Below are 112372 nucleotides of genomic sequence, written 5' to 3' on the forward strand. Positions count from 1 at the left end.
TCTCCTCATCCGAAGCGTTCGGAATGGCGCAGTCGATCACGACGCGCGACGGGGAAAGCGCGACCGGTAGCTTCTCGCTGACACCCACCTGTGCGGTGTTTACGGAAGACGGCCGCCGCGTCGCACCCGGTTCAGACGAACGAGGGCGGATCGCGATCGGCGGGCACATTCCCCTGGGTTATTACAAGGATCCGGCCAAGTCGGCGGAAACCTTCCCGATCTATGAAGGCGCGCGCTGGTCGGTGCCGGGCGACTGGGCAACGGTCAGCGCCGATGGCGACATCGTCGTGCTCGGCCGCGGGTCGCAATGCATCAATACCGGCGGCGAGAAGGTCTTCCCCGAAGAAGTCGAGGAAGCGCTCAAGACACACGCGGCGGTGATCGATGCCGCCGTTACCGGCGTGCCTGATCCACGCTTCGGCGAGCGGATCGTCGCCTTGGTCCGGTTGGAAGACTCGGCCAGTGCGAGCGAGGACGATCTGCGTGAGCACGTCCGGACCGCGCTCGCGACATACAAGGCGCCGCGCCATGTATTTGCCGTGACGGCGATCGATCGCCTGGCGAACGGCAAGCTCAACTATCCAGCAGTCAAGGCGGTCGCACAGTCGCGTCTTGCCGATCAGGGAGTGCAACTTTCGTGACGATCCGCAACAAGGCGTTCATTGTCGGCGCTTGGGAACATCCGACCCGGCTGGCGCCGGATACCAGCATCTTTCAGCTCCACGCAGAATGTGCCGCCGGCGCGTTGGCTGATGCCGGACTCAGCCTGTCCGACGTGGATGGCTATTTCTGCGCGGGCGATGCCCCGGGCAACGGCGGCATGTCGATGATCGACTATCTGGGGCTGCAGGTCCGGCACACCGATTCGACTGAGACCGGCGGTTCCTCCTATCTGATCCACGTCAGCCATGCTGCGCAGGCGATCGCCGCGGGAAAGTGCTCGGTCGCGCTGATCACGCTCGCCGGCCGTCCGCGGTCCGAAAACTTCATGGCGTTCCGGTCGGGCGGGCCCGAAGACGCCTTCGAGCGCTGGGTCGGAGCCACCACGCAGAATGGCTATGGCATGTGCGCCATGCGCCATATGCACGAATTCGGCACGACGTCGGAGCAGCTGGCCTGGATCAAGGTCGCGGCGTCGCACCACGCCCAGCACAATCCGAACGCGTTGCTCCAGGACGTCGTTTCCGTCGAGAACGTGTTGGCATCGCCGGTCATTTCCGATCCGCTCCACCGGCTCGATTGCTGCGTGGTAACTGACGGCGGCGGGGCGCTGGTGGTGGTATCGCCGGAGATTGCCCGATCGCTGAACCGACCGCTCGTGGCGGTTCGGGGTGCGGCGGAGGCGGTGAAGGGGCCGCGCGGCGGGCGTCATCTCGATCTTACTACGTCCGCCGCTGCGCGATCCGGACCGCTGGCCTTCGAGGAAGCGGGTATCAAGCCGGCGGACATCAAATATGTCTCGCTGTACGACAGCTTCACGATCACGGTCCTGATGCAGCTCGAGGATCTGGGTTTCTGCGCCAAGGGCGAAGGGGGGCGGTTCGTTGCCGACGGCAACCTGATTTCCGGATCGGGAAAGCTGCCGTTCAACACCGATGGCGGCGGCCTGTGCAACAATCACCCGACTCATCGCGGCGGCATCACCAAGGTGATCGAGGCGGTGCGCCAGTTGCGCGGCGAAGCGCATCCGGCCGTGCAGGTAACAAACTGCGACCTCGCCTTGGCAAACGGCATCGGCGGCATGCTGGCGACCCGCCACGCCGCCGCCACCCTTATCATGGAGCGAATCGATGGCTGAAAATTCCCGTAAGATCGCATCGCCGTCGGTTGGACCCGAAACGGAGAAATTTTGGGCGGCGCTGATGGATGGCATCTTGCTGCTGAAACGCTGCCGCCGGTGTGATGAGGTCCATTATTTTCCGCGCGGACGCTGCCCCTTTTGCCTTTCGGACGAAACGGTGTGGGAGGAGTCGAGTGGCAAGGGCGTCGTTTACAGCGTCTCGATCATGCGGCGCGGGGCAGGCGCACCGTACGCTTTGGCCTATGTGACGCTCGATGAGGGCGTTTCGATGCTGACCAACATTGTGGACTACGGTTCGAATGAGCCCGCGATCGGGCAACCTGTGCGGCTTGCGCCAATTGCCAGTGAAAATGGGCAACTCGTCCCGGCTTTCACACCGGGCTAAACGATCTGTCGGCTCAGACCGAATTCGTGCGGCCGGGTTTCTCCGCATTAATTTGAAAACCGCGGCCTCTCCCGGAGCGGTGCCTAGGCCGCCGGTACCAGCTTGTGCCGGCGGCAATTTTTGTCGTGTGAATAGCCAGCGCTGAGACTGGCGTTTTCCATTGGCGGCCGCCTAATGGCTGCCCTTTGAGCCGGGCTATGACGCCGTCAAGCTTAAGAACACGCTCCAGGAGAAACGGATAAAGCTTTGAATTAAAAATCGAAAGCTTTACAACCCTTCAATACGACAAGCGCCGCCGTCGTCGTCGCGACTGTCATTTTCTGGCTATTACCTCCGAGCCCCGACCTAACTTCCCCGCAAGGCGCAGCAAAGGGCGGGGGCGATCATCGGAACGTGATTGCAAACGCCCGTTCGCCTGCCATTGCCGCTGTTAGGGCGGTTCCAAGGCTTGCCCAAAAGCCGCCATTCGGCAACCGTCGCATTTGTGGAGGCGTTATGGATGTGAACCGCAGAACGTTGCTGGGGATGGGTGTGGCCACGCTGGCGGTCTTGCCCAGATCGCTAAGCGCGGCGACACTGAATGTGCCGAGCGTGGCCTCGCTGGAGCTAACCGTCATCGTCGACAATTTCGCAAACGTGTTTGCGGCGGACTTCGAACGGCCTGACATTTCCGTTTCCAGCCCGGACCCCGCTCCGGATTATCACCGAACCTATGCCGCCGAATGGGGCTATTCGCTGCATGCTCGAAGCGCTTCGCCTACCGATGCCGCCTCAAAGTCGGTGCTCATCGATTTCGGTTACACGTCGCAAGCGCTGCTCAACAATCTTGCGCTGACAGGGATCGATCCCGCGACCGTCCAGGCGATGGTCCTAAGCCATGGTCATTACGATCATTTCGGTGGATTGGATGGCCTGCTCGCTACCGGCGAAATCCGCCCTGGCACGCCGCTCTACGTGGGCGGTGAAGAGGCGTTCTGCAGCCGAGTCCGCGGGATCAAGCCCGGCGCATCGTCGTTCGGGGCGATTGATCGCGCTGCGCTGACAAAAGCGGGGATCGAGCTGATCGTGTCGGGAGAGCCTCACATGATCGCCGGGCAAGCTTTCACGACGGGAGAAATCCCTTTCGTGACTAGCGAACGGCCTCGGGTGCCCACCGCCATGTTACCCGGCCAGAACTGCAATCGAGCCCTGCTGGACCCGAGCAAGCGCGACGTGGACTTCGTGGTGGACGACGCGGTGCATGAACTTGGAACCGCGTACAATGTGGCGGGGCACGGCCTGGTGGTCATCGGGTCGTGCAGTCATCGCGGAATTATCAACACCGTGCGCCGGGCTCAGGCCGTCTCAGGCATCGACCGGGTACACGCGATCGTTGGCGGGTTCCATCTCGTTCCGCCGCAGACGAAGGCGCAAGCGCTCGAGACGGTCGCGATGATGCAGGCGATCAATCCCGACTACATCATCCCCGGTCACTGCTCCGGCGACGTGTTCATTGCTGCCGCTTCACAAGCGATGCCGGACAAGGTCATCCGTTCAGTCGTTGGCGCCCGCTATCGGTTCGGGCGGCGAAGCTGACGGCCGCAAAGCACTGTAATCCTGGTCGTTCTCGAGCAGTGAATTAATTGACCCGCTTAGCGTCAGGCCGGGCGACTGCGTACATCTCCCACGCAATGTCCTTTAGCAGCGCATCTCTGTCGTCGCCCCTGACATAGAGATCGAAGTGGGTTTTGCCCGGCAGATAACGAAAGTCCGTTCTGGCCCCGACATTGCGCATGACGGCCTCAAGCCTATGGGCCGGTCCATCGAGATAGAAGGTATCCGCCGTTCCAACGGTAAGGTGGATTTTGCCGTCGAGATCCGGTTTCAGCGTGGGCCAGTCGCGGCGGATGATATTCGCGATGTCGTAATTGTCCCGCCAATAGGCCGCGACCGACGAGTCGATCCGTCCAGTTGCCCGATCGAACAACGGCACCGGGCGGCCGTCGCGGCCCCGCGGGCTGAATACCCATTCGAATGAGGTAATCTGGCCGCCATAGGCGCCCATCACGGCTTCGCTGCGCGCGAAGTCGACCATGTTGGCGATGACCTTGCCGTTTTCGCGGATCAACGGACGGGGCTTGCCGGCGGCGTCGGTGTAGAAGTTGGCGTTGGGTGCGTAGATGTCGATATTGGTGAAATCGTGAAAGTCGCTCGGATCGGGCGAAGTCGGCCAGCTTCCGCCGAAAACCTTGGGATAGCGAACCTGCAGCCACAGCGTGGACCAGCCGCCCGAACTGTGGCCGGTTAGGAAGCGGCCCGATGGACGCGCATCCATTGTGTATTCGCGTTCAAGTGCGGGAATAAGCTCGCTGGTCAGCGCTGTGCCCCAGGGACCGTTGTTCGCGGAGTCGGCAAATTCGTGCGTGCCAGTGCCGACCGAGTGATCGAGATAGACCCAGATCATTGGCGGCGCCTTGCCATCGGCCATCAGCCGAATCATGTTCGCCGCGCTGCGCTTGGCCGATCCCAGGGTGCTGCCGAAGCCGCCATCAGAATAGACTGTCGGGAAAGGCGTCTTGCCGTCGTATCCGGGCGGCAGCGCGAGCCAGCCTCGGATCGACGTCGGCGTTCCCCGAAACGCCGTCAGCAGCGTGCTCTGGAAATCGACCGGGCGAACTTTGGCGTAATAGGGTGCGAGATCGGCGCGGGGTGCCGATTCGGTTGCCGGCAATTCACTGTTCAACGTCAGCGTCGGGATCGGCCCCGGCAGCGTTACCGTCTCGACGCTCGAAATCAGATCACCGGGGCCACGACCGTTATAAGCATAGTCGTGATTGCGATCGAGAACTGCCTGGAGGCGATATTTGCCACGCGGCAGCGTCGATAATGGTCGCGGAAATGCATCCGTCTCTGCGTCGACGACGGCGGCGACGGTCGGGCGCAAGTCGATGACCTCGCGCGCAGTGATCGTCGCGGTGGTTGGTGCGAACGCATTGAAATCGACAGAGGCTGACGGCTTGGCGCCGGGATCGACTCGTTCGACGAAGACGATCAGCCGGCCCGACTGATGATCACCGACCGACGCCGCGATCGTTACGGGAATGGAGAGCGGCTCAGGCGGTGAGGCTGCGGCGCCGAGCAACAGCGCGCTTGTAAGCAATACGAGCGATTTAATCATCCCCACCCCCTAAGCGTTGAAGCTCGATCATCAATCATTTGCTCCGCGACAACAACCAATTCCGGCGAGCGCAAAATTGGAGTGCGAAATACGGACGATCAACAAGCTGTTGCGTGATGTGGGGCGGGCAGAAGATGTCGCCTGCTGTGCATGTGGGTGCGGATAGGGGCGGACATCCCTCGCGCGTATTGCTCTGGGCGGCGGCTGCCGCCAAAGTTCGAATTCGGGCGATGGATGGTCAAATGAGAAGCGATGCAACCGACTGGCGAGCTATTGTTCTGCTCGGCTTCTGAGCCCGCTCGACGGCCTAGGCGATCTGTGTCCGCGCGCCGGTTCGTGGTTCATGTCGCCTTGGCTGCGTTCTGCCTGGTAACGGGGTGTGGTCGGGGGGATCGGGAAGCCGCGAAAGCGCCTGCCGTCGAGGCGCGCAGGGCTTGCGCAGACCTTGCTTCGGCGCCGATGGTGAAAATAGCGGGCGGCAGTTTCGTCATGGGGGCCGATCCGCATTATCCCGAAGAGGGGCCGCCGCGTCGGGTGACGGTGAAGGCCTTCTGGATCGACGCGCATGAACTGACGAATACCGAGTTCGCCCGGTTCGTGAAGGCGACAGGCTATCGAACCGTTGCCGAGCGGGCACCGCCGCCGTTGCCCGAAGCGCCGCCCGATATGCGGATGCCGGGTTCAGCGGTCTTTGCCCCACCGGACGGCGACGATCCGCGCTGGTGGCGTTGGGTGGTGGGAGCGCAGTGGCGCCATCCGCGAGGACCGGCCGAGAGCATCGCGGGCCGCGACCGCGAGCCGGTCGTGCAAATCGCCTATGCCGACGCAGAGGCCTATGCGCGCTGGGCGGGGAAACGGCTGCCCACCGAAGCCGAGTGGGAATATGCCGCGCTGGCGGGGGCGAAAGCCTTGCCCGAGCCCGTCGATGCAAAGGGGGTTCCCCAAGCCAATTACTATCAAGGCGTGTTCCCCGAGCGCGACCTCGGCCTCGACGGTTATCAAGGACGCGCGCCCGTCGGCTGTTTCAAGCCCAACGCCTGGGGCCTCTACGACATGATCGGCAATGTCTGGGAATGGACCAGCACGCCCGCGAGCGCGAAGGCCGACACCGGCGTGATCAAGGGCGGATCGTATCTTTGCGCGGCGAACTACTGCGCGCGCTATCGTCCCGCGGCGCGCCAGTTCGAGGAGCGCGGTCTGGGGACCGATCATATCGGCGTGCGCTTGGTCAGCGATCGGCCGATCCCACCGCGTTGACCGCTCTCCGATATTTTGGCACGGATAGTGCCATAATATCGGAGAGGTCGAGATGAAGGTCCTGCGAACGCCCGGCGAACGGTTTGCGAATCTGGCCGATTATCCGTTCGCGCCGCATTATCTGACCGTCACCGACGCCGACGGAACCGACCTCAGGATTCATTATGTCGACGAGGGGCTACGTGACGCCGCCCCCGTCCTGCTCCTTCACGGCGAACCGAGCTGGTCGTACCTTTATCGCAAGTTCGTGCCCTGGCTGGTCGAACGCGGGCATCGCGTCGTTGCGCCGGATCTCCCGGGGTTCGGCAAGTCCGACAAACCCGCCGAGCGGACCGACTATACGTATGAGCGTTATGTCGCCTGGATGAGCGATTGGCTCACCGCGGTCGACCTTCGCGACGTCACTCTGTTCTGCCAGGACTGGGGCGGGCTGATCGGCCTGCGGCTGGTGGCGGCGTTCCCGGACCGGTTCGCCGGGCTGGTCGTGTCGAATACGGGGCTGCCAACGGGATCGGGTGCGTCGGATGGCTTCGCGGCATGGCTCGCATTCAGCCAGAACGTCCCGATGTTCCCTGTCGGTGCGATCGTCAACGGCGGGACGACGCGCGAGCTGAGCGCGGCGGAGATCGCCGCCTATGATGCGCCGTTCCCCGACGAGAGCTACAAGGCCGGCGCGCGCCAATTTCCGGCGCTGGTACCGGTCACGCCGGACCATGCTTCGGTCGCGGAGAACAAGGCCGCGTGGCAAGTGCTCGAACGGTTTACCGGTCCCGTCCTCACCGCGTTCGGCGACAAGGATGCGGTGACCAAGGGCGGCGAACGCGCTTTCATCGAACGCATTCCGGGAGCCAAGGGCCAGCCGCATACGATCATCGAAGGCGGAGGCCACTTCATCCAGGAGGATGCGACCGAGCAATTGTGCGCGCTGATCGACGCATTGGCTCGTAGCCACAGAGGAGCAGCGAAATGAACTACACCAATGCAGTATTCCCCCCGCCCGAACAGGCCGCAGCGTTCTTCGGCGCCACCGACGACGGCCCGTTCGTCATGATCAACCTGCTGAAGTTCAAGGATCGCGCCGAATATGCCGACGGCAGCGACGCCGAACTGTCCGGCCGCGAAGCCTATGCGCGCTACGGCGCCGGGGTGCGCGCGTGCCTCGAAGCGGTCGGTGGCAAGGCGCTCTATGCGGGCGCGATCACCGAAGCGATGATCGGTGAAGTCGAGGAACTGTGGGACATGGTTGCGCTGGCGCAATATCCGTCGCGCGCCGCGATGATGGCGATGATCCAGCTGCCCGACTATCAGGCGATCGAGAAGCACCGGATCGCTGGCCTCGCGGGCCAGCTCAACCTCCGCATCAAGCCGCTATCCGCCCAGGACTAACCGATCGGCAAGCGCCGGAATTCGAATCCGCGCGACCCCGCGGGCATGCTGAACATCATGCCGTCCTCGCCGACCACGATCGGCCCGTCATAGAGGCGCCGCGCGTCGCCGAGCCAGGCAGGGTACATCATCCGCGACGGCGTTTGCGGGATGATGTGCGTGAAGACGACGAACCGCACCCCGGCCGCCTGTGCCTCGCGCGCGACCAGTTCGGGCGAGGCGTGATAGCCCAGAATGTCGCGCGTGATCTGCGCGATATTGGCGTTGCCGCGCTTCGTCAGCGCCGCAGTCATCAGCCCCACCAGCTTGGGTTGCAGGCCCTCATGAAGCAGCATGTCGGCGCCGCGCGAGGCCTCCGCCAGGGAGGAACTTTCGGCGGTGTCGCCGCTGATCACGACCGAGCGGCCTTTATAGTCGAACCGATAGCCGACCGCCGGATCGACCGGCCCGTGATTCACGCGGAAGGCGGTGACCGTCAGCCCGTCGCCTGAGAAAACCGTAACGCGCGCGTTCGATCCGCGCGGCGGAAGGGCGAAGGGTTTCGCGACCCCGCCGGCACCCGAGGACGGTGCGATCTTCTGGCCGTGATGCGCTGTGCGATAGCCCGAATCGAGTGCATAGCCGGCGTCGAATCCGGCGACGACGCGCTCCACGCCAGGCGGGCCGTAGATCGGCAACGGACTGGTCGCGCCGTTCCCCGTCCAGCGCAGCAGCATCATCGGCCCCAATCCGTCGATATGATCGGAATGGAAATGGGTCAGGAAGACCGCTTCGATCCGTCCGTTGGGAATGCCCATCAGCGAGATGTTGCGCGCGCCGCCTTCGCCCGAATCGACGACGAAGATGTGCTTGCCGGCAATGACCACCGTACATGCCGCCGCCCGGCTCGGGTCGGGTAACGGCGAGCCGGTGCCGCACAAGGCGACGTGAAGCCCGTCGGGCAAATCGGCGATCCGGTCGACACCCGCTCGCTGCGCGAATGCGGTACCGAGCACAGCCGCGCCGATCGGCCCCTGAAAGGCGGCGAACCCCACGATCGCCGCAATCGCCACGACAGCCGATACGATCATCTTGCTTGGCATGTGCACCCCTCCGCCGCTTTTTCCGCAGGATGCCGATTATTTTGGCATTATCAATGCCAATAGATTGCGCGTTGCATTTGCGACGCTAGACTGGCGGCAAAATAGGGAGGGGCGGATGCGGAAAGTGGCGCGCGCGCTGGTCGGACTTGTCGGCGCATTCAACGTGTTGCTGGGGTTGGGCTTTCTGATCGATCCGGCGCAGGCCGGGTTGCGGTTCTTTCTGCTTTCACTTGGGACGCAGGGCCTCGCGACGATGCGGGCGGACTTCACGGCCTTTTTCGTGACTGGCGGCGTCTTTGCGGTAGTCGCGGCGTGGCGCGCTTGGCGGACGCCGTTGCTCGTGCCTGTCAGCCTGCTTGGCATCGCTATCTCTGGCCGCGCGATCAGCCTGATCGCCGACGGCGCACCAGGCACCGCATTCCCGCCGATGGTGGTGGAGGCCCTGATGATCCTGATCCTGGCGATCGGTTGGCGCCATTTCGATGCGGAGGCGGCACGATGAAGCGCTGGATGAAGTGGACTCTCGGGACGATCGGCGGACTGGCCATCGCCGGCTATCTGTCGAAAGACTATGTTTTCCTGCATCTGCCCGGCTGGATTGCGCCGCATGTGTACAACAACCGGCCTGTCAAATGGCAGCCGGGGCCGGCGACCGCCGCGCTGCCCGCCGACCGGCGTCCGCCCAACATCGTTCTGATCGTCGCCGACGACCTTGGCTATAACGACATCAGCTTCAACGGCGGCGGCGTTGCGGGCGGATTGCTCAAGACCCCCAACATCGACGCGCTGGGCCGCCAAGGTGTGACCTTCGCCGACGGCTATGCGGGGAACGCGACATGCGCGCCCAGCCGCGCCGCGTTGATGACCGGCCGCTACCCGACCCGGTTTGGCTACGAATTCACGCCGGCCGAAGTCCATCCGCCCAAATGGTTCCCGTCTGGACTGATCCGCACCGACGTCTCCTTCTCGCGCACCATCGCGAACTTCCCGACGCAGTGGGAGCATAAGACGATCTTCGACGAAGATGCCGCGCGGGCGCCCGCGACGACCGCCGACAAGGGGGTGCCCGGCAGCGAGATCACGATCGCCGAACTGCTAAAGGGCCGGGGCTATCACACGATCCACCTCGGTAAATGGCATCTGGGCGAAGGCAAGGGCATGCGGCCGGAGGCGCAAGGCTTCGACGAAAGCCTTGGCTTCATGATCGGCGGGCAGATGTATCTGCCGGAAAGCAGTCCCGACGTCGAAAACTCGAAGCAGGATTTCGATCCGATCGACAAGTTCCTGTGGGCGAACCTGCCGTTCAGCGTCCAGTATAACGGCGGCGACCGGTTCAAGCCTGCGCGCTACATGACCGACTATCTGACGGACGAGGCGATCGACGCGATCAAGGTCAACCGCAACCGCCCGTTCTTCATGTACCTCGCCTATAATGCGCCCCATACGCCGCTGCAGGCGCTCAAGGCCGATTACGACGCGCTGCCGCAGATCGCCGATCACCGCACGCGGGTCTATGCCGCGATGATCCGCGCGCTCGACCGCGGCGTGGGACGGGTCATGGCTGAGCTGAAGGCGCAGGGCCTCGACCAGAACACGCTGGTGATCTTCACCAGCGACAATGGCGGGGCGCACTATATCGGATTGCCCGACATCAACCGGCCCTATCGCGGGTGGAAGGCGACGTTCTTCGAAGGCGGGGTCAAGGTTCCCTTCTTCATGCGCTGGCCGGCGATGATCAAGCCGGGCACGCAGATCGCGGGGCCAGTCAGCCATTTCGACATCTTCGCCACCGCGAGCGACGTGGCGGGCGCGACACTGCCACGCGACCGTCCGATCGACGGCGTCGACTTGCTGCCGTTTATCGAGGGCAAGAAAACCGGGCTGCCGCACAATACCCTGTTCTGGCGTAGCGGCCCGTATCGCGTCGTCCGCGACGGCGACTGGAAGCTTCAGTTGCTCGATCTGCCGCGGGTCGCTTTGCTCTACGACATGAAGACCGATCCGACCGAGCGTCGCGATGTCGCGGCCCTGCACCCGGACGTGGTCGCGCGCTTGAAGGGGTTGATCGCACAGCACGATCGCGAGAGCGTCAAACCGGCCTGGCCGTCCCTCATCCGGTCGCCGATTGCGATCGATCGTCCGCTTGGTACCAAGCCCAAGGCAGGCGAAACCTACATCTATTGGTCGAACTGATGGCGAAAATGCAGGCTGCGGTGAAGGACGGACGGCGGCGCCGGACATTGGATAGCCGCCAGCGGATCGTTACGGCGATGATCGAACTTGTCGGCGAAGGCCATATCACGCCGAGCGCCGAAGATGTCGCGGTGCGCGCGGCGGTGGGTCTGCGGACGGTGTTCCGGCACTTCCGCGACATGGAAAGCCTGTACGCGGCGCTGACATCCTCGTTGGTCGAGCAATACGAGATGTGGCTGATCCCGTTCGAATCGCTCGATCCGCTGGATCAGTTGAAAGAGATGATCGAACGCCGGACCGCGACGTTCGAGCGGATGTTACCGTTCAAGCGGGCCGGCGATGCGCATCGTCATATGTCGCCTGCGATCCAGGCCGAACATGTGCGCGTTACGATGCTGCTGCGGCGGCGACTGGCGTCGCTGCTACCGCGAAAGGTCGCGGAGGATCCTGCGCGCTTCGAACTCATCGATCTGATGCTGAGTCTCGATGTCTGGCAGCGATTACGAGACGATCAGTGCCTCCCGGCCGAGGTCGCGCGCGCATTGGTCAGCGAGGAGGTCTTGCGGCTGGCGGGAGACTAGGGGCGCTGTCCGCCCGCTGAGGTGATTGTTAGCGACGCCGAACGTAGCGTCGATCGCGAGCTAACCCGCTATCCTCAAGATTGGCCGGCTTCGAGGATAGGGGAGGTTCGCTATAACCTGACGGCACCGCTGAAGAGTTTTGCGTCCCGAGGGCTGCTGCTTCCGCTCTGCAGCGTCATCCAATCTTGGGATAGGTCACCTATTGCGATGTGCGTTCGAGTAGCCCAGAGCGTCGCGAATGGGGGAAGAGACCGAGCGCGATGCGCTTCAAGCGTTGCGATACTCTCCCCCGCAGGTCTCGCTGACCAACTACATCACATTGCTGTTCGCATGGACGGAGTTGAAGCTCGGCTACGACGGCTGGATGCCAGCCGTCGACGCGCAAGTCGTGATCAGAATTGCTGGGGATGCCCAGCTTCAGACGCTCGATGGCAAAACCATCGAACTGCCACCCTTCGCACTCGTCGGGCCCTTGTCGACGACGGTCAGGATGGTCGCCAGCCCGGGCTATCGGGCCATTGGCGCGGGACTGACGCCGGGCGGGCTACGTACCTTATTTCGCGTCCCGGCATCGGAACTTGTCGATCGCGCGATCGACCTTGGCGGCTTTTTCGGCCTCGCCGGTCTGGACCAGGTGGTGCAGCAGGCGGGCGACCTGAGGGCCCCGCATCACGGTTGGAAAGTAATCGAAGATTTGCTGTTCGATCGTCTGTGGCAGGTGTCGCCCGTCAACGATGAGCGCGTCCTGGCCGTGGATCGATGGTTGCGAAGTTCGCTGAACCCAAGCGTCGATCGTCTTGCGGAAATATTGGATTTATCTCCCCGCCAGACAGCGCGATTCACGGCGACCAGCCACGGCTTGTCCCCCAAATTGCTGGCCATCCGGAGGCGCGCTCAATCTGCCGCCGAACATTTTGCGCTTGCCGCTCCAGACGAACGGGATCTTGCCTATCTAGGATACAGCGACCAATCGCACATGATCCGCGACTTTCGCCGCTTTATCGGCACGACGCCTGCGCGATTTATCAATGCCGAAGATGTGGCACGCCATGCGTTTGCGGGGCCGAAAACGGTGGGGGCGACCTTGATCTAAAGGCTGGGAGAGCGGACCGTCCGGCAGGAAGCCGTCAGTTGACGAAATATCGAGTCGCTTCCGCCAGAATACCAGTTCTCATGGCGTCAGACCTCGCCAATAATAGACCATCGCGCGCACGGATTGCCCAAGCCACGTCAGGAAGCGCTCATCCTCTTCCCGCGTACCGCTGTCGATCCAGCGCACATAGGCGTCGAGCATGAACGCTGCGATGGACGCGTCGAGCACCCCGATCTTGCCGGCGACGCTATCGCTCGGTCCCAGAATCTCGACTTGGCGATCCTCGATCCGCGCGATCAGTGCCGCCGTTAGTCGTTCGAAATGTCTCCCGAATACCGGGTCGTGCGAAGCATGGCGTATGAGGAGGCGCATCGCCGACCCGCGCGTGCGTGCTACCTTGAGCGTCAACCGCATCCGGTCCGCCCACCACATCGTCGGTTCGGCCGCATCGGCGTCCAGGATGCCGTCGACCACATCGTCGAGCACCGCGTGCACGAGCGCATCCTTCGACTTGAAGTAACGATACAACACGATCTTCGACACGCCGGCGCCTTCGGCGACTTGATCCATCGTGGCCTGGCGTAGGCCACGGGCGTCCATAACGTCGGCCGCGGCAAGCAACAGGTGCTCGCGCCGCCGCTCGCGATGGGCGTCCATCATCTCGGAATAGCTCGGCTCCATACCCGTTGGTCGCCCAAGTCGGCGGCGAATGCAAATCCAACGAACCGGAAAGGTGCATGTGTTTACTTATCGGAAACTGCATGTTACTGGCGAGTAACAGAGGGGCGCTCGATGTCGGCGCCCCCAGCACCGATGGGAGGGGACGATATGGGTCTGGAACGACGCGGCGTGACGCGAATTGGTGTGCTGGCGGGCATGCTGTTGTCATCACCCGTGTTGGCGCAGGAGCGGCCAAAACCGGCCGCCGATCCGGTAGCGACCGGCCCATCCGAAGACATTCTGGTTCAGGCCCGCCGGCGTTCTGAATCGATCGAGGATGTGCCAGCGTCTGTCAGCGTGCTCGACAGCTCCGATATGGAACGTCTCGCCGTGCGCGACGTGGTCGATTATACGCGACTGACGCCGGGCGCGATCCTGATCGGCTCCGGTCCCAAATATCTCAACGACATCGCGTTGCGCGGTCAGGGCGGCGGGCGGCTCGGCTTTTCCGAATCCTCGACCGGCATCTATCGCGACGGCATTTACGTGGCGGGCGGCGGTTTCGGCGGGCGCAGCTACAGCCAGATCGACTTTTACGACATCGACCGGGTGGAGGTGTATCGCGGGCCGCAGGGGGCTTTGTATGGCCGCAATGCGGTGGGTGGCGCGGTCAACGTCATCAGTCGTCAGCCACAGGCAGACACCGAATTTCGCGCGAAATTGGGCTACGATTCGGTCGACAAGCTCGATACCCAGCTGACCGTCAATGTGCCGCTGTCCGATACGGTCGCGATCCGCGCAGGCGGCTTCTATTCGAAGCAGACGGGGGGATTCTATACTGACCAGGTCACCGGGCGGGTGATCGACAACACGCTCGACTGGGGCGTTCGTGGCGCGATCGGTACCGGGATCGGCACCGATACGAGCGCCCGGCTGACGATCGAATATTCGCGGTCGGAAGCGCCCGGCTTCACGTCGCTGGGGCGTAACCGCACGCTCGATCCCGATATTTTCGTGCGCACCGGACTCGATTCGATCGATCGTGTCACGATCGACCAGGCTCAGGCGATCGGCGAATTCCGCCACGATTTCGGCTCGTCGGAACTGACCATCCTGGCCGATTACAAGGGCCGCAAGGGCGATCGCAGCCCGGCCGATTTCGACCATTATCTGGGCATCCGGTTGCCGAACGTCCTGTTGCTCGACGCGCAGGGTGAGAAGTTCGAGCGCTACGGCACCGAGGCGCGGTGGGGATCGAAGGGTGACGGCCCGCTCACGTGGTTGGGCGGTGCCGATTTCCTGACCTATGTGTCACGCATCTATTCGAACCGCACGGGCACCGTAACCGGGACCGGCGCCACCGTGACATCGCTGCGGCGGCAATTACGGCTACAGCAATCGACCGAAAACGTGTCGTCCTATTCCGCTTATGGTCAGGTCGGATTCAAGCTGACGCCGACGCTGACGGCGTCGCTGGAATCGCGCTTTCAGGTCGACAGCAAGCAGTTCGCGTTCCAGCAGATCGACCTGGACGCGACCACCAACGATACGATTCCCCTGACGCGGTTTTCCCGAAACTGGAGCCGTTTCCTGCCGACCGGGTCGCTGACCTGGAAAGCGAGCGATCGCCTGACGCTCTATGGCCGGGTGGCTACCGGCTATCGCGCCGGTGGCTTCAATCAGGCGCCGGCAATCGGCTTCTTCGATCGCGTGCCATACGACCCCGAAGACGTCACCTCCGGCGAAGTCGGCGCCAAGGGAAGCTTCCGGATCGGCGCCGCCCGCTTCCGCTCGCAGCTCGCGCTTTACATGAGCTGGACGCGCAACGTGCAGCAGACGACGACGCTGTCCACTACCAACCCGGCCTTCACGCTGGAGAATGTTGGCGGCAACCGCATTTACGGCGCCGAGTTCGAACTGTCGGGTACCGTGCCGCTGGCCGGCGGCCGGCTGTCGGGGAGCGCCAACGTTTCGGGCAGCCGTGGGACCTGGAGCGATGGATCGTCGATCCTGTCCAACGGTGCCGTGCTCGATCTGTCGGGCAAGCAGACGCCGCGTACGCGCGATTACATTTTCAACGTCAACGGGATGTACGACCACCCGCTGGTGCGCGGTATCGACCTGATGCTGACTGCAAGCTACCAGACCGCCGCAGGCGGCTGGGACGATGCGACGCTGACGCGCAAGAGCCAGAACTACTCGATCCTGGATCTGTCGGCGGGTGTGCGCGGGCGCAACTGGAAGCTGCTCGGATCGGTCAAGAACGTGACCAACGACCTCTATTACATCGTGTCGGTCGGCGGGAACGATTACTACAACACGCCGCGCACCTACAGCGCGACGCTGTCCCTCGAATGGTAAGGAAGCACGTGATGCGGACCTTGTACGTCCTGCTGGCGACGGCGGTCGCCGTCGCCGGATCCCCGATCGCCGCGCAAACCGACCGGCCGGGGCTGCGCGAGCAGTTGCGCGCCAGGATGGCGGCGTCCGACAACGCCCCGTTGCCCGCCGGTGTCGATCCCCGGACGTTGGCGGTGGGTGCCGCGACCCGCAATTACCTGCTGCTCGATGCGCGGCGCGACAAGGCGCCTGCGCCGCTGGTGATCGCGCTGCACGGCGGCGGCGGCAACGGCAAGACGATGGTGCCGCGCTGGGCCGACAAGGCGCGGGCGGAAGGTATCGTCGTCGCCTTTCCCGACGGCGTCGGCCGCGACGGGCGGATGGCGACGTGGAACGCCGGCGGCTGTTGTGGCCAGGCGATGGCGACGAACAGCAACGATGTCGGCTTCATCGGAGCGCTAATCGACGAGCTGGTGCGCAGCGGCGTCGCCGATCCAAAACGCGTCTATGTGACCGGCATGTCGAACGGCGGCATGCTGACGCACAAGGTTGCGATCGCGCTGTCTGGCAAGATCGCGGCGGCGGCGGTCGTCTCGGGTGCGATGTTCGGCGACGAAGGCGCCCCGGCGGGGCCGGTGCCGATAATGATCATGCACGGCGCCAAGGATCAGGTCGTGCCCTATGCCGGCGGACCCAGCCCGATCGGCTTTGTCGCCAGCGCGCAGAGCCGCGATTTCCAGGCGGTGGAAAAGACCGTGGCCTACTGGGTCAAAGCCGACGGTTGCACCGCCGCGCCCAAGGCTTCGCCCACCGGCGAGGTTCAGACCCAGGACTGGGCATCGTGCTCGGCCGGGTCGGAAGTGCTGTTCTATCGCCTCGCTTCCGCAACCCACACCTGGCCCGGCGCAAAGGCGCCCGCGGGCGCCACCCGGATGCTGGAGATGACGCCGTATGACGCGATCGACGCGACGGACGCCGCCTGGACGTTCTTCAAGCGCCATGTCCGGCCCTGACGCGAACCGCCGCGAGGTCCTGGCGGGCGGCACGGCGCTGGCGACGGCGGCCGCGCTCGGCGCGGCACCGGCCGGCGCGGCGACGGTAAAGCGCAAGTCGGGCGAATGGCCGGTCTATGCCGCGACCAACGCCGCGACCAAATATTCCCCGCTCGACCAGATCGACGCATCGAACGTCGCGGGACTCGAGATTGCGTGGGAATGGACCTCGCCCGACGCCGCGATCCTGGCCGATCATCCCGATCTGCGCCCCGGCGAATTCCAGGGGACGCCGATCATGGTCGACGGGCGCTTGTTCACCTCGACCGCCATGTCGCAAGTAGCGGCGATCGATCCGGCCACCGGCAAGACCCTGTGGGTGTATGATCCCGGCAGCTGGAAACAGGGTTATCCGACCAGCAAGGGCTTCCTGCATCGCGGCGTGGCCTATTGGAACAAGCGCGTCCTGATCGGGACCGGCGACAACCGGCTGATCGCGCTGGATGCCGCGGCCGGGCGGCCGGTGCCGGGCTTCGGCGACAAAGGCGAGGTCGACCTTCGCGCCGCCGCTGGCGAAAGCCGCGTCGGCGAACCAGCCGGACTGATCGGCGTCACCTCACCGCCGGTCGTCTGCCGCGACACGGTGATCGTCGGGCAATATATCAACGACCGGCCCGACCGCACTCCAATGCCGGGCGGCACGATCATGGGTTTCGACGCCGCGACCGGGCGGCGCAAATGGACCTTTCGCCCGATCCCGCGCGACGGCGAGCCGGGCTCGGAAAGCTGGGCGCCCGGATCGCTGGCGCGCGCCGGCAACGGCAATGCCTGGGCGCCGATGAGCGCGGACGACGAACTTGGCCTCGTCTACGTGCCGGGCAGTTGCCCGACCAACAACTTCTTCGGCGGCGACCGGCCGGGCGACAATCTGTACGGCAACAGCCTGATCGCGATCGACGTCCTGACCGGCAAGCGGCGCTGGCATTTCCAGATGGTCCATCACGACCTGTGGGATTACGACCTGCCGTGCGCGGGCAATTTGATCGATGTGACCGTCGACGGCCGCCGCATTCCCGCAATCGCTCAGGTGACGAAGCAGGGTTTTTGCTTCGTGTTCGACCGCCGCACGGGAAAGCCGGTCTGGCCGATCGAAGAACGCCCCGTTCCAGCATCGACGATCGCGGCCGAGCGTAGCGCAAAGACGCAGCCGGTCCCGACGAAGCCGCCCGCATTCGATCGACAGGGCGTGACCGACGACGACTTGATCGACTTCACACCCGACTTGAAGGCGGAGGCGCGCGCCATCCTCGCCACATACGATCACGGCCCGCTGTTCACCCCCCTCGGCACGCGGCCGACGATCGTGCTGCCGAGTTGGGTGGGCGGGGCCAATTGGTGGGGCGCGGCGGCGGATCCGGAAACGGGGATGCTCTATGTTCCGTCGATTACCGCGGCGGTCGCGATGGCGCTCGACCCAAACGGCAAGCGCACCGACGCCGCCGACGGCGAGAGCGAGATCGCCGGTCAGGCTGCCATCGTCCGCGGCCCCCGCGGGCTGCCGCTGCTCAAGCCGCCTTATGGCCGGATCACCGCGATCGATCTTAACAAGGGCGCGATCGTCTGGACACACGCCAACGGGCCGGGGGCGAAGGACGCGCCGCAATTCAAGCCCTACAATCCCGGCTGGATCGGACACACCGCGCGCACCGGTCCGCTGCTCACGAAGACGTTGTTGTTCCTGGGCGAGGGACCGCACCGGCCGGGCGTCGCGCGGAAGGTGTTGCGCGCCTGGAACAAGGCGACCGGCGCGGTCGTCGCGGAAATCGCGCTGCCTGACCACACTCATGGTCCGCCGATGACCTACTTGGCCGGCGGGCGGCAGTTCGTCGTCTGCGGCATGGGGTTCAACAAAGCGCCGCACCGCTTGGTCGCGCTGGCGCTGCCCAAGGAGAACAAGGCATGAGCGATCACGGCGTCACTCGCCGCACCCTGATGGCAGGCGCGGCGGGCGCCACGGCGATGCTGTGGGCGGCGCCCGCCTTCGCCGCCGGCGCAATCAAGCACTATATCCTGATCGAGCTGCTGCCGGGCGCCGATCAACTGGCGCTCGACCGTTGGTATATGACCTTTCACGCGCCGCAGGTGCGCAGAGCCTATCAGGCGTGGCAGCGCGATTACCTGTCGTTCCGTGCCTATCTGCCCCCGGCCGATGCGGTCCAACGCTATCACGTTGCCTATGGCCGGATGACCGAAATCCACTTCGACACGATCGAGAATTTCCGCGAAAGCCGGAAGAACCCGCTTTATGGCGGCGATCTTCAGAGCTTCACGCCGCCGCCGGGCGGCTGGCGCGGCAACACGCTGTTCCGCAGCACCACCGCCACGGTGCCGGTCAATCCGGACATGCTGTACGTGTCGAAGCCGACACCGCCCAAGGAACTGCCCTATCTGCGCTGGATCGTCTTCCTTCGTCCACCCGCCGGCGTGGCGCAGGCCGATGCCGATGCGTGGTTCGACGGCGTTCATGCCAAGGAGATCGCCGCGTTGCCGGGGGTGAAGCGGTTCGGCCTGTACAAATCGGTGGCGGATCGCGGCGACTATCCGCGCGTGCTGGAAGTGTGGTTCGACGATTACGCCGCATGGCGGGCGGCGTTCCTAAGCCCCGAGCCTCGCTTCACCGCGCCGCTCTGGGGCGGGAAGTTTCCCTTCTTCGATACGATGTCGATGTTCGTGGGCGAGAATCCCGATGTGGATTTCATCCATGACGACCGGGTAATCCCATGACCATTTCCCAATCCGTCATCGACGACATGCTGCGCGACACCGCGGCCGAACATCCCGAAGCGCCGGCGTTGGGTATCATCGGGCAGGCGATCGATTTCGCGACGTTGGACGCGCGCGTCCACCGCGTCGCCAACGGTCTGCTGGCCGAGGGCAAGGCTGGTGACCGCATCGCGATCCTGGGCCGCAATTCGAACGAGCAGGTCGAACTGATGTTCGGTATCCTGCGCGCGGGCCAGGTGGTTCTGCCGGTGAACTGGCGGCTGGTCGCGGCCGAGATCGCCTATATCCTGAAGCATTCGGGCGCGACGCGGTTATTCGTTGACGAGGCTTTCCTACCGGCAGCCGAACAGGCCTGCGCTGACTGCCCGATGCCGATCACGGTCATCGACCGCGACTTCGCGACATGGCGAGACGCCCAGTCGAACGATCCCGTGCTACGCTCCGGTGCCGCCGACGACGTCGCACTGCAGATGTACACCAGCGGTACCACCGGTCTGCCCAAGGGCGTGATGTTGACTAACGCCAACGTCGTCGCCTCGGTCGCGATCTTCAGCCGGCCGCCGCTTGATCTCGCGCCCGGCGATGTGATCTACGCGCCTGCGCCGATGTTCCACATCACGGGTATCGGCCCCGTCCTGCGAATGGCGCAGTCGGGCGCGCGACTGGTTGTGAGCGCCGCTTTCGCGGCCGACGAGGCGGTGCGGGTGATGGCACGCGAACGGGTCAGCTATACCACGCTGGCCCCAGCGATGATCCAGGCGTGTCTCGCGGCCCCATCGTTCGCCGACGCCGACCTCTCCGCGCTCGGCGTGATCGTCTATGGCGGGGCGCCGATAGCTGAGGCGGTGCTGCGCGAAGCGACGGCGCGGATCGGCTGTCGCTTCGTGCAATGCTATGGCCTGACCGAAACGACCGGCCCGATCACTATCCTGACTCCGGCCGATCATGCGCCCGGCCGCAACCTCTTGCTGTCGTGCGGACGCGCTGCGGGCGACATCGCGATCCGGGTGGTGGACGGTAACGGACACGACATGCCGCCCGGCGAGACCGGGGAGATCATCGTCGCCGGGGCGATCAACATGGCGGGCTATGCGGCCGACGCCGCCACGACCTCTGCCACGATCCGCGACGACTGGCTCTACACCGGCGACGCCGGCTATCTCGACGCGGAGGGCTATCTGTTCATCCGAGATCGGGTGAAGGACATGATCGTTTCCGGCGGCGAGAACATCTATCCGGTCGAGGTCGAGAACGCCTTGCTGGAACATGGCGGGGTGGCGGACGCGGCGGTGATCGGCGTGCCCGACGACCGTTGGGGCGAATCCGTGCTGGCGCTGGTTGTTCCTGCCGCCGACGCGCCGGAAGACGCCCAGGCGATCCTCGATTTCTGCCGCACCCGGATCGCCGCCTACAAATGCCCGAAGACGATCCGTTTCACCGATACGATCGCGCGCAACGCGGCGGGCAAAATCCTGCGGCGCGAGATCCGCAAGCCGTTCTGGGAAGACCGCGATCGGCTGGTCGGTTGAGAGGAGAGAGGCGATGATCGACAATCATATCGGGCGGCGGACGATGCTGCGCGCCGCGGCGGCGCTGCCGCTGGTCGGGGTTGGCGGGCGGCTGCTCGCCGCCGACGGCGACGCTGACCTGCCCGCTGCCTTCTATTTCGCCTATCCGCTGTACGAATTCGCGCGCAGCGAACAGACGATCGCACAGTCGGTCGGCGGGCCGGGGCTGCTCAACGCGGTGAAGCAGCGCGCGCAATTGGCCGGCCCCAGCTCCAGAAACGTGACCGCGCCGAATAACGACACGATCTATTCGTCCGCGTTCCTCGATCTGTCGGCGGGACCGATCGAAGTTCAACTGCCGGACGTGCGCGACCGCTATTTCTCGTGCGCGTTCATGGACCTGCTGACCGACAATTTTGCCTATGTCGGGACTCGGGCAACGGGTGGACGCGGCGGGCGTTTCTGGATCGCCGGGCCACAATGGACGGGCCGCGCCCCGGTCGGGGTCACGCTGTTCCGGTCCATCGGCAATGACGTCTGGATGCTGGCGCGCGTGCTGGTCGACGGCCCCGCCGACCTTGCGGCGGCGAAGGCGATCCAGGCTCAGGTCAAGGTGATCGTGCCGCCTGGCCGCCCGCCAGCCCGGGCTTTCACCAATGCGGCTACGCCGGTGCCGCAGGATCCCGCACTGTTTCTCGCCGTCGTCAACGAAATGCTGCGGCGGTCGCCAGGCCGCAAGGGGCAATTGGCGCGTGCTACCCGCTTCCGTTCGCTCGGCATCGGCACCGACGCGCCGCCATCAGCCGCACTGCTCAAGCGTTGGGGCGATTACCTGCCGGCCGGCGTCGCCGATCTGCGCGAAGGCTTCCTGTTTCGCGATCTCGTGTCGGACGGCTGGAGTTACCAGCCACGCGGGGTCGGCGAGTTTGGCACCAACGACCATTTGCGCGCGATGATCGCACTCGGCGGCATCGCCGCGCTGGGCGAAAGGGAGGCGATGTATTTCCACGCCAACTTCGAAAAGGGCGGCGCGCGTCTGACCGGCGAGCACGCCTATCGCTGGCGCGTTCCACCCGGCGGCGTACCTGTGCACGGCTTCTGGTCGCTGACGATGTACGAACCGCAGGCCGATGGGCGTTACTTCCTGGTCGAAAACCCGATCGATCGCTATTCGATCGGCGACCGCACGCCTGGTCTGGTGCGCAATCCCGACGGCAGCATCGAGATCCTGATTCAGCACGACAAGCCACAGGGGCCGCTCGCCGCCAACTGGCTGCCCGCGCCCAGCGGACCCATGCGGCTGGCGTTGCGTGCTTATTTGCCCGACGCCGCCCTGATTGAACGCCGCTGGCGAGTTCCACCGCTCGAGCGCATCCCGGCGCAATAACGCGCACCGCCGAAAAACCCCGAGTATTACGCATAGAGGCGACCGGCGGTCGCAGCGTCGTTCGGCCATAAGCGCCGGGCATGGAACCGATGCGATAGCGCGATTTTTCCACATCGCCGCGGTCGGCAATTCTCCGGGCATCGATATTCATGCCCAGGAGATGCCCAATGCGCTCGATAACCGCCGCGGCTTGCGCCGCGCTCGCTTTCGCCACGCTTTCGATTCCTGCCGTTTCGCGCGCCGACCCAGCCCCGGCCGCAACCCCCGCCGCAGCCCCCTCGGCGGCGGGGGTCATTCGTCTGCGAAGCGCCAATGCGTTCGACGACACCGTCGCGCGGTTGAAGGCGGACGTGCAGGCAAAGGGCATCCGCTTCTTCGACGCGATCGACCAAAGTGCGCTGGGCGGGTCGGCCGACCTCAAGATCCGGCGTTCGACGCTCGTCCTGTTCGGGAATCCGCCCCTCGGCGTGCAATTCCTCCAATCCAATCCCTATGCCGGGCTAGACTGGCCGGTGCGGATGCTGGTGCTCGAGGATATGGACGGCAACGTCTGGGTCGCCTGGACCGACTTCGCCTTCATCGCCCAGCGCTACGCGATCACCGACAAGGCGCCGCAGCTCAAAATGGCGAGCGCGGTCGCGGCATCGATCGCGGCGGCGGCCACGACGCATCAATGACGCCCGCGTTGCTGATCCTCGCGCTCGCCAGCGCCGCGATGATGGGTCTCGCAATCCAGCGTGGCGCGACCTGCATGGTCGCCGCCGTCGACGCGGCCATCATCGAACGGTCATATGGTCGTGCGCTGGCGCTGGGCGAGGCAGCGCTATGGGTGGGCGGATTGCTCGCCGTTACGCAGCTGGCCGGTGTGTTGACGATGCCGCCCGCACTTTATCGGGCGACCGCGCTGACCGTAGCCGGCGGCGTGCTGCTCGGTTTCGGCGCGTGGATCAACCGAGCTTGCGTGTTCGGCGCGGTCGCGCGGATCGGGTCGGGGCAATGGGCGTGGCTTGCAACGCCAGTCGGGTTCTTTCTCGGCTGCCTTATCCCTATCGCGAAACCAGAAGCCACCGGACATCCTGCTCCATTTGCCAATGCCGCGTTGATCGCGGTGCCATTCGGCGCGCTGGCAGTCTGGCGGCTGGTCGAGGTGGTCCGCGCGCCCGGTGCGCTTGCGCATTTGTGGCATCCGCACCGCGCAACGTTGCTGATCGCCGTCACCTTCGTGACGACGATGCTGAGCGTGGGTCTGTGGGCTTATACCGATGCGCTCGCGGCGATCGCCAAGGCGATGGACGTGCGTATAGGGTTGCGCGGCGCGATGGTGGTCGCGTTGCTTGCTGGCTCGATCCTCGGTGGCTGGTTCGCGGGCAAGATCCGCTGGGTGCCACCGACGCTCGACGACGTGGTGCGCTGCCTGGTCGGGGGTGCGTTGATGGGCGCTGGCGGATTGCTGGTTCCTGGCACCAACGATGGGCTGATCATGGTCGGTTTGCCGCTGCTTCAGCCCCACGCCTGGATCGCCGTCACCACGATGACGCTGACCATCGCCGCGTTGATCCTGCTCGCGCGGCACGTTCGTCGGCCGGCCGTCGCTTGAACAGCGACGGCCGCCGGATTGGCGCCGCATCCTGATCGATGTTAAACTCGTAACTCGCGCACCCGGAGGGGGGAGTGACGCCATGGAAATGCAGCAGGTCCGCTATTTCGTCTGCCTGGCGCAGACGCTCAACTTCACGCGTGCGGCCGAACAATGCAACGTCAGCCAGCCCGCGCTAACCCGGGCGATCCAGCAGCTCGAACACGAACTGGGCGGGCCGCTCTTTCATCGCGAGCGCAATAACACGCACTTGTCCGAACTCGGGCGGATGATGCTGCCTTATCTCGACAGCGTCCACGCCTCGACGCTCGCCGCCAAGGACGCGGCGAAATCGGCTAGGAAGATCGAGAATGTCACGTTGACGCTGGGAGCGATGTGCACCATCGGGCCTCAGCTTATCGCCGACCTGATCGTCCGCTTCCAGGCCGAGCATCCCGATGTCGAGGTCAACGTGATCGACGGCGAAGCGAGGGCGATGATCGAGAAACTGGAAAAGGGCGATCTGCACCTTAGCATCGTCGGCGTGCCGGATGAGTTGCCCGATACGCTCCACCAGGTGCCGGTGTTCACGGAGCGCTTCGTCATCGTGATTCCACGCTACCATCCCTGGGCGGAAAAGAACGCCATCCGTGTGGCCGAGCTTAACGGCGAACCGTATGTCGGGCGGACCAATTGCGAAGTGTTCCAGATGGTGACGCAGGACTTCGCGAGGCGCGGGGTCACGACCAAAAAGGTGTTCAGCTCGCCGCGCGACGAATGGGTGCAGAAGATGATCAAGGCCGGACTAGGCTTCGGCTTCTTCCCCGAATATTGCGTGACCGATCCCGACCTCATCGTCCGCCCGCTGATCGAGCCCGAATATTCGCGGACGATATATCTCGCGACGGTGCGCGGGCGGCCGCATTCACCGGCGATCGGGGCGTTCGTGCGCGAGGCGCGACGTCACTCCTGGCCGTCGTTCGAACCGCTTTCCTCGCAGGTCTGACAGTCGGTGATCTCCACGAGCAGGTCATGGCACCACACGAGCGCGTCGAGTGCGGCCGGGACGCCGGCATGTGCAGCGATCTGAGTCAGCAGTTCGATGATTTCCGACTTGCTCCAACCGAGGTGAAGTGCCGCGGTGACATGATCGCGTAGCTGCGCGGCAGAGCGGCCCATCGCGGCGCACGCGGCGATCGCGGCGAACTCGCGCAACCGGAGGTCGAGCCCGGGGCGGGAAAAAACATCACCATAGGCAAAGCCGATGGCAAGGCGGGCGAAATCGGGCGCGACTTCGGCGACCCGGTTGCGGCGGGCATCCAGTTCTGCCCCGGTCCGGGCCAGCACTTCGAGCCCGACGTGATACGAATCTGTCACAGTGGCGTCCTGAGATAGAAGGATGGCGCGGCGCCCGCATCCTCTCAAGAAAGGCGCCGCGCCGGGCCGCACCGGATAAGGGAAATCCGGTGCGACCTATGCGAGCGGCGGAGGAATCAGTCGCGCGCCTTCACGTCGGCCGACAGTAGGACCGCCGGCACCTTTCCGGTGTTTTTCCACCAGTGCGAGATGCCGTCGGATTCGCTGGCGACGTCACCAGCGTTGTGAACGATCCCGACCGCGCATGTGTTGCGAAATTCGGTGATCGATCCTGATACGACGGTGATCAGCGCGGGACGGCCGGCGTGGCTGTGCAGCGGCACGACGCCGCCCGGCTGAACGACGAGGCGACGCAGGCGCAGGTCGCGATTGTCGACGTCGATCTCTTTCTTGAGATCGACCGAGCCAATGACGTCGTCAGTGACCTTGACCGGCGCGGTAGGCGCACCAGCGAGCGGGTTGGCGATGGTCTTGCCGGCAGGGCACGTGCCGGCGAAGGCAGGGGTGCCCGCGAGCATGGCGGCGGTCGCGGCGAATACCGCAGTCCAACGAATGTTCATGATGTCAGTCCTTTGCATTGAGTGAAATCGCGTCACGGGCGGCAGCACTGCCGGGACCGGGTTAGGGCTGGGGAATGCCCGGAACGGGCCACCGCCCGTGACGATGTTGAGATATGGGAGACTGCAGGGCGGGGACATTCGATTGACCGCATGGTTTCCATGCACGACCGGCATTTCAGTCATCGCGCGCGCATCGGCATCCTGGGAACAGTCAAATTCCAAGGAGACCCACGATGACCGTTCAGCCGATGGCCGAACTCAAACAGGCCGGACCTCTTACCGGCCGTGTCGCGATCATCACCGGATCGACCAGCGGCATCGGCCTCGGTATCGCCCATGCGCTTGCCGAAGCCGGCGCGGACATCGTGATCAACGGCCTCGGCGATGCTGTAGCGATCGAAGCGAAGCGCACCGAGCTCGCCGAAACGCATCGCGTCCGTGTCGCCTATAACGGCGCGAACCTGATGGACCCGGCCGGAGCAGTCGCGATGGTCGAGGCTGTGATTGCGGCGTTCGGTCGGATCGACATCCTGGTCAACAATGCGGGGATCCAATTCGTCAGCCCGATCGAGGATTTTCCGGCGGAGAAATGGGAGGCGATCATCGCGCTCAACCTGTCGGCGGCGTTCCACGCGATCCGAACGGCGTTCGCGCCGATGAAGGCCGCAGGTTGGGGCAGGATCATCAACATTGCCTCGGCGCACGGCCTCGTCGCCTCGCCGTTCAAGAGCGCCTATGTCGCCGCCAAGCACGGCATCGTCGGCCTGACCAAGACGGTCGCCTTGGAAGGTGCGAAGTTCGGCGTCACCTGCAACGCGATCTGTCCCGGCTATGTATGGACGCCGTTGGTCGAGGGGCAGATCGAGGACACCGCCAAGGCCCGCGGCATCAGCCGCGAGGACGTGATCGAGAACGTCCTGCTCGCCGCACAGCCGAGCAAGCAGTTCGCGACGGTCGAGGAACTTGGCGCGCTTGCGGTTTTCCTCTGTTCCAAGGGCGGTCGGTCGATCACCGGAACCGCGTTGCCGGTCGACGGCGGGTGGGTGGCGCAATGAGCGCGCATTTGCCCCGTGCGCGTGAGAAGGAGTGCGCGCTGCGCCCGGACCTCGCCGCTTATTATGCCTTACGTCGCGTCCACCCAGATCGGCTCGACCGCGTCGACGCGCCGACGCTCGGCGTGCTCGCCGAACTCGCGCGCCACGGGAGGCCGTGGTGAACCGCCAGAGCGTCGTGATTGTCGGTGCGGGGTTCGGCGGGCTCTCCGCCGCACGCGCCCTGGCGCGCGCAAACGTCGATGTGACGTTGATCGACCGCCGCAACCATCACCTGTTCCAGCCTTTGCTCTACCAGGTCGCGACTGCGGGCCTGTCGCCCGCCGACATCGCCGCGCCGATCCGCTCGATCCTGCGCGGGCAGAAGAATGTCCGCGTCGTGCTCGACACCGTAATCGGCATCGATCGCGAGGGGCGTCGCGTGATCCTCGATGAGGGGCGTCCAATTGCTTACGACCAGTTGGTCCTCGCGACAGGCGCACGCCACAGCTATTTCGGGCGGGACGATTGGGCGCGACATGCGCCCGGCATAAAGACGATCGACGACGCGACCGCGGTGCGCCGCAAGGTGCTGCTCGCGCTGGAGCGGGCCGAGAGTGAAACCGATCCCGACCGGCGCCAGGCGCTGCTCACCTTTGCGGTGATCGGAGGTGGCCCGACCGGAGTCGAGATGGCGGGGGCCATCGCGGAACTCGCCCGCCGCTCGGTGTCGCGCGATTTCCGCAGCATCACCCCGCATTGCTCGCGAGTATTGCTGATCGAAGCGGGCCCGCGATTGCTCGGCGCATTCCCGGAAAGGCTGGCCGGCAAGGCCCGCGTTGCAATCGAGGAAATCGGCGTCACGGTGCTCGCGGGCAAGCCGGTCTCTACGATCACCGACCATTACCTGGATGTCGGCGGCATCCGCATCCATACCGATACGGTTATCTGGGCGGCGGGCGTGCAGGCATCGCCAGCCGCCGCGTGGCTCGATGCGCTCGCCGACCGCGCTGGGCGATTGGTGGTCAGACCCGACCTTACGGTGCCCGGCTACCCGGAGATCTTCGCGATCGGCGACACCGCCTCGTTCAAAAAGCCGGACGGTCATCATCTGCCCGGCGTCGCCCCGGTCGCCAAACAGCAGGGCAAGCATGTTGCGCGCATGATCGCGAGCGGTCGCCGCATGCCATTCCGCTATCGCGACTTTGGCAGCCTGGCGACGATCGGGCGGCATAGAGCGGTGATCCATTATGGTCACCTGAAGTTGTCGGGGACGCTTGCCTGGCTGCTGTGGTGCACCGCGCACATCTTCTTCCTCGCGGGCTATCGCAACCGGTTGATCGTCGGCGCGAACTGGCTGTGGAACTACCTGACCTTCGAACGCGGCGCGCGCCTGATCACCGGCGACGCAAACCCAACCAATGGAGATAAGACATGGGCCGCTTGAGCCTTCACGACGAGTTGCGCGCACACGGCCAGCAAGTGCTGGTGCTGCAGGGCGGCGGCGCCCTGGGCGCCTATCAGGTCGGTGTCTATCAGGCATTGCATGAGGCCGGGGTCGAACCCGATTGGGTGATCGGCACGTCGATCGGTGCGATCAACGCCGGGATCATCGCGGGCAGCAAGCCAGGCGAGCGGCTCGAACGGCTGACGGAATTCTGGAAGCGCGTCGAGCACGGCCATTTCTTCGAAGACGTCATGCCGACCCAGATCGCCAGCGTCTGGCGCAACATGGCGACGATCATGGGCGGCCTGCCGGCGTTCTTCACGCCCAACCTGCCCGCGTTCGGCAGCCCGCACGCGACGCTCGGCGCCGAGGGCGCGGGGTACTATTCGGTCGACCCGATGCGCGAGACGCTTAGCGACCTGATCGATTTCGATCAGGTCAATGACGGCGCGGTCCGTCTGACAGTCGGCGCGTCGCGCGTGACGTCGAGCGAAATGGTTTATTTCGATTCGCGCGACATGCCGCTCGACCTGCGCCACGTCATGGCGTCGGGTGCGCTGCCGCCCGCTTTCCCGGCGGTGCGGATCGACGGCGAACTTTATTGGGATGGCGGCATCCTGTCGAACACGCCGGTCGAGGTGGTGTTCGACGACAATCCACGCCGCGATTCGATGGTCTATGCCGTCCATATCTGGAACCCGCACGGTGCCGAACCCGAGACGATCTGGGAGGTGATGAACCGCCAGAAGGACGTCCAATATTCGAGCCGCGCCGGCAGCCACATCAAGCGCCAGCGCCAGCTCCACCGCCTGCGTCACGTCATCACCGAATTGTCTGCGATGATCCCGTCCGACCAGCGCCAGACGCCCGAGGTCTCCGAGCTTGCAGCGTATGGCTGCCCGACGCGGATGCACGTCATCCGCCTGCTGGCCCCCGCGCTCGATTGCGAGGATCACAGCAAGGATATCGATTTCAGCCCGTCGGGTATCCGCGCGCGTTGGGACGCGGGCTACGCCGACACGATGCGTACGCTGGAGACCGCACCGTGGCGCGATCCGGTCGATCCGCTCGAAGGATTCGTCCTGCACGAGGCGATGGGCGGCGAGATGGTGCGCACGTCCGCCGCGGGCTGACGCTCCATGCATCGAAACCATGCATTCCCGGTAGCGGACGCGACCGATCATTTTGGTGAGAGTCCCGTCGCACCCCCGGTGCCTCGAATCTCTTGAAAGGAAGCAACATGAAGACCGTCAATCTCGCCCTCACTGCCACCGTGCTGACCGCGCTCGGCTCGGCCGCCGCCCAAGCTGGGCCGGTCGCTGCGCAGCCCAACAAGGACAAGTGCTACGGTATCAGCCTGGCGGGCAAGAACGACTGCAAGGCGGGCGCGGGCACCAGCTGCGCGGGCACCAGCCGCATCAACTATCAGCGCGATGCCTGGAAGTATGTCGCCAAGGGCACCTGCGCGAAGATCAAGACGCCCAAGGGCTACGGCTCGCTGACCCCCAAGGCGTAAGCCCATGACCCGTCCGACCGCTGGCGTGGCGTTCAAGCCCCAACATTTCGATGAGGCAATCGCCGCGTCGGCGGCCGGATTGTGGTTCGAGGTGCATGCCGAGAATTATATGGTCGCAGGCGGACCGCGCCTCGCGATGCTCCACGCCTTGCGCGAAGCGCGGCCGCTATCGCTCCACGGAGTCGGCCTATCGATCGGCGGCGCAGACCGCCCTGATCCCGCGCACCTCAAGGCGCTTGCGGACCTGGTCGACCGGTTCGACCCGTTCCTCGTGTCCGAACATCTCGCCTGGTCGCGGGTCGGGTCGCGTTGCCTGCCCGATCTGTTACCGGTGCCGCGGACGGGCGAGGCACTCGCAATAGTCACGCGCAACATCGACATCGTCCACGAAACGCTCGGTCGCCGCATCCTGATCGAAAACCCAGCGCACTATGCCGCGTTCGACGCGATGTGGAGCGAACCCGATTTCCTTGGTGAGATTGTCCGTCGCACCGGTTGCGGGTTGCTGATCGACGTGAACAACGTTGCGGTCGCGGCCAACAACCTTGGCTACGACCCGGGCCGCTATCTCGCTCAACTGCCGCACGACGCGATCGGCGAAATCCATGTGGCCGGGCACAGCGATGACCCGATGCTCGGCGCACACCTGCTGATCGACAGCCACGACGCGCCCGTGTCCGAAACGGTGTGGGGGCTGCTCGCCGAACTGCTCGACCACACGGGCGAGCGTCCCGTGCTGCTCGAACGCGACGGCAACGTCCCGGACTTCGCCGACCTTATGGCCGAGCGCGACCGCGCCGCTGCGATCCTCGCTCGAAAGGAACTATGCCATGCCTGATCTTGCCACCTATCAGCGCCAGTTCGTCGAGACGATCGACGGCAAGCGGCATGGCGACCCGATCCTCGGCGTCTATCGCAACACGTCGGTCAAGGGCGCGATCGACGCGCTCGCCGACAATTACCAGACCGTTTTGATGGTCGTGGGCGAAAGCACGTTCGTCGCGCTGGCGATCGACTTCGTCGCCGACTGTCCGCCCGACAGCCCGGTGCTTGCCGCTTATGGAGCGGGGTTCGCCGACTGGCTCGAAATGCAGGGGATCGGCCGGACGCTGCCCTATTTGTCGGGTATCGCGCAAATCGACCGGCTGCGTGTCGAATCGCACCTGGCCGCCGATGGCGACGTGCTCGACCCACTACAGCTTACCTCGGTATCGGCCGAGCAATGGTCGGCGAGCGCCGCGGTCCTTCATCCCGCCACGCGTTTCGGCTGGTTTGCCGTGCCCGCGCCGTCGATCTGGCTCGCCCACCTTGACCCGCATGCCGCCGAAATCGCGCCCGAATGGCGTGCAGAGGGTATGCTCCTCACGCGTCGCGAGGGCGCGGTGATCGGCCAGCGGATCGGCGCGGCGGAGCACCGCATCCTGTTCGGCCTGCGCATCGGTGAGACGATCAGCCAGGCCGCGACCGCGGCCGCCGGCCTCTACCCACACGCCGACATTACCGGCGCGTTTCGCGACATCCTCGCCTCCTGCGCGCTTTCCAGCCTCAAGACCAAGGGATTCTGACCATGCTCGACACCACCGCCGCTTTGCCCGTCGCCGAACCCGGACGGAGCTCGATCCTCGACCGCTTCGCCGGACTCGCGGATAGGGCCTTGCCGATGTCCCTGCTGCTGCTGATCCAGCGCTTCGCCGTCGCTGCGATCTTCTTCCTGTCGGGTCGCACCAAGGTGACCGGTTGGTTCACGATCACCGACGACGCGTTCGAACTGTTCCGCAGCGAATACGCGCTCCCGCTCGTGCCGCCGACGATCGCGACCTATGCCGCGACCTTTTCCGAGCATTTCTTCCCGATCCTGCTCGTGCTCGGACTGTTCAGCCGTTTCGCCGCGCTGGCCCTCCTCGGCATGACGCTGGTCATCGAGATCTTCGTTTATCCGGATGCCTGGCCGACTCACCTTAGCTGGGCCGGGCTGATGCTCCCGATCATCGCGATGGGTGGCGGGCGTTTCTCGCTCGATCGCCTCCTAAAGATCAAGTGAAGCGGTGATCGAGCGACCGGACGCGGTCAGAGTAAATGCGGTGATCGCTCGAGGTTGGCCTGCCCGCACTAGATATGGAGTGATCCCCCGAACCGGGGATTGTTATTGCGTGCCGGCGATCTGATGGGATCGTCTTACGATCCTCGTTGATATTTCGGGGATCAATCCGCAAGCTCCGCCTCGCTTGGCCGAAGGGGCGAGGGGTGGGACGCAGCGGATACTTTAATCCGACTGACGACAGACCGGGTACAAGCCGGTACCGGCGAAAGGTGGGCGGGGACGTGCAAGCAAAGGTCGTGATCGTCGAGGATGATCCGCGGATCGCCGCGCACGTCGCCCATGGGGTGACAGAGCATGGCGGCCTGTCGTTGCTTGGGACGGCGGGTTCGTTGGCGGAAGCGCGCGCGCTTTTGGGCCAGGACGCTGACTTGTTCATTCTCGATCTTGGGCTGCCCGATGGCAACGGCATCGATCTGATCGCGGAAATTCGCACTAAACGAGGCGCAGGTCCGAAAATCCTGGTGCTGTCAGTTCTCGGCGATCAGACGACGGTGCTGGCGGCGGTGTTGGCGGGGGCCGACGGCTATCTGTTGAAAGACCTCGACAGCCTCGACATTGGCCAACAGGCCGCCGCAGCGCTGTCCGGCGGGGCGCCGCTTTCCCCGAGTATTGCAGCCTATGTGCTGCGTTATCTGCGCGGCCAGCAGGAGCAGCAAAAGCAGCAAGATGAGGACTCCGAACTGTCGCCGCGAGAGTATGAATTGCTCCAATTGCTTGCTCGCGGGCAGAGCAACCGTCAGGCGGCCGAGGCGCTGTCGCTGTCTCCGCACACGGTCGGCGATCATGTGAAGTCGATCTACCGCAAGCTCGGGGTCAGCAGCCGGGGCGAGGCGATGGTCCGCGCCTTCCGGAGCGGATTGCTGCGCCCGTGACGGTGACGATCCGGCGGTGGGGATGGCGCCGCGCAATCGTGACCGTGCTGGGCGCGCAAGTGCTGTTCTGGACCTTCTATGCGCTGATCGTGCTGGCCTTTCATCCGGCGGTCGCCTGGGGCGAATACCGTTTGCCGGTGGGTCGTGCCGGACCGGCGTCGACGAGCGTTCCGACCGCGGCGTGGATCCCTGGTCTTTCAGAGCCGGCGGTGCTGCATGTTCCCGGTTGGCAGCCGGCGATCGTGACTCCGGCGCGGATGACGCTCCTGTCCCCATCCGAAAAGACCGAGGGGGGAGGGGCGTGGTCGCTCACTTGCCTGAACCGATCCTGCGCGACGCCAGACGCGATTTATGTCGGCCCACATGACCGGATCGGCATGGCGGCGGGCTGGGAGCGGTTCCAGCGTTTCGACATGGTCTGGGTGGCCATCGCCGTCGAAGGGCTGCTTGGCCTGGCGCTGCTCGTGCTGCTGCCTCTCAGCCGTTTCTCGCGGCTTCAGACCATCACCGGCCTGTTCATGATCTTGGTGAGCGCGGACGCCTGGTTCACCGCGTTCGGCGCGGATGCGCTGCCTTATGCCTGGTTCCCGCTGCTGCGCTTCGGCGTGGAATATTTGATGCTGGCGATGGTGGCGCTTACCGTGAACGCCTTTGCGGGCTGGCAGCCCGGGGCGGCTCGCATCACCCTTGCCTGTTTTGGTATTGCCCTAACCGTCCTGATTGCCGCCATGCTCGTTTTGGGCGACGTTGCAGGTGTCGTCCCCTGGCTCGACGCCGCTGCGCTCGTCCTGGTGTCGGCCTATGGGATCGCGGCGCTGATCAGGATGAGCCGCACCGCGCCCGGTCCGGCGATCCGAGTGATGGCGATCCTGCTGGTCGGCATTACGTCGACCGCCTGGGACCTCCTCATCCATCCGGCGCCAACCGGCCCGATGTTGCAGGCGTCGGTACTGACGCCGACCTTGACGACGTTCCTCATCCTGTTCGAACTCGCGCTTCAGGGCCGCCAGCTCAGCCGGGAAGCCGACGAAGCGCGCACCGATCTCGAGCGGCAGGTCCTCGAACAGGACGCCAGCCTGCTGCGCTCATCCAACCTGCTGCGCCACCAGGAACGGCGGATCGCGATCGACGCCGAGCGACAGCGCTTGTTGCGGGACATGCACGACGGCGTGGGTGGCATCCTGACTCACTTGCTGCTCGACACGCGCGAGGGGCGCCTGAACCATGCGGAAATCGGGGAGTCGCTGCAATCGGCGGTCGATGATCTCCGAAACATGGCCAGCGCGATCGACGCCGCCGACGAGCCGATCGACGAGGCCCTGGCGATGTTCCGCGAGCGCATGTGGGTCCGGTTGGCCCGATCCGGCATCGACTTCGAGTGGCGCTGCGAGCTTGCTTCTCCAGCGGCGCGTCTCGATGCCGCTCGGCTGCTCAGTCTTTACCGGCTGTTGCAGGAGGGGATTGCCAACACGGTGCGCCACGGCCGCGCGACGCGAATCGATCTGTGGGCAGAGCCAGCAGACAATGATCGACTCCGCGTGACGCTCTCCGACAACGGCATGGGTTTCGATCCCGCCGCTGCCAGGGGTTCGCCGGGGGAGGGGCGCGGCCTCGCCAACATGCATCGCCGCGCCGTGCAGATGGGTGGCGAACTGCGCATCGAAAGCGCGCCGGGGCAAGGGGCCCGGCTGATCGTCCTCGTCCCGATTGAAGACATCTCGAAGCGAAAATCTGGAAAATTTACCAATGATTAACCCCGTCAATCCCCGGTTCCGGGGATTGCTGGAGGGCGTCTGAAACGACGACAATATCCTCCGATGCGCTGTGAAGGGGGACTTCGCGGCCAGGGCATTTTTTGGAGGGTATGATGCGGTTCGAAGCGATTGGATGCCGGGCGGGTTTGCTGGCGCTGGCGATTGGTGGCGGGATGGCGACCTCCGCTCAGGCGCAGACCTTCTCCTATGCGAACTTCATCGACACGACGGGGCTGCAAATCAACGGTTCCGCCGACGCGCTCAATATTGGCGGCCGCGATGTGATGCGGCTGACGCCGCCGCAGGGTGCCATGGGCGGCTCCGTGTTCAACACACAGGCCATCGCGCTGACGAACGATTACAGCTTTAGCACCCGTTTCACCTTCAACATCGGCAACAACGGCGACACGCCCTATGGCCCGATCGGCGCGGACGGCATCGCGTTTGTCATCCAGACCCTGTCGAACACAGTAGGCGGCGCCGGCGGCTCGCTGGGCTATGGCGGCATCACGCCGAGCGTCGAGGTCGAATTCGATACCTACAGCAACGGGACCGATCCTGATTTCAACGGCGACCTTCGCGCCAACAATCACATCGCCATCATGAAGAATGGCGACGCTATAAACCACCTGGCATATTCGAACGTGTCGTCCACGCTGAACCTGAGCGGGGGCTACGACATCACCGCCTTTGTCGATTATAACGGCGCCGCCAATTTGTTGGAGGTGCGCTGGTCCAAGGACGGCCTGCGGCCCGATAGCGCCGGCCTCAGCTACAACATCGACCTGGCGAGCATCTTCGGCACCAATCCGGTCTTTGTCGGCTTTACCGGCGGCACGGGCGCGAATTGGAGCGAGCAGGACATCGTGAACTGGACGTTCAACGCCAATTACGATCCGATCACCACGCCGCCCACTGGCACCATTCCGCCCGGTTCCACACCTGGCGCCGTGCCGGAACCCGCCACCTGGGCGATGATGGTCGCCGGCTTCGGCTTGGTCGGCGGCGCGCTGCGCCGGAAGCGCCGCGAGACCGTCCGCTACAGTTTCGGCTGAGCCGCGCTACGCCTCCACAATTTGCGGCGACGAGCTCGCTCAGGCGTCGCGCCTGCGGATTCGCGATAGCGAGTTGTCGCTTGGCAGTAGTCGTGCGAAGCGCGACCGTGCAGCGAGTTCGGCGTGGGGCGATCATGGGAATTATGACTGGTCGACGTTTCGGGGCCGCGCTTCTGACCGGTGCGCTCCTTTGCGGCGTGGCGGTCGCGGCCGTCGCGCCAATGCCGGGCGTCGCGGCTTCGGCGTCAACAACATCTACGGCGATGAGCGAATTGCTCGACTATCTTAAGGGCCAGGGCACCACCGGCTTCCTGATCGTTCAGGGCGGCAAGATAATCGTCGAGAAAAACTGGCCCGCGCCCGAGGGCAATCCTCAATTCGCCGCCTTCGTCTACGAACGGACGAAGGACGGTGCGCTGCTGGAGGATGTCGCCTCGCAACAGAAGAGCTTCGTCTCGGTGTTGGTCGCGGTGGCGATCGACAAGGGCCTGATCCAGGTCGACAGACCGATTTCCGACTATATCGGCACAGGCTGGTCCAAGGCGGCACCCGAGCAGGAAGCCAAGATTCGGGTCATCGACGTTCTGACGATGAGTTCCGGTCTGGCCGAGAATTTCACCTATGCCGCGCCCGCCGGCACGACCTTCCTCTACAACACGCCCGTCTATGCGATCACCAAGCGGATTTTGGTGGCCGCTGCCAAGCAGCCGCTGGAGACGATCACGCATGACTGGCTGACCGCGCCGGTGGGCATGAACGACACCGCCTGGCGCAAGCGCCCGGCCATTCTTTCCAGCGTAGGCAACGACACCGGTCTCGTTACGGCACCACGCGATACCGCGCTCTTCGGCGTGATGATCCTGAACGGCGGCGTCGCCGAAAACGGCAAGCGGATCGTGTCGGAGGCGAGTTTCAAGGTGATGTTCGCGCGGTCGGCGACCAACGCGGCTTATGGTCGGCTGTGGTGGCTGAACGGCAGCAGCTATACGATAGGCGCCTTGGGCGCTCGAAAGGACGGGCCGCTGATCGCCGCCGCGCCCGCCGATCTGGTCGCCGCGCTGGGCGCTTTCAATCGTCGTCTCTACGTCGTTCCCAGCCGCAAGCTGGTAATCGTGCGCACCGGCGCGGCCGCGAGCGACAAGGATTTCGACGAGCAATTCTGGCTTCGGATCAATAAGGCACTGAACTGATCGGGAGGCCCGCTGTCAGAGCAAGCGCCACAATTGCCAAGCAAATCGGTCTGTTGTTCCGGCAGAGGGATCCCGATCCCGATCATCTTAGTGTGCGGCATGCCGCGCTAGACCGTGCCGGCGTCTCGTATTGGCCGGACAGCACAAGAGCGATGGTCCACTCTTCGCCAATAGCGGGAATGGCGCGGCAATTACCCGATAGACACCGGTGTCATAAGTCGATTATGGGTTGGGCAGGGTAGAGAAGCCGCGTCAGGCTCGGATCCGTCGAGAGAGGGTGGCTGATATGAGAATCCCGACGATGATGTGGCTGGCGGCGACGGGCTTGGCGACCGCGGCGCTGGGTGGCGCGACGTTCGCTCAGGATCCGGGACCGCGGCTGATCTTCCATGTCTCGGCCGATAAGAATTTCACTGCCGAGACCGCCGGTGGCGACGCGGTGCCCAATTTCCAGTCGAAGGTCGCGATCGTCCCGACCGGGAAGTCGGGCGGCGCGATCGAATGGCAGGACGATGGCTATGTCGCGTGGAAGGCGCCGGGTAACATCTACGCGCGCCGGGGCACTCTGTCGTTTTTCTGGCGCTCGCGCACGCCCGTCGGCGAGGCGCCGTTCGTGCTGTTCCGTGCTGGATTTGCCGACCACACCAGTTGGGACATGGCGTTCCTGCGGATCGACTGGAACGGCCACGGTTTCGACGCCTTCGTCACCGACAACAACCTCGCGCGAGAGCGGGTGTCGTTCCGCATGCCCACGCTGCCCGCATCGACCGAATGGCACCACATCGCCTTTGCGTGGGACGAAGCGGTCGGCGTGCGGTTGTTCGTCGACGGCAAGGAAGTCGCACGCAAGGATCAGAAAGCGGTGCTCGACAGCGGGCTCGACCAGTTCGGACTCGCGGGGCGGATCATCTCACCGCATCAGGTGCAGAGCCGCTACAGCTTCATGCGGGGCAGCGATGTCGACGAAATCCGCGTTTATGACCAGATGCTCGATGCGGGGGCGGTGGCGGCGCTGGCGGTGAATACTGCGCCGAGCGGCGGGGCGCCGGTCGCTGCCGCGGCGGAGCGGCTGGCGTTCCTCCATCGCTACGGTTTCGAGGGCGCCTCGCCGCCGCTGCTGACTGCCGAGACGACGGCGATCCGCAAGGTCGAGTTCGCCGACGCCAAGGATTTGAAGGAATGGATGTGGAAGGGCGTCGACGGCATCGCCGAGACGACCTGGCCCGGCGTCTATAACCGCTCGCGCCTGCCGGGCCGCGACGACTATTTCGAACTGCCCGACTGGAACGTCTATGTCGAAGGCGGGAAAGCGTATGAACTGACCATTCCGCAGGGCGAAACGGTCAACCGGGTCGAGATTCGCGGTGCGGCGTATGGCGCGCTCGATTATGCGCCGGACGGCGGGGCGTTCAGCCTGCTCGCCAAGCGGCCGCAGGGTGTCGAGAAGTCGATCACGAGTTTCGCCGACCGCACCGGCGGCAAGCTGCGCTTCACCAACATCGCTCAGGAAACGCCGATCCAGGAAATCTGGGCGTACAACGTCGGCGCAGGGGCGGAACCCAAGGGCACATTCAAGCTAAGCTATACCGTCAACAGCAAGGCCGCGCCGAGCTTCGCGAACCTGTCGCCGCTCAACGCCTATATCGCCGGCCGCTTTCCGGCGAACGAGCGCGCGACGGTCGTTGCGCTGCCGGCCAGCGCGGGTGCCGCTGCGCCCGGTGCGGGCAGTGCGACCGATGCCGGTGGGGCAGTGCGCAGGGGGGACGAAGCGCCGCTGATCCATATCCTGATCCCGTCCGATTTCGGCGACGCCTTTCCGGGCAAGCCGCTGGCGCGGGCGTGGAACTATACCTGGGCCAATGCGCGCGACGGACTCGACGGCATCGCGCTCGACATCCCCGCGCTGAAAGCGGCGCCGAACAAGGACGGCCTGATCCCGCTCAACATCCGGGTGAAGGACCCGATCTGGCCCGACCGTGACATGATCGACGTGACCGTGTCGGTGAAACCGGGCGAGAAGCGCACCGTCTGGCTCGACCTGCGCGACCGTATCCTGACCAACGATCCGTTCTACATCACTGTCGCTAGCGCCGCGCCTGATTTCGGCGCGTCGAGCCTGGACGGCATGAACGTGCGGCTGGTGTTCAAGGACCGCGACGAAGCCAAGAAGGAGCATATCGCCGACCGCTTCAACCAGGTGAAGGATAATTGGGGCTTTCTGGTCGAGGAACATACCGCGTCGGGTCGCGAAGGCCTGTTCCGGCGGTTGAAGGGCGACATAACCGACCTGTTGCGCGTCGATCCCGACAATCTGGAGGGGCGGCGCTACTGGGCCGACATCAGCTACGGCGCGACTGGCATGCCGGCCTTTACCCAGCCGGCGCCAACTGACGGCACGCCGCTCTGGGCATTCCGCCAGCTTGAAGACCTCAAGCTCACCAGCCGTTTCGTGAACTGGTGGATCGACAATCGTCAGGTGCCCTACGGCGATTTCGGCGGCGGGATTTCGGACGATGTCGACCTGACCGAGCAATGGCCCGGCCTCGCGCTGATGGGGGTCGAGCCGGACAAGATCAACGCGTCGCTCCGCGCGCTGTCGGACGCCGTTTACAAGAACGGCATGCGGACCAACGGCCTCGGCACCATCACCACCGACGAACTCCATGCCTATGAGGAAGGGCTCAATTCGGACGCCGAGCGGCTCTATCTCAACTGGGGCGAGCCGAAGGCGATCGAACGGCTGATGGCGACGGTGAAAGCGCTGTCCGAACGGATCATCCTGAAGAATCCCGCCGGGCATCTGCACTTCGCGAGCAACTGGTATGGCGGCCGCATCGTCTATCGCGAAGGGCCGTGGGAGTGGCAGAAGCCTTACAGCTTCACCGTGATGCACGCGCCGATCCTGATGGGCGTGTTCAACGCCAATCCCACCGCGACGGGACTCGTCACGGGCGTGATCGACGGCTGGATGGCGCACGGCAAGCGGAATGCCGACGGCAGCTGGAGCTATCCCAATGAGATCAACTGGCGGACCGACGCGGAGCGCGTCGGCGATGGCGGCGGGTTGCCGACGCCGTATCAATCGGCCTGGGCGGCCTATCGCTTCACCGGCGACGCCAAGTATCTGACTCCACTGCTGAGCCGCGTGGCGCGGAGCGGGCCGGGGTCGATCGCCGACCTCAACGAAAACGTCGTCGCCGTGCTCGGCAGGCCCGAATGGGGCAAGGCGCTGGCGGGGATGAAAAGCGATTTCGGCCGCGTCGCCGGCTGGGACGCGACCGGCGACCGCAAGCTGCTGGAAAGCCAGGCGGCCGACGCGATCGCGTTCAAGTCGCAGCGCATGTACATGTACACGGAGGGACATTGGTGGACCGACCGGGTCGAGATGCCGAGCGACCAGTTGCAGCGGCAACGGCTCGGCGGCATCGCGCTGGTGCGCAACCAGACCTGGCCGGGCAACACCGTCAGTTGGCGCTTCGCCAATCCGGGCGCGGCGGAGAGGGTGGCGATCCTGGTGCCGGGCGCGACGCCGGGGCATTTCAAGGTCATCGCCTATAACACCAGCAACGTGCCGCAACCCGCAACCATGTCCACCTGGAACGTGACTGCCGGCAAGTGGCGGATGACCGTCGGGACGAGCGCGTCTGGCGGCGACAAGGCGGACGGCGCGCCGCCCGCCAGCGACATGATGCTGGAACGCAGCGGGTCGGTCGAGGTCAGTTTCGCGCCGCGCACGACGACGATCTTGGAATTCACGCTGGAGGCGCCGGGCGTGCCGACCGAACGTCGCGCCGATCTGGGCATTGGAACCGACGATGTGGTCGTGACCGGCCGCACGGCGGCGGTGACGGTCCACAGCCTCGGCGCGGTCGCGGCGACGGGCGGGCGAGTCGAGCTGGTCGACGCGTCGGGCAAGGTCGCGGCGACCGTTGCGGTGCCGACACTCGCTGCCCCGCTCGACCTGCTGCCCAAGACCACGGTCGTGCGGCTGCCCTTGCCGGCGGCGGCGGGGCAGGGGTGGCGGGTGCGCGTCGCACTGCCCGACGGTGCACCGGAGGTGACACTGCTCAACAATGTCGTGGCGTTGCCGCCGGCGGCGCGCCGCAAGGCCAAGTGACTCGCCGCCGCGATTTCTTGGCCGGCGCGGCCAGCGTCTTGGGTACGGCCGCGCTGCCTCGCGTCGCCGCCGCCGTAGCGCCCGATGCCGATGCGGCGGCGCGCGCGGCGCTCGACGGCGTGGCGGCGCTCGCGACCCCGGCCGCCAAGCTCGCAAAATTGCGCGACGTGCGCGAGCACGGCCTGTCGCCACGAACCAAGCTGGACCTGGAAACCGCGCGCGAGGGGCTGGCGATCGATGCTCGCATCGCGGAGATCATGCCGTATGGCCGGCTCGGCCGCTCGCCTTACTCGGTGACGCCGACCAGCGGCGCGTGGCGCGATCTCGATGTGAGCGACGCCGTCGATCGCATCGCCGCGGATACCGCCGCCGTAAAGCGCGAGGCGGCGGCGGGGATCGTCCTGCCGCCCGATCCGCTCGATCGCACCGTCGGCGCGATCCTGGGCGCCGCCGGTCGCACTAGCGGTCCCGTGTCCGCGGCTCTTGGAGAGCAGGCACGGTTGCTCGTGTCGCTGGCGTCCCGGGCCGACGAGCCGGGCATGTCGCACCTGCCCAATGGTACGGCCTATTACGAGCTGATGATCGACCGTCAGTTCGGCGGGCGCGATGCCGCGGCGATCCACCGCCGGGTGATGGCGCTGGCGACGGAGACGGCGGCGGAAGCGGACGATCTGTTGCGCCGGTTCGGCTATGCCGGTCGCCATACCGGCGAACGATTTCGCTCCGCATTCCGTGATCCGCAATTCCTCTATCCCGACAGCGACGACGGCCGCGACCGTGCAGTCGCCGATATGAACTCCTGGCTGGTCCGGACGAAGGAGCGGCTGCCCGGCCTGTTCGGCTCGCTCCCCCCCGAATGCATGAACGTCGCGGTCGGACGAATGACACCGGTGGAAGAATCGGCAAAAAAGGGTGGTTATCGGGTCCTTCCGAACCCAAATGGGACGCCGGGACGCTATTTCGTCGATCTTTCGGACATTCGCCGCCGCCCGAACTGGAGCTTGCCGAGCGTTGTTCATCACGAGTTGCTTCCGGGCCACATGGTGCAGATGCCGATTGACGCCCGGGCCGCGCCGCACGCCTTACGCGTTGAATATACGGCAGGATTTCAGGAAGGATGGGCGATCTACGCCGAACAGCTGATGGCGCCGCTGGGCACGTTCGAGGCCGATGACCGCGCGCGTCTGGGCTTTCTGCACTGGATGTTGTTCCGGCTGTGCAGATCGCTCATTGACACCGGTGTCCATAGTGCGCGATGGTCACTTCAGGAAGCGCGGGAGACGCTTGAGAGGATGCAAGGCGAGCCAGCTTTTTTCGCGACGTTCGATCAGGACATCCAGCGGGTGTGCCTGGAACCGGGCGCGCGCGTCGGCGAAGCGCTGGCATGGCTTGCACTGGCCGATCGGTGCGGCCCGGTTGGTGCGGCCGACCTGTCCGCCAGGCATCGCGCGGCGATCGGCGATGGCCGGATCCGGCTCTCGGCGTTGCAGCGTCGGCTCGGTCCCGCACGACCATGGAATTCTATCGATCGACAATAAGGATCGGCGGAACAACCGCCGGTCGCGACTTCAGGGAGGATGGTATGCGAAAGGGTTTCAAATTCGATCTGCTGCTGCGCGGGGGCGCCTCGCTGGCGGTACTCGCGGTCGCGGTGAGCGCAGGCGTCGCGCACGCGCAGACCGCGCCTGCCGATGCGGCACCGGCACTGGCCCCGGCGGCGGACGCACCCCAGGATGACCAGGCCGACGGCGGCGACATCGTCATCACCGGCTTCCGCGGCAGCCTGGCGCGCGCGCTCGACCAGAAGCGAGCGTCGGCGGTGGCGATCGACTCGATCCTCGCAGAGGATATTGGCAAGTTTCCCGACCTGAACCTGTCGGAATCGATCCAGCGCATTCCGGGCGTCGCGCTGTCGCGTGACGGCGGCGAAGGCCGCTCGATCTCGGTGCGCGGTCTCGGCCCGCAATTCACGCGCGTGCGTATCAACAGCATGGAGGCGATCGCAACGGCTGGTGGGTCGGACGCGTCGGGCGGCACCAATCGGGGCCGCGGGTTCGACTTCAACGTGTTCGCTGCCGACCTGTTCAACGCGATCACCGTCCAGAAGACGCCGGATGCGGCGACCGAGGAAGGATCGCTGGGCGCGACGGTCGATCTGCGCACGGCGCGCCCGTTCGATTACAAGTCGGGCTTTACCGTCGCGGCGTCCGCTCAGGGCAGCTATAACGACCTTGCGGAGAAATTCTCGCCGCGCGGCGCGCTGATGGTGTCCTGGTCGAACCCCGACAAGACGTTCGGCGTGCTCGTGTCCGGCGCCTATACCAAACGCAAGCTCGTCGAAAGCGGCTACTCGACGGTGCGCTGGACTACTAACACTGCGGGCGCCGCACCGGGTTTCCAGAGCTATCTCGGCACGACCTGCGTCTATCCGACCTCGACCGGTCCCTCGACTACGCAAGCCTGTATCGACGCCAACAACCTGTTCCACCCGCGCTTTCCGCGCTTCGATTACTACATCAACGACCAGCAACGTATCGGCCTGACTGCGTCGGTCCAGTGGAAGCCGGCCGCCGGCACGACGATCAGCCTCGACGGCCTCTACGCCGATTTCAAGGCGACGCGTGAAGAGCGTTATCTGGAAGCCAACGGCTTTTCCGTCGCGGGCGCGTGCACCACGGCCAATCGACCGACCACCTGCGGCGTGAACGACATCGACGTGCTGACCGCGAAGGTAGACAACGGCGCGCTGATTGCGGGCACGTTCAACGATGTCGATCTTCGCGTCGAAAATCGCTTCGACCGGCTCGACACGAAGTTCAAGCAACTGACGATCAATATCGACCAGAAGTTCGGCGATCGTTTCTCGCTGAACTTCGTCGCGGGCCACTCCGAATCGAACCACCAGAACCCGATCCAGAACACGGTGACCTTCGACCTCTACAACGTCCAAGGCTACGGCTACGATTACAGCAACCGCCAGAAGCCGGTGTTCAATTTCGGCAACGCCAACCTGGCGAATGGCACCGGCTGGGTATTGAGCCAGCTCCGTTTGCGTGCGGCGTCAGCGAAGAACACGTACGAGACCGGCGCGCTCAGCTTCAAGTGGGAGGTCACCGACGACTTCACCATCTCGGGCGGCGCGGCGTACAAGGGCTACGGCTTTGCGGCGACTGACCGGCGGCGCAGCAACGGCACCACCGCCTCGCAGGACACCAACCTCGCCTGTTGCACGCTGGCCGCCGACCGAGACCTGAACCAGTTCGGCCAGATCGTCACGATCGAAGGCCAGACCTTCTTCGACTCATCATACTTCAAGGCCGCCCAATATTTCGGCCTCGAAGATCCGACGGCGCGCGGGGGCGCGTTCAAGCTCGGCATCGAGCCGGGGCTGGCGGGGAACGTCGCGGTCGACGAGCACGACAAGAGCGGCTTCCTGCAATTCGACTTCAAGCGCGACTTCGGCGTGTTCAACCTGCGCGGCAATGCCGGCGTGCGGTACGTCCAGACGTTCCAGCGGTCGCAGGGCTATTCGTTCATCGGCACGGCGGCGGTGCCGCTGACGGTCTCGCGCACCTATGACGACTGGCTGCCGTCGGCGAACTTGGTGTTCGAACTCTCGCCCAAATTCCAGATTCGTCTCGCGGCGGCGCGCGTCATGGCGCGGCCCGATCTGACCAGCCTTGCGCCCTCGGCGACCGTGTCGGTATCGGGCGCGAGCCGGTCGGTGTCGGTGGGCAACCCCAACCTCGACCCATTCCGCGCCACCACGCTCGATGCAGCGGCCGAATGGTATTACATGCCCGGGGCGCTGTTCTCCGTCGCGTTGTTCCAGAAGAGCATCAATAGCTTCGTTCAGACGGTCCAATCGTCCGGCGCCTACACCAACAACCCGTTCGGGCTGCCCGACAGCCTCGCGATCGCGGCTTGCGCCAATCTCGATCCAGCGACGTGCAATCCGTCGCTGACCAACTGGGTGTTCTCCGCGCCACGCAACACGCCGGGCGGCAAGCTGCGCGGCCTGGAAATCAATTTCCAGCAGCCGTTCAAGTTCCTGCCGGGCTTCCTGGGCAATTTCGGTATCCTGCTGAACTACACGCACGTTACGTCGAACATCAAATATCTGAATTCGGCCGGCGCAGTGGTGAAAACAGGCGATTTGACCGGTCTGTCGCGTGATAGCGGCAACGCGACGCTCTATTATGAAGACAAGGTGCTCAGCGCCCGCGTTTCTGCCGCCTATCGCTCGCGTTACCTGAGTGACGCGGTCGGCACGCAGGGTATCGACAGCCAGGGCTACAACCGGACGATCAACATCGATGCCTCGGCCCAGATCACCGTCACCAAATGGATGAAGTTGACGTTCGAGGGGATCAACCTGACCGACCAGTATCAGGATCAGTTCAACGACACCCGCGATCTGTTGTCGGTCTATCACCACACCGGCCGCGAATTCCTGGCCGGGGTGCGTTTCAACTTCTGATCGAGTCCTCACCTTGCCGGTGCGAGGGTCCGCCTTCGCACCGGCTCTTTTTGGAAGGGGAGCGGGGCAGGCGGTCTATTTCTTTCCCGGCGAGACGATGGGCGTCCGCCAGACCGGTGCCGAGCATCTCGCGCTGATCATCAACTATCTACCGATACACGCCCAAATAGGCGTCAGCTCCAGCCCTTGGCCCTCGCCCAGGCGAGGAACAGATCGGGCCATGCCGCTGCCGGCTTGCCGGTCACGCCGCGCAAGCCGAACCCGTGGCCGCCCTGTTCGAATACGTGCAGCTCGACCGGCACCTTTGCCGAGCGCAACGCCGCGTGGAGCATCATCGTGTTGGCGACGGGGACGACCGGATCGTCCGCCGCCGCGCACAGGAAGCAGGGCGGGGTGTCGGGTGCGATATTGAGGTCCGGCGAATGGGCGCGGGCAGCGTCGGGCGTCGGCTCGTCGCCAAGCAGCGACTTGCGCGATCCGGCGTGCGCGAAGCTCGAATCCATCGACACCACCGGATAGACCGGTGCCGCAATCATCGGCCTGGCGGACAGTGCGTCGGCGGCATCGACCGGCTCATAGATTTTGCTGGCGAAGCGCGCGGCGAGATCGGCGCAGAGGTGCCCGCCCGCCGAAAATCCCATCGCCGCTACACGGGCGGGGTCGAGGCCAAAATTCGCCGCATTCGCGCGGACCAGCCGCACCGCGCGCTGCGCGTCCTGCAGCGGTACGTCGGCTCGGTTCGCCCAGCCTTCGCCGGGAAGGCGATAGAACAGCACGAACACCGTGAAGCCCCGTGCCGCTAGCAGGCGGGCGATCTCGTACCCTTCCTTGTCGATCGCCATGCGGATGTAGCCGCCGCCGGGAAACACCACCAGCGACGCGCCATTCGGCGTGGCCGGGCGGAACACCGCGAGCCGCGGCGCCGTCACACCGACGACCGCGCGGTCGTTGCGCGCCGGGTCCCTGCTGCGCTCGATCGTGAGTTCGACGGGCGGTGTCTCGGGCATGCCGGGCGGGCCCTTCGGCCACAGGTCGATCGTCTCGCTCGGCTCGGACAGCGCGAGGGGCAGCGCGCCCTCCTTGACCGTCGGCGGCGGTGTCTGCGCGCCGGCCTTTCCGGCGAACGCCGCGCCGAGCGTCGCGAGCATCGCGGTGCGCCGGTCGATCGTCACGTCAGGTGCCCGGCTGGATATAGGGAATGCGCGCGAACAGCTCGCGTTGCCAGCGGCGCGGGTTGTCCTCGATCCGGCTGTCCGTATCGAAGATCATCGTCGCGCGCCTGGCCAGATCGTATTTCGGCCAGGCGGGCAGGCCGGGATGGTTGGGATCGCCGGTTCGCGCAAACGCGACATAACTGTCCTGCACCGCCTTCGACGCCGCACGCGCATCGGCGCCCGTGCCGGTCTGCGATCCCGCCGCACCGAGCGTGCCGAAGGCGAGCGGGATGTCCATCGTGTGCATCGCCCCGCGCCGCGGTTCGGTGCGCGAGGCGAAATCGACCTGATAGACCCAGGCTGGCGCACCAGCCTTGGCGCGCTCCTCCGCCTCGATCACTTGACCGCGCCAGCTCCGCCCGGCCGTGGTCGCGGCATACATCACTTGTTCGGGCGACCATTGCGGATAGCGCTGGCGATATTCGGCGACGACCCATTCGGGCAGCGCGTCGATGCGCAACTGCGGGGCCATGCGCTCGGCGATATTGTCCCAGGTCAGACCCTTGATCGTCGCGCTGTCGGGGTCGATGAACGCGCCGGTTTCCTGTTTGCAATTGCCCAGGATCATCGGGATCGACAGCCCGACCGGGTTGGCGTCCGGGTAGAAGGGGTGGCGGACCAGCCACTTCATGTCGAGCACCGGCCCCATATAGAGCGCGCCGCCCAGGATCGGATCGGGCACCGACAGGCCCTCGATCAATTTCTCGACCGGCATCGTCAGCAACGCGTCGATTGACGGATTGCCCAGCTTGCCGAGATACGCCCTCGCGCGCGTCGTCGCGTTGAGCGGGCCGGACGCCGTAACCTGCTGCCCGCTCATCGTAATCGCGCGGCTGAACAAACCCTTGGCGGCCGGCATCCCGGTCATCGTCGCGATCTTGGCCCCGCCGCCCGATTGGCCGAACACCATCACGCGGCTGGGATCGCCGCCGAACGCAGCGATATTCCTTTGCACCCATTGCAGCGCCAGGATCAGGTCGAGTTGCCCGGCATTGCCGCTGTCGGGCAAGCGCGGGTCTAATCGCGCGAGGTAGAGATAGCCGAACACGTTGAGCCGGTGGTTGACCGTCACCACGACCATGTCACGCTCGGCCAATTGCGTGCCGTCATACAGTGCGCTCGATCCGGTGCCTGACGAATAGGCCCCGCCATGGATGTAGAACATCACCGGCTTGGGCTTGTCGGTCTTGCCCGTCGTCCAGACGTTGAGGACCAGGCAATCCTCATTGGCGGGAATGCCGTTCGCGTCGCCGGCATAGCCCTTGCCGGCCTGCGGACTCGACGAACCCCAGGCGACCGCACGGACCGGAGCAGTCGCGCGTGGTTCTGGCGTTGGGGCGCGGAAGCGCTCGGCGCGACCGTAGCGGATGCCGCGGAAAGACCAGGCGCGCGGTCCCCCGTTTTCGCTGTGGCCGTCGCTCAGGAATCGCCCGGCGGGTGCATCGATCTGCAGGCTGATGGGCGTCGCGTAAGCGGTGCGCGGGAGCAGCGCCAAAGCGGCAGCGCCGATCCCGTTGCCGATCAGCGTGCGGCGGTCGATGTCAGCGCCGGACATCCAGGCCGCCTTCGAGGAAAGCGTCGACGTCCGCCTGGCGGAACAGGCTGGCATCGCCCGGCAACGAGTGCTTGAGCGCGGTCAGTGCTAGGCCGATGCGCGCGGCGTCGTCGATGCTGCCGCCCGAGCGCAATGCGTGCAGCACGCCTGCGGCAAAGGCGTCGCCCGCGCCGATCCGATCGACGATCCCGGCCAGCGTGATTTCCTCCGACTGGGCATGCGCATCGCGCGCGTCGACCCGCGCCGACAGGCGATGGCGGTCGGCATCCTCGACATGGCGCGCGGTCGAGGCGATCGTCTGGAGCTCGGGAAAAGCGGCGAATGCGGCCTCCGCGGCTTCGCGTCGGCGATCCTCGCCATCGCCGGAAAAGGGCTTGTCGAGCAGCAATGCGATGTCGCGATGGTTGCCGAACATCAGGTCGGCATGGGCGACGATCCGCGACAGGATCTCGCGCGGTTTACCGTCCCATCGCTCCCACAATTTGCCACGCCAATTGCCGTCGAACGACACCGCGACGTTGCGGGCGGCGGCGGCTTCGGCGGCAGCGATCGCGGCTTGCGCGGGGACGGGGCCAAGCGCCGGGGTGATCCCGGACAGGTGCAGCCGGTCGACGCCCTTGAGCAGCGCGTCCCAATCCCACGCCTCCGCGGGTGCATCGGCGAAGCTCGAATGCGCGCGGTCGTAGATCACTTCGGTCGCGCGCATGCCGGCACCGGACGTCACGAAATACAGCCCCATACGCTCGCCGCGGCGTTGGATGCCCGACGTATCGATGCCGTGGCCGCGCAGGGTCGCGACGGCGCTGTCGCCAAGATCGTTCGCTGGTACGGCGCTCGCGAAGGCGACATTATGGCCGAGCCGGGCGAGGGCGGTCGCGACGTTTGCTTCTGCGCCCGCCACCCAAACGTCGAACTTCGGCGTCTGCAGGATCAACTCGCGCCCCGGCGGAGAGAGCCGCAGCATGATTTCGCCGAATGCGAGGAATTTACCCATTCCACTCCCCTGCGGTGTGATCACCGCGCCAGCCATCCGCCGTCTACCGCGAGGATATGGCCCTGCACATAGTCCGACGCGCGGCTGGCGAGGAAAACCGCCGCGCCGCCCAGGTCGCTCGCGTCGCCCCAGCGCCCCGCGGGGATACGATCGAGGATCGAGCGGTTGCGCGCCTCGTCGGCCTGCAACGCCGCTGTGTTGTTGGTTGCAATATAGCCCGGCGCGATCGCGTTGACGTTGACGCCCTTCGCCGCCCATTCGTTGGCGAGCAGCTTGGTCAGCCCGCCGACCCCGCTTTTCGACGCAGTGTAGCTCGGTACGCGGATGCCGCCCTGGAAGGTCAGCATCGACGCGATGTTGATGATCTTGCCGCCACCGTTCGCGATCATGTGGCGCCCAGCGGCCTGGCACAGGAAGAACACCGATTTCAGGTTGGTGTCGACCACAGCGTCCCAGTCCGCCTCAGTGAAATCGACTGCGTCCGCGCGCCTGATGATACCGGCATTGTTGACCAGAATGTCGAGCCCGCCAAGCTTTCCGACGGTTTCGTCCACGACCCTTTGCACAGGCTCGATGGTCGAAAGATCGGCGGAGACGATCTCCGCCTTGCCTCCGAGCGCGCGCACTTGGGTCACGGTCTCCTCAGCCGGCGTGCGGCCGACGCACGCCACATCGGCGCCCGATTCGGCCAGCGCCAGCGCGATCGCCTGGCCGATGCCGGTATTGGCGCCGGTGACGACCGCGACCTTGCCGCTGAGATCGAACAGGTTCGACATCAGGCAAGCTGGCAGATGTCGAGGACGTTCATGTCGGTATAGTCCTGGTTCTCGCCCGCCATCGCCCAAATGAAGGCATACGCCTTGGTGCCCGCGCCCATATGGATGGACCAGGGCGGACTAATCACCACTTCCTCGTTCGCCATGACGATGTGCCGCATCGCTTCGCCTTCGCCCATGAAGTGCATGACTCGGTCGTTCGGGCCGTCGAGTTCGAAATAGCAATAGATCTCGCTGCGCCGCTCATGGATGTGCGGCGGCATCGTGTTCCACACGCTGCCGGGCTTGAGCACCGTCAGGCCCATGACGAGCTGCGCGCTGTCGCAGATGCCCGGGATGACGAGCTGATAGATCGTCCGCTCGTTCGATTCCTCAAGCGACCCGCGATCGAGCGCGTTGGCGTCGGCGATGCCGAGCTTGCGCGTGGTGAAGGCTTTGTGCGCGGGGCAGGAGGCGAGGTAGAAGCGCGCGCCATCGCCCGAAAACTCGACGTCCGTCGCGCCCATCGTGACGTACAGGCAATCCTTGTTGCCGAGTTCGAAACTCTCGCCGTCGACCGTAACCGTTCCCGCCGACTTGCCGATATTGACTACCGCCAACTCGCGTCGCTCGAGGAAGGGATGCCCAGCGGCCGACGGCGGCTCGGTCTGCGCGGGCAGCTTTACCGGCGCCGCGCCCGGCGCAACCCCGCCGATCACGAAGCGGTCGGCATGCGTATAGTTGAGCACGCACTCGCCCTCGCGGAACAGCCCTTGGATCAGATAGCGGTCGCGCAATTCCTCGTTCGAAACGCACTCCATCATGTCCGGGTGCGTGGCGTAGTAGGTGCGGTCGAACATCAGTATCTCCTCAGGCCGCTTGCGCAGCAAATTGCGGGTCATCGATCTTGTAGGCGCGGCGCACGAGACCGCTGGTTAGTTCGTGCGCGAGTTCGGCGGCTTCCCAGTCGGCGATGCGATGCTCCGCCACCAATCGGGCGAGGAACGCGCAGTCGATCCGCCGTGCGACATCGTGGCGAGCGGGGATGGACAGGAAAGCGCGGGTATCGTCGTTGAAGCCGACCGTGTTGTAGAAGCCCGCCGTTTCGGTCGTCATCTCGCGGAACCGGCGCATGCCTTCCGGGCTATCGTGAAACCACCAGGCGGGGCCGAGTTTCAGGCAGGGATAATGCCCGGCGAGCGGCGCGAGTTCGCGAGCATAGGTGCTCTCATCGAGCGTGAAGAGGATGATCGACAAGTCGCGCTCGTTCCCGAACCGGTCGAGCAGCGGCTTGAGCGCGTGGACATAGTCGGTCCGTGTCGGAATGTCCGCACCCTTGTCGCGCCCGTGGCTGGCGAACAGCCCGGCGTTGTGGTTGCGGCAGCTGCCCGGATGGATCTGCATCACCATGCCGTCCTCGACGCTCATCGCCGCCATTTCGGTCAGCATCTGCGCGCGGAACAACTCGGCGTCGGCGGGGGTCCAGGTGCCCGTGACGATAGTGTTGAACAACCGCTCTGCTTCGTCGGGCGACAGGTTGGCGGTCAGCGCCGTGGCATGGCCGTGATCAGTCGCCGTTGCGCCGGCCGCGCGGAAATCGGCGCGCCGTTTGCGATGCGCCGCGAGGTAGCCGCGCCAGCTGAACACATCCTCTCCGGTGAGATCGGCGAAGCGCGCCATGGCGGGCTTGAACGCCTCATGCTCGACGTCGATCACGCCATCGGGTCGATAGGTGGTGACGACGCGGCCGGCCCAGCCCGAGCGGCGGATGGCGTGATGATGCGTCAGATCGTCCTGCGCGCCTTCGGTCGTCGCCAGGAAATCGATCCGGAAGCGGTCGAACAACGCGCGCGGGCGAAACGCGTCGGTCGCGAGGCTCTCGCCGATCGCGTCGAAATAATGGTCGGCGGTGGAGGCGTCGAGCGCCACATCGATCCCGAACACCTCGGCAAAGACATGGTCGAGCCACAGCCGTGAGGGCGTGCCGCGGAACAGGTGATAGTTGCTCGCGAACAGCCGCCACGACGCGCGCGGGTCAGTCGCCGGGATGCCGCTCCGGCGCGGGATCGCCAACGCGTCGAGTTCTACTCCCTGACTGTAGAGCATGCGGTAGATGTAATGATCCGGCGCGAGCAGCAGGCTGGTTGCGTCGGTCCACTTCGCGTCGCTCGCGAACCAGGATGGGTCGGTGTGCCCATGCGGGCTGACGATCGGCAGGTCGGCGATCGCCGCATACACGTCGCGGGCGATGGCGCGCGTGCCGGGATCGGCGGGAAACAGACGATCGGGGTGCAGTTCAAGCGATCCGGCCATTTCTCTCTCCCTCCTTTCGCTTCTGTCGAGCGGCGCGTTGGTAACCGGTGTCAGTGCGCAGTGCAACCTACTCCGTCGGCGGCGCGACCGATGCGCGGCGGATCAATGTCGACAGGAACATCGACGGTTCCTGAACCGCGTCGTTATCGTCATTGTCGGCGATCCCGGTGATCATCTTGAGCGCCGCCGACCGCGCCATCGACGCGATCGGCCAGCGCACCGTCGTTAGCGGCGGCCACATGTGCGCGGCGATCGGCGTGTCGTCGAACCCGATCACCGACAGGTCGCGTGGCACCTCCAGTCCGCGTTGGTGAGCGGCATGGATCACACCCGCGGCCATCTCGTCGTTCGATGAAAAGATCGCGGTTGGTCGCGGGACGAGGTCGAGCAGCCGTTCGGCGGCGACCATGCCCGACTCGAAGCGATAAGTGCCCTCCGCAATCATGCTGCGCGGCAGCGGGATGCCGGCGTTGCGCAACGCTTCCTCGAACCCCAGCCGGCGTTCCTGCGCCGAGCGAAAGCCGTGCGGCCCGGCGATCAGCCCGATCCGGCGATGGCCCTGCTCGATGAGATAGTCGACGGCGGTGCGGACCGCTTCACGGTCGTTCGAAGCGACCATGTTCTCCGGCCGGTCGAGCATTGCCGAGCCCATGCGGACGTACCGGCACCCGATCGCGTCGCACAATTTGGCGACAGAATCGTTCTCGCTGATCGGCGGCATCAGCAGCACGCCGAACAACCGCTGCCGCTCGAGGAAATGGCGCAGATCGTCGAGCATCGTGGGCGATCCGCGATCTACCGGACGCACGACCATTTCGAATTCGGTGTCCTGGATCGCCTCCAGCATGCCCTGCTGGACGTTCATCACGGTCTGCGCGTTGGGATTACCGTGTACCAGACCGATCAGGAAATTGCGCCGCAGCGCCAGCGCGCGCGCCTGGGGGTTGGGGATATAACCGAGCTGGCCGATCACGTCTTCAACCCGCTTGCGCGTATCGTCGTTGAGCAACGGCGATCGGTTGATCACGCGGCTGACGGTCTTCTTGGACACGCCTGCGATACGCGCCACGTCGTTGATCGTCGGCTGGCCGGTCTTTTCCATCGCGAACGGGCATAGCGTGGGCTGGCGCGCCGGGCTAGCCTTGCGCGCAGGCGCAATCAACTTATGCTACCGGTTACCATGAGGATGATATGACGGCCAGCGCGATCCGCATCGACAGCCGCGACACGGTAGCGACGCTGCTGTCCGAAGGGCACGCCGGCGACGCGCTGCAGATCGACGGCATGGCAATCACGCTCGCGGACGACATCGCCCGCGGACACAAGGTCGCGCTCGGCCGGATCGAGCCGGGCGAAGACGTGATCAAATACGGCCATTCGATCGGCCGGGCGACCGCGCCGATCGCGGCGGGCGGGCACGTCCATTCGGAAAATCTGGCGACCGCGCTGAACGGGACCGACGACTATTCCTACGATCGCGCCGATCATGCGCAACTCGCCGCGAGCGATGCGACGTTCATGGGCTATCGCCGTGCCGATGGGCGGGTGGGGACGCGCAACGAAATCTGGATCCTGCCGACGGTCGGCTGCGTCGCGCGCACCGCCGAACGGATCGCGGCGGGCGCAGCAGCGGCGGTAGCGGGGCAGGTCGACGGCGTGCACGCCTTCACGCACCCGTTCGGCTGCTCGCAACTCGGCCAGGACCTCGACGGGACGCGCGCGATCCTGGCGTCGCTCGCCTGTCACCCCAATGCCGGCGGCGTGCTTATCGTCGGATTGGGATGCGAGAACAATCAGATCGCTACCCTTCTTGAGACAATTCCTGAGGCGCGGCGGCCTGCGGTCCGAACCCTTGCGACGCAACGTGCGGGCGACGAGATTGAGGAGGGGGTCGCGCTGGTCGAGGAACTGGCCGCCGCCGCAGCGTGCGATCGGACGCCAGCGCCGCTCGCCGACCTCGTGCTTGGCGTGAAGTGCGGCGGGTCTGACGGGCTGTCGGGGCTGACCGCGAACCCGCTGGTTGGGCGGATCAGCGATCGCGTCGCCGGGTCGGGCGGCCGCACCGTCTTCACCGAAATTCCCGAACTGTTCGGCGCCGAACAGATGCTGATGAACCGCGCCGAAGACGCCCTCATCTTCGGCAAGTTCGTCGATGTCGTAAACGGCTTCAAAAATTACTTCCTCGCTCACGGCGAGCCGGTCTCCGAAAATCCCTCCCCCGGCAACATCGCCGGCGGCATTACGACGCTGGAGGAGAAATCGCTCGGCGCGGCGCAAAAGGCGGGGCGAGCGCCGGTGGCCGATGTCATCCACTATGGCGAACGCGTTGCCACGGACGGCCTGACCCTGCTCGAAGCGCCGGGCAACGACGCCGTTTCCTCGACCGCGCTGGCGGCGGCGGGCGCAACCGCGATCCTGTTCACGACCGGGCGGGGGACGCCGCTCGGTTTCCCGGTCCCGACGATCAAGATTGCGTCCAACAGCGATCTCGCCGCGCGCAAGCCGGGCTGGATCGACTTTGACGCCGGCAGCGTGCTCGACACCGGGTTCGCGGTGGCGGAATCGTTGTTGCTTGACCGCGTCATGGCGATCGCATCGGGCGAGACGACCGCCGCCGAACGCAACGGCGAGCGCGAGATCGCGATCTGGAAGCGGGGAGTGACGTTGTGATGCGGTTGTCGAGGGCGACGCTGGCCTCGGTCCCGGCGACAATCGAAGCGCCACGGTCGCGCGGACCGATCGCGACGGGGATCGTGCATTTCGGGGCGAGCGCGTTCCACCGCGCGCATCAGGCCGACTATATCGACCGTTTGCTCGACCATAACCCGCGTTGGGGGATCGCCGCCGTTTCGCTGCGGTCGCGGGGCACGATCGATGCGCTCGCGGCGCAGGACGGCCTCTACACACTCGCCATTCGCGACGCCGAATCGTCGATGCGGTTGATCGGTGCGCATACCCGGTCCCTGGGGCCGGAGGACGCCGATGCCACGCGCGCGATGCTGGCCGCACCGGACACGCGGCTGGTGACGATGACCGTGACCGAGAAGGGCTATTGCCTGGCAACCGACGGCAGCCTCGATTTCGCGCACCCGGATATAATCCACGACCTGGCCGTGCCCTCGGTCCCGGCAAGCGTAATCGGCTGGATCGTCGCGGGCCTTGCGGCGCGGCGAGATGCGGGTGTTCCGCCGTTCGTCGTGATGCCGTGCGACAACCTTGCCAGCAACGGGGCGAAAATCCGTGCCGCCATCATCGGTTTCGCGCGCCGCATTGACCCGGCGTTGGCCGGCTGGGCCGAGGATACCCTCCGCGTTCCCGCGACGATGGTCGATTCGATCACGCCGGCCGCCGACGATGCGCTGTACGCCGATGTCGCCGCGGCGCTGGGTGTCGAGGATCGCGCTGCCGTCCAGCGCGAACGCTTTGCGCAATGGGTGATCGAGGACGTCGGCGATATCGGGCCCGATTTGGCTTCGGTCGGCGCAACCATTACTAGCGATGTCGGCGGCTATGAACGGGCGAAGCTGCGAATCCTCAACGGCGCGCATTCGACGCTCGCTTATTCGGGTTTGCTCCGGGGCCATGCGACCGTCGCCGAGGCGATGCGAGACGCGGAACTCGCGGAATTCGTCGATGCGATGATCCGCCAGGACATCATCCCGACATTGCCGCCGGTCGCCGGGCTCGACCTGCATGCCTATGCCGACGACGTGCTGCGGCGGTTCGTCAATCCGGGGATCGTCCACCGGCTCGACCAGATCGCGCAGGATGGATCGCAGAAACTGCCTTATCGGCTCGGCGACACGCTGATCGCCAATCGGCGCGCCGGGCGGATGCCCCACCATATCGTCCGGGCGATTGGCGGCTGGGTGGCGTTCCTGATGCGGCGCGCCCGCGAAGGTATGCCGATAATCGACCCGCTCGGCGCTCGCCTCCTTACGATCGCGTCGCACATCGATCCAAGCGACGTGGCGTCGCAACTGATGGGTCAGGGGATCGGCATTCCGCTGGAGCTGGCGGGCGATTCCGAGTTCGTCGAACAGCTGGGCCAGGCGTCGTCGGCCGCCCTACATGGCGCCCCGCTGCCCGAAGCGACCGCTTAAAAAACGCGACGGGCTTGCCAATGACACCGGTTTCCCATAGGCCGTTTGGAACGCCAATGAAGGCGAGGGGAGGGGTTCGGCGGTGAAGCCAGACAGTGACGCCGACAATATCGTCCAAATTGCTCGATCGTTCGTCGATGCGCGTCGCGCGGGCAGGGCGTTGCCTGACTATCCCGGCGCCATGCCGACCACGCTCGATGAAGCCTATGCCGTACAGGACATCGCGATCGAATTCGCAGGATCAACGGTGGCGGGGTGGAAAGTCGGCAAGATCGATCCGCCGGTTGCTGGCACCAACCGGCTCGCGGGACCGATCTTTGCTGATCAGATCGTGAGCAATGACGGCTCCGTCGTCGCGATGCCTGTTTTCGCTGATGGCTTTGCCGCCGCCGAAGCGGAATTCCTGCTGCGGATCGGCGCGATGCCAGATCCGGCCAAAACCAGTTACACGATCGACGAGGCGCGCGACCTGATCGATGCCGTCCATGTCGGAATCGAAATCGCGAGCTCGCCATTTCCTGGGATCAACCAGAACGGCCCCGGCGTCACGATCTCGGACTTCGGGAACAATAACGGCCTGGTCGTCGGCGACGGCATCCCGAACTGGCGCGACGTCGATCTCAACGAATGGCAGGTGCGGCTCTGCATCAACGACCACGAAGTCGGCGCCGCGACAACGGCGACGATGCTGGACGGACCATTCGGCGCGGCGCGATTCCTGTTCGAACTGATGGCGGCGCGGGGTATTGCGCTGACGCCGGGTCAGTGGATTTCGACCGGCGCCGTGACTGGCGTCCACGCCGTGTCGATAGGCGATCGTATCGAGGCTACGTTCGACGGCAGAATGACGATAGGGTGCATTATCAAGGCTCGCTAAGAGGCCGGCGGAGGAGAGGTGTAGTGGCAGGCACGGGGATACCGGAAGCATCGCCGGTCGATGCGCGCGTCGGGCGTTATCGCTGGGTGATCGTCGGGCTGCTGTTCGCGGCGACCGCGATCAACTATGTCGATCGGCAGATGATCGGCGTTCTGAAGCCGACCATTTCGGGTGAGCTCGGCTGGAACGAGACGACCTATGCGAACGTCGTCACTTGGTTCCAGATCGCCTATGCCATCGGGTATCTGAGCTTCGGCAAGGTCGTCGATATGTTCGGCGCGCGGATCGGCTTCTCGATCGCGTTCGTGATCTGGACGGTCGGCCATACGCTGTGCGGTTTCGTCAACAACGCGTTCCAGTTCGCGGCGGCGCGGTTCGTGCTTGGCATCGGTGAATCGGGCAATTTCCCTTCCGGCCTGAAGGCGGTGAGCGAATGGTTCCCCGCCAGGGAGCGTGCGCTGGCCACGGGCCTGTTCAATGCTGGGTCGAATGTCGGCGCGATCATCACGCCGCTCGTCGTGCCCGCGATCACGATCGCCTATGGCTGGCGCATGGCGTTCATCGTCACCGGCGTCGTCAGCCTGGTCTGGCTGGTGGCGTGGATCGCGGTCTATCGCCGCCCGCGCGAGCAAAAGCGGCTGTCGGCGGCTGAGTTGGCCTATATCGAAAGCGACCCGGCGGACGCCGGAGAGAAGATCGGATGGTTGAAGCTGCTAGGCTATCGGGAGACCTGGGCATATGCGCTGGGCAAGTTCCTGATCGACCCGATCTGGTGGCTGTTCCTGTTCTGGACGCCGGATTTTCTGGCCAAGACCTACAATCTCGACCTCAAGAGTTTCGGGCCGCCGCTCGTCGCGATCTATCTGATCTCCGACATCGGCAGCATCGCCGGTGGCTGGTCGTCGTCCACGCTGATGAAACGCGGGTACAGCGCCAATGCCGCGCGCAAGATCACGATGCTGATTTGCGCGTTTCTGGTGATGCCGATCTTCTTTGCGCAATATGCCGCGAGCGTGTGGCTGGCGGTTGCGATCGTCGGCCTTGCCACAGCGGCCCACCAGGCGTTTTCCGCCAATCTCTACACGATCCCGTCGGACATGTTCCCGCGCGCCGCCGTGGGATCAGTGGTCGGGATCGGTGGCACGCTCGGCGCGGTCGGCGGGATCTTCATGGCGCAGTTCACGGGCTATGTGCTGCAACAGACGCACAGCTACACCCTGATCTTCGCAGTGGCCGGCTGCGTCTATCTGATTGCGGTGACCGTCGTGCACTTGCTCAGCCCCCGGCTGGCGCGTATCGACCTGCACGAATAGTCTGATCACGCCTCACCCCGCTACGTCCGGTCAACAAGGCCGTTATTTGAAATCGCCGGGCGAAATGCCGAAGCGTTTCATCTTGTCGTACAGCGTCTTTCGCGGAAGGCCGAGCGTGGCGAGGACGGGGGCGACGCGACCTCGGCTCGACGTCAGTGCGGCGCGGATTTCGCCGGCCTCATAGTCCGCAACGCGCGCGGCGAGCGGTTTGGCGAGAGCGTCCGGTCCGGCGGTCCACGTCCCCAGGACCGCTTCAGTCGCGGCGTTGCGCAGTTCCCGGACATTGCCGGGCCAGTCGTGATGACGCAGGCGGCTTTGCGTCGCCGCGTCGATGCGCCAATCCTGACGGCCGAACAGCCGTGCCGCTTCGCCGGCGAATGTCGCGAACAACGCCACCACATCGTCGCCGCGCTCGCGTAGCGGCGGCACGCGGATACGAGCGGTGTGGAGACGATAGAGCAGGTCGGCGCGAAAGCTACCTGCCTTGACCGCTTCGGCCAGGTCGATCTTGCTGGTCGCCACCACGCGCAGATCGACCGCGTGCGGCCGCTCCGCGCCGATCGGGTGGACCTCGCGCTCCTCGAGCACGCGCAGCAGTCGGGCCTGCATGGTGAGCGGCATGCTGTCGATTTCGTCGAGCAGCAGGGTGCCACCGCTCGAGCTGGCGATGTGGCCGGTGCGCGACAATCGTGTTTGGGGCACGCTGTCCGCCGCGTGACCGAACAGTTCGATCTCGGCGAGGCCTTCCGGCAGCGCGCCGCAATTGACCGCGATCAACGGCCGGGCGCGACGCGGGCCTTCTCGGTGCAGCATGGTCGCGACCAGCTCCTTGCCGGTCCCGGTCTCACCCTCGACCAGTACGTCGATGTCGGCCACGGCGAGCTGCCGGATGACCTGGCGCAACCGCTGCATCGGCGGGCTGTCGCCAATCAGCGGCTCGCTCGCGGCGGGCGCGTCGGCGAGTGCGCGGAGATGGCGATTGTCCATTACCAGCGCGCGGTGCGCGAGCGAACGGCGGACGGCGGCGATCAGATGGTCGGTCGCGAAGGGCTTGGTCAGGAAGTCGGCCGCACCGTCACGCATCGCCCGCACCGCCATCGCGATGTCGCCATGCCCGGTGATCAGGACGACCGGGATTTCGGGGTCGATCAAGCGCACCGCCGCCAGCAGTTCGAGCCCGTCCATGTGCGGCATGCGGATGTCGGTGACGACGATGCCAGCAAAATCCTGACTGATCGCGGCGGCGTCATCCGCGCGGGCGAAGGCGCGAACGTCGAACCCTGCTAGTTCGAGCGCCTGGGTCGTCGCCAGCCGCAGCTGATCGTCATCCTCGACGAAGATCACCGGGGCCAGGGTCATGCAGCCCTCAGCGTGGCGACAAACGTCCCACCGACGCCACCAGCAACATGGGCGATGTCACCCCCGAACTCGCGCGCGATGTCGCGGGCGATGGCGAGGCCCAACCCCAGTCCTTCGGGCTTGCCGGAGGAGAACGGTGTGAACAACGTCGCGGCGATTGCGGGGTCCAGGCCGGGGCCGTTGTCGGCGACCGACAGCGTAATGGCATCTCCGTCGCCGGCGGCGGTGATTGTCACGCGACCGCCGCGCCGGTCGGCGACTGCTTCGATGGCGTTCTGGACCAGGTTGATGACGACCTGTTCGAGCCGAGTCCGGTCGCCGACCAGTACGACACCGCGCAGGGCGTTCGTCAGCTCGACGCTGACGACATCGCGCGCGCGCTCGCCCAGCAACAGCATGGTGCCGTCGATTACCGAACCCAGCGTCGCCTCGCCGCCGGCGCCCACGCGCCGTCGCGCGAAGGCGCGCAACTCGCCCGTGATCGTGCCGATCCGGGCGGTCAGTTCGACGATCCGCGCCAGGTTGTCGCGCGCCTTCTCCGGCGCTGCGCGATCGATCAGCGTCGCGCCGTTTTCGGCGAAGGTGCGGATCGCGGCGACCGGCTGGTTGATCTCATGCGCGACCCCTGCGGTGATCTGGCCGAGCGAGGCGAGACGATTGGCCTGGGCCAGTTCCTCGCGCGCTTCGCGGTATCGGCGGTCGGCTTCGACGCGTTCGTTGGATTGGACCACCAGTCGCGCGTTCGCGTCGCTGAGTTCGGCGGTACGACGCTTGACCTCCTCCTCCAGCGCCTCCCGCGCCGCCGCCTGGAGTCGCCGCGTTTCGGCCGAGCGGATCAGCAGGCCGGCGACGATCGCGGCGACCAGCAACAGGCCCAGCCCGACGATCAGGGCCTGGCTGCGCGCGGCGGCGAGGGGCGGATCGAGCGGAGAAAGATGGAGCAGCCGCCCCCCGGCAAGCGCGGCGGGTTCGACCGCGACACGATACCGAGTCTTGCCGCCAACGACCGCTTGAGGGCCGTCGAGCGATAGCGGCGCGGGCAACGGAGGATTGCCGCCGAACTGGAGCGTCTGACGCAAGGCAGTGAGCGTCGCGGCGTCGATTGGCGCGATCGCGAGGAACCGCCATGAGGGCGCGCTCGTCACCAGTACGACGCCGTGCGCATCGACGACGAAGCTCATCCCCGGGGTCCGCGCCCAAGCCGCTTCGACGCCGTCGAACTCGACCTTCACGACGACGACGCCAAGCGCCCTTCCGTCGCGGTCGATCCGCCGTGCGAGATAGAGGCCGGGCCGTCCGCTGACGGTGCCCAAGGCGAAGAATTCGGACGCGCCCTTCACCATCGCGTCGCGGAAATAGGGGCGGAAGCCGTAATTCTGGCCGACGAAGCTGGCTGGCGTGTTCCAGTTGCTCGCCGCGCGCGTCGTGCCGGACGCATCGACGACGTAAATCGCGGCGGCGTCGGTGCGCCGGGCGAGCTGTTCGAGCGTGCGGTCGAGCCGGTCGCGCGCAGCCTCGCTGCGGTCGCCGAGCGTTGCGGCGGCGTCGGGATATTCGGCGAGCACGACGGGGAGGAGCCGGAATTTCTGCAACTCGCTCGTCAGCAAAGCGACGTGCGTGCGAGCAGCCTGTGCGGCGGCGGCGTCAGCGGCGGCGTTGGCTTGCCTCAGCGACCAGCGCAGACCCGCCCAGCCGAGCGCGGTGACCAGCACGATCAGTACTACACCAGCAGCTAGTGCGCGGCGCCCGGACCTGGCGGAAATCCGCACTATCCGACGAAGAATGTGCGGAAATCCGCACGTTCCAATTCGTGTGGTCGACCGCGGTCGTCAAAAATAAACATGTAAATCAATAATCTATCGTCCAATCGCCGAGCACTGGCCGGCCGGCGCCGCCGCTGCAACAATGCACGGCCAAGGCCCGGTGACAAGGGCCGGTCGTACCACGGCGGCAGAGAGGAAGTATGAAGGTCCAGTCCATCGACATGACGCCGCCGTCGCGCGTGCCGTTTTATCGCCACCTCTATGCGCAGGTGCTGGCGGCGATCGTGCTCGGCGTTCTGCTCGGTCATTTCTGGCCGCACGCCGGCGAAGCGCTAAAACCGCTCGGCGACGGGTTCATCAAGCTGGTCAAGATGATCATCGCGCCGGTCATCTTTCTCAGCGTCGTCGGCGGCATCGCGGGGATGCGCGAGCTCGGTTCGGTCGGGCGTGTCGCGATCAAGGCGTTCGCCTATTTTCTGATCTTCTCGACGCTCGCGCTGATCGTCGGGCTGGTCGTCGCCAATGTCGTCCAGCCGGGCGCGGGGATGAACGTGAACCCCGCGACGCTCGATACCAAGGCGGTGGCGGGCTACGCGCACGATGCAGGCGAAACCACCGTCACCGGCTTCCTGATGGCGATCATCCCGACGACGATGCTGTCGGCGCTGACGGATGGCTCGATCCTGCAGACCCTGTTCGTCGCGATCCTGTTCGGGATTTCGCTGTCGCTGGTCGGACGGCCCGCTGAGCCGGTGCTCGAGCTCGTCGAGCGGCTGAGCCTCGTCGTGTTCAAGCTGGTCGGCATCCTGATGAAGGCCGCCCCGATCGGCGCGTTCGGGGCGATCGCGTTCACCATCGGCAAATATGGTGTCGGCAGCCTGGTCAATCTCGGCGCGCTGGTCGCGACCTTCTACCTGACGTCGTTGCTGTTCGTGTTCGTCGTGCTCGGCGCGGTCGCGCGGGCGCACGGTTTCTCGATCGTCAAGCTGCTCGCCTATCTCAAGGCCGAACTGCTGCTGGTCCTTGGCACGTCATCGTCGGAAGCCGCGCTGCCCAACATGATGGTCAAGCTCGAAGCCGCCGGGTGCGATCGCGGTGTCGTCGGCCTCGTCGTGCCGACGGGCTATTCGTTCAACCTCGACGGCACCAACATCTACATGACGCTGGCGGCGCTGTTCATCGCGCAGGCGACCGGCGTCCATTTGTCGTGGGGCGACCAGCTGCTGCTGATGGGCGTCGCGATGCTGAGTTCGAAGGGCGCGGCCGGCGTGACCGGCGCGGGGTTCGTGACGCTCGCCGCGACGCTATCGATCGTGCCATCGGTCCCGGTCGCGGGCATGGCGCTGATCCTCGGCATCGACCGCTTCATGAGCGAGTGCCGCAGCCTGACCAATTTCGTGGGCAACGCCGTCGCGACGATCGTCGTCGCGCGCTGGGAGGGCAAGCTCGACCGCGGCATGCTCGACCGCGCGCTGACCCAGCGACCAACAATCGAGGACAATCTGGAGGCGGCCGTAGAGCCGCAGATCATCGCATAACGAGAACGGGGAGAGGAACTATGAACCGATCGATCAAGCTGGCGCTGGCCGCTTCCACCGCGCTCGGCGCGCTCGTGCTGGGGATGCCGTCGTTCGCGCAGGATGCGCCCGCGCCGCAGGACCAGACGAGCAACGTCCCCGGTCTCGACCAGGCGCAGGACGCCAGTGGCCAGCCGCAAGCGCCCGAAAAGGACATCGTCATCGTCGGCTCGCAGATCAAAGGCGCGAGCACGACCGCGGCGCTGCCGGTGACGGTGGTCGGCCGCGACCAGATCGACGCGGCGGGCGCGGCGTCGGGCGACGATCTGTTCCGCTCGATCCCGCAAGCCGGCGACGTCACGTTCAACGAAAGCAACAACCCGCAGACCAGCAACGCGGCGCGCGGCGACGTCAGTTCGATCAATCTGCGCAACCTCGGCCTTGGCAACACGCTCGTGCTGCTCAACGGCCGGCGCCTCGTCCAACACCCGACCAGCCAGGCGGGCGAGGGCAACGTGCCGGTGCTCAGCTTCAACGCCAATTCGCTTCCGGTCGCGGGTCTCGACCGAGTCGAAGTGCTGCGTGACGGCGCGGCGGCGATCTATGGGTCTGACGCGGTTGCGGGCGTGGTCAACACCGTGACTCGGACCGATCTGGACGGCGGTCGGCTCGACTTCCGCTTCGGCTTCCCGTCGAGCACGTCGCGCCGCGATTACGAGGTGACCGGCACGCTCGGCAAGAATTTCGCCGGCGGGCGCGGTAACATCTCGATCTACGCCGACTATACGCGCCGCACGGCGCAACTGGCGGAGGATCAACCCTATACCGCCACCGACAATCTGCTGTCCTTCTTCGCCAACGACCCCGCCTTTGCCGGCAACCTGACCGCCGATGGCCGCGCGACGCAATCGCCCTGGGCGAACCTGGCGGTTGTCGGCGGCCCGGGCACGATCCGCCGCAGCCCGGGCAACCAGGCGCTCACCTCATCGGCCGGTGCGTTCCACACGCAATCGATCCTCAACCCGGGCTGTCTCGTCACGATCAACGCCGACACGTGCCTGGGCAGCGGCACGCGTTCGACCGCGACGACGTTGCGGTCCGAACGGTTCGACACGCGGCCGGGCACTACCGTGACCCCCGCGATCAACCGCTACAACACCTTCCTGGCGGCGCATTACGACCTGTCGGATCGAGTCACGGTGTACACCGAACTCGGCTACTATCGCGCCGACACGACGCGCATCCAGCCGCCGACGATCAACCTGAACGCGATCACCATTCCGGCGTCGAACTATTGGAACCCGTTCGGCCCGGTTACCTTCGCCAACGGCCAGGCCAACCCCAACCGCATCCCCAACCTGACCAACGTGCCCGCCGCCGGCCTGCCGGTGACGCTCAGCACCTATCGCTTCCTCGACGCCGGGTATCAGGTGGTGAAGACGGTCAACTGGCAGGACCGCTTCCTGATCGGCGCCAAGGGCAAGATCGGCGGGTTCGATTTCGACAGCGCGATCCTCTATTCGGAGGCGCAGGCGGTCGACAATTCGCCAGCGATCGACATGACCAAGCTGCAGGCGAACCTGGGGCTGTCGACGCCCGACGCCTATAATCCGTTCAGCGGCGGCTGCTCGGCGACGCCCAGCCTGGGCGATTGCTCCCCGGCCAGCGCGGCGACGATCAATTCGTTCACCGTCAATTTGCGCCGCAAGTCGAAGACGACGCTCGGCCTCGCCGACTTCAAGCTGTCCAAGGCGGATCTGCTCAGGCTGCCCGGTGGCGACCTCGGTATCGCGCTCGGCGTCGAGGGGCGGCGCGAGACGCAGATGGATGACCGCGACCCCAATCTCGACGGCACCAGGACCTTCACCGACAGCGTCACCGGTGCGACCAACCAGTCGAACATCGCTTCGGTCAGCCCGACGTTCGACACGCGCGGCAACCGCACCGTCTTCTCGGCGTTCGGCGAACTTGCGGTTCCGGTCATCTCGCCCGAGATGAAGGTACCGCTGATCCGCCGGCTCGATGTCCAGTTGGCGGGGCGTTACGAGCATTACAGCGACTTCGGGTCGGTCGCGAAGCCGAAGGTCGCGGCGGCGTGGGACCTGGTCGACGGCATCCGCCTGCGTGGGTCGTGGTCGCAGGGGTTCCGCGCGCCGAACCTCGAACAGCTCAACGCGGTCGCTTTCTCGCGCCTCAACACCAACACGGCGGCCAATACCGATTACTATCGGTGCGAAGCGGACGTGCGCGCCGGACGGCTCGCCGCCAATGCCTTCCCGGCCTGCACGCGCCAGATCGGCTATTCGATCGCGGTCAGCGGCAACCCCGACCTGAAGCCGGAAAAGAGCACCAACTGGACCGCCGGCATCGTACTCGAGCCCAAATTCATCCCGCGCAAATACGGCAAGCTGACGTTCACCGCCGATTACTGGTCGATCAAGCAGACCGGGATCGTCGGCCAGTTCGGGCCGCAGAACGCGCTGGTGCTCGACTATCTCCTGCGCTTGCAAGGATCGAGCAACCCCAACGTGGTTCGCGCGCCGGTGACATCCGATGACCAGCTGGTCTTCAACGGCAGCGGCCTGGCGACGGCGGGGGCCGTCACGCTGATCAAGGACCAGTTCGTCAATTTGCTGCCGCAGACGGTGCGCGGCTATGACTTGTCGCTGATCTACACCATCAAGACCGACATCGGCCGCTTCAACCTCAACGTGAACGTCGCGCGCCTCACCAAATATTCCCGCACGACGCCGCCGGCGGTGCAGGCGCTGTTCGACGCGCGGGCGGCCGGGACGATCAACGCCGCGACGCCGCTGACCGATCCCCGCAGCCTGCTTCAGGTCAATGGCAAACCCAAATGGCGCTGGTCGGGATCGCTGACGTGGAGCCTGAAGGGGTTCACGCTGGGCGGCTATGCCAATTATATCGGTACGGTCTATGACACGGCGTTCCTCGACGCGAACGGTAATCCATTCGTCGTCGATGGTCAGACCCAGTTCAATCTTTACGCGCAATATCGCGTCAGGACCGGCGCGCTCGACGGGCTCAGCTTGCGAGTCGGCGCACGCAACATCTTCGACAAACAGCCGCCGGTCATCGACTCGGGCTATCTTGGCTCGCTCTATGTGCCGTATGGGCGATATTGGTACACGCAGATCGGGTTCAAATTCTGATGACGAAGCGACGGATCGCCCTGTTCGGCCTGTTCCTGGCCGCCGCATCGCCAGCGGCGGCACAGACCGCCGCTCCGGCGACGAGGGCCGCTGCCGCGCCGCGCACGATCCTGTTCGTCGGAAACAGCTTTACGCAAGGGGCGCATTCGGCGGTCAAGAGTTACCGCGCCGATGCGGTGACCGATCTGAACGGCGACGGCTATGGCGGCGTGCCTGCCTTGTTCAAGACGTTCACAGAGGAAACGGGACTGAACTACAGGGTCAGTCTGGAAACGCAGGGCGGCAAGACGCTTGGCTTCCACTGGACCGAGCGGCGGCGGTTGCTCGATCGGGCATGGGACGTCGTGATCCTGCAGGAACTGAGCACGCTCGACCGTGACCGGCCGGGCGACCCCACCGACTATCGCACCTATGCCCCGCAATTCGCGGCGATGTTCGCCCGCGCCAATCCGAAAGTGAACGTGCTGCTGATGGCGACCTGGGCGCGTGCCGACCTGGTGTACCAACCTGGCAGTCCCTGGTCGGGAAAGCCGCTCGCCGGCATGACGATGGACTTGCGCCGCGCGACCGACGGCGTGCGCGCGCTGTCGCCCGTGTTCAAGGGCGTGCTGCCCGTCGGTGAGGCGTGGACTCGCGCCATCGCCGCGGGCGTCGCCGACCCCAATCCCTATGACGGCGTCGCGTTCGGACAGGTCGATCTGTGGACCTACGACCAATACCATGCGAGCATTTTTGGCTATTATCTGGAGGCGCTGGTCGTGTTCGGTCGCGTGACCGGCATCGATCCAACGCGGCTCGGCCCAAAGGAACGCGCCGCCGACGACTTGGGCATATCCCCCAAAACGGCCGCGGCGCTCCAGGCGATCGCGCGAGACCAACTGGCGGCACCCTGACTGTCGGCGCGCCGACAAAGGCGCACTCGCGATCGACGTTCAAGAGCGAACGCGAAGCCGCAAACAGATCAGCGCACGATGGGCAGCACTAACGCTTTCGAACGAACTCGGCGCGAAGCACCAGGCCCTTGATGCCCTCATACTTGCAATCGATCTCCTGATCGTCGCCGGTCAGCCGGATCGACTTGATCACCGTGCCGCGCTTCAGCGTCTGATTCGCGCCCTTGACGGTCAGATCCTTGATCAGCGTCACGCTGTCGCCGTCGGCGAGCAGATTGCCGACCGAATCGCGGACCTCGACGGCGTCGGCGCCTTGCGCGCCGGCCTTGGCCGCGGACTCGGACGCGCTGATCCACTCACCGGTGGCTTCGTCATAGACATAGTCTTCATTCGTATCGGTCATGATAATCCATTGCCTGAGGGTCAGTTGAGAGAGAGCGGGACGGCGTTCTTCGCCTGAACGATCGTCGCGGCGATGCCTAGCGCTTCGGGAAAGGTCCCGGTGTGAATGACGCCGGCGTCCTTGTGGCCCAGACCGACGCGTTCGAGCATGGCGAGCGGTTGCGGCTGGACGCCCGACAGGATGATCTGAGCGCCCGCCGCGCTGGCCCGGTGCACGATTTCCGCGAGGGTCGTCACGCCGCTCGCATCCAGCATCGGCACGCGGCGCATGCGCAGAATGATGACCTGCGGCGTCTCACCGACCCGCCGCAAGGTGTCGAGCAGGTCGTTGGCGATGCCGAAAAAGACTGGCCCGTCGATCCGGAACACCTCGACGCCCTTGGGAAGCGCGGCGCGCTGATTAAGGTCCTCGTCGTCGTCCGACGTCCCGCCGATCCCGGTCTCGATCTGCACCGTTTCGCTCATCCTCGCCATGAACAGCAGCGAGGAAAGCGTCACCCCGACGGCGATTGCGGTGGTCAGGTCGACCATCACCGTCAGCCCGAACGTCAGCAACAGCACCGCGCGATCGCCGTTCGGCATCCGCAGAAGCCCGACAAAACGTTGCCGCTCGCTCATGTCCCACGAGACCATGAACAGGATCGCGGCGAGCGCCGCCATCGGCACGAACGCCATCAGGCCGGTCGCGAACAGGATGAACAGCAACAGGAAGAAAGCGTGCAGCATCCCGGCGACCGGGGTTACCGCGCCGGCCTTGATGTTGGTCGCGGTCCGGGCGATCGCGCCGGTCGCGGGCAGGCCGCCGAACAGCGCCGAGGCAATGTTGGCGACCCCCTGACCAACCAGTTCCTGGTTCGATCGGTGCCGCGATCCGATCATGCCGTCCGCGACGACCGCCGAAAGCAGTGCTTCGATGCCGGCGAGGAACGCGATCGTGAAGGCCGATGGCAATACCGCCTGCACCTTGGCGATCGAGAAGACTGGCAGGGCAGGGGCAGGCAGGCCCGGGGAAATGTTCGGAAACCGTGATCCGATCGTGTCGACGGGCAAGTGCAACAGCGCGACGGCGATCGACGCGACGACCACAGCGATCAGGAAACCGGGCAAGCGGGGGGCCAGCTTGCGTAGCGCGACGATCAGGATCAGCGACCCGGCGCCGATCGCGAGCGTCGCGGGCTTGATGCTGCCAAGCGCCGCGAAATAGGCCTGCCATTTTGGCAGGAAGGCGGCGGGAACGTTGGCGATCGAAAGACCCAGGAAGTCCTTGACCTGGCTCGACGCGATGATGACCGCGATCCCCGCGGTGAAACCCGTCACGACGGGATGCGGAATGAACTTCACCAGCGCGCCGAGCTTCGCATAGCCGGCGACGATCAGCAGCAGGCCGGCGATCAAGGTGGCGAGCAGCAATCCGTCATAGCCGTGCGTGGCGATGACGTTGAAAACGACGACTACGAACGCCCCGGTCGGGCCGCCCACCTGCGCGCGCGACCCCCCGAGGGCGGAGATCAGGAAGCCCGCCACGACCGCCGTGACCAGCCCCTTGTCGGGCGAAGCGCCGCTCGCGATACCGAGCGCCGTCGCGAGCGGCAGCGCGACGATCGCGACGGTCAGCCCGGCAATCGCGTCGCGCCGGAAACGATCCAGTGTATATCCTTCGCGAAGGACGGTGATCAGCTTGGGCGTGTAGGCCGTCCAGCGCGCGTCATGCAGCACTGCCATTGGCTCCCGACGCGTTCGTCTGGTCGAACATCATGCTGGGGACGGGCTTGGTCGCGCCGCCCGCCGTTTCCTTCAGCCGCACACCGCGGCCGACGCCAGCGCTGGGCGCATTCTCCCCGATCAGTTCGATACCGGCCTGTTCCAGCGCGGCGATCACCTTGACCAGCGTATCCACGACACCTCGCACCTGGCCGTCCGACGCTTCCATGCGCTGGATGGTCGGCAGCGAAAGCCCCGCGAGATCTGCGAGCTGGCGCTGGTCGATTCCAAGAAGGGCGCGCGCGGCGCGCATCTGCTGCGACGTGATCATGAATAACTATTGATGTATAAAACATCAAAATGCAATCAAAAATGTGATATTCGATGTAATAGTCCAACCAAGCGATATGGTTGGCTTAGGGCGGAAGCGTCAGGCTGGAAGCGGATCGGGGGGTCAGGCGGCGGCTATATCGTTCAGCATCCCGCAGGTCTGGCGCGCCGCCGCGCGCACGCGTTCAAGCTGCTCGGCCGCGTACTGCGCGCTCATGTTCGGCACGACGTCATCGATCATGACGTGCTGGCTCTGCCGCATCCCGAAGCCGCGCCACAGATAGACGTCGAATATCTCGCGCAGCGACAGCACCTGACCCTGCTCGTCGAGCCAGGACAGCGGATGCCCCGACGTGCTGAACGACAGCAGGGGCTTGTGCCGGAGCGCGGGTTGGCCGGTCTGCGCGCGGAAATCGCGGAACGAATAATGCGCGCCCAGCACGCGGTCGACATAGCCCTTCAGGATGGCGGGGGGCAGACCGAACCAGATCGGGTAGACCAGCACCAGTGCGTCGCTCTCTTCGATGAAGGACAGTTCGGTCCCCACATCCGGTGCGAGTTCGCCGCCTTGCCCGGGGCGCTCCTGGTCTCCAAGCACCGGGTTGAACCCCATGTCGTACAGGTCGCGCACGACGACCTCCTGCCCCTCACTGGCGACTTCATCGGTATAGGTCCGGAGTATCTCGCCGCAGAAACTCGTGCGATTGGGGTGCGCGAACACCACGCAATGCCGGAGGGTCTGATTGGGGGCCTGTTCCATGATCGCATCCCGATATGAGAGGTTGACGCTGCAGATGCAGTGTTCAGCAGATCGGTCCCATCCGCAAGAATGCGTAGCCGTCCGGGCCTATATCGCCAGCGCGTGGAACAATTCCTGCTGGCGGAGCGGCTTTTCGAGCACGGCGTCGAACCCGCTCGCCAAGGCCGCGTCGATCAACGTTTTCGAACTGAAGGCGGTGATCAGCACCGACCGCCCCGACCAGCCGGTACGGCGGAGCGCACGCAGCAGCCCGATGCCGTCTCCGTCGGGCAACCGGTAATCGATCACAAGCGCGTCGCTGTCCTGATCCTCGCTGAGATGGCCGATCGCGCTCGCCGCCGACGCATACGACCGGACATCGAAGCCGCGCCAGGCGAGCAGCAGTTGCAGGGAGCGACGGACTCCTTCGTCATCCTCGACCAGGATGAGCCGGCGTCGGGGCGGGTCGTCCGGGCTGGCTTCGGGGATCGAATCGCTCATGCCCGCACTTTGCCGATGTGCGGAAATGCCGGCTTTACGTAATGATCCTAGGCGTCGAGACCGGCGGCAAACCCGAGCCGTAGCGCCTCGGACAGGCTGCGCACCTTGAGCTTGGTCATGACGTTGGCGCGATGCACCTCGACCGTGCGCGGCGAAATGCCGAGGTCGTAGGCGATCGTCTTGTTGGGATGCCCCAGCACCAGGCCGCGCAAGACTTCCTGCTCGCGCGGGGTCAGCGCCTTGATGCGGACGGCGGCGTCGTGGGCGGACAGATCAGCATCGACCTGTTGGTCGAGCCGCTCGAACGCCGTGTCGATCGCCGCCAGCAGCCGCGCCTTTTCGAACGGCTTTTCGAGGAAATCTGCCGCGCCGTTCTTCATCGCGGTGACGGCGGTCGCGATGTCGCCATGTCCGGTCAGCACGACGACCGGCATCGCGATGCCGTGCTCCGCCATCGCGGCCTGGACCGCCAACCCGTCCATGTCCGGCATGCGGATGTCGAGCAGGACGCAGCCCGGGTCGGCGTGCTTCGCTTCCTTCAGGAACGCGACGCCCGACGCGTAGGTCTTCACGTCGAACCCCGCCGTCCGCAGCATGAAGCTGGCCGACTTGCGGATCGATTCCTCGTCGTCCACGATGTGGATCAGCCGCCGTTCAGTCATCTTTTGCCTCGCTGTCCGCGCTAATCACCGTAAAACGGAAGATCGTTCCGCCGCCCGGCCGCGGGTCGGCCCAGATCCGCCCGCCATGCGCTTCCACGATCGTGCGGCAGATCGATAGGCCCAATCCCATGCCGCCTTTCTTGCTGGCCGAAAATGCCTGAAAAAGCTCGATCGCTGGATCGATTCCCGGCCCCTTATCCTCGACCGATACGAGCACCATGCCGTTCGCCGCACGTGCAGTCGCTATCGTGATGTCGCGCACAGGCCGATCGCGCAACGCTTCGACCGCGTTGCGCAACAGGTTCACCAGCACCTGCTGGATCTGGACGCGGTCCACGACGACGCGCCCGGCGTCAGGTGCGAGATCGAAAAAGGTTCGCACGCCGCGTTCGCGCGCGCCCGTCAATGCGAGCCGTGCCGCTTCGTCGATGAGGTTCGGCAAATCCTCGAACCGCTTTTCCACCTCGCCGCGCGCCACGAAATCGCGCAGCCGCCGAACGATGCTGCCCGCGCGCAGCGCCTCCGCCGCCCCCTCCTCGACGGCTTCGCGGATCAGGGGGAGCGTGTCGCCGTCCAGCCGGTCAAGCAGGTCGCGCGCGCCCTCCATATAATTGGCGATGGCGGTCAGCGGCTGATTGAGCTCGTGAGCCAGCGTCGATGCCATCGTACCCATCGCGCTGACCCGCGACACGTGGATCAGTTCGGATTGCAACTCCTTCAGTCGTAACTCCGCTCGCTGCTGATCGGTCAGGTCGCGGATGAAACCGGTGAAGATGCGGTGGCCCTCGCTGTGCGTTTCGCCGACCGACAATTCCATCGGAAATTCGCTACCGTCGCGACGCTGCCCGACGACGATCCGGCCGATCCCGATAATCCGCCGTTCGCCGGTTGCCAGATAGTGGCTGATATAGTCGTCGTGCCGCGCGGCGTCGGAAGTCGGCATCAGCAGTGAGATGTTGCGCCCCACCAAATCGGCCTCCGCATAGCCGAACAGCCGTTCGGCCGCTGCGCTGAACGACAGGATGCGACCGCGCTCGTCGATCACCACCATGGCGTCGGGAACGGTGGCAAGGATCGAGCGGACATGGAGTTCACTCTGCGCCAGTGCACGCTCTGCCGCCTTGCGCGCCGTAATGTCCACGATGCTCACGCCAAACCCCCGCAGTGCGCCGTCCGGTTCGCGCAGCGCGACAATGGTGGTCTCCCCGAAAAATTCGGAGCCGTCGTGGCGGACGTGCCATTCCTCGGCGGCGAACGTACCCTTCTGCGCAGCCTCTGTGCGATGCCGGGCGGGCAGGCCCTCGCCGATTTCACGTTCGGCGTAGAGGCAGTCGATCGACTTCCCCACGATGTCCCGCTCGCTCCAGCCCGTCAGCGCCGCGGCGCCCGGCGTCCATGCCGTGATTGCGCCATTGCCGTCGGTCAGCATCAGCGCCCGGTCGGTCGCGCTTTGGATGAACAGCAGGAAATCGTCGGCGCGGTTGGGCATGAACTGTCGGAGATCCTTGTCAGTGGCCGGGCTACCGCCGAAGCGGTATCGGCACGCTGTTAGTTACCGGATCCCGCGTCGGTTTCGATTTCGTCCGGCAGGTGAAATTCATGCCACATGCCGTTGAGGATGCCGAAAGCGACGGCGAGGCCGAGGCCGAGCACCCAGGTGAAATACCACATCGCGGAATCTCCTCAGTAGGAATCGGGGCTATTGAGGACCTGTCGCTCCGACACGCGGCCGAACATCACGCGATAGGCCCAGGCGGTATAGGCGAGCACGAGCGGCAGGAACACAACCACCACCACCAGCATGATCTCCAGCGTCGTTTCGCTGGACGAGGCGTTCCACACTGTCAGGCTCGAATGCGGATCGATGCTCGACGGCAGGATGAAGGGGAACATGGCAAGCCCGACGGTCGCGATGATCCCCTTGGCCGCCGCCGATGAGCCGACGAACGCGAGCAGGTCGCGGCGCGTGCGGATGCCGAACGCGGCCACTACCGCGCCGAGAAAGCCGGCCACGGGCGCGATCATCATCCAGGGATAGACGGCAAAGTTGGTCAGCCAAGCTCCTGACGCCGCGACGGCGGTGCCGCGCAGGGGGTTGCTCGGTCCTACCGGATCGACCGCGCCGATCAATTTGTAGCCATAGCCGCCCGTCGCCACGAAGACCCATCCAACTGCGAACAGCAGGAGGACCGCAGCCGCGGCGATCAGGCCGAAACGTTGCGCCCGCTCACGCACCGGCCCTTGTTCGGCCTTGATCGACAGCCATGCCGCACCGTGCAGCACCAGCATCGCGACCGACAACAGGCCGCAGATCAGAGTGAACGGCGTGAACAGGCCGAATAGCGTGCCTTCGTAGGTCGCGCGCAAATCGCCATCGAGCCGGAACGGTGCGCCCGACAGGACGTTGCCGACGGCGACGCCGAACACCAAAGCTGGCACGAAACCGCCGACGAACAACGCCCAGTCCCAGCGCGTACGCCAGGCCTTGTCGGGCTTTTTCGACCGGTATTTGAACCCGACCGGACGCAGGATCAGCGCGGCGAGAACAAGAAACATCGCGAGGTAGAAGCCGGAGAAGCTGACCGCATAGACGAACGGCCAGGCCGCGAAGATTGCCCCGCCGCCGAGGATGAACCACACTTGGTTGCCTTCCCAGGTCGGCGCGATCGTGTTGATCACCATGCGGCGTTCGCCGTCGGTGCGCGCGACGAACGGCAGCAGCGCCGCGACGCCCATGTCGAAACCGTCGGTCAGCGCGAAGCCGATCAGCAGCACGCCCAGCAGCACCCACCAGATCAGGCGCAGCACTTCGTAGTCGAGAAATTCCATGGTCATGCCTCCTTCAGGCGGCGGACGGGTAGAGGGCGGTATCGGTTTCCGGCTCCGGCTCGTCGACATGCTCGACGGGCCCATGGCGGATCGCGGCGAGCATCAGCCGGACCTCGATTATCGCCAGCGTGCCGTAGAGCGCGGTGAAGCCGATGATGGTGGTCCACAGCGCCGCCGGGGTCAGCGACGAACTGGCGAGGAACGTCGGCAACACGCCGTCGATTGCCCAGGGTTGCCGCCCCATTTCGGCGACGACCCAGCCGAGCTCGGCCGCCAGCCATGGCAACGGGATAGCCGCCACCGCCAGGCGCAGGAACCATTTCTGCTGGGTATGCTTGCGCAGGCTGGCGAGGAGGAAGGCGGTCGCGAACAGCGCGATCATCAGAAACCCGATCCCGGCCATGATGCGGAAGCTCCAGAACATCACCGGCACGCTAGGCACCGTGTCCCACGCCGCTTTCTGAATCATATCGGGCGACGCCGTGCGCGGATCGGCGACATAGCGCTTGAGCAGCAGCGCGTAGCCGAGGTCGCGCTTGTGCGTTTCGAAATTCGCACGAGCGGCAAGGTCGCTGGGGTTGGTCTTCAGCTTTTCGACCGAATCATAGGCCTGGACGCCGGATTGGATCCTTTCCTGCGCCTTGAGCACCAGTTCGGACATGCCGGTGACTTCCTTGGTCACGCTGCGTGTCGAGATCAGCCCGAGCACCCAGGGTATCTCGACTGCATAGTCGGTGCGTTTCGTTTGCATGTTGGGGAGCCCGAACAAGGTTAGCCCGGCAGGCGCGGGGGCGGTGTGCCAGGCGGACTCGATTGCGGCGAGCTTCATCTTCTGGTTATCGGTCAGCGTGTAACCGCTCTCGTCGCCCAACACGACGACCGACAGCGATGAGGCGAGGCCGAACGCCGCCGCGACCGCCAGCGACCGTGCGGCGAACGCCGTCCAGCGACCCTTGAGCAAATACCAGGCCGACACGCCGAGCACGAATACCGACGCCACGACATAGCCGGCGCTTACGGTGTGGACGAATTTCGCCTGCGCGACGGGGTTGAACAGCACCGCGCCGAAATCCGACACTTCCATTCGCATCGTGTCGGAATTGAAGGTCGCGCCGACCGGGTTCTGCATCCAGCCGTTGGCGATCAGAATCCACAGCGCCGACAAATTGGTGCCGAGCGCCACCATGAACGTAACGAACAGATGGCCGAGCTTCGACAGGCGATCCCACCCGAAGAACATCAGCCCGACGAAGGTCGCTTCGAGGAAGAAGGCCATCAGCCCCTCGATCGCGAGGGGGGCGCCGAAAATGTCGCCGACATAATGGGAGAAATAGGACCAGTTGGTGCCGAACTGGAATTCCATCGTCAGCCCAGTCGCGACGCCGAGCACGAAGTTGATACCGAACAATTTCGCCCAGAAACGCGTGATCTGCCGCCAGATGTCGCGGCCGGTCATCACATAGATCGATTCCATGATGACCAGCATGAAGCTGAGACCCAGCGTCAGCGGCACGAACAGGAAGTGATAAAGCGCCGTCAGTGCGAATTGCAGCCGCGACAGGTCGATGACTCCGGCGTCCATTGAGCTTGCTCCCTCGTGCCGGTGTTCCGGCTGTTGACGCGATTCACTGGATTTGGCGGTTCGGCGATATGCGGGAATTCCCGTATAGGTCCAGCGCGAACCCGCACCCACAGGGGAATCATGGCCGCCAGTCCCGACCGAAATCGCGCCCTTGACCGCCGCCATCGCCTCGCGTCGGTAAGCGTGGAGCGCAGGGCCACGCGCGCCGCGACGGGCTTTCTTATCCTCGACACGCTGGGCGCTGTCGGGCTCGGGGCGGGACTGGCCGGCGCGATCGGTGCGATTGCGCGCGGCGAGTTGCCGCTCTGGCCGTGGCTGGCGCTGATGGTGGCCAGCGGATTGGTGCGCGCAGGGTCGGGGCTGTTGTCGGCACGGTTCGGCGCGGCGGCGGCGATCGCTGCGAAGCGCGCGCTGCGCCGCGATGTAGTGGGCAGGTTGCTCGACCGGATGCCGGGAACCGGTCTGACCGGCGGTGGCGCGGTGAACGCCGCGGTCGATGAGATCGAGGCGATTGGCGGCTATGTCGCGCGTTTCCTACCGGCGCGCGGTGCCGCGGCCGTCGCTCCGCTGATCGTCGCGGGGGCGGTGGCGGTCGCCAGCCCGGTGTCGGCGGCAATCCTGATCGCAACGCTGCCGCTGTTCGTCATCGCGCTCGCGCTTGCGGGCGGCGCGGCGGCGGACAAGTCGCGCCGCCAGTTCGCCGCCATGGCGCGATTGTCGTCGGTCTTCGCCGACCAAATCCGCGCGTTGCCGATCATCCTGGCCTATCGCGGCCAGGGGCGGGAGGAAGCGCGTCTTTCCGCCGCGTCGGAGCAGCTCGCAGCGCGCACCATGGCAGTTTTGCGCATCGCGTTCCTGTCGTCGGGCGCGCTGGAGTTCTTTTCCGCGATCTCCGTCGCGCTGGTCGCGGTCTATGCCGGGTTCAACGTGCTCGGCATGTTGCCGTTCGCCGTGCCCGAGCACCTCGACATCGACCGCGCCTTCTTCGCGCTGGCGATGGCGCCCGAATTCTACGCGCCGATGCGCCGCCTTGCGGCCGCCTATCACGATCGTCAGGCGGCGGAGACGGCGATCGACCGGCTCGACATGTTGCCCCGGCGACGGGAAGGGCGCGCCGCGCCGGTCGTGGCCGCCGCCCCGGCGATCGGCTTTCGCGACGTCACGATCTGCTATCCGGGAGCGTATGAAGCCGTGGTGTCCGGTTTCAAGCTGGAGGTCGCCCCGGGAGAGATCGTCGCGCTGACCGGCCCGTCGGGCAGCGGCAAGAGCAGCGTGCTGCACGCTCTGCTCGGGCTTGCCCCGGTCGTAGCGGGCGAGGTCACGCTGGACGGTGTGCCGGTGGATGACATTGTCGGCGTCGCGGCCTGGGCGGGGCAGCAACCGTTGCTGCTGCCCGGTTCGATCGCCGACAATATCGCGCTCGGTGCGCGCGACGCCACTGCGGGGGAGATCGAGCGTTGCGCGGCGGCGGTAGGGCTGGACTCGATGCTTGATCGCCGCGCCGATCGCCTCGCGACCCTGATCGACGTGCGGGGCGGCGGACTGTCGGGTGGCGAACGCCGCCGCGTCGGTCTGGCGCGCGCGCTGCTGAAAGATGCGCCGATATTGTTGCTCGACGAGCCGACCGCGCATCTCGACGCGGTCGCGGAACGGGAAATCATCGCGGTCATTCGTGAAGCGTGCGCTGGGCGTACCATGATCTTCGCGACGCATTCGCCGCATCTCGCCGCGATTGCCGATCGTGTTGTCGAGATGGGAGGGGCGGCGTGACCGCCTCGCTGCTGCGATCGCTCGGTGTAGAGGATGCGGACGGCGGCAAGGCGCTGCGGCGGCAGATCGTCCTCGCGATGTTCGTCGCGGTCGCGTCGGTCGTGCTGCTCGGGCTGTCGGGCTGGTTCCTCGCGGGCGCGGCGCTGGCGGGGGCGGCAGGGCCGGTCGTGGCGCGCGGGTTCAACTATCTCCTGCCCGCCGCCGCGATCCGGTTGATGGCGATCCTGCGCACCGGCGCGCGGTACGGCGAGCGACTGACGGGGCATCAGGCGGCGTTCGCCGCGATGACGCGTGTGCGCGCCAGGCTCTACCGGTCGATCGCCGCGATGCCGCCGGCGCGGGCGCTGGACGTCGGCCGGGGAGAGGCGGTCGCGCGGCTCGTGCAGGATGCCGGCGCGATCGAGGCGGCCCTGGTCCGCCGCTCCGCGCCGTGGAGCGCCGGGGCGGCGATCGTCGCGGCCATCGCTTCCGTCGCCTGGATCGGATGGGTAGGGGCCGCGCTGTTTGCGCTGGTCGCCGGGGCGGCGATCGTCATCGGCGAACGATTGTCGCGCACGGTCCTGCGCCCGGCGCGCAGCGTCCAGCACTCGGCTGGCGCGCTCAAGCAACGGCTGCTCGATTATGCCGACGCGGCGGCCGAGTTGCGCTGTTTCGACCTTGCCGATCGCGCCGCGGCCGAGATTGACGGGCTCGCGGCGGATTTGGACCTCGCGGCCGCTGAGCAGTTGCGGCGGACCGCGTGGATCGAGGCTGTACTGCCGCTGGCCGCGACCTTTGCCGCCGTGGGACTGCTCTTGTCTGGGGCGTTCGCGGACGCACCAGCGGCGGCGCTGGGCGCGCTGGCCGGGCTTGCGGCGATCGGCGAACTGGGCGGCATGTCCCGCATCTTCGCCGAGCGTGGCGCCGTCGACGATGCCCGGACGCGTCTAGGAGAGTATCTGTCCGCCCCGGCGCGAGGATCGGTTACAGCGATACTGCCCGAACGGCCAACCATCGCGTTACGCGGCGGCCTAGCAGCTGCGTGCGGCGCGGTCGTCGCGATCGAAGGTCCCTCGGGATCGGGCAAGACGACGCTGGTGGAGACTCTGCTTGGGTTGCGAGACGCCAGTGCGGGGATGGCGGAAATCGGCGGGGTGGACATCGCGCTGATCCCGCCGGAAGAGCTGCGACGCGTGTTCGCCTGGTTGCCGCAGGACGCACAGCTCCTCACTGGGACCGTGCGCGACAATCTGTCGCTGGCTCGGCCGGACGCGGGCGAAGCGGTGTTCCGGGACGCGCTGGAGGATGCGATGATTGCTGACCGCATCCGCGCCATGCCGCGCGGACTCGACACCTGGATCGGCGAGAATGGCGAGCAATTGTCGGGCGGCGAGCGGCGGCGGCTCGCCCTGGCGCGCGCTTACTGCAGTGACGCTCCCTGGCTGCTGCTCGACGAACCGCTGGCTGCGATCGACCGGGCGACCGCCGACGAGATGATGCGCCGCCTGTCGGCCCGCATCGACCGCACGGGGCAGGGGGCGATCCTTGTTACCCACGCAAGCATGGAACTACCCGTCGCGGTGCAAATGGCCGTGAGTGGCTAACCGCTCTTGCTGCAGTGCAGCATGGGCGCTAGAACGGCATCGGCGATTCCAACGAAAGGCCGGCATCGTGTGGCATCAATCCACCTTCGACCGACTGGTTTCCGCCAACTTCGAAGCATGGCGGATATCGATCAAGATTGCGGAGACGATGGCGGCGTCCCAGGCCGTGATCGGCGCGCGGATGACCATGTTCAGCAACCCGGCCGCCATGCCGATTGCCGAATTGAACCGGCTGGTGCCCGAAAAGGCGCTGGCCTTTTCCAAAGCCAACAGGGGAGCGACGCGTGCGTTCAGCGGCGGAAATCCCGCTGCGCCGACCGATATTGTCGCCGCAATGATGTCGGACGGCCTGGTAATGCTGGACTGGTGGGAGCGGTCGATCGCCGCGACGGCGGCTTGGTGGGCGCCGGTTCATTCACAAGTCACCGCCAACGTCCGCCGTCTGCGCTAGAGTTGCCGATGAACGGGTGGGCGCCTGTCCTTATGTCATTATTCCGGCTGGCAGGGTGAGCCCTTTGTCCCAATGAGGCGGGTCGCCGAACGCCTGTTTGAGATGATCGATCAGCGCGCGCAACCGCATCAAAGGGCTATGTCCCTGGTTATAGGCGATCATGACCACAGGTTCATTTCCCCTTGCCATGAAGGCGCGTGTATCGCCCTTGCGACGGCCCTATGGCGGGCTGATCGCGAGCGAATGGGAATCGAAGGTCGATGACTGCGGAGCGGATCGGTATCGAAATCATCGGCTGGGGCGGCATGGCGCTGATCCTGGTCGCCTATGTCCTGCTGTCGTCCGGGCGGATCGATGGCAGGTCGTCGGCGTATCAATGGATGAACGTGATCGGCGCGGTCTGTTTCATCATCAACAGCGGTTATAACGGTGCGATCCCATCCGCGACGCTCAACGTTGCTTGGGCCGCGATCGGGCTGCACACCTTATGGCGCGTGCGGCAGCGCGCTGCGGACTGAACAGGGGGGATCGGATGCTGACTTTCTATGGCATTTCCAATTGCGATACCGTCAAGAAGGCGCGGACTTGGCTCGATGCGCGCGGGACGGCCTATGCGTTTCACGATTACAAGAAATCGGGTGTGGACGAGACGGCGCTGCGGCGTTGGGTCGCCGCGCTGGGGTGGGGGACGGTACTCAACCGCGCGGGAACGACGTTCCGTAAGCTGCCCGACGCAGACCGGGCCGATCTCGAGGCGAACAAGGCGATAACGCTGATGCTGGCGCAACCGTCAATGATCAAGCGCCCGATCCTGGAAGGCGCCAAAGAAGACGGGGGCGTCCTTCTCGCCGGGTTCAAGCCGGAGGCTTGGGAAGCGGCGCTTAGCTGAAGGCCTCCAAGCTTGCCATCGCCTGTCTCGGGGCGCAGTCTCCCGTCATCATCACTGGGGGGAGGTGCATGACATGGCTATCGGCGTAAAACCACCGGCATGGTTCTGGATCGTCGCGCTGCTGTTGCTGGCGTGGAATGCGATGGGTGTGTTCGCGTGTATCCAACAGTTCCGGCTGGGCGCGGAGGCGATGGGGCCGGCCACCGACTATGACCGCGCGCTCTACGCGTCGATGCCGGTCTGGTACAACTACGTCTATGCCGTCGCGACCTTTGGCGGATTGCTCGGCGCGGTGGCGCTGTTGCTGCGCATGCGGCGCTCGGTCACCTTGTTCTGGCTGTCGCTGATCGCGGTCGTGGTGATGTTCGGCTATCTGTTCGCGACGACCGACCTGATCGCGCACAAGGGCGCGGGCGTGGTGCTGCCGTTCCCGGCCGTCATCGCGTTGATCGCGTTATTCTCCGTGTGGTTCGCCGGGATGGCGGCGCGCAAGGGGTGGATCGGCGCGGGCTAGGCGGGAAGGGGCGCTAGCCCTCCCACTGGAACACCTCGTCGAGCGGCTTGCCGAACACCTGCGCGATGCGGAATGCGGCCTCGAGCGTGGGGGAATATTTACCCGCCTCGATCGCCGCGACCGTCTGACGCGTGAGGCCGATCCGGTCGCCCAGTTCGGCCTGGGTCATCTCCCCGGCCAGGAAGCGCAGCAGGCGGATCTGGTTTACCACGCGTCCGGGGGGCGGTTTAGCCATGCCGGCCGTTCCGGTACCCGGCGATCTGTGCGCCATAGTGGACGATCTCGGCAATAACGATCGCTGCCATGATCTCATATGCCATGTCTCGTGACGTAATGCCGAAATGCATGCTCGCGGCGACAAGCACGATAAGGGTCAGCAGCACCGGATAGGCGATCGCATAGGCGCGACGCGAAATGTCGCGGTCGCGTTCGTCGCTACCCGCGCTCGCATCCTTGGGCGCCAGCACCGCGGTGACGATGCTGGCGATGACGACCAAGATGGTCTGGACGATCACCGCGCCGAAGAACCCGACCAGATAGACGGGCCCCGGCATGCGTCCGCCGGTTGCGGCCATGAAGCCGAAATATCCTCCCCACACCAATATGGTCGTGACGACCGATATCCAGGCAATCTTCTCCTTGAATGACATTGCTGACCCCATGTTCTAATAACTGAACTAGATGTTATATAAAACTAACATTGAGTCAATCGCGGTCGTCATTTGATGACGTCGACGCTGGCGAGCGGTTAGCGAAGCGGGTAGGGACGCAGCCATGTCCACGACCTTCACGATCGACACGTCGACCAGCCGCGCCAACCCCACGCCCGCACCGATGAAGCGGCTCACCGTGCCCGCGATCCAGCGCCGCAAGGTGGAGGGAAAAACCGACGAGCCGCTGGTCATGCTGACCGCCTACACGGTGCGGATGGCGCAATTGCTCGATCCGCATTGCGATATTCTGCTGGTCGGCGATTCGCTGGGGCAGGTGGTCTATGGCTTGCCCTCGACGCTACCGGTCACGCTCGACATGATGGTCGCTCACGGCGCCGCCGTGGTGCGCGGCAGCTATAATTCGGTGGTCGTGGTCGACATGCCATTCGGTACTTATGAAGGCTCGCCCGAACAGGCTTTTGCCAGTGCCTCCCGCGTGCTCGCCGAAACCGGCTGCGCGGCGATCAAGATGGAAGGCGGCGCGGCGATGGCGCCGACGATCAAGTTCCTGACCGAACGCGGCGTGCCCGTCATGGCGCATGTTGGACTGACCCCCCAAGCGATCAACGCGCTGGGAGGGTATGGCGCGCGCGGGCGGGGACAGGAGGAGGAGGCGAAGATCGCATCGGACGCCAAGGCAGTGGCCGATGCGGGCGCGTTCGCCGTCGTGGTCGAGGGGGTGTTAGAACCGCTCGCGCGCAAGATCACCGAGACCAGCGACATTCCCGTCATCGGTATCGGCGCGTCGGCGGCGTGCGACGGCCAGGTGCTGGTGGCGGAGGACATGCTCGGCCTGTTCGAGCGCACGCCGCGCTTCGTGAAGCGGTATGACGACATGGCGGGGCACATTACCGACGCCGTGACACGTTACGCTGCAGAGGTCCGCACACGCGCTTTTCCGGGCGAGGAACAGGTGTATTTGCCCAAGCCCTAACCCTCGTTGCGTTTCGGGCGCGCGCCGCTAATGTCCCGCGACCAAATCCCACCACAATCGGAGCCTATTCCCTTGGCCGTGACGCCGAAAACCGACGAAGCTTTCCTGCGCGAGGTCGATGAGGAACTGCGCCGTGACCAGATGGTCGGCATCTGGACGAAGCATGGCCGCCTGATCCTGGGTCTGATCGGGGGCGGATTGCTGATTTTCGCCGCGGTGCTGGGCTGGCGTTACTGGAGCAACAGCCAAGCGGAAGCGCAGGCGGTCAAGCTGCAGACCGCGTTCGATGCGATCGCCGCGAACAAGCCCGCCGACGCCGCGCCGGCGCTTGCCGACCTCGCTTCGTCGGGCGCGCCGGGATATAGCGCGGCGGCGAGGCTGACCGAGGCCAACCAGCTCTATACCAGCGGCAAGACGAAGGAAGCCGCCGCTAAGTTCGCGACGATCGCCGGCGACACCTCGATCGGCCAACCGCTTCGCGACTATGCGCTGATCCGCCAGACCAATATCGAGTTCGACGGCCTGGCGCCGCAGATCGTCATCGAACGGCTCAAGCCGTTGGCGGTCAAGGATTCGGCGTGGCTGGGCAGCGCCGGGGAAATGGTCGCGATGGCCTATATCAAGCTCAACAAGCCGGCTGACGCGAAGGCGATGTTCAAGACGATCGCCGAAACCGAAACCGTGCCGGAATCGATCCGTCAACGCGCGGTTCAGGGTGTGGATGCTGTGGATGTCGGCCCGGCCGACCAGAAGGGCAAATAAGAGAATGACGAGTAAGTGGCGGATCGCGACCGCGGCGCTGGCGCTGACGGCGCTGGCGGGTTGCGGCGTGTTCAAGGGCGGCGGCAAGAAGACCCCGACCGTCGGCGAGCGCATTCCGATTCTGGTCTCCGAAAGCGATGCCAAGCTCGATCCGTCGATTGCCGGCCTGCAAGTGCTTTTGCCCGCGCCCGCGGTGAACGGCGATTGGGCGCAACCCGGCGGCAACGCGTCGAAATCGATGGGGCATCTTGCGCTGGGCGGGACGGTGTCGCGCGCCTGGACCGCGTCGATGGTGTCGGGGTCCAGCCGCGAGCGATTGGCGAGCGCGCCCGTGATTTCGGGCGGCAAGCTCTATGTGGTCGACATCGCCGCGATGCTCCACGCCTATGATGCGGCGAGCGGCGCGTCCCTGTGGACGGTGCCGGTCGCCAAGGGCGACGAGAACAAGCCCGCACGCTTTGGCGGCGGCGCCAGTGTCGATGGCGGACGCGTCTATGCGACCGACGGGCTTGGCGACGTGGTAGCGTTCGACGCCAATACCGGCGCCGAAGTCTGGCGCGTCAAGCCGGGCGGCCCGTTGCGCGGCGCACCGACGATCGACGGCGATCAGCTGTATGTGCTGAGCCAGGACAATCAGCTGTTCGCGTTGTCGACCACCGACGGATCGCAGAAATGGAATTCGTCGGGCAGCCTCGAAACGCAGGGCGTGTTCGGCGTCGCCGCCCCTGCGGCTGCGCGCAGCACGATCGTCGCTGGTTTCTCTTCGGGCGAACTCAACGCTTATCGTTACGAAAACGGCCGCACGCTCTGGGGCGACGCGCTGTCGCGGACCAGCATCACCACGTCAGTGTCGAGCCTGTCGGACATCGACGCCGATCCGGTGATCGACGGCAACCAGGTCTATGCGCTGGGGCAGGGCGGGCGCATGATCGCCGCCGACCTCGCCAGCGGCCAGCGCATCTGGGAACAGAATTTCGCCGGCATCTCCACGCCATGGCTGGCCGGCGAATGGATTTTCGTCGTGACCGACGAGAGCAAGCTCTATTGCCTGCAACGATCGACCGGCAAGGTGCGCTGGGTGAGCCAGCTTCGCGCGTTCAAGGTCGAGAAGAAGAAAAAGAAGAAGGGGCCGCTGACCTGGTATGGCCCGGTGCTGGCGGGCAACCGGCTGGTGCTGACCAATTCGCTCGGCGAGGTGACGTTCGTGTCGCCGACCGATGGCGCGATCGGCCAGGTCATCGACAACAAGGAATCGTTCGGGCTGGGGCCGGTCGTGGCCAACAACATGCTCTACACGCTCGATACCAAGGGGCGGATCACCGCCTATCGGTGAGTCGGTAAGGGGGGCGTGACGTCGCGTTGCGTCCCCGCTACACGCGGTCCATGCCTCTCCCTACCGTCGCCATCATCGGCCGGCCCAATGTCGGCAAGTCGACATTGTTCAATCGCCTGGTCGGCAAGAAACTCGCGCTGGTCGACGACCAGCCCGGCGTGACGCGCGACCGGCGCGAGGGCGACGCCTACCTGATCGGCCTCGAGTTTCGCGTGATCGACACCGCGGGCTACGAGGATCTCGACGCGGCGACCCTGCCGGGACGGATGCGCCAGCAGACCGAGGCGGCGGTGGCGCAGGCCGATGTCGCCTTGTTTCTGGTCGATGCGCGTGCGGGCATCGTCCCGCTCGACGAGGAAATCGCGCGCTGGCTGCGCGGATCGACCACGCCGGTGGTGCTCGTCGCCAACAAGGCGGAGGGACGCGCGGGCGAGGCGGGGGTGATCGAGGCGCTGGCGCTCGGCTTCGGCGATCCGGTGCAGCTGTCCGCCGAGCATGGCGAAGGCATGGCCGACCTGTTCGAGGCGCTGATGCCGCACATTCCCGAGCCGGGCGATGATGAGATCGAGGAGGAGGGCGAGAGTCCGAACGCCCCGCTCAAGCTCGCGATCGTCGGACGGCCCAATGCGGGCAAGTCGACGCTGATCAACCGCATGCTCGGCGAGGACCGGCTGATCACCGGGCCCGAGGCCGGGATCACCCGCGACTCGATCGCGATCGACTGGGTATGGAACGACCCGAAGCACGGCCCGCGTGATGTCCGCCTGATCGACACGGCGGGCATGCGCAAGCGTGCCAAGGTGCAGGACAAGCTCGAAAAACTGTCGGTCGCCGACGCTCTCCGCGCGGTCGATTTCGCCGAGGTCGTCGTGCTGCTGCTCGACGCGACGCTCGGGCTGGAGGCGCAGGATCTGCGGATCGCCGACCGCGTGCTGGAGGAAGGCCGCGCGCTGATCATCGCGCTCAACAAATGGGACGTCGCCGAAAACGCCTCGTCGCTGTTCAACGGTGTAAAGAGGGCGCTCGAGGACGGGCTCAGCCAGGTCAAGGGCGTCACCGTCATAACGGTGTCCGCGGCGACGGGAAAAGGGATCGACCAGTTGCTCGGGGCGGCGTTCGAAACGCGCGAGGCCTGGTCGCGCCGCGTGCCGACCGGCGAGCTCAACCGGTGGTTCGAACGCGCGCTGGAGGCCAATCCGCCCCCCGCCCCCGGCGGCAAGCGAGTCAAGATGCGCTATGTCACGCAGGTTAAGACGCGACCGCCTAGCTTCGTCATATTCGGTACGCGGGTCGATCAGCTGCCGGCGAGTTACGAACGTTATCTGGTCAATTCGATGCGCCGCGATCTTGGCTTCGGCGCCGTTCCCGTGCGGTTGACGTTTCGCGCGCCCAAGAATCCGTTCGACCGCGACAAGAATTGACGTTCACGGAAAGATAATGTCGCCAATTACTTAGTCAGCCACTTCGGTTCTATCATCAACGCATCGTTTACTTGGTGACGGTATAAGACCCGCATTGGGCAGTGCGATGCACTACGCCGCTGGAGATTGATGGTGACGATGGGCGGAGACCAACTGGTCAATTGGACCGCATTTCAGGCGGCTCGCAGCGAGCTTGGCGCGGGATTCGTGCGCATTCTCGGCTATTTCCGTGAGGACGGCACCAAGTCAGTCGCGGCGATAGAGGAAGCGATGCGGGGTGGCAACGCCGCGGCCCTCGTGCTACCGGCGCATACGTTGAAGGGCGAATCGCGCCAGTTCGGTGCCGAGCCGTTGTCGCTGCTCGCCGAATCGATCGAACATATCGCACGCCAGTGCGTCGAGACCCGCGACGCGCCCGACCAGGCGTTGGAGCATGTCGTCAAGCTGCGGCCCTGCTTCGAAGCGACGCTGACCATGCTGGAACGCGAAGCCAACCCGCTGGTCGAGCGCCGCCCGCAATTCGGCCGCCGCGCGGGCTGATTCTATGTCGTGGGAAGCGATTTACTCGCTTCCTTCCTCCGCCTTCGCATTCAACTGGATGTAATTCTCCAGGCCCATCCGCTCGATCATCTCGAACTGGCGTTCGAGCGTATCGACATGCTCTTCCTCGCTGTCGAGGATGCGGCGGAACAAGTCGCGGCTTACATAGTCGCGCACCTTTTCGCTATGTTCGATCGCGTCGCGAAGCAGCGGCAGCGCCTCCATCTCCAGCTCGAGATCGGCCTTGAGCACTTCCTCGACCGTCTCGCCAATGCGCAGACGCCCGAGCAACTGGAAGTTCGGCAGGCCGTCGAGGAACAGGATACGCTCCGACAGCCAGTCGGCGTGCTTCATCTCGTCGATCGATTCGTGGCGCTCGAACTCGGCGAGCTTTTTGACGCCCCAGTGATCGAGCAGCCGGTAGTGCAGCCAATATTGATTGATCGCGGTCAGCTCGTTCTTGAGCGCCGTGTTGAGGAATTCGATGACCTTTGGATCGCCCTTCATGGGTTGCCGCCTGTTGCTGTGGATGGCAAGCATAGTAGCGCGGCCGTGGCGCGAGCGACAGCCCAAAAAATGGCGGATTTCTGCGGGTTTCAGCGGCTGCGAACGCTACGCAGCAGCACGTTCCTCGTCGATGATGGCGCGCGCGAAGGGCACGCACTGGCCGCATTTGGGCTGCATCCCCATCGTCCGATAGGCCTGGCATGCGGTCATCGATCCCGAGCGAGCGGCCTCCCGCACTTCGCGTTCGCGGATCGCATTACACACGCACACCATCATGAGAACGATTATCCCTCTCGGTCGTTACCGGAGAGTTAGCGTTGGTGAGAGCGATTCGCAAGACTATTGCGAGGCGTTTGCAAGTGGGCGGCTGAAAGGCTGGAGCTTGAAGCGTGCAAAGCTGCGCCACAACCATTCGAACGGGCCATAGGCGAATCGATCGAGCCACGGTTTTGACCACGCCAGCATCAGCACCCATATGACCGCCACGACGATAAGGCACTGCCATCGCTGGAGGTAGCCATACCAGCCCAGGCCGTAGCCGTTGAAGAACAGGGTCAGCACGATGCTGGTGCCGAGATAGTTGGAGAACGCCGCGCGTCCCGTCGCCGCCAGGCGGTCGGCCAGCCACGTGGCGCGGCCGGACTGCACGAACAGAATGACGATCGCGGCATAGCCGAGGCTGAGGAAGGGGCGGAGCAGGGTAAGCTGGACCGCCTCGGTCGCTGTCATGGTGAGCGGCGACCAGCGCGTTTCGCTCAGCCAGCGGATTAGCGGGATATAGGCGATCCACAGCAGTGGTACGGCGGCGGCGGCCAGCCAATAGGCGCGCTTCGACCATGCGCCGGAAAAGAACCCCCAGCGAAACAACGCCATCCCGATCAACATCAGGCCCAGCGTGTCGGCAAATGCGATGCGGTTGATTACCGTCTGAAAGAATATTGCCGTCTCCGTGCGCGACTTGAGCGCATCGGCATAGCTGCCGCGATAGGCCGCGATTTCCCTTGCTGCGGCGTCCGGCGCGAAGGTCGTGGCGCGCTGGAACTCGCGCCAATCGGCTGCGGCTTGCGAGTCGCCTCTGCCGGTCGCGACGGCGATCCGCCCGGCGTCGAGATGACGCCATGCGGTCAGGCCGTCGACCGCCTTGAAGGCGAGCAGCGCCACGCCAACCAGCAACAATGTACGCGGCCGTGTGCGCCAGCCGACAAAGGCGATCGCGCCCGTCAGCGCATAGAGTACCAATATGTCCCCCGCCCAGATCAGATAGGCGTGGACCATGCCGAACACGAAGAGCGTCGCCATCCGGGCATAGTGGACGCGCGCGGGGCTTTGCCCGTCTGCCAGCGCACGTTCGGCGATCAGCACGGTCGACGCGCCGAACATCATCGTGAACAGCCCGCGCATCTTGCCGTCGCCGACTGCGTAGCCGATGGCCCAGGTCCACCAATTCGCTCCGGTCGCGCCGCCGTAGAAGCTGGGATCGACCTCCGCATAATCGGGCATCGCCAGCCCGTAGATATTGAGTAGCAGGATACCCATTACCGCGAACCCGCGCACGGCATCCAGTGTGTGGAGGCGCTGGGTATCTGCGGTCATGACTGTATTGCTGCCACAGCCGCCATGGTCGCGCTAGGCGATCGTGTCGCCCATCAGCGCGGGGAAGAATCCTTCGTGCGCGGCGCGCAGATCGGCGAGGGTGACGCACCAGTCGCCATCGTCGAGTTCGAAGATCAACCGGTCCTTGATCGTCCGGCCGATCGGGTCGGCGGGAACATCGGCGGCGGCCGCATCGGCCAGGAATTCTGCAAGACGTTCGTCCGGCACCGTCACCAGGTACAGACCCTGATCCTCACCGAAGAACGATTCCGCCACGCCGAACGGCTGCGCTTCGTTGATCATCGCCCCGATCCCAGACGCCAGCGCCATTTCGGCGAGCGCCACTGCCATGCCGCCGTCGGACACGTCATGACACGCGCTGATCGCGCCCTTGGCGATCGCGGCGCGGACGAAGTCGCCGGTGCGGCGTTCGGCGCGCAGGTCTACAGGCGGCGACGAACCTTCCTCGCGACCGTGGATTTCGCGGAGCCAGATCGATTGGCCGAGGTGCCCACTGCGCTCACCCACCGCCAGGATCGCGTCGCCGGTGCCCTTGAACGCAATCGTCACCGATTTCGACCAGTCGTCGAGCAGGCCGACGCCGCCGATCGCGGGAGTGGGGAGGATCGCGGAGCCGCCACCGGTCGCCTTGCTTTCGTTGTAGAGCGACACGTTGCCCGACACGATCGGGAAGTCGAGCGCGAGGCACGCCTCGCTCATCCCCTCGAGGCAGCCGACGATCTGCCCCATGATTTCGGGACGCTGCGGGTTGGCGAAGTTGAGGCAGTTGGTCACCGCGAGCGGCTTCGCACCGACCGCCGAGAGATTACGCCAAGCTTCTGCAATTGCCTGCTTTCCGCCCTCGACCGGATCGGCGAAACAGTAACGCGGGGTGCAATCCGTGGTGATCGCCAGGCCCTTTTGGGTGTCGTGCACCCGCACCACGGCGGCATCGCCGCCCGGGCGCTGAACTGTATCCCCGCCGACCTGTGAGTCGTACTGCTCCCAGATCCAGCGGCGGCTGGCGATGTCGGGCGAGCCAATCAGCTTCAGGAGGTCGCCCGTCAGATCGGTCGTTTCGGGCGCGTCGATCAACTCTGCGGGTTTGGGCGTCGGGACGTACGGCCGGTCATAGAGCGGGGCTTCGTCGGCAAGGGGGGCGAGGGGGATGTCGGCGACGACATTACCCTGCCATTTCAGGATCATCCGTCCAGTATCTGTCACGGTTCCGATAACGGCGAAATCGAGTTCCCACTTGCGGAAGATCGCTTCCGCGAACGCCTCGCGGCCGGGTTTCAACACCATGAGCATCCGCTCCTGGCTTTCCGACAGCATCATCTCGTACGGCGTCATGCCGGTCTCGCGCTGGGGCACATCGTCCATGATCAGTTCGATCCCGACGCCGCCCTTGGACGCCATTTCGACCGACGAAGACGTCAGACCCGCTGCGCCCATGTCCTGAATCGCTACGATCGCGTCCGACGCCATCAGTTCAAGGCACGCCTCGATCAGCAATTTTTCGGTAAAGGGATCGCCGACCTGCACGGTGGGGCGCTTTTCCTCGCTGTCCTCACCGAAATCGGCGCTCGCCATCGTCGCGCCGTGGATGCCGTCGCGACCGGTCTTCGACCCGACATAAACGATCGGATTGCCGACGCCGGACGCCGCCGAATAGAAGATCTTGTCGGTCTGCGCGACGCCGACGGTCATCGCGTTGACCAGGATATTGCCGTCATAGGCGGGGTGGAAATTCACCTCGCCGCCGACCGTCGGCACGCCGACGCAATTGCCATAGCCGCCGATGCCGTGGACCACGCCCGCGATCAGGTGGCGCATCTTCGGGTGGTCGGGCGACCCGAAGCGTAAAGCGTTCATGTTCGCGACCGGCCGCGCGCCCATCGTGAACACGTCGCGCAGGATTCCGCCGACTCCCGTCGCCGCGCCCTGATACGGTTCGATGTAGGACGGGTGGTTGTGCGACTCCATCTTGAAGATCGCCGCCTGGCCATCGCCGATGTCGATCACCCCGGCATTCTCGCCCGGCCCACAAATCACCCAGGGCGCGGTCGTCGGCAGCTTTTTCAAATGGATACGGCTGGATTTGTAGGAGCAATGTTCGGACCACATCACCGAAAAGATGCCGAGTTCAGTCAGGTTCGGCTCGCGTCCCATCGCGTGCAGAACGCGGTCATATTCTTCCGGGGACAGGCCGTGCTCGGCGACGATCTCAGGCGTGATGGCGGTCATGCTTCGCGCCCTTAGCGGGCGGCGGGCGGCGCGTCACCATAGGAGTGTGCGCTCGCCACCATCTCAATGCGGGGCGAGCAACGATACGGCAATCTTGCGGCCGATCAGCCCTTCGACGTTGCGAGTATTTATATCGTTAACTGTCGCCACTCGGCAACTGCCGGGCAGAGGCGCTTTGCAATGATCCACTGGGCCGCCGTAATCGACTCGCAATATTCTTATCGGAATCGTCAGTAGGGGCCACTGCAGCCCTGTTGAGCCACGGCGGCGGCCACCATTAGACGGAAACTGGTGATAATTACCGAATCCGAAGTGTCAGAACTCGCCACCGCCCTTGGGCGCGCTCATCTTGGAACGCCCGGTCACGACATCGACGGTACGCTCGTTGATCTCGTCGAACTGACGCCATTCAGACTTGGTAAGGCAAATCCGCTTCCCCATGATCGAGCCGGTCGGCGTAATCGTCTTGCAGATTTTCTTTTCTGGCGGCGGAGCCGCTGGTCCATCCTGCGCCAGCGCGGGCATCGCGACGACAACCATAGCAAATACTGGCAAGCAGACACGCATCGCGATAATCCCCCTAAATCAGGTCAGATTAACTGACCTAGAATAGAAATCAATCACTCCTCAAGCTTCTATTCATACCCTTTGCGCGTTAATGGCACAATGAACCGGTATCTCGGCAATTCGGCGCGGTGGAAGGGCGCGGTCGGCGCGATGGTCGTGCAGGGCGTGCTGCTCTGGGCCTTGATTGCAGGGCTGGCAGTGAGCAGTTCTCCTGCGTTGCGCGACAGAATCGCCTCGTTCGCGCTGACGCCCGATCAGCCGGCCCCGCCGCCTCCGCCACCGCAAACGAAGCGGAACAGTTCGAAGGAGGGGGCGGCGTCGCCCGCCAATATTCGATCGACCGCGACTGAAATCGTTGCCCCGAAGCCCATCCTGCCGCCCCCGCCGCAGCCGATCGCTGCCGCGCCGGTCGCCAATACTGGTGTGCAAACTACCCAAGGTGCCGCGCCCGTCGAAGGGCCGGGATATGGCGCGGGCAGTGTCGGCAACGGTTTCGGCAGCGGTGGGGCGGGGGATGGCGATGGCGCAGGCGACGGGCGCGACACGCCGCCCAGACGGATCGGCGGGCGGATCAAGCCGTCCGACCTTCCCGACGATCTGGCCTACAACCTGTCCTCGGGCGTCGATCTGACGGTGGGCGTCAAATATGCGGTCGAGGAAGACGGGCGCGTCACCGATTGCCGGATCACGCGGTCGAGCGGCAATCGTGCGCTCGATCTGCTGACCTGCGACTTGATCGAACGCAAGTTCCGCTATCGGCCAGCGCTCGACGAGAATCGCGAACCCTTCAAATCGTGGATCGTCGAGAACCACACCTGGAACTTCGAGGACGCTGACCCGCAGCGGCGGTGATTCGGAACTTCTTCGATCGAATGGTTGTTGTGCGGCCGTTCCATTTCAGGAGGAGTGTTATGCGTTCATCGAAATTGCTGGCCTGCGCTTCGGCGATTGGCCTGACGTTAGTGTCCACGTCGGCCATGGCCGAGGGCAAGATGGACCGCGCCCGCGCCGCCGTCGCCGAAGCGCGGGGCAAGGTTGACGCAGCGGCCCGTGCCGGGACCGGCGGCGTCGCGCCCCGGACGCTGACGGATGCTCAGGCCGCGCTGCGTGCTGCCGAGGATGATTTGAAGGCAAGCCGCAAGGATCAGGCCATCGTCGATGCCCAGAACGCGTCACGTCTTGCCGATCTGGCGCTGAACGAAACGCAACGCGCGCAGGCCGACAAGGCTGCCGCCGACAAGGCCGCGGCGGATGCGCAGGCGGCCGACGCTGCCCGCGCCGCCGCCGATGCCGAGGCCCGTGCCCGCGCCGCTGAGGCTGAAGCCCAGGCCGCCCGTAATGCTCCGCCGCCTGCGCCGGTGATCGTCGCCGCGCCGGTGCCAGCGCCTGCACCGGCGCCGACCGAAACGACGGTAACGACATCGACCACAACGCCCGTTCCGGCGAGTCGCACCGTGGTGAAACGCGCGCCGGCCAAGCGCGTGGTCAAGCGCACCACCGTTACCAAGGCTGCGGTGCCGGTCGCCAAGACCACGACGACGGTGACGACCAAGACGCAGTGACGCGTTTGACGGCGGGTTCCTGCGCAAGCAGTGACCCGTCGTCGTTACAGAATGGTGCGAACCTTTTCGGGTGGACGGCCCAGCACCACGCCCTTCGCCGTTTCGACAAGTGGGCGCTCGATCAGGATCGGATTAGCGGCCATGGCGTCGAGGATCGCATCGTCGTCCGCACCCTTCAACGCCTTCGCGGCATCCTCGGCGGCGCGTAGCCCTTGGCGCGGCGTCATTCCAGCGGCAGCATAAAGCGCCTTGAGTTCATCGCGGCTCGGCGGGGCCTTCAGATATTCGACTACCTCGAACTCGGCGCCCGCTTCCTGCAGGATCGCCAGCGCCTCGCGCGATTTCGAGCAGCGCGGATTGTGCCATATCGTCGCCTTCACGCCTTTGCCTCCGCCACGAAATCGACGTAGCGCCGCTCGGGCCCGACAAGCGTCCAGATCACCAGCACCACGACGGTAATCCCCGCGACCAGCGCCAGCGCAAAGCCGTAATCACCATTGTGCGCCTCCGCGATGCTCGCCTGGATCGGCCCGTTGCGCGACGCGATCAGATTGCCGAGTTGATAGGCGAAGCCGGGGAAAAGCCCGCGCACCAAGCCCGGCGACAGCTCGTTGAGATGGACCGGAACGATGCCCCATGCGCCCTGTACCGCGACCTGGATCAGGAACGCACCCGCCGCCAGCATTAGCGGCGTCGTGCTGAACGCCCAAAGCGGGATGACCGGCAGGGCGAGCAGCGAGGCGATGACGATCGCGCGCTTGCGGCCGATCGACTCCGACCAGATGCCGAAACTGATTCCCCCGACGATCGCCCCGACATTACCGATCATCGCGAGCAACCCGACCGTCTTGGTGTCGAAGTGATGCTGTTCCTTGAGGAACGTTGGATATAGGTCCTGCGTGCCGTGGCTGAAGAAGTTGAAGCACGTCATCAGCACGACGAGATAGAGCGCGATTTTCCAGTTCTCGAGGAGAACGGCCAGCGGATTGACCTTCGGCTTGTCGCGCCGCGCCTCAAATGCCGGGCTTTCATCGACATGCATGCGGATCAGGAAGACGAGGATGGCCGGAGCGATCCCGACCATGAACAAGCCGCGCCAGCCGATCGCGTCGAACAGCAGGAAATAGACGAGGCTCGCGAGGAAATAGCCGCTCGGATAGCCCGACTGGAGCAGGCCGGAGACGGGGCCGCGCAGCTTCGCGGGGATCGATTCCATCACCAGGCTCGCGCCGATCCCCCATTCGCCGCCCATGCAGAAGCCGAACAGCGTGCGGATCACGAACAGGCTGGTCAGGCTCCACGCGAACGCAGAGGCGAACGAGAACAGCGAAAATAGCAGGATCACGACCATCATGATCGGCCGCCGCCCGAATCTGTCGGCGAGCCAGCCGAAGGCAAATGCGCCGAAGGGGCGGGCAGCCAACGTGAGGAATGTCGCTTCCGCCACCATTTTGATGCCTTGCGGTGTTGGAACCGTCGGCAAATATTCCTTGGCGATCGCCGACAGCATGAACACGAGCAGGAAGAAATCGAACGCGTCGAGCGTCCAGCCGAGATAGCTCGCCCAGATCGAATGGACTTGCTTGCGGTTGAGACCCTTCAGTTCGGTCGCCAGCGACATGCAACTCTCCCCTTGCCGGGGTGGGTTATGCCAAACGCCGCGTCCGCGCCACCCACCAAGCCAGCGCCGCCAGCAGGGCGTAAGCGAACAGCCCCAGCCAGCCCATCGTGACGGGGGCCGGCGCAGGCTTGGCCGGTTGCGGGGTCAGCCAGTTGATCGCCTGGAACAGCGCCATGGCGGCGGCAAGGACGAGCGGCGACCATTGGCCCACCGCCCAGGTCGCGCGGGTGCGGCTGACGAACAGCCACAGCCCGCCGAACGCGAAGGCGAGTTCGAGCGGGATTTCGATCCACGGATGGTTCCACAACCCCAGCCCGAGTTTGGGCGGGCTGCCCGCGAGCGTCAGATCGGGCCGGTGGACCAGCAAGTCGATCAGCCAATGCGACACCACCACCGCGCCGCCGATCGCGCCCGCCAGCCATGTCCCGCGCATCACCCTGACTACCATAGCGAACAGCACGCCCCAACAAAGCGCGCCGACCAGACTGTGCGTCCACGGCATGTCGTACAGGTCCATCGGGTTCATCACCGTGGCGTTCGGCAGCAGCCGCATGTGCTCGACGCCTAGGATCAGGAACGAGAAGAACGCGATATCGACCAACTGCGCCGCGACGAACAACACACCCAGCCGCGGCGATTTGTGGGAAGCGGCCGCGACAAAGGCGGGAACGTAGTGACCGATAAACACGGACGCCGATCAGGCGAATGCCCTGTGGTCGCTACTCATCTGCAAAGCGATGCGCTGGCGGATCTCATTTCGTTTGTCGCGGACCATGCCCGGAATCATGAAGACGTCGAGCAGAGCCCACACGAACCCCACTAGGATGAAATATGACAGGATTTGCAGGATCGCCGTTACCGGGCGGCCCAGATAGAAGCGGTGGGCGCTGACAAACCACAAGAAGAACCACAAAAGGTACGCGACACCGGCGCTTGGCCCGTCGTTCGTAACCCGCTGTTCGATCAACATCAGTTCGGTCGTGCTGAGCGCCATCTCATATCCCCCATTTTCAACGGCATACGTAACGCAGCCGGAACGGTTGGAACAGGGGAAATTGGTTTAGCCAGCCGGCTCCGCTTCTTCCTGCCGCGCCAGCCATTCCTCCAGCCACTTGATCGTATATTGCCCTTCGAGGAATTCGGGGTCCTCGATCAGCGCCTGATGGAGCGGGATCGTGGTCTTCATCCCCTCGATCACGAACTCCTCGAGCGCACGGCGCAGCCGCCGGATCGCCCCCTGCCGTGTGGTGCCGTAGACGATCAGCTTGGCGATCATCGAATCGTAATAGGGCGGCACGCGATAGCCCGCGTAGAGCCCGCTATCGACGCGCACGTTCATCCCGCCGGGCGCGTGATACTGCTTCACGAGACCGGGCGAGGGAGCGAAGGTCTTGGGATCCTCGGCGTTGATGCGGCATTCGATCGCGTGGCCGCGGAACTGCACGTCCTGCTGGCGCAAGGTCAGCGGATGCCCCTCGGCGATGCGAATCTGCTCGCGCACCAGATCGAGGCCGGTGATCGCTTCCGTCACCGGATGCTCGACCTGAAGCCGGGTGTTCATCTCAATGAAGTAGAATTCGCCGTCTTCCCACAGGAACTCGATCGTGCCCGCGCCCCGATAGCCCATATCGCCCATCGCCTTGGCGCAGACGCCGCCGATCCGCTCGCGCTCCTCGCTCGACAGGACGGGCGAGGGCGCTTCCTCCAGCACCTTCTGGTGGCGGCGTTGCAGGGAGCAGTCGCGCTCGCCCAGGTGGATCGCGTTGCCGTTCCCGTCGCCGAAGACCTGAATCTCGATGTGGCGCGGATTGCCGAGATACTTCTCCAGATAGACGGTGGCGTCGCCGAACGCGGCCTTCGCCTCGCTGCCCGCCTGCTGCATCTGGCTTTCGAGTTCCTGCGGGTCGTAAACGACCTTCATACCCCGGCCGCCGCCGCCCGACGCGGCCTTGATGATCACCGGATAGCCGGCCGCCTCGGCGATCGCCTTCGCCTCATCGACATCGCTGATCGCGCCGTCAGAGCCGGGGACGAGCGGCAGGCGGAGCGCGCCCGCGGTGCGCTTCGCCTCGATCTTGTCGCCCATGGTGCGGATGTGCTCGGGCTTCGGCCCGACGAAGATGATGCCGTGCGCCTCGATGATCTCGGCGAACTTGGCGTTTTCCGAGAGGAAGCCGTAGCCCGGATGAATCGCGTCCGCGCCCGAAATCTCCGCCGCAGAAATGATGTTGGCGATGTTGAGGTAGGATTCGGTCGCGGGCGGCGGGCCGATGCAAATCGCTTCGTCGGCCAGGCGAACGTGCATCGCGTCGCTGTCCGCGGTCGAATGCACCGCTACGGTCCTGATCCCCATTTCGTGGCAGGCGCGGTGGATGCGCAGCGCGATCTCGCCGCGATTGGCGATCAACAGTTTTTTGATCTCGGGCATGGCCCGTTACTCTACGACGATGAGGGGCTGGTCGAATTCGACCGGCTGGCCGCTGTCGACCAGGATCGCCGTGACGGTGCCCGCCGACGGCGCGGTGATCGGATTCATCACCTTCATCGCCTCGATAATGAGCAAAGTGTCGCCCGCCGCAACCTTCTGCCCGACCGCGACGAACGGCTTCGCCTCCGGATTGGGCGCAAGATAGGCGGTGCCGACCATCGGCGACTTGACCGCGTTGAGGGCGCTGGGCGCAGGCGTCGCCTCGGTAGCGGGAGCGGCCGACGCAGCAGTAGGCGCCGGCGTGGCGACCGCCGCCGGGGCTGGCGCATATTGCACCGCCGCCGCGACCGGCGCGGCCTTGCGAGCCACGCGCACCTTGCGGTCGGCGTCCTCGACCTCGATTTCGGTCAGGTTGGTATCGTCCAGCAATGCCGCGAGCTGGCGCACCAGCTCGACGTCGATCCGCATCGCCCCATTGTTATCGTGTGCCATGCAACCCTTCTTCCGCCCCTGTCGGGCTGAAATTTAAAGGCGCGCCCTTTGTCAGAGTCGCGCGGCGGCTTCAAGCGCGAGCATATAGGATAGTGCGCCGAACCCGGAAATGGTTCCGCGTGCGGCACGACCGACATAGCTCGCGTGTCGGAAATCTTCGCGGGCCAAGGGGTTCGACAAATGCACCTCGATCACCGGCACCGAAATCGCCTTTATCGCATCGTACAGCGCGACCGAGGTATGCGTCAGCGCCCCCGCGTTGAGCAGGATTGCCTTGACGCCCCAACCTTGCGATTCCTGCAGCCAGTCGACCAGATGCCCCTCATGGTTCGATTGCCGCACATCGACCTCGAAACCCAGTTCCTTGCCGCGCTCGGTCAGCCGTCCGGCGATGTCGTCGAGCGTGTCGGCGCCGTAAATCTCCGGCTCGCGCGTGCCGAGCATGTTGAGGTTGGGGCCGTTGAGGACGAGGATCGAGTCGGGCACCCTTGGCCTTTCCTTGTGGCGCTTGCGCTTGCGCCCCTATATCGCGAATTGCGATGAATACCATGCACACCGACGGAACCGTCACGATCACCGTCAATGGCGAGCATCGCCGCGTCGCCGCGGGCCTGAGCATCGCGCAGCTTGCCGAGGAAATCGGATTGGTGCCAGAAAAGGTCGCGGTGGAGCGCAATCTGGAAATCGTGCCGCGATCGACGCTGGCGCAAGTCTTCATCGAAGACGGCGACGAGATCGAGATCGTTCATTTCGTCGGTGGCGGGTGACGCGATGGATGGCCGCGATATCACGTTGATCGTGGTCGGCGTCCTCGGGACGATCGCCATCCTGTGGCTCGGATACCGGCTCGACCGCCGATCGCAGCGCATCAAGTCGGAAAAAGCGTGGCGAACCTGGACGATCCTGACTCGTGTCCGCAACGAATTGTTCAGCCGGCTACGCGGGCCGCTCCGCCTGCAGGATCAGCGCGTCGAGCCCGCGCCCAAGACTCGCAAGCGCAAGCCCGCGACACGACGACGCAAAGCGCCTAGGAAGCCGACGCGCTGATTCCCTTTCGATTGCACAAGGTCCGTCCGACATGAACATCGCCACTCCCGTCGTCGCCGACGATAGCTGGACCGTCGCGGGAAAGACCTTCCGATCGCGCCTCATCGTCGGGACGGGCAAATATAAGGACTTTGCCCAGAACGCGGCAGCGGTCGAGGCGTCGGGGGCGGAAATCGTCACGGTCGCGGTGCGCCGCGTCAATGTCAGCGATCCCAAGGCGCCGATGCTGACCGATTATATCGACCCGAAGAAGATCACGTATCTGCCCAACACCGCTGGCTGTTTCGACGCCGACAGCGCGGTGCGCACGTTGCGACTGGCGCGCGAGGCGGGGGGCTGGGACCTCGTGAAGCTGGAGGTGCTGGGCGAGGCGCGGACGCTGTATCCCGACATGCGCGAAACGCTGAAGGCGACCGGGACCCTGGTGAAAGAGGGGTTCAAGCCGATGGTCTATTGCGTCGACGATCCGATCGCCGCGAAACAGCTTGAGGAAGCGGGCGCGGTCGCGATCATGCCGCTCGGCGCGCCGATCGGATCGGGGCTGGGCATCCAGAATCGCGTGACGATCCGGCTGATCGTGGAGGGCGCGAACGTGCCGGTGCTGGTCGACGCGGGCGTCGGGACAGCGTCGGACGCGGGGGTTGCGATGGAACTCGGCTGCGACGGCGTGCTGATGAACACCGCGATCGCCGAGGCCAAGGATCCGGTAATGATGGCGCGTGCGATGAAACTCGCAGTGGAAAGCGGGCGTTTGGCCTATCTCGCGGGACGGATGGGGCAGCGGCGTTACGCCGACCCGTCCAGCCCGTTGGCGGGGTTGATTTGAGAGGAATCCCCATGCGCCTGTTGATCGTGGCCGGAGCAGCGGCGCTGGCGGCGTGCCATGCCAGCCCTAAGGTCGATAATGAGCAGGCGTTGGTCAACGAGACCGAGCCTGCCAAGGCGCAGGCCTCACAGCCGGTCGAGTTGAAAGCGCCCGACGGCGTGACAGTCTACGGCACCTATTATCCGACGGCTGCGCCAAAGGCGCTGATCCTGCTGTTCCACCAAGCCGGATCGTCGAGCGGCGAATATGCCTCGATAGCGCCGCGGCTGCAGCGCGAAGGCTATGCGGCGCTGGCGATCGATCAGCGTGTCGGCGGCGACCTGTACGGCGCGAACCGGACGATGGCGGGGTATGCGGGCAAGACCGACTATCTCGGCGCGCTCCCCGACCTGGAAGCCGCGCTTGCCTGGGGCAAGGCAAAGGGAATGCCCATCGTGCTGTGGGGGTCCAGTTATTCGGCCAGCCTCGTCTTCCTGCTGGCCAACGCGGCGGACGCGAAGGACAGCGTCAAGGCGGTGATGGCGTTTTCGCCCGGCGAATATTTCAGTGACAAGAAACTGATCGAGACTGCGGCCGCGAAGATCGCCGTGCCGGTCTTCGTCACCTCCGCCAACACGATGGAGGAACAGGCAGAGGCCAGGGCGATCGTCTCCGCGACACGCTCCACCGATCGCCAGCAGTTCGTTCCCCGCACCGGCGTTCACGGATCATCGACGCTGAATGCGAACAAAAATCCGGCGGGCGCCGACGAGAATTGGGCGGCCGTGCTGGCGTTCCTAAAACGCGTCTTTCCTTAAGGAACCGCGCCGCTCGACAGCCGTTCTACTCAGCGCAATCCAAGCGCGAATACCCCCGTTCGCGCGGAGCGTAAGGAATGGTCAGATGGGCGAACTTACCGACAAGATCAAAGGCGCGGTCGACGAGACGATCGGCAAGGCCAAGCAAGTGATTGGCGGCCACAACGGTGACGCCGAATTGCACCAGGAAGGCCTGATCCAGGAGGGCAAGGGCAAGGGCGAAAAGCTCGTTGGCGAGGTAAAGGGCGCGCTGGGCGACGACATCTAGTCGTTCTCAGGCCTCACGCCATAATTGGCTGACGAAGGGCCGCCGGGCGACCGGTGGCCCTTTTCTTTGCCTCCGCTCCACGCAATAAGGTTCGAAGATCGGGTATGGCCCGGCCAAGCGGGAGAGGATGATGGCGGAACTTGAAATCGTCGCGGACGGCTTACGCTTTCCCGAAGGACCGGTGGCGATGGCGGACGGCAGCATCATCCTGGTGGAAATCGAAGCCGGCCGGATCACGCGCGTGCTGCCCGATGGATCGAAGCAGGTCGTGGCCGAACCCGGCGGCGGCCCCAATGGCCTGGCGATCGGCCCCGACGGCAAGCTATATTGCTGCAACAATGGCGGGTTCCATTATGACGATGCGAACGGGATGCTCGCCCCGCACGGCATCGCTCCGGACTATTCGGGCGGACGGATCGAGCGAATCGACCTGGCGACCGGCGCGGTCGAAATTCTCTACAAATCGGGTTATTTCGGCTGTGTCCTGCGCGGTCCCAACGACATCGTGTTCGACGCGGAGGGCGGCTTCTGGTTCACCGACCATGGCAAGGTCGACTACGAAACACGCTGCCACGACATTGTCGGCATCTTCTACGCCAAGGCGGACGGCAGTCATTTGGAGGAAGTTATCTTCCCCAGCTACAATCCCAACGGGATCGGCCTGTCGCCCGACGGCAAGACGCTCTACGCGGCGGAGACCTATACGTGCCGTCTGACGGCGTTCAATGTGATCGCGCCTGGCAAGGTAGATGACGCTGCCGGACCGGGTGGGCCTGGCATCCCGCTCTATCGGCCGGCGGGCTACAAATTCTTCGATTCGCTCGGGATGGAGGCGGGGGGCAATATCTGCGTCGCGACCATCGGGGAGTGCGGGATCAGCGTGATCTCACCGGCGGGCGACCTGGTGGAATTCGTGCCCACGGACGACATCTTCACAACCAACATCTGCTGGGGCGGGGATGATATGATGGACGCCTATATCACGCTGTCGGGCACCGGGCGGCTGGCGAAGATGCGGTGGAAGCGGCCGGGGCTCAAGCTGCACTACAATGCATGATTTGTTGGGCATGACGCGCGACACAGTCATCTTTGATTTCGGCGGGGTCATCACGTCGTCCCCGTTCGATGCGTTCAATCGGATGGAGGCGGAGCGAGGCCTGCCGCACGATCTGGTGCGCCGGATCAACGCTGCCAATCCGCACGACAATGCCTGGGCGCGGTTCGAGCGGGCGGAGATCGACGGCGCGCAGTTCGATGCGCTGTTCGCCGCCGAAGCCCGCGACCTGGGCTATGATTTGCCCGGCCGCGACGTGCTCGCGCTGCTGTCGGGCGACATCCGGCCGCGCGTGGTCGCCGCGATCGACTGGTTGAAGGCGAACGATTATCGCGTCGGCTGCATCACCAACAACGTGCCCGCCGGCCACGGCGCGCAAATGTCGTCGACCGAAGAAAAGGCGGCGGCTATCGCAGCGATCCTCGCCCGGTTCGATCATGTGGTCGAAAGCAGCAAGGTCGGCATCCGCAAGCCCGACCCGGCGATCTACACGATGGCGTGCGACGCGCTCCACGTCGCACCGGCACAATGCGTGTATCTCGACGATCTCGGCATCAACTGCAAACCCGCCGCCTCGCTGGGGATGGCGGCGATCAAGGTAACGAGCGGCGAGCAGGCGATGGCCGAGTTGGAGATGGCGCTAGGCTTGGAGGCCCGAACGTTCTAGCCTCAACCCATGGCAATTCGAAAACATCGCGAACGGCATTTGGTCCAGCGCATCGGCTGGCTGCGGGCGGCGGTGCTCGGCGCCAATGATGGGATTCTGTCGACCGCCAGCCTGATCGTCGGCGTTGCGGCGGCGGGGGCCAGCTCGACTACCATCCTGCTGACTGGCGTGTCGGGATTATTCGCCGGCGCCATGTCGATGGCAGCGGGCGAATACGTGTCGGTCAGCAGCCAGGCTGACACCGAACGCGCCGACATTGCGCGCGAGACCGCCGAGTTGACGGAAGAGCCGGAGGCGGAGCGCCAGGAACTGGCCGCCATCTATCGCCAGCGCGGCCTCGACCACGACCTGTCACTGGCGGTTGCGGATCAATTGATGGCGCACGACGCGCTCGGCTCGCATCTGCGCGATGAACTCGGCATCAACGAGCAGCTGGCGGCACGGCCCGTCCAGGCGGCCCTCACATCGGCGGCCAGTTTCGCAGCCGGCGCGGCGTTGCCCGTGATGGCAAGCTTGTTGTTCGGCGGTCGTACGCTGGTTGCGGCGGTGGTCGCGATGACGTTGGCCCTGCTCGCCGTCACCGGCGCGGTGGGCGCGCAGGTTGGTGGAGCCAACTGGCTGCGCGGCGCGGCGCGCGTGATGTTCTGGGGAGCATTGGCCATGGCCGTCACCTTCGGGATCGGGCGGCTGTTCGGCACCTCGATTTGACTCGGGGGCGTTGAGCGCGTCCGGGACTGCGCAAGCAACCCCGCGCAGTCCCTTCCTAAGCTTGATCAGAAACGGAAACCGAGGCCGACCACGCCCTGATTGCGGCCGTAATCGCTGTTCGCATAATTGGTGTAGCGATATTCGGCCTTGGCAATCAGGTGATCGCTGATCCGCGTTTCCACGCCGACCCCTGCGCGCCAGCCGTCCTGATTACCGGCACCTTTCGAGTTGTTCGCCGGGGTGACGCTGTCGGTGTAGGTCACCGAATCGCGCCCGTTGCTGTAGCCCGCCTTGCCGTAAACCATCGTCGAGCGACCGACGACGTACCCCAGCCGCCCGCCGACATACAGGTCGCGGCCGGCCTTGTCGCAAAACTTGGTCGTCGCCGTGGGGCTAGTGCAATATTTGGTGCTGGCGCCGGCGACTTCACCTTCGACGCCGAATACCGTTTTGCCCGACTGGATATCGTAACCGATCTGGCCGCCATAGAGGACGCCAGTACCGGAGGTGCCGAACGCGCTGGCATTGTCGACGCCAGTGATCGCGGTGATCGAGGCGCCGTCAAAAGGCTTGTCGCTGTTCTGGCCGAATGCCGGGGTGGCAAGCGCGGACAGCAATAGAGATGCGGCGATAAGTCGCATATATTCACTCCGTGGTTGTGGTGGGGACCGCCGGCCAAGGGGATAGCCGGCATTCGGTCGGTGTTACGGGTTGCTCCTTTTGAGCGGTTACACAGCCGCAACGATCGGCGGCCGAGCTGGGTTTTCCGCGCGATTCTTGGCGGCTTTTGGGCGGATGCGACGAGCGACGGCCATGTTTTCGCCGGAGATGCGGCGCCCCGGACCGTTGCGGCCGTTTGGGCATAGCCCATGGCTTGCCCCGCTGCGCCAGCGCTTCTATTCGCTCCCCAAACCCAAGGAGTTTTAATGGCCCGCAAGCTCTATCCCGATGCCGCTGCCGCGCTCGATGGCGTTTTGTTCGATGGCATGACGATTTGCGCGGGCGGGTTCGGCCTGTGTGGCATCCCAGAACGGCTGATCGACGCGATCCTTGAGGCTGGGACCAAGGGCCTGACGATCGCCAGCAACAATGCGGGGATCGACGGAGAGGGGCTCGGCAAGCTGCTCCGCACGCGCCAGGTGAAGAAGATGATCTCCTCCTATGTCGGCGAGAACAAGGAGTTCGAGCGGCAATATCTGGCGGGTGAGCTGGAGGTAGAGTTCTGCCCGCAGGGAACACTGGCCGAGCGGTGCCGCGCGGGCGGGGCGGGCATCCCCGGTTTTTATACCAAGACTGGCGTCGGCACGCAGGTCGCGGATGGCAAGGAAGTCAAGAATTTCGACGGCGAGGACTATATCCTCGAACGCGGCATCCGCGCCGATTTGTCGATCATCAAGGGATGGAAGGCCGACGAGAGCGGCAACCTGATCTTCCGCAAGACGGCGCGCAACTTCAACCAGCCGATGGCCGGTGCGGGCAAGGTCTGCGTCGCGGAGGTCGAGGAAGTGGTGCCGGTCGGCGCGCTCGATCCAGACCAGATCCACTTGCCCGGCATCTACGTCAACCGGCTGATAGTCGGCAGCCCGTACGACAAGAAGATCGAGTTCCGCACCGTGCGGGAGCGTGCCGCGGCGTGAAGCTGCCCATCGCCCTGTTGTGTCTGGCGGGCGCGGCGGTGCCGCTGTCGGGCTGCGTCGCGGTAGCGGCTTTCCCCGCGGCCGGCGCGGCGGTGATCTCGACCACGCAGAAGAACCAGCGGAAGGCGAAAGAGAAGAAGCGCAAACCGGCGTCGCCGGCCTCGGGCGCGGTCGTACTGACCGGCCTGAAGGAACTTCCGCCGCCTGACGGCACGACCGTTGCGCCGCCATCGACTCCCCCGGTCGCAGGCAAGGTGCCGCCGGGGATGCAGTATCTTTATGGCTCGGGCGAAGCGGCGGCGCTGAGTTATCAGGCGTATCTCGGCGTGATTGATACGATCATCGCCAAGTCAAGCGACCGTGCGGTCGGCCAGACGGTATTCTCCGTCGTCCTCAAGCCCGGTGCGACGCTGGAGGCGCCCGCGTTCGAGAGTTGCGACAAGAAGCCGCTCGCGGTCGTGCTCGACATCGACGAGACCGCGTTGCTCAACCTCGGCTATGAGGCGGACGACAGCCAACGCGGCGGCCCCTACGACCAGTTGCGCTGGGAACGCTGGGAAAAGACCGGCGCGAACGCGGTCGTCGCGACGCCGGGCATGATCGAACTGGCACGCGTCGCGAAAGCGTCGGGCGTAACCCTGGTGTTCAATTCGAATCGAATGGCGGCGAACGCGAAAGAGACCGAGGCGGCGCTGACCGGCGCGGGGCTGGGGCCGGTCGAGCATTTGCGCAACCTCTGGCTGCAGGGCGACGCTGGCACTGGCGGCGCGAAGGACGCGCGACGCTCGGCGATCGCGGCGAAATATTGCGTCATTGCGATGGCGGGCGATCAGCTCGGAGATTTCAGCGATCTGTTCAATACGCCCAACCTCGACCCCGTCACGCGGCGAGCGCTCGCGCAAGGCCGCGCGGTCAAGATGTTATGGGGGCATGGCTGGTTCGTCTTGCCCAACCCGGTCTATGGAACGGGACTGAAGGGCGATCTCGACACGGTGTTCCCGCGCGACAAGCGCTGGGTCGATCCCGGACCGGTGTCGGCCGCGCCGGTTACGCCGCCTGTTTCCGGGCCGGTGGAAGTGAAATGACCGACAAGCCGATCCCGATCGACCTCGTGCCCTTCGCCGACATGCTCGGCGGCGGCCGCGAATTCCTGCGCGCTTGGGCGAAACCCGACGGCCCGACCAGTTATTTCGTCAATCCTAAGGCGCTGGGTCCGGACCCAGCCTTGTTCGGCATCGCGCTGGTCGACGCCGCGCGCCACGCCGCCGCTGCCTGGGGTAAGGCGCTGGGTCACTCGCAGGACGAAATGCTCAACCGCATCTGGGAGGGGCTCGACGCCGAGCGCAACGCCCCGACCAACGATTTGCCGCTTCCCGTAGCGGTTGCCAGAAAGGACGACTGATGCCCTGGACTCGCGACGAGATGGCCGCGCGCGCCGCTAAGGAATTGCGTGACGGTTATTATGTGAACCTGGGCATCGGCATTCCAACCCTGGTCGCCAACCATATTCCCCAGGGCGTCGAAGTGACGCTCCAGTCCGAAAACGGGATGCTCGGCATCGGGCCGTTCCCGTATGAGGACCAGGTCGATCCCGATCTGATCAACGCGGGCAAGCAGACGATCAGCGAGCTGCAGCAATCAGTCTATTTCGGGTCGGAGCAGAGCTTCGCAATGATCCGCGGGGGACATATCGACCTGACCGTGCTCGGCGCCATGGAAGTCGCCGAGAATGGCGACATCGCCAACTGGATGATTCCGGGAAAGATGATCAAGGGCATGGGCGGCGCGATGGACCTGGTCGCCGGCGTCAAGAAGATCATCGTCGTGATGGAGCACACCAGCAAGAACGGCGACCCCAAGTTCATCCCGTCATGCACCTTGCCGCTGACCGGCAAGAACGTAGTCGACATGATCATCACCGATCTCGCGGTGTTCCAGCGGCCGGATCACAATTCGCCGTTCCGCCTGATCGAGACCGCGCCCGGCGTCACCGCCGAAGAGGTCGCGGCCAAGACGACGGCCAACTACGAGGTCGCTGTCGCGGCCTGAACGCGATGGCCGCGGCTACTTGCCGCGGTCCCGCCGGGCCTGATCGAGGTCGAGCACGGCGGTGTCGCCGCCTTCGGGCAACAGGCCCAACCGGCGCGCGACTTCCTGATACGCCTCGACCTCGCCGCCGAGGTCACGGCGGAAGCGGTCCTTGTCGAGCTTCTCGTTGGTCTCGATGTCCCACAGGCGGCAGCAATCGGGGCTAATCTCGTCGGCCAGGATGATCCGGCCGTAGTCATTGTCCCAGATCCGTCCGAATTCGAGCTTGAAGTCGACCAGTCGGATGCCGATCCCGGCGAACAGGCCGCACAGGAAATCGTTGATGCGGATCGCTAGGTCGGCGATGTCGTGCATCTCCTCCTGGCTCGCCCAGCCGAACGCCGCGATATGCTCGTCGGTGATCATCGGGTCGCCGAGCTCGTCCGATTTGTAGGCATATTCGATGATCGTGCGTGGCAGTTGCGTGCCTTCCTCGATCCCCAATCGCTTCGACAGCGATCCCGCGGCGACGTTTCGCACCATGACCTCGATCGGCACGATCTCCACCTGCCGGATCAACTGCTCGCGCATGTTGAGACGGCGAATGAAATGCGTCGGGATGCCGATCATGCCGAGCAAGTTGAAGATGTGCTCCGAAATCCGGTTGTTGAGCACGCCCTTGCCGTTGATCGTGCCCTTTTTCTGGGCGTTGAACGCGGTGGCATCGTCCTTGAAATACTGGATGAGCGTGCCGGGCTCGGGCCCCTCATAGAGGATCTTGGCCTTGCCCTCGTAGATCTGGCGGCGGCGTGCCATGGTCGGCGCTTACCCTTCGAATAGAGCGCCCCGGCAACGCAGGTTGCGCGCCGGGGCGAAGAAGCTGTCGCCGTTACAGGAAAGCGCCTCCGCGCGCAATCACGTGGGCAGTTCAGTCGCGGAAAGCGGCGGCGACAAGATGCTTCGTTTGAGCCCAGGCGGCGCTGCCGGGGGCAATCAGTTCGACATGGCCGGTGTTCGCGACGGTGTGGAGCGTTGCTTCGCCATTCGCCTGGGCAACGTAGTCGGTCGCTAGCCGATAGGGGATGATGGCGTCCTCGCGGCCGTTGACGAGATCCTGCGGCACGCCAAGCGGGAACAGGAGCGGGACGGACGTGTCGGCATAGGGATCGGCACGCTCGCTGCCGACCAGTTGGCCGACGACATCGACGCCGCAGCCATTGTCGGGGCTGGCCGCGGCCGCTTCGAGATCGGGCAGGCCGCCTAGGCAGATAGCGCGCGCGATCGGCAATGGGTCGGGTGTGCATAGGGGGCTGTCGACGGGCAGCTTGCGTCGTGCCGCCAGCCACAAGGCGAGGTGTCCGCCAGCGCTGTGGCCGACCGCGACGATGCAGCTGAGGTCCAGATCGAAGGTAGCGGCGTTGTCGCGCAGAAGGTCAGTCGCTGCGGCGGCGTCGAGAAATGTGCCCGGATAGCCGCCCCCGGGCCGATCGACCCCGCGATAGTCGATATTCCATACCGCATAACCCGCATCGCGTAGGTCGCTGGCCGCCCAATCCATCAGGCTGCAGTCGGCGATACTTGTCGTCCAGCAGCCGCCATGGACCATCAGCACGACCCGGTATGGCCCCCGACCTCCGGGAAGCCAGACATCGACCTTCTGATACGAGTCCGGGCCATAGGCGATCTTCGCCTGGGGAGACGGACGAGGGCGACTGGTCAGCTCTGCCCAGGTCAGCGGAGCGAATGTATCGTTCGACGGCATTGCCGCTTGATAACGATGGGACGAGCCGACCGCGAGGGGGCAGCGGTCGGCCCGCGAGATCAGCGGGAGCTGCCGATCTTCACCTGCCGCCAGCGGCGCTGCCAAGGTGCGTCGAATTGCTGGCGGGTGAGGGCCTCGAACGTGTCGCCGAACAGGCGGACGATCCGCTTGGTCAGCTTATCGATATTGCCGTTCAGGAGGTGGTGGCTGGCGGCCCATTCGCCGCTCAGGAAATCGTCACGCATGGTCAATTCCTTTTTCGGTCAGAGAGGGTGTCGCTAGCCATGTCGATATGCGCGATGCTGCTGCGCGCTGCCAACAAATCGTTGGACAATAATAACAAGCTGGACTTATCAAACCCCATGCGCCGTTTGCCGCCTCTTGCCGCCATCCGCGTGTTCGAAGCTACCGCGCGCCATGAGAATTTCACCAGCGCCGCCGCCGAACTCGGTATGACCCAGGCGGCGGTCAGCTATCAGATCAAGTTATTGGAAGAGCGGCTCGGCGTGCCCTTGTTCCGCCGTGAAAAGCGCCGAGTCGTGCTGACCGAGGCTGGCCGCCGCGCGGCGCCGCAGATCACGCGCGCGTTCGACGCGATCGATCAGGCGTTCGGCGCGGTCCGCGCGGATGACGAGGGCGTGCTGACCGTGTCTACGTCGAACACCTTCGCCAATACGTGGCTGGCATGGCGGCTCGGCAGCTTTCAGATGCACCATTCGGAAATGGCCGTGCGCCTGTTGACCAGCGACGCCCTGACCGATTTTGCCGGCGACGACGTGGATGTGGCGATCCGCGCCGGGCTCGGCGGATGGGAGGGATTGCATCAGGATCTGCTGCTGCCGATCGACTTCACGCCGATGTGCTCCGCCGGGTTCCTGCGTCGGCACGGCCCACTGGCGCCTGCGGACTTGCTTCGCGTGCCGCAGATCAGCCCGCACGATCCGTGGTGGCCCTTCTGGCTGCGCGAGGCAGGAGTGGATGTTCCCGCGGGGCCGCCGCGCGGCGGCGTACGTCTGGACAGCCAGGCGCATGAGGGGCACGCGGCGATGGCGGGGCAGGGCGTGGCGATGCTGACGCCTTTCTTCTGGCGCAACGATCTGGCCGAAGGGCGACTGGTGCGGCCGTTCGATCAAGTGTCAACGCGGGGCTATGCCTATTGGCTGGTCTATCCCGAGGGACGGCGCGGCGTGACGAAGATCAAGCGATTCCGCGAATGGCTTCTCGCCGAAATCGCGCGCGATCTGCCGAGCCCGGTCTAGCCTGTTCGGACAAACCACATTAACCGCGCTCGATGGCTTCCGAAATTACCGATCTTCCTGACAATCCGCCGATCGGCGTGTTCGACGCGCCCTTCGACCGCGCGCTCGAACAACGCTACCTCGTCTATGCGCTGTCGACAATCACGGCGCGGTCGCTGCCGGATGTCCGCGACGGATTGAAGCCGGTCCACCGCCGCCTGCTATGGGCGATGCGCTTGCTGCGGATGAACCCGAACGACGCCTACAAGAAGTCGGCGCGCGTGGTCGGCGACGTCATCGGCAAGTATCACCCGCATGGCGACCAGTCGGTCTATGACGCGATGGTCCGTCTCGCGCAGGATTTCGCGCTACGCTATCCGCTCGTCGACGGTCAGGGCAATTTCGGCAATATCGATGGCGATAACGCCGCGGCCTATCGCTACACCGAAGCGCGTCTGACCCAGGTCGCGATTGACCTGATGGACGGGCTCGACGAGGACGCGGTCGGGTTCCGCCCCACCTACAATAACGAGGATCACGAGCCGGAGTTGATGCCCGGTTTGTTCCCGAACCTGCTCGCCAATGGCGCTGCGGGAATCGCGGTCGGCATGGCGACGAGCATCCCGCCGCACAACGCCGCCGAACTGATCGAAGCGGCGATCGCGCTGATCGACAACAACCACGCTAATGTGCTCGATTACGTCAAGGGGCCGGACTTTCCGACCGGCGGCGTGGTGGTCGACAGCCCGGCCGCCATCGCCGAGGCTTACGCGACCGGTCGCGGCAGTTTCCGCACCCGCGCCCGGATCGAACGCGTCAACGAAAAGGGCGGCGGCTGGCATCTGGTCGTCACCGAAATCCCGTACGGCGTGTCGAAGGGCAAGCTGATCGAGGGCATCGCCGACCTGATCAACGAGAAGAAGCTGCCGATCCTGGCCGATGTCCGCGACGAAAGCGCGGAGGATGTCCGTATCGTACTCGAACCGCGCAGTCGGACGGTCGATTCGGATACGCTGACGGAAAGCCTCTACCGCCTGTCCGACCTCGAAACACGCGTACCGCTGAACCTCAACGTGCTCGATGCGACACGGACGCCGCGAGTGATGAGCCTGAAGGAGGCGCTGAGCCAGTGGGTTGAACACCATTTTATCGTACTGCGCCGCCGCTCGCAGCACCGGCTCGACAAGATTGCTGACCGGCTCGAACTGCTGGGCGGCTATCTGATCGCGTTCCTTAACCTAGACCGCGTGATCGAGATCATCCGTACCGAGGACGAGCCCAAGCCGGTGATGATGGCCGAGTTCGGGCTGACCGACCGCCAGGCCGAAGCGATCCTCAACATGCGGCTGCGCAGCTTGCGGCGGCTTGAGGAAATGGAAATCCGCAACGAGCGCGACGCGCTGGAGAAGGAACAGGGCGACCTCGAACTGTTGCTGTCGAGCGATGCGCGGCAGCGCACGCGGCTGAAGCGCGACCTGGGCAAAATCCGGAATCGCTACGGCCCGGAAACCGCGCTCGGCAAGCGCCGCACGACGATTGAGGAAGCGGCCCCCGCGCGCGAAATCCCGCTTGAGGCGATGATCGAGCGCGAGCCGATCACCGTCATCCTGTCGCAGCGCGGCTGGATCCGCGCGATGAAGGGCCATGTCGAACTCGCTAGCGCAGACGCGATGAAGTTCAAGGAAGGCGACGGCGCGTTCCTGGCGTTCCATGCGCAGACCACCGACAAGCTGTTGCTCGCGGCTGAGAACGGGCGGTTCTACACGCTGGCGGCGGACAGATTGCCGGGCGGACGCGGATTCGGCGAGCCGGTGCGGCTGATGATCGACCTCGACGGGGCGGTTGGGATCGTCGCGTTGCTGCCGGCGACGCATAGCGAGCGGCTGCTGGTCGCGGCGAGCGACGGGCGCGGCTTCGTGCTCAAGGCGGCGGACGCGGTGGCGGAAACGCGCAAGGGCAAAAGCGTGGTCAATCCGCGGCCGGGCGCGAAGCTCAAGCTGGTCAAGCCTATCGGCTCCGAGGATGATTACGTCGCGGCGATCGGCGACAACCGCAAGATGCTGGTCTTCCCGCTCGGTGAAGTGGCCGAGCTCGCCAAGGGGCAGGGGGTGCAGCTTCAGCGCTATCGCGACGGCGGGCTTTCCGATGCGGTGACG

Annotated in this window: 111 protein-coding genes and 1 pseudogene (2 of these 112 running past the window's edge); 69 read left to right on the forward strand and 43 right to left on the reverse strand. The window is 65.1% G+C overall.

From position 1 onward, the window contains the following. The 4 genes from J0J06_RS02775 to J0J06_RS02790 all read left to right on the forward strand — a co-directional run. A protein-coding gene (locus J0J06_RS02775; RefSeq protein WP_294039823.1) for an AMP-binding protein crosses the window boundary here: on the forward strand, positions 1 to 641 show its final stretch. The gene continues 1036 nt to the left of window position 1, outside the view; only the last 641 of its 1677 coding nucleotides appear in the window; its start codon lies off the left edge, out of view; the stop codon is at positions 639 to 641. Further along, positions 638 to 1798: a thiolase domain-containing protein gene (locus J0J06_RS02780; protein WP_294039824.1), complete on the forward strand. Its 1161-nt coding sequence runs from the start codon at positions 638 to 640 to the stop codon at positions 1796 to 1798. The genes J0J06_RS02775 and J0J06_RS02780 overlap by 4 nt, the downstream gene beginning before the upstream one ends. Next, positions 1791 to 2186 (forward strand): OB-fold domain-containing protein, encoded by a 396-nt coding sequence (locus J0J06_RS02785; RefSeq protein ID WP_294039825.1) that lies wholly within the window; start codon positions 1791 to 1793, stop codon positions 2184 to 2186. Before J0J06_RS02780 ends, J0J06_RS02785 begins: the two co-directional genes overlap by 8 nt. Positions 2187 to 2681: 495 nt before the next feature. Beyond that, on the forward strand, positions 2682 to 3761 hold the full coding sequence (locus J0J06_RS02790; RefSeq protein ID WP_294039826.1) for an MBL fold metallo-hydrolase: 1080 nt from the start codon (positions 2682 to 2684) through the stop codon (positions 3759 to 3761). A gap of 43 nt (positions 3762 to 3804) precedes the next feature. Here the strand turns inward: J0J06_RS02790 and J0J06_RS02795 are convergent, their stop codons facing one another. After that, positions 3805 to 5343 carry an alpha/beta hydrolase-fold protein gene (locus J0J06_RS02795; protein ID WP_294039827.1) on the reverse strand — a complete coding sequence of 513 codons (1539 nt, stop codon included), beginning with the start codon at positions 5341 to 5343 and terminating at the stop codon, positions 3805 to 3807. Positions 5344 to 5802: 459 nt separating this feature from the next. Between J0J06_RS02795 and J0J06_RS02800 the strand changes: the two genes are divergently transcribed. The 3 genes from J0J06_RS02800 to J0J06_RS02810 are packed head-to-tail and all read left to right on the forward strand — an operon-like array spanning position 5803 to position 7986. Next, positions 5803 to 6600, forward strand: a complete 798-nt coding sequence (locus J0J06_RS02800; RefSeq protein ID WP_294039828.1) for a formylglycine-generating enzyme family protein — start codon at positions 5803 to 5805, stop codon at positions 6598 to 6600. A gap of 52 nt (positions 6601 to 6652) precedes the next feature. Continuing rightward, positions 6653 to 7570: a haloalkane dehalogenase gene (locus J0J06_RS02805; RefSeq protein WP_294039829.1), complete on the forward strand. Its 918-nt coding sequence runs from the start codon at positions 6653 to 6655 to the stop codon at positions 7568 to 7570. Further along, entirely contained in the window at positions 7567 to 7986 is a 420-nt protein-coding gene (locus tag J0J06_RS02810) for a DUF1330 domain-containing protein (protein WP_294039830.1), read from the forward strand. The genes J0J06_RS02805 and J0J06_RS02810 overlap by 4 nt, the downstream gene beginning before the upstream one ends. Here the strand turns inward: J0J06_RS02810 and J0J06_RS02815 are convergent. Continuing rightward, a complete protein-coding gene (locus J0J06_RS02815; RefSeq protein WP_294039831.1) occupies positions 7983 to 9068 on the reverse strand; it encodes an MBL fold metallo-hydrolase in 1086 nt (361 codons plus the stop codon). The two genes, J0J06_RS02810 and J0J06_RS02815, sit on opposite strands and share 4 nt — an antisense overlap. Positions 9069 to 9183: 115 nt before the next feature. Between J0J06_RS02815 and J0J06_RS02820 the strand changes: the two genes are divergently transcribed. The 4 genes from J0J06_RS02820 to J0J06_RS02835 all read left to right on the forward strand — a co-directional run bounded on the left by J0J06_RS02820 (position 9184) and on the right by J0J06_RS02835 (position 12935). Then, positions 9184 to 9570: a hypothetical protein gene (locus tag J0J06_RS02820; protein ID WP_294039832.1), complete on the forward strand. Its 387-nt coding sequence runs from the start codon at positions 9184 to 9186 to the stop codon at positions 9568 to 9570. Beyond that, complete coding sequence (locus J0J06_RS02825; protein ID WP_294039833.1) at positions 9567 to 11261, forward strand: sulfatase-like hydrolase/transferase; 1695 nt, start codon at positions 9567 to 9569, stop codon at positions 11259 to 11261. The genes J0J06_RS02820 and J0J06_RS02825 overlap by 4 nt, the downstream gene beginning before the upstream one ends. Then, positions 11261 to 11842, forward strand: a complete 582-nt coding sequence (locus J0J06_RS02830) for a hypothetical protein (RefSeq protein ID WP_294039834.1) — start codon at positions 11261 to 11263, stop codon at positions 11840 to 11842. Before J0J06_RS02825 ends, J0J06_RS02830 begins: the two co-directional genes overlap by 1 nt. Positions 11843 to 12080: 238 nt before the next feature. Further along, positions 12081 to 12935, forward strand: coding sequence for an AraC family transcriptional regulator (locus J0J06_RS02835; protein WP_294039835.1), 855 nt, complete (start codon positions 12081 to 12083; stop codon positions 12933 to 12935). Between the two features lie 78 nt (positions 12936 to 13013). Here the strand turns inward: J0J06_RS02835 and J0J06_RS02840 are convergent, their stop codons facing one another. After that, the gene (locus J0J06_RS02840; RefSeq protein WP_294039836.1) at positions 13014 to 13595 is read right to left on the reverse strand and encodes a TetR/AcrR family transcriptional regulator; all 582 of its coding nucleotides are present in this window, start codon (positions 13593 to 13595) and stop codon (positions 13014 to 13016) included. 168 nt (positions 13596 to 13763) lie between these two features. Between J0J06_RS02840 and J0J06_RS02845 the strand changes: the two genes are divergently transcribed. The 9 genes from J0J06_RS02845 to J0J06_RS02885 all read left to right on the forward strand — a co-directional run bounded on the left by J0J06_RS02845 (position 13764) and on the right by J0J06_RS02885 (position 25188). Beyond that, positions 13764 to 15956: a TonB-dependent receptor gene (locus J0J06_RS02845; protein ID WP_294039837.1), complete on the forward strand. Its 2193-nt coding sequence runs from the start codon at positions 13764 to 13766 to the stop codon at positions 15954 to 15956. Positions 15957 to 15967: 11 nt separating this feature from the next. Then, a complete protein-coding gene (locus J0J06_RS02850) occupies positions 15968 to 16948 on the forward strand; it encodes a PHB depolymerase family esterase (protein ID WP_294039838.1) in 981 nt (326 codons plus the stop codon). Next, positions 16935 to 18890, forward strand: coding sequence for a PQQ-binding-like beta-propeller repeat protein (locus tag J0J06_RS02855; protein WP_294039839.1), 1956 nt, complete (start codon positions 16935 to 16937; stop codon positions 18888 to 18890). Before J0J06_RS02850 ends, J0J06_RS02855 begins: the two co-directional genes overlap by 14 nt. Next, complete coding sequence (locus tag J0J06_RS02860; protein WP_294039840.1) at positions 18887 to 19711, forward strand: hypothetical protein; 825 nt, start codon at positions 18887 to 18889, stop codon at positions 19709 to 19711. Before J0J06_RS02855 ends, J0J06_RS02860 begins: the two co-directional genes overlap by 4 nt. Beyond that, a complete protein-coding gene (locus tag J0J06_RS02865) occupies positions 19708 to 21240 on the forward strand; it encodes a long-chain-fatty-acid--CoA ligase (protein ID WP_294039841.1) in 1533 nt (510 codons plus the stop codon). Before J0J06_RS02860 ends, J0J06_RS02865 begins: the two co-directional genes overlap by 4 nt. A 13-nt stretch (positions 21241 to 21253) precedes the next feature. Then, positions 21254 to 22606, forward strand: a complete 1353-nt coding sequence (locus tag J0J06_RS02870; protein WP_294039842.1) for a DUF1254 domain-containing protein — start codon at positions 21254 to 21256, stop codon at positions 22604 to 22606. A 167-nt stretch (positions 22607 to 22773) separates the two neighbouring features. Next, positions 22774 to 23283, forward strand: coding sequence for a DUF302 domain-containing protein (locus J0J06_RS02875; RefSeq protein WP_294039843.1), 510 nt, complete (start codon positions 22774 to 22776; stop codon positions 23281 to 23283). Continuing rightward, positions 23280 to 24203 carry a YeeE/YedE thiosulfate transporter family protein gene (locus J0J06_RS02880; RefSeq protein WP_294039844.1) on the forward strand — a complete coding sequence of 308 codons (924 nt, stop codon included), beginning with the start codon at positions 23280 to 23282 and terminating at the stop codon, positions 24201 to 24203. Before J0J06_RS02875 ends, J0J06_RS02880 begins: the two co-directional genes overlap by 4 nt. An 82-nt stretch (positions 24204 to 24285) precedes the next feature. Continuing rightward, on the forward strand, positions 24286 to 25188 hold the full coding sequence (locus tag J0J06_RS02885) for a LysR family transcriptional regulator (protein ID WP_294039845.1): 903 nt from the start codon (positions 24286 to 24288) through the stop codon (positions 25186 to 25188). Here J0J06_RS02885 and J0J06_RS02890 read toward each other — a convergent pair. Both J0J06_RS02890 and J0J06_RS02895 read right to left on the reverse strand, forming a co-directional pair. Further along, entirely contained in the window at positions 25146 to 25559 is a 414-nt protein-coding gene (locus tag J0J06_RS02890) for a carboxymuconolactone decarboxylase family protein (RefSeq protein WP_294039846.1), read from the reverse strand. The two genes, J0J06_RS02885 and J0J06_RS02890, sit on opposite strands and share 43 nt — an antisense overlap. Before the next feature lie 116 nt (positions 25560 to 25675). Continuing rightward, positions 25676 to 26119: a cupin domain-containing protein gene (locus tag J0J06_RS02895; protein WP_294039847.1), complete on the reverse strand. Its 444-nt coding sequence runs from the start codon at positions 26117 to 26119 to the stop codon at positions 25676 to 25678. Between the two features lie 233 nt (positions 26120 to 26352). Here J0J06_RS02895 and J0J06_RS02900 point away from each other — a divergent pair, with 233 nt between their 5' ends. The 15 genes from J0J06_RS02900 (at position 26353) to J0J06_RS02970 (ending at position 45682) form a co-directional block, all read left to right on the forward strand. After that, complete coding sequence (locus tag J0J06_RS02900) at positions 26353 to 27174, forward strand: 3-hydroxybutyrate dehydrogenase (RefSeq protein WP_294039848.1); 822 nt, start codon at positions 26353 to 26355, stop codon at positions 27172 to 27174. Next, entirely contained in the window at positions 27171 to 27335 is a 165-nt protein-coding gene (locus tag J0J06_RS02905) for a hypothetical protein (RefSeq protein WP_294039849.1), read from the forward strand. Before J0J06_RS02900 ends, J0J06_RS02905 begins: the two co-directional genes overlap by 4 nt. Then, positions 27332 to 28597, forward strand: a complete 1266-nt coding sequence (locus J0J06_RS02910; protein WP_294039850.1) for an NAD(P)/FAD-dependent oxidoreductase — start codon at positions 27332 to 27334, stop codon at positions 28595 to 28597. Before J0J06_RS02905 ends, J0J06_RS02910 begins: the two co-directional genes overlap by 4 nt. Next, entirely contained in the window at positions 28585 to 29730 is a 1146-nt protein-coding gene (locus J0J06_RS02915) for a patatin-like phospholipase family protein (protein WP_294039851.1), read from the forward strand. Before J0J06_RS02910 ends, J0J06_RS02915 begins: the two co-directional genes overlap by 13 nt. A gap of 107 nt (positions 29731 to 29837) precedes the next feature. Continuing rightward, positions 29838 to 30113, forward strand: a complete 276-nt coding sequence (locus tag J0J06_RS02920; RefSeq protein WP_294039852.1) for a DUF2282 domain-containing protein — start codon at positions 29838 to 29840, stop codon at positions 30111 to 30113. A 4-nt stretch (positions 30114 to 30117) separates the two neighbouring features. Next, positions 30118 to 30951 carry a DUF692 domain-containing protein gene (locus tag J0J06_RS02925; protein ID WP_294039853.1) on the forward strand — a complete coding sequence of 278 codons (834 nt, stop codon included), beginning with the start codon at positions 30118 to 30120 and terminating at the stop codon, positions 30949 to 30951. Beyond that, positions 30944 to 31678, forward strand: coding sequence for a DNA-binding domain-containing protein (locus J0J06_RS02930; protein ID WP_294039854.1), 735 nt, complete (start codon positions 30944 to 30946; stop codon positions 31676 to 31678). Before J0J06_RS02925 ends, J0J06_RS02930 begins: the two co-directional genes overlap by 8 nt. Before the next feature lie 95 nt (positions 31679 to 31773). Continuing rightward, positions 31774 to 32154 carry a DoxX family protein gene (locus J0J06_RS02935; RefSeq protein WP_294040815.1) on the forward strand — a complete coding sequence of 127 codons (381 nt, stop codon included), beginning with the start codon at positions 31774 to 31776 and terminating at the stop codon, positions 32152 to 32154. A gap of 269 nt (positions 32155 to 32423) precedes the next feature. Further along, on the forward strand, positions 32424 to 33086 hold the full coding sequence (locus J0J06_RS02940; RefSeq protein WP_294039855.1) for a response regulator transcription factor: 663 nt from the start codon (positions 32424 to 32426) through the stop codon (positions 33084 to 33086). After that, on the forward strand, positions 33083 to 34840 hold the full coding sequence (locus tag J0J06_RS02945) for an ATP-binding protein (protein ID WP_294039856.1): 1758 nt from the start codon (positions 33083 to 33085) through the stop codon (positions 34838 to 34840). Before J0J06_RS02940 ends, J0J06_RS02945 begins: the two co-directional genes overlap by 4 nt. A 110-nt stretch (positions 34841 to 34950) precedes the next feature. Continuing rightward, complete coding sequence (locus tag J0J06_RS02950) at positions 34951 to 35895, forward strand: PEPxxWA-CTERM sorting domain-containing protein (protein ID WP_294039857.1); 945 nt, start codon at positions 34951 to 34953, stop codon at positions 35893 to 35895. Between the two features lie 263 nt (positions 35896 to 36158). Continuing rightward, positions 36159 to 37085 carry a serine hydrolase gene (locus J0J06_RS02955; protein WP_294039858.1) on the forward strand — a complete coding sequence of 309 codons (927 nt, stop codon included), beginning with the start codon at positions 36159 to 36161 and terminating at the stop codon, positions 37083 to 37085. 286 nt (positions 37086 to 37371) lie between these two features. Further along, the gene (locus tag J0J06_RS02960) at positions 37372 to 41202 is read left to right on the forward strand and encodes a LamG-like jellyroll fold domain-containing protein (protein ID WP_294039859.1); all 3831 of its coding nucleotides are present in this window, start codon (positions 37372 to 37374) and stop codon (positions 41200 to 41202) included. After that, positions 41199 to 42740 (forward strand): DUF885 family protein, encoded by a 1542-nt coding sequence (locus J0J06_RS02965; RefSeq protein WP_294039860.1) that lies wholly within the window; start codon positions 41199 to 41201, stop codon positions 42738 to 42740. The genes J0J06_RS02960 and J0J06_RS02965 overlap by 4 nt, the downstream gene beginning before the upstream one ends. Before the next feature lie 44 nt (positions 42741 to 42784). Next, positions 42785 to 45682, forward strand: coding sequence for a TonB-dependent receptor (locus J0J06_RS02970; RefSeq protein WP_294039861.1), 2898 nt, complete (start codon positions 42785 to 42787; stop codon positions 45680 to 45682). Between the two features lie 173 nt (positions 45683 to 45855). On the opposite strand, the gene J0J06_RS02975 is transcribed toward J0J06_RS02970, so the two are convergent. The 7 genes from J0J06_RS02975 to J0J06_RS03005 all read right to left on the reverse strand — a co-directional run bounded on the left by J0J06_RS02975 (position 45856) and on the right by J0J06_RS03005 (position 53615). Further along, positions 45856 to 46854 (reverse strand): alpha/beta hydrolase, encoded by a 999-nt coding sequence (locus J0J06_RS02975; protein WP_294039862.1) that lies wholly within the window; start codon positions 46852 to 46854, stop codon positions 45856 to 45858. Position 46855: 1 nt separating this feature from the next. Then, the gene (locus J0J06_RS02980) at positions 46856 to 48451 is read right to left on the reverse strand and encodes a carboxylesterase family protein (protein WP_294039863.1); all 1596 of its coding nucleotides are present in this window, start codon (positions 48449 to 48451) and stop codon (positions 46856 to 46858) included. After that, on the reverse strand, positions 48438 to 49445 hold the full coding sequence (locus J0J06_RS02985) for a sugar kinase (RefSeq protein WP_294039864.1): 1008 nt from the start codon (positions 49443 to 49445) through the stop codon (positions 48438 to 48440). The genes J0J06_RS02980 and J0J06_RS02985 overlap by 14 nt, the downstream gene beginning before the upstream one ends. Positions 49446 to 49465: 20 nt before the next feature. Then, entirely contained in the window at positions 49466 to 50221 is a 756-nt protein-coding gene (kduD, locus tag J0J06_RS02990) for a 2-dehydro-3-deoxy-D-gluconate 5-dehydrogenase KduD (protein ID WP_294039865.1), read from the reverse strand. Next, the gene (kduI, locus tag J0J06_RS02995) at positions 50221 to 51060 is read right to left on the reverse strand and encodes a 5-dehydro-4-deoxy-D-glucuronate isomerase (RefSeq protein ID WP_294039866.1); all 840 of its coding nucleotides are present in this window, start codon (positions 51058 to 51060) and stop codon (positions 50221 to 50223) included. Before kduI ends, kduD begins: the two co-directional genes overlap by 1 nt. Before the next feature lie 10 nt (positions 51061 to 51070). Further along, complete coding sequence (gene uxaC / locus J0J06_RS03000) at positions 51071 to 52513, reverse strand: glucuronate isomerase (RefSeq protein ID WP_294039867.1); 1443 nt, start codon at positions 52511 to 52513, stop codon at positions 51071 to 51073. Between the two features lie 67 nt (positions 52514 to 52580). Next, positions 52581 to 53615, reverse strand: a complete 1035-nt coding sequence (locus J0J06_RS03005) for a LacI family DNA-binding transcriptional regulator (RefSeq protein WP_294039868.1) — start codon at positions 53613 to 53615, stop codon at positions 52581 to 52583. 89 nt (positions 53616 to 53704) lie between these two features. On the opposite strand from J0J06_RS03005, the gene J0J06_RS03010 reads away from it, so the two are divergent. The 4 genes from J0J06_RS03010 (at position 53705) to J0J06_RS03025 (ending at position 58806) form a co-directional block, all read left to right on the forward strand. Beyond that, complete coding sequence (locus J0J06_RS03010) at positions 53705 to 55183, forward strand: UxaA family hydrolase (protein ID WP_294039869.1); 1479 nt, start codon at positions 53705 to 53707, stop codon at positions 55181 to 55183. Beyond that, positions 55183 to 56616, forward strand: coding sequence for a mannitol dehydrogenase family protein (locus J0J06_RS03015; RefSeq protein ID WP_294040816.1), 1434 nt, complete (start codon positions 55183 to 55185; stop codon positions 56614 to 56616). Before J0J06_RS03010 ends, J0J06_RS03015 begins: the two co-directional genes overlap by 1 nt. An 82-nt stretch (positions 56617 to 56698) precedes the next feature. Beyond that, positions 56699 to 57493, forward strand: a complete 795-nt coding sequence (locus J0J06_RS03020) for a fumarylacetoacetate hydrolase family protein (RefSeq protein ID WP_294039870.1) — start codon at positions 56699 to 56701, stop codon at positions 57491 to 57493. 23 nt (positions 57494 to 57516) lie between these two features. Then, positions 57517 to 58806, forward strand: coding sequence for an MFS transporter (locus J0J06_RS03025; protein WP_294039871.1), 1290 nt, complete (start codon positions 57517 to 57519; stop codon positions 58804 to 58806). 42 nt (positions 58807 to 58848) lie between these two features. On the opposite strand, the gene J0J06_RS03030 is transcribed toward J0J06_RS03025, so the two are convergent. Both J0J06_RS03030 and J0J06_RS03035 read right to left on the reverse strand, forming a co-directional pair. Next, positions 58849 to 60165, reverse strand: a complete 1317-nt coding sequence (locus tag J0J06_RS03030) for a sigma-54 dependent transcriptional regulator (RefSeq protein WP_294039872.1) — start codon at positions 60163 to 60165, stop codon at positions 58849 to 58851. After that, positions 60162 to 61877 (reverse strand): ATP-binding protein, encoded by a 1716-nt coding sequence (locus tag J0J06_RS03035; protein WP_294039873.1) that lies wholly within the window; start codon positions 61875 to 61877, stop codon positions 60162 to 60164. Before J0J06_RS03035 ends, J0J06_RS03030 begins: the two co-directional genes overlap by 4 nt. A 251-nt stretch (positions 61878 to 62128) precedes the next feature. Here J0J06_RS03035 and J0J06_RS03040 point away from each other — a divergent pair, with 251 nt between their 5' ends. Genes J0J06_RS03040 through J0J06_RS03050 form a run of 3 tightly spaced genes read left to right on the forward strand, consistent with a single transcriptional unit; the run spans position 62129 to position 67511 of the window. Then, the gene (locus J0J06_RS03040; RefSeq protein WP_294039874.1) at positions 62129 to 63466 is read left to right on the forward strand and encodes a dicarboxylate/amino acid:cation symporter; all 1338 of its coding nucleotides are present in this window, start codon (positions 62129 to 62131) and stop codon (positions 63464 to 63466) included. Positions 63467 to 63486: 20 nt separating this feature from the next. After that, complete coding sequence (locus J0J06_RS03045) at positions 63487 to 66618, forward strand: TonB-dependent receptor (protein WP_294039875.1); 3132 nt, start codon at positions 63487 to 63489, stop codon at positions 66616 to 66618. Then, entirely contained in the window at positions 66618 to 67511 is an 894-nt protein-coding gene (locus J0J06_RS03050) for a PEP-CTERM sorting domain-containing protein (protein WP_294039876.1), read from the forward strand. The genes J0J06_RS03045 and J0J06_RS03050 overlap by 1 nt, the downstream gene beginning before the upstream one ends. Before the next feature lie 88 nt (positions 67512 to 67599). Here the strand turns inward: J0J06_RS03050 and J0J06_RS03055 are convergent, their stop codons facing one another. The 10 genes from J0J06_RS03055 to J0J06_RS03100 all read right to left on the reverse strand — a co-directional run bounded on the left by J0J06_RS03055 (position 67600) and on the right by J0J06_RS03100 (position 76257). Then, positions 67600 to 67914, reverse strand: coding sequence for a zinc ribbon domain-containing protein YjdM (locus J0J06_RS03055; protein WP_294039877.1), 315 nt, complete (start codon positions 67912 to 67914; stop codon positions 67600 to 67602). Between the two features lie 20 nt (positions 67915 to 67934). After that, complete coding sequence (locus tag J0J06_RS03060; protein WP_294039878.1) at positions 67935 to 69635, reverse strand: SulP family inorganic anion transporter; 1701 nt, start codon at positions 69633 to 69635, stop codon at positions 67935 to 67937. Then, complete coding sequence (locus J0J06_RS03065) at positions 69619 to 69945, reverse strand: helix-turn-helix domain-containing protein (RefSeq protein WP_294039879.1); 327 nt, start codon at positions 69943 to 69945, stop codon at positions 69619 to 69621. The genes J0J06_RS03060 and J0J06_RS03065 overlap by 17 nt, the downstream gene beginning before the upstream one ends. A gap of 123 nt (positions 69946 to 70068) precedes the next feature. Then, positions 70069 to 70704, reverse strand: coding sequence for an NAD(P)H-dependent oxidoreductase (locus J0J06_RS03070; protein ID WP_294039880.1), 636 nt, complete (start codon positions 70702 to 70704; stop codon positions 70069 to 70071). A gap of 87 nt (positions 70705 to 70791) precedes the next feature. After that, positions 70792 to 71184, reverse strand: coding sequence for a response regulator (locus tag J0J06_RS03075; protein ID WP_294039881.1), 393 nt, complete (start codon positions 71182 to 71184; stop codon positions 70792 to 70794). A gap of 47 nt (positions 71185 to 71231) precedes the next feature. Then, positions 71232 to 71846 carry a response regulator gene (locus J0J06_RS03080; RefSeq protein ID WP_294039882.1) on the reverse strand — a complete coding sequence of 205 codons (615 nt, stop codon included), beginning with the start codon at positions 71844 to 71846 and terminating at the stop codon, positions 71232 to 71234. Then, positions 71839 to 73335: a PAS domain S-box protein gene (locus tag J0J06_RS03085; protein WP_294039883.1), complete on the reverse strand. Its 1497-nt coding sequence runs from the start codon at positions 73333 to 73335 to the stop codon at positions 71839 to 71841. The genes J0J06_RS03080 and J0J06_RS03085 overlap by 8 nt, the downstream gene beginning before the upstream one ends. A 59-nt stretch (positions 73336 to 73394) precedes the next feature. Further along, on the reverse strand, positions 73395 to 73517 hold the full coding sequence (gene cydX / locus J0J06_RS03090) for a cytochrome bd-I oxidase subunit CydX (RefSeq protein ID WP_294039884.1): 123 nt from the start codon (positions 73515 to 73517) through the stop codon (positions 73395 to 73397). A gap of 12 nt (positions 73518 to 73529) precedes the next feature. Then, positions 73530 to 74681, reverse strand: a complete 1152-nt coding sequence (cydB, locus tag J0J06_RS03095) for a cytochrome d ubiquinol oxidase subunit II (RefSeq protein WP_294039885.1) — start codon at positions 74679 to 74681, stop codon at positions 73530 to 73532. 7 nt (positions 74682 to 74688) lie between these two features. Then, positions 74689 to 76257 carry a cytochrome ubiquinol oxidase subunit I gene (locus J0J06_RS03100; protein ID WP_294039886.1) on the reverse strand — a complete coding sequence of 523 codons (1569 nt, stop codon included), beginning with the start codon at positions 76255 to 76257 and terminating at the stop codon, positions 74689 to 74691. 120 nt (positions 76258 to 76377) lie between these two features. Here J0J06_RS03100 and cydD point away from each other — a divergent pair, with 120 nt between their 5' ends. The 3 genes from cydD to J0J06_RS03115 all read left to right on the forward strand — a co-directional run bounded on the left by cydD (position 76378) and on the right by J0J06_RS03115 (position 80061). After that, complete coding sequence (gene cydD, locus J0J06_RS03105; protein ID WP_294039887.1) at positions 76378 to 78027, forward strand: thiol reductant ABC exporter subunit CydD; 1650 nt, start codon at positions 76378 to 76380, stop codon at positions 78025 to 78027. Further along, entirely contained in the window at positions 78024 to 79610 is a 1587-nt protein-coding gene (locus J0J06_RS03110; protein WP_294039888.1) for an ATP-binding cassette domain-containing protein, read from the forward strand. The genes cydD and J0J06_RS03110 overlap by 4 nt, the downstream gene beginning before the upstream one ends. A 67-nt stretch (positions 79611 to 79677) precedes the next feature. Further along, a complete protein-coding gene (locus tag J0J06_RS03115; RefSeq protein ID WP_294039889.1) occupies positions 79678 to 80061 on the forward strand; it encodes a hypothetical protein in 384 nt (127 codons plus the stop codon). A 30-nt stretch (positions 80062 to 80091) separates the two neighbouring features. Here the strand turns inward: J0J06_RS03115 and J0J06_RS03120 are convergent, their stop codons facing one another. Beyond that, on the reverse strand, positions 80092 to 80223 hold the full coding sequence (locus J0J06_RS03120) for a hypothetical protein (RefSeq protein WP_294039890.1): 132 nt from the start codon (positions 80221 to 80223) through the stop codon (positions 80092 to 80094). Positions 80224 to 80321: 98 nt separating this feature from the next. Here J0J06_RS03120 and J0J06_RS03125 point away from each other — a divergent pair, with 98 nt between their 5' ends. The 3 genes from J0J06_RS03125 (at position 80322) to J0J06_RS03135 (ending at position 81464) form a co-directional block, all read left to right on the forward strand. Continuing rightward, positions 80322 to 80579 carry a hypothetical protein gene (locus tag J0J06_RS03125; protein WP_294039891.1) on the forward strand — a complete coding sequence of 86 codons (258 nt, stop codon included), beginning with the start codon at positions 80322 to 80324 and terminating at the stop codon, positions 80577 to 80579. Positions 80580 to 80593: 14 nt separating this feature from the next. Further along, positions 80594 to 80950, forward strand: coding sequence for an ArsC family reductase (locus J0J06_RS03130; protein ID WP_294039892.1), 357 nt, complete (start codon positions 80594 to 80596; stop codon positions 80948 to 80950). Between the two features lie 73 nt (positions 80951 to 81023). Beyond that, positions 81024 to 81464, forward strand: a complete 441-nt coding sequence (locus J0J06_RS03135; RefSeq protein WP_294039893.1) for a hypothetical protein — start codon at positions 81024 to 81026, stop codon at positions 81462 to 81464. Positions 81465 to 81477: 13 nt separating this feature from the next. Here J0J06_RS03135 and J0J06_RS03140 read toward each other — a convergent pair whose 3' ends face one another. Next, the gene (locus J0J06_RS03140; protein ID WP_294039894.1) at positions 81478 to 81699 is read right to left on the reverse strand and encodes a helix-turn-helix transcriptional regulator; all 222 of its coding nucleotides are present in this window, start codon (positions 81697 to 81699) and stop codon (positions 81478 to 81480) included. Continuing rightward, complete coding sequence (locus J0J06_RS03145) at positions 81692 to 82114, reverse strand: hypothetical protein (protein ID WP_294039895.1); 423 nt, start codon at positions 82112 to 82114, stop codon at positions 81692 to 81694. Before J0J06_RS03145 ends, J0J06_RS03140 begins: the two co-directional genes overlap by 8 nt. 124 nt (positions 82115 to 82238) lie before the next feature. Between J0J06_RS03145 and panB the strand changes: the two genes are divergently transcribed. From panB to J0J06_RS03170, 5 genes are all read left to right on the forward strand, one after another. Continuing rightward, entirely contained in the window at positions 82239 to 83111 is an 873-nt protein-coding gene (gene panB / locus J0J06_RS03150; RefSeq protein WP_294039896.1) for a 3-methyl-2-oxobutanoate hydroxymethyltransferase, read from the forward strand. 78 nt (positions 83112 to 83189) lie between these two features. Further along, on the forward strand, positions 83190 to 83873 hold the full coding sequence (locus J0J06_RS03155) for a tetratricopeptide repeat protein (protein ID WP_294039897.1): 684 nt from the start codon (positions 83190 to 83192) through the stop codon (positions 83871 to 83873). 4 nt (positions 83874 to 83877) lie between these two features. Further along, positions 83878 to 85206, forward strand: coding sequence for a PQQ-binding-like beta-propeller repeat protein (locus J0J06_RS03160; protein ID WP_294039898.1), 1329 nt, complete (start codon positions 83878 to 83880; stop codon positions 85204 to 85206). Positions 85207 to 85256: 50 nt separating this feature from the next. Continuing rightward, complete coding sequence (gene der / locus J0J06_RS03165; protein WP_294039899.1) at positions 85257 to 86627, forward strand: ribosome biogenesis GTPase Der; 1371 nt, start codon at positions 85257 to 85259, stop codon at positions 86625 to 86627. A 138-nt stretch (positions 86628 to 86765) separates the two neighbouring features. Then, entirely contained in the window at positions 86766 to 87167 is a 402-nt protein-coding gene (locus J0J06_RS03170; protein ID WP_294040817.1) for an Hpt domain-containing protein, read from the forward strand. Between the two features lie 21 nt (positions 87168 to 87188). Here J0J06_RS03170 and bfr read toward each other — a convergent pair whose 3' ends face one another. The 5 genes from bfr to J0J06_RS03195 form a co-directional block, all read right to left on the reverse strand. Further along, positions 87189 to 87674, reverse strand: coding sequence for a bacterioferritin (gene bfr / locus J0J06_RS03175; RefSeq protein WP_294039900.1), 486 nt, complete (start codon positions 87672 to 87674; stop codon positions 87189 to 87191). Between the two features lie 105 nt (positions 87675 to 87779). Further along, positions 87780 to 87950, reverse strand: coding sequence for a (2Fe-2S)-binding protein (locus J0J06_RS03180; RefSeq protein ID WP_294039901.1), 171 nt, complete (start codon positions 87948 to 87950; stop codon positions 87780 to 87782). 63 nt (positions 87951 to 88013) lie between these two features. Then, positions 88014 to 89267 (reverse strand): DUF418 domain-containing protein, encoded by a 1254-nt coding sequence (locus J0J06_RS03185; protein WP_294039902.1) that lies wholly within the window; start codon positions 89265 to 89267, stop codon positions 88014 to 88016. Between the two features lie 33 nt (positions 89268 to 89300). Beyond that, the gene (gene purL, locus J0J06_RS03190) at positions 89301 to 91514 is read right to left on the reverse strand and encodes a phosphoribosylformylglycinamidine synthase subunit PurL (RefSeq protein WP_294039903.1); all 2214 of its coding nucleotides are present in this window, start codon (positions 91512 to 91514) and stop codon (positions 89301 to 89303) included. 315 nt (positions 91515 to 91829) lie between these two features. Beyond that, a complete protein-coding gene (locus J0J06_RS03195) occupies positions 91830 to 92069 on the reverse strand; it encodes a hypothetical protein (protein WP_294039904.1) in 240 nt (79 codons plus the stop codon). Between the two features lie 111 nt (positions 92070 to 92180). Between J0J06_RS03195 and J0J06_RS03200 the strand changes: the two genes are divergently transcribed. Both J0J06_RS03200 and J0J06_RS03205 read left to right on the forward strand, forming a co-directional pair. Next, positions 92181 to 92933 carry an energy transducer TonB gene (locus tag J0J06_RS03200; RefSeq protein ID WP_294039905.1) on the forward strand — a complete coding sequence of 251 codons (753 nt, stop codon included), beginning with the start codon at positions 92181 to 92183 and terminating at the stop codon, positions 92931 to 92933. A gap of 59 nt (positions 92934 to 92992) precedes the next feature. Next, entirely contained in the window at positions 92993 to 93643 is a 651-nt protein-coding gene (locus tag J0J06_RS03205) for a hypothetical protein (RefSeq protein ID WP_294039906.1), read from the forward strand. Positions 93644 to 93687: 44 nt separating this feature from the next. Here J0J06_RS03205 and arsC read toward each other — a convergent pair whose 3' ends face one another. The 7 genes from arsC to aroQ all read right to left on the reverse strand — a co-directional run bounded on the left by arsC (position 93688) and on the right by aroQ (position 98670). After that, positions 93688 to 94023 carry an arsenate reductase (glutaredoxin) gene (gene arsC, locus J0J06_RS03210; protein WP_294039907.1) on the reverse strand — a complete coding sequence of 112 codons (336 nt, stop codon included), beginning with the start codon at positions 94021 to 94023 and terminating at the stop codon, positions 93688 to 93690. Then, positions 94020 to 95264 carry an MFS transporter gene (locus J0J06_RS03215; protein WP_294039908.1) on the reverse strand — a complete coding sequence of 415 codons (1245 nt, stop codon included), beginning with the start codon at positions 95262 to 95264 and terminating at the stop codon, positions 94020 to 94022. Before J0J06_RS03215 ends, arsC begins: the two co-directional genes overlap by 4 nt. Positions 95265 to 95289: 25 nt before the next feature. After that, the gene (locus J0J06_RS03220; protein WP_294039909.1) at positions 95290 to 95952 is read right to left on the reverse strand and encodes a hypothetical protein; all 663 of its coding nucleotides are present in this window, start codon (positions 95950 to 95952) and stop codon (positions 95290 to 95292) included. A gap of 9 nt (positions 95953 to 95961) precedes the next feature. After that, entirely contained in the window at positions 95962 to 96258 is a 297-nt protein-coding gene (locus J0J06_RS03225; protein ID WP_294039910.1) for a TM2 domain-containing protein, read from the reverse strand. Between the two features lie 66 nt (positions 96259 to 96324). After that, on the reverse strand, positions 96325 to 97692 hold the full coding sequence (accC, locus tag J0J06_RS03230) for an acetyl-CoA carboxylase biotin carboxylase subunit (protein ID WP_294039911.1): 1368 nt from the start codon (positions 97690 to 97692) through the stop codon (positions 96325 to 96327). A gap of 6 nt (positions 97693 to 97698) precedes the next feature. Further along, on the reverse strand, positions 97699 to 98184 hold the full coding sequence (accB, locus tag J0J06_RS03235) for an acetyl-CoA carboxylase biotin carboxyl carrier protein (protein ID WP_294039912.1): 486 nt from the start codon (positions 98182 to 98184) through the stop codon (positions 97699 to 97701). Positions 98185 to 98235: 51 nt separating this feature from the next. Next, the gene (gene aroQ, locus J0J06_RS03240; RefSeq protein WP_294039913.1) at positions 98236 to 98670 is read right to left on the reverse strand and encodes a type II 3-dehydroquinate dehydratase; all 435 of its coding nucleotides are present in this window, start codon (positions 98668 to 98670) and stop codon (positions 98236 to 98238) included. 62 nt (positions 98671 to 98732) lie between these two features. Between aroQ and thiS the strand changes: the two are divergent. The 8 genes and pseudogenes from thiS to J0J06_RS03280 all read left to right on the forward strand — a co-directional run. Continuing rightward, a pseudogene (gene thiS / locus J0J06_RS03245) lies at positions 98733 to 98948 on the forward strand (sulfur carrier protein ThiS); the annotation flags it as partial. 7 nt (positions 98949 to 98955) lie between these two features. Beyond that, positions 98956 to 99231, forward strand: a complete 276-nt coding sequence (locus tag J0J06_RS03250) for a hypothetical protein (protein WP_294039914.1) — start codon at positions 98956 to 98958, stop codon at positions 99229 to 99231. 31 nt (positions 99232 to 99262) lie between these two features. Further along, on the forward strand, positions 99263 to 100057 hold the full coding sequence (locus J0J06_RS03255; RefSeq protein WP_294039915.1) for a bifunctional sulfur carrier protein/thiazole synthase protein: 795 nt from the start codon (positions 99263 to 99265) through the stop codon (positions 100055 to 100057). An 11-nt stretch (positions 100058 to 100068) separates the two neighbouring features. Beyond that, complete coding sequence (locus tag J0J06_RS03260; RefSeq protein WP_294039916.1) at positions 100069 to 100854, forward strand: alpha/beta hydrolase; 786 nt, start codon at positions 100069 to 100071, stop codon at positions 100852 to 100854. Between the two features lie 85 nt (positions 100855 to 100939). Next, positions 100940 to 101122, forward strand: coding sequence for a CsbD family protein (locus J0J06_RS03265; protein WP_294039917.1), 183 nt, complete (start codon positions 100940 to 100942; stop codon positions 101120 to 101122). 130 nt (positions 101123 to 101252) lie between these two features. Then, positions 101253 to 102179: an SMP-30/gluconolactonase/LRE family protein gene (locus J0J06_RS03270; protein ID WP_294040818.1), complete on the forward strand. Its 927-nt coding sequence runs from the start codon at positions 101253 to 101255 to the stop codon at positions 102177 to 102179. Then, positions 102172 to 102843, forward strand: coding sequence for an HAD-IA family hydrolase (locus J0J06_RS03275; protein ID WP_294039918.1), 672 nt, complete (start codon positions 102172 to 102174; stop codon positions 102841 to 102843). The genes J0J06_RS03270 and J0J06_RS03275 overlap by 8 nt, the downstream gene beginning before the upstream one ends. Positions 102844 to 102852: 9 nt before the next feature. Next, entirely contained in the window at positions 102853 to 103551 is a 699-nt protein-coding gene (locus J0J06_RS03280; RefSeq protein ID WP_294039919.1) for a VIT family protein, read from the forward strand. A 65-nt stretch (positions 103552 to 103616) separates the two neighbouring features. Here J0J06_RS03280 and J0J06_RS03285 read toward each other — a convergent pair whose 3' ends face one another. Next, positions 103617 to 104192, reverse strand: coding sequence for a porin family protein (locus tag J0J06_RS03285; protein WP_294039920.1), 576 nt, complete (start codon positions 104190 to 104192; stop codon positions 103617 to 103619). Positions 104193 to 104477: 285 nt separating this feature from the next. Here J0J06_RS03285 and J0J06_RS03290 point away from each other — a divergent pair, with 285 nt between their 5' ends. Genes J0J06_RS03290 through J0J06_RS03305 form a run of 4 tightly spaced genes read left to right on the forward strand, consistent with a single transcriptional unit; the run spans position 104478 to position 107237 of the window. Next, on the forward strand, positions 104478 to 105188 hold the full coding sequence (locus tag J0J06_RS03290; RefSeq protein WP_294039921.1) for a CoA transferase subunit A: 711 nt from the start codon (positions 104478 to 104480) through the stop codon (positions 105186 to 105188). Then, the gene (locus J0J06_RS03295; RefSeq protein ID WP_294039922.1) at positions 105185 to 106273 is read left to right on the forward strand and encodes an HAD family acid phosphatase; all 1089 of its coding nucleotides are present in this window, start codon (positions 105185 to 105187) and stop codon (positions 106271 to 106273) included. Before J0J06_RS03290 ends, J0J06_RS03295 begins: the two co-directional genes overlap by 4 nt. Beyond that, entirely contained in the window at positions 106270 to 106590 is a 321-nt protein-coding gene (locus J0J06_RS03300) for a DUF5076 domain-containing protein (RefSeq protein ID WP_294039923.1), read from the forward strand. The genes J0J06_RS03295 and J0J06_RS03300 overlap by 4 nt, the downstream gene beginning before the upstream one ends. Then, the gene (locus tag J0J06_RS03305; protein ID WP_294039924.1) at positions 106590 to 107237 is read left to right on the forward strand and encodes a 3-oxoacid CoA-transferase subunit B; all 648 of its coding nucleotides are present in this window, start codon (positions 106590 to 106592) and stop codon (positions 107235 to 107237) included. Before J0J06_RS03300 ends, J0J06_RS03305 begins: the two co-directional genes overlap by 1 nt. 15 nt (positions 107238 to 107252) lie before the next feature. On the opposite strand, the gene purC is transcribed toward J0J06_RS03305, so the two are convergent. The 3 genes from purC to J0J06_RS03320 form a co-directional block, all read right to left on the reverse strand. Then, a complete protein-coding gene (gene purC / locus J0J06_RS03310) occupies positions 107253 to 108032 on the reverse strand; it encodes a phosphoribosylaminoimidazolesuccinocarboxamide synthase (RefSeq protein WP_294039925.1) in 780 nt (259 codons plus the stop codon). Positions 108033 to 108144: 112 nt separating this feature from the next. Then, complete coding sequence (locus tag J0J06_RS03315) at positions 108145 to 108978, reverse strand: alpha/beta hydrolase (RefSeq protein WP_294039926.1); 834 nt, start codon at positions 108976 to 108978, stop codon at positions 108145 to 108147. Between the two features lie 59 nt (positions 108979 to 109037). Beyond that, entirely contained in the window at positions 109038 to 109223 is a 186-nt protein-coding gene (locus J0J06_RS03320; RefSeq protein WP_294039927.1) for a hypothetical protein, read from the reverse strand. Between the two features lie 117 nt (positions 109224 to 109340). Between J0J06_RS03320 and gcvA the strand changes: the two genes are divergently transcribed. Both gcvA and parC read left to right on the forward strand, forming a co-directional pair. Continuing rightward, positions 109341 to 110237: a transcriptional regulator GcvA gene (gcvA, locus tag J0J06_RS03325; RefSeq protein WP_294039928.1), complete on the forward strand. Its 897-nt coding sequence runs from the start codon at positions 109341 to 109343 to the stop codon at positions 110235 to 110237. Between the two features lie 32 nt (positions 110238 to 110269). After that, positions 110270 to 112372 carry the 5' portion of a DNA topoisomerase IV subunit A gene (gene parC, locus J0J06_RS03330; protein WP_294039929.1) on the forward strand. 147 nt of this gene lie beyond the right edge of the window, so the window shows 2103 of its 2250 coding nt (coding positions 1-2103); the start codon lies at positions 110270 to 110272; the stop codon falls past the right edge of the window.

Source organism: Sphingomonas sp. (assembly GCF_017304615.1).
GTDB lineage: Bacteria > Pseudomonadota > Alphaproteobacteria > Sphingomonadales > Sphingomonadaceae > Sphingomonas.

Bases quoted from the DNA above. Each gene is read 5' to 3' on its own strand.
- J0J06_RS03285 (WP_294039920.1), bottom strand. From the start codon at position 104,192: ATGCGACTTATCGCCGCATCTCTATTGCTGTCCGCGCTTGCCACCCCG.
- kduD (WP_294039865.1), bottom strand. From the start codon at position 50,221: ATGTCGAACCTGTTCGATCTCAGCGGCAAGGTCGCGGTCGTCACCGGC.
- J0J06_RS03265 (WP_294039917.1), top strand. From the start codon at position 100,940: ATGGGCGAACTTACCGACAAGATCAAAGGCGCGGTCGACGAGACGATC.
- J0J06_RS02805 (WP_294039829.1), top strand. From the start codon at position 6,653: ATGAAGGTCCTGCGAACGCCCGGCGAACGGTTTGCGAATCTGGCCGAT.
- J0J06_RS02810 (WP_294039830.1), top strand. From the start codon at position 7,567: ATGAACTACACCAATGCAGTATTCCCCCCGCCCGAACAGGCCGCAGCG.
- cydD (WP_294039887.1), top strand. From the start codon at position 76,378: ATGGCCGCCAGTCCCGACCGAAATCGCGCCCTTGACCGCCGCCATCGC.
- J0J06_RS02920 (WP_294039852.1), top strand. From the start codon at position 29,838: ATGAAGACCGTCAATCTCGCCCTCACTGCCACCGTGCTGACCGCGCTC.
- J0J06_RS03075 (WP_294039881.1), bottom strand. From the start codon at position 71,184: ATGAGCGATTCGATCCCCGAAGCCAGCCCGGACGACCCGCCCCGACGC.
- J0J06_RS02960 (WP_294039859.1), top strand. From the start codon at position 37,372: ATGAGAATCCCGACGATGATGTGGCTGGCGGCGACGGGCTTGGCGACC.
- J0J06_RS03280 (WP_294039919.1), top strand. From the start codon at position 102,853: ATGGCAATTCGAAAACATCGCGAACGGCATTTGGTCCAGCGCATCGGC.
- J0J06_RS02800 (WP_294039828.1), top strand. From the start codon at position 5,803: ATGGTGAAAATAGCGGGCGGCAGTTTCGTCATGGGGGCCGATCCGCAT.
- uxaC (WP_294039867.1), bottom strand. From the start codon at position 52,513: ATGGCCGGATCGCTTGAACTGCACCCCGATCGTCTGTTTCCCGCCGAT.
- J0J06_RS03160 (WP_294039898.1), top strand. From the start codon at position 83,878: ATGACGAGTAAGTGGCGGATCGCGACCGCGGCGCTGGCGCTGACGGCG.
- J0J06_RS02845 (WP_294039837.1), top strand. From the start codon at position 13,764: ATGGGTCTGGAACGACGCGGCGTGACGCGAATTGGTGTGCTGGCGGGC.
- accC (WP_294039911.1), bottom strand. From the start codon at position 97,692: ATGCCCGAGATCAAAAAACTGTTGATCGCCAATCGCGGCGAGATCGCG.
- J0J06_RS02935 (WP_294040815.1), top strand. From the start codon at position 31,774: ATGTCCCTGCTGCTGCTGATCCAGCGCTTCGCCGTCGCTGCGATCTTC.
- J0J06_RS02915 (WP_294039851.1), top strand. From the start codon at position 28,585: ATGGGCCGCTTGAGCCTTCACGACGAGTTGCGCGCACACGGCCAGCAA.
- J0J06_RS02855 (WP_294039839.1), top strand. From the start codon at position 16,935: ATGTCCGGCCCTGACGCGAACCGCCGCGAGGTCCTGGCGGGCGGCACG.
- J0J06_RS03290 (WP_294039921.1), top strand. From the start codon at position 104,478: ATGGCCCGCAAGCTCTATCCCGATGCCGCTGCCGCGCTCGATGGCGTT.
- J0J06_RS02885 (WP_294039845.1), top strand. From the start codon at position 24,286: ATGGAAATGCAGCAGGTCCGCTATTTCGTCTGCCTGGCGCAGACGCTC.
- J0J06_RS02900 (WP_294039848.1), top strand. From the start codon at position 26,353: ATGACCGTTCAGCCGATGGCCGAACTCAAACAGGCCGGACCTCTTACC.
- J0J06_RS03010 (WP_294039869.1), top strand. From the start codon at position 53,705: ATGACGGCCAGCGCGATCCGCATCGACAGCCGCGACACGGTAGCGACG.
- J0J06_RS03065 (WP_294039879.1), bottom strand. From the start codon at position 69,945: ATGATCACGTCGCAGCAGATGCGCGCCGCGCGCGCCCTTCTTGGAATC.
- J0J06_RS03040 (WP_294039874.1), top strand. From the start codon at position 62,129: ATGAAGGTCCAGTCCATCGACATGACGCCGCCGTCGCGCGTGCCGTTT.
- J0J06_RS03225 (WP_294039910.1), bottom strand. From the start codon at position 96,258: ATGGCGCTCAGCACGACCGAACTGATGTTGATCGAACAGCGGGTTACG.
- J0J06_RS03015 (WP_294040816.1), top strand. From the start codon at position 55,183: ATGCGGTTGTCGAGGGCGACGCTGGCCTCGGTCCCGGCGACAATCGAA.
- J0J06_RS03320 (WP_294039927.1), bottom strand. From the start codon at position 109,223: ATGCGTGACGATTTCCTGAGCGGCGAATGGGCCGCCAGCCACCACCTC.
- J0J06_RS03170 (WP_294040817.1), top strand. From the start codon at position 86,766: ATGGGCGGAGACCAACTGGTCAATTGGACCGCATTTCAGGCGGCTCGC.
- J0J06_RS02905 (WP_294039849.1), top strand. From the start codon at position 27,171: ATGAGCGCGCATTTGCCCCGTGCGCGTGAGAAGGAGTGCGCGCTGCGC.
- J0J06_RS03185 (WP_294039902.1), bottom strand. From the start codon at position 89,267: ATGACCGCAGATACCCAGCGCCTCCACACACTGGATGCCGTGCGCGGG.
- J0J06_RS02865 (WP_294039841.1), top strand. From the start codon at position 19,708: ATGACCATTTCCCAATCCGTCATCGACGACATGCTGCGCGACACCGCG.
- J0J06_RS02830 (WP_294039834.1), top strand. From the start codon at position 11,261: ATGGCGAAAATGCAGGCTGCGGTGAAGGACGGACGGCGGCGCCGGACA.
- J0J06_RS02825 (WP_294039833.1), top strand. From the start codon at position 9,567: ATGAAGCGCTGGATGAAGTGGACTCTCGGGACGATCGGCGGACTGGCC.
- J0J06_RS03045 (WP_294039875.1), top strand. From the start codon at position 63,487: ATGAACCGATCGATCAAGCTGGCGCTGGCCGCTTCCACCGCGCTCGGC.
- J0J06_RS03050 (WP_294039876.1), top strand. From the start codon at position 66,618: ATGACGAAGCGACGGATCGCCCTGTTCGGCCTGTTCCTGGCCGCCGCA.
- J0J06_RS02795 (WP_294039827.1), bottom strand. From the start codon at position 5,343: ATGATTAAATCGCTCGTATTGCTTACAAGCGCGCTGTTGCTCGGCGCC.
- J0J06_RS02895 (WP_294039847.1), bottom strand. From the start codon at position 26,119: ATGAACATTCGTTGGACTGCGGTATTCGCCGCGACCGCCGCCATGCTC.
- J0J06_RS02860 (WP_294039840.1), top strand. From the start codon at position 18,887: ATGAGCGATCACGGCGTCACTCGCCGCACCCTGATGGCAGGCGCGGCG.
- J0J06_RS03130 (WP_294039892.1), top strand. From the start codon at position 80,594: ATGCTGACTTTCTATGGCATTTCCAATTGCGATACCGTCAAGAAGGCG.
- J0J06_RS02785 (WP_294039825.1), top strand. From the start codon at position 1,791: ATGGCTGAAAATTCCCGTAAGATCGCATCGCCGTCGGTTGGACCCGAA.
- J0J06_RS03070 (WP_294039880.1), bottom strand. From the start codon at position 70,704: ATGGAACAGGCCCCCAATCAGACCCTCCGGCATTGCGTGGTGTTCGCG.
- kduI (WP_294039866.1), bottom strand. From the start codon at position 51,060: ATGTTCGACCGCACCTACTACGCCACGCACCCGGACATGATGGAGTGC.
- bfr (WP_294039900.1), bottom strand. From the start codon at position 87,674: ATGAAGGGCGATCCAAAGGTCATCGAATTCCTCAACACGGCGCTCAAG.
- J0J06_RS02835 (WP_294039835.1), top strand. From the start codon at position 12,081: ATGGGGGAAGAGACCGAGCGCGATGCGCTTCAAGCGTTGCGATACTCT.
- J0J06_RS03055 (WP_294039877.1), bottom strand. From the start codon at position 67,914: ATGACCGATACGAATGAAGACTATGTCTATGACGAAGCCACCGGTGAG.
- cydB (WP_294039885.1), bottom strand. From the start codon at position 74,681: ATGACCATGGAATTTCTCGACTACGAAGTGCTGCGCCTGATCTGGTGG.
- J0J06_RS02790 (WP_294039826.1), top strand. From the start codon at position 2,682: ATGGATGTGAACCGCAGAACGTTGCTGGGGATGGGTGTGGCCACGCTG.
- J0J06_RS03180 (WP_294039901.1), bottom strand. From the start codon at position 87,950: ATGATGGTGTGCGTGTGTAATGCGATCCGCGAACGCGAAGTGCGGGAG.
- J0J06_RS03030 (WP_294039872.1), bottom strand. From the start codon at position 60,165: ATGACCCTGGCCCCGGTGATCTTCGTCGAGGATGACGATCAGCTGCGG.
- J0J06_RS03270 (WP_294040818.1), top strand. From the start codon at position 101,253: ATGGCGGAACTTGAAATCGTCGCGGACGGCTTACGCTTTCCCGAAGGA.
- gcvA (WP_294039928.1), top strand. From the start codon at position 109,341: ATGCGCCGTTTGCCGCCTCTTGCCGCCATCCGCGTGTTCGAAGCTACC.
- J0J06_RS02925 (WP_294039853.1), top strand. From the start codon at position 30,118: ATGACCCGTCCGACCGCTGGCGTGGCGTTCAAGCCCCAACATTTCGAT.
- J0J06_RS02850 (WP_294039838.1), top strand. From the start codon at position 15,968: ATGCGGACCTTGTACGTCCTGCTGGCGACGGCGGTCGCCGTCGCCGGA.
- J0J06_RS03140 (WP_294039894.1), bottom strand. From the start codon at position 81,699: ATGGCTAAACCGCCCCCCGGACGCGTGGTAAACCAGATCCGCCTGCTG.
- accB (WP_294039912.1), bottom strand. From the start codon at position 98,184: ATGGCACACGATAACAATGGGGCGATGCGGATCGACGTCGAGCTGGTG.
- J0J06_RS03100 (WP_294039886.1), bottom strand. From the start codon at position 76,257: ATGGACGCCGGAGTCATCGACCTGTCGCGGCTGCAATTCGCACTGACG.
- J0J06_RS03080 (WP_294039882.1), bottom strand. From the start codon at position 71,846: ATGACTGAACGGCGGCTGATCCACATCGTGGACGACGAGGAATCGATC.
- J0J06_RS02930 (WP_294039854.1), top strand. From the start codon at position 30,944: ATGCCTGATCTTGCCACCTATCAGCGCCAGTTCGTCGAGACGATCGAC.
- J0J06_RS03205 (WP_294039906.1), top strand. From the start codon at position 92,993: ATGCGTTCATCGAAATTGCTGGCCTGCGCTTCGGCGATTGGCCTGACG.
- J0J06_RS02875 (WP_294039843.1), top strand. From the start codon at position 22,774: ATGCGCTCGATAACCGCCGCGGCTTGCGCCGCGCTCGCTTTCGCCACG.
- J0J06_RS03120 (WP_294039890.1), bottom strand. From the start codon at position 80,223: ATGATCGCCTATAACCAGGGACATAGCCCTTTGATGCGGTTGCGCGCG.
- purL (WP_294039903.1), bottom strand. From the start codon at position 91,514: ATGACCGCCATCACGCCTGAGATCGTCGCCGAGCACGGCCTGTCCCCG.
- J0J06_RS03315 (WP_294039926.1), bottom strand. From the start codon at position 108,978: ATGCCGTCGAACGATACATTCGCTCCGCTGACCTGGGCAGAGCTGACC.
- J0J06_RS02840 (WP_294039836.1), bottom strand. From the start codon at position 13,595: ATGATGGACGCCCATCGCGAGCGGCGGCGCGAGCACCTGTTGCTTGCC.
- J0J06_RS03005 (WP_294039868.1), bottom strand. From the start codon at position 53,615: ATGGAAAAGACCGGCCAGCCGACGATCAACGACGTGGCGCGTATCGCA.
- J0J06_RS03145 (WP_294039895.1), bottom strand. From the start codon at position 82,114: ATGTCATTCAAGGAGAAGATTGCCTGGATATCGGTCGTCACGACCATA.
- der (WP_294039899.1), top strand. From the start codon at position 85,257: ATGCCTCTCCCTACCGTCGCCATCATCGGCCGGCCCAATGTCGGCAAG.
- J0J06_RS02950 (WP_294039857.1), top strand. From the start codon at position 34,951: ATGATGCGGTTCGAAGCGATTGGATGCCGGGCGGGTTTGCTGGCGCTG.
- J0J06_RS03260 (WP_294039916.1), top strand. From the start codon at position 100,069: ATGCGCCTGTTGATCGTGGCCGGAGCAGCGGCGCTGGCGGCGTGCCAT.
- J0J06_RS02970 (WP_294039861.1), top strand. From the start codon at position 42,785: ATGCGAAAGGGTTTCAAATTCGATCTGCTGCTGCGCGGGGGCGCCTCG.
- J0J06_RS02815 (WP_294039831.1), bottom strand. From the start codon at position 9,068: ATGCCAAGCAAGATGATCGTATCGGCTGTCGTGGCGATTGCGGCGATC.
- J0J06_RS02870 (WP_294039842.1), top strand. From the start codon at position 21,254: ATGATCGACAATCATATCGGGCGGCGGACGATGCTGCGCGCCGCGGCG.
- J0J06_RS03135 (WP_294039893.1), top strand. From the start codon at position 81,024: ATGGCTATCGGCGTAAAACCACCGGCATGGTTCTGGATCGTCGCGCTG.
- J0J06_RS02980 (WP_294039863.1), bottom strand. From the start codon at position 48,451: ATGTCCGGCGCTGACATCGACCGCCGCACGCTGATCGGCAACGGGATC.
- J0J06_RS03300 (WP_294039923.1), top strand. From the start codon at position 106,270: ATGACCGACAAGCCGATCCCGATCGACCTCGTGCCCTTCGCCGACATG.
- J0J06_RS03200 (WP_294039905.1), top strand. From the start codon at position 92,181: ATGAACCGGTATCTCGGCAATTCGGCGCGGTGGAAGGGCGCGGTCGGC.
- cydX (WP_294039884.1), bottom strand. From the start codon at position 73,517: ATGTGGTATTTCACCTGGGTGCTCGGCCTCGGCCTCGCCGTCGCTTTC.
- J0J06_RS03085 (WP_294039883.1), bottom strand. From the start codon at position 73,335: ATGCCCAACCGCGCCGACGATTTCCTGCTGTTCATCCAAAGCGCGACC.
- J0J06_RS03060 (WP_294039878.1), bottom strand. From the start codon at position 69,635: ATGGCAGTGCTGCATGACGCGCGCTGGACGGCCTACACGCCCAAGCTG.
- J0J06_RS03275 (WP_294039918.1), top strand. From the start codon at position 102,172: ATGCATGATTTGTTGGGCATGACGCGCGACACAGTCATCTTTGATTTC.
- J0J06_RS02955 (WP_294039858.1), top strand. From the start codon at position 36,159: ATGAGCGAATTGCTCGACTATCTTAAGGGCCAGGGCACCACCGGCTTC.
- J0J06_RS03305 (WP_294039924.1), top strand. From the start codon at position 106,590: ATGCCCTGGACTCGCGACGAGATGGCCGCGCGCGCCGCTAAGGAATTG.
- J0J06_RS03215 (WP_294039908.1), bottom strand. From the start codon at position 95,264: ATGTCGCTGGCGACCGAACTGAAGGGTCTCAACCGCAAGCAAGTCCAT.
- J0J06_RS02820 (WP_294039832.1), top strand. From the start codon at position 9,184: ATGCGGAAAGTGGCGCGCGCGCTGGTCGGACTTGTCGGCGCATTCAAC.
- J0J06_RS02985 (WP_294039864.1), bottom strand. From the start codon at position 49,445: ATGGGTAAATTCCTCGCATTCGGCGAAATCATGCTGCGGCTCTCTCCG.
- J0J06_RS03250 (WP_294039914.1), top strand. From the start codon at position 98,956: ATGGATGGCCGCGATATCACGTTGATCGTGGTCGGCGTCCTCGGGACG.
- J0J06_RS02880 (WP_294039844.1), top strand. From the start codon at position 23,280: ATGACGCCCGCGTTGCTGATCCTCGCGCTCGCCAGCGCCGCGATGATG.
- J0J06_RS03125 (WP_294039891.1), top strand. From the start codon at position 80,322: ATGACTGCGGAGCGGATCGGTATCGAAATCATCGGCTGGGGCGGCATG.
- J0J06_RS03255 (WP_294039915.1), top strand. From the start codon at position 99,263: ATGAACATCGCCACTCCCGTCGTCGCCGACGATAGCTGGACCGTCGCG.
- panB (WP_294039896.1), top strand. From the start codon at position 82,239: ATGTCCACGACCTTCACGATCGACACGTCGACCAGCCGCGCCAACCCC.
- purC (WP_294039925.1), bottom strand. From the start codon at position 108,032: ATGGCACGCCGCCGCCAGATCTACGAGGGCAAGGCCAAGATCCTCTAT.